Origin of the sequence: Carboxylicivirga marina (genome assembly GCF_016612505.1) — a bacterium.
Taxonomy (GTDB): domain Bacteria; phylum Bacteroidota; class Bacteroidia; order Bacteroidales; family Marinilabiliaceae; genus Carboxylicivirga; species Carboxylicivirga marina.
Genome location: NZ_JAENRR010000001.1, coordinates 57,672 through 173,014, shown reverse-complemented (window position 1 = coordinate 173,014; position 115,343 = coordinate 57,672). Strand labels below are relative to the sequence as shown.

The 115,343-nt window shown below is 38.4% G+C and carries 95 protein-coding genes (2 of these 95 cut by a window edge); 46 read left to right on the top strand and 49 right to left on the bottom strand.

All coding sequences use genetic code 11. The features are described 5' to 3' along the window. The 3 genes from JIV24_RS00685 to JIV24_RS00675 form a co-directional block, all read left to right on the top strand. Positions 1-558, top strand: the final stretch of a protein-coding gene (locus JIV24_RS00685) for a peptidylprolyl isomerase (protein WP_200463063.1). It extends 801 nt beyond the left edge of the window; 558 of the gene's 1,359 nt are visible here — the last part of the coding sequence; the start codon falls outside the window, past its left edge; it ends in the stop codon at positions 556-558. 140 nt (positions 559-698) lie between these two features. Then, positions 699-998, top strand: a complete 300-nt coding sequence (locus JIV24_RS22715) for a DUF2752 domain-containing protein (RefSeq protein WP_289047633.1) — start codon at positions 699-701, stop codon at positions 996-998. Between the two features lie 10 nt (positions 999-1,008). After that, positions 1,009-1,353, top strand: a complete 345-nt coding sequence (locus JIV24_RS00675; RefSeq protein WP_200463062.1) for a TM2 domain-containing protein — start codon at positions 1,009-1,011, stop codon at positions 1,351-1,353. On the opposite strand, the gene JIV24_RS00670 is transcribed toward JIV24_RS00675, so the two are convergent. Beyond that, a complete protein-coding gene (locus tag JIV24_RS00670) occupies positions 1,350-2,075 on the bottom strand; it encodes an SOS response-associated peptidase (protein ID WP_200463061.1) in 726 nt (241 codons plus the stop codon). The two genes, JIV24_RS00675 and JIV24_RS00670, sit on opposite strands and share 4 nt — an antisense overlap. Positions 2,076-2,235: 160 nt before the next feature. On the opposite strand from JIV24_RS00670, the gene JIV24_RS00665 reads away from it, so the two are divergent. After that, the gene (locus JIV24_RS00665) at positions 2,236-3,012 is read left to right on the top strand and encodes an SDR family NAD(P)-dependent oxidoreductase (RefSeq protein WP_200463060.1); all 777 of its coding nucleotides are present in this window, start codon (positions 2,236-2,238) and stop codon (positions 3,010-3,012) included. A gap of 262 nt (positions 3,013-3,274) precedes the next feature. On the opposite strand, the gene JIV24_RS00660 is transcribed toward JIV24_RS00665, so the two are convergent. From JIV24_RS00660 to JIV24_RS00635, 6 genes are all read right to left on the bottom strand, one after another. After that, complete coding sequence (locus tag JIV24_RS00660) at positions 3,275-3,919, bottom strand: Crp/Fnr family transcriptional regulator (RefSeq protein ID WP_200463059.1); 645 nt, start codon at positions 3,917-3,919, stop codon at positions 3,275-3,277. Between the two features lie 211 nt (positions 3,920-4,130). Continuing rightward, the gene (locus tag JIV24_RS00655) at positions 4,131-6,251 is read right to left on the bottom strand and encodes a Tex family protein (RefSeq protein ID WP_200463058.1); all 2,121 of its coding nucleotides are present in this window, start codon (positions 6,249-6,251) and stop codon (positions 4,131-4,133) included. A gap of 145 nt (positions 6,252-6,396) precedes the next feature. After that, positions 6,397-7,659 carry a DEAD/DEAH box helicase gene (locus JIV24_RS00650; protein ID WP_200463057.1) on the bottom strand — a complete coding sequence of 421 codons (1,263 nt, stop codon included), beginning with the start codon at positions 7,657-7,659 and terminating at the stop codon, positions 6,397-6,399. Positions 7,660-7,680: 21 nt separating this feature from the next. After that, positions 7,681-8,871 carry a class I SAM-dependent rRNA methyltransferase gene (locus JIV24_RS00645; protein WP_200463056.1) on the bottom strand — a complete coding sequence of 397 codons (1,191 nt, stop codon included), beginning with the start codon at positions 8,869-8,871 and terminating at the stop codon, positions 7,681-7,683. A 14-nt stretch (positions 8,872-8,885) separates the two neighbouring features. Next, a complete protein-coding gene (locus tag JIV24_RS00640) occupies positions 8,886-9,482 on the bottom strand; it encodes a 3'-5' exonuclease (protein WP_200463055.1) in 597 nt (198 codons plus the stop codon). Between the two features lie 16 nt (positions 9,483-9,498). Then, the gene (locus tag JIV24_RS00635; RefSeq protein ID WP_200463054.1) at positions 9,499-10,137 is read right to left on the bottom strand and encodes a DUF5063 domain-containing protein; all 639 of its coding nucleotides are present in this window, start codon (positions 10,135-10,137) and stop codon (positions 9,499-9,501) included. Between the two features lie 273 nt (positions 10,138-10,410). Here JIV24_RS00635 and JIV24_RS00630 point away from each other — a divergent pair, with 273 nt between their 5' ends. The 4 genes from JIV24_RS00630 (at position 10,411) to JIV24_RS00615 (ending at position 13,504) form a co-directional block, all read left to right on the top strand. Then, a complete protein-coding gene (locus tag JIV24_RS00630; protein WP_200463053.1) occupies positions 10,411-11,004 on the top strand; it encodes a YIP1 family protein in 594 nt (197 codons plus the stop codon). Next, positions 11,001-11,462, top strand: a complete 462-nt coding sequence (smpB, locus tag JIV24_RS00625; RefSeq protein ID WP_200463052.1) for an SsrA-binding protein SmpB — start codon at positions 11,001-11,003, stop codon at positions 11,460-11,462. Before JIV24_RS00630 ends, smpB begins: the two co-directional genes overlap by 4 nt. A gap of 156 nt (positions 11,463-11,618) precedes the next feature. Continuing rightward, positions 11,619-12,170, top strand: coding sequence for an RNA polymerase sigma factor (locus tag JIV24_RS00620; RefSeq protein WP_289047621.1), 552 nt, complete (start codon positions 11,619-11,621; stop codon positions 12,168-12,170). Beyond that, positions 12,164-13,504, top strand: coding sequence for an outer membrane beta-barrel protein (locus JIV24_RS00615; protein ID WP_200463051.1), 1,341 nt, complete (start codon positions 12,164-12,166; stop codon positions 13,502-13,504). The genes JIV24_RS00620 and JIV24_RS00615 overlap by 7 nt, the downstream gene beginning before the upstream one ends. 1 nt (position 13,505) lies before the next feature. Here JIV24_RS00615 and JIV24_RS00610 read toward each other — a convergent pair whose 3' ends face one another. The 6 genes from JIV24_RS00610 to tsaD all read right to left on the bottom strand — a co-directional run bounded on the left by JIV24_RS00610 (position 13,506) and on the right by tsaD (position 18,405). After that, the gene (locus JIV24_RS00610; protein ID WP_200463050.1) at positions 13,506-15,287 is read right to left on the bottom strand and encodes an ABC transporter ATP-binding protein; all 1,782 of its coding nucleotides are present in this window, start codon (positions 15,285-15,287) and stop codon (positions 13,506-13,508) included. A gap of 111 nt (positions 15,288-15,398) precedes the next feature. After that, positions 15,399-15,851 carry a S24/S26 family peptidase gene (locus JIV24_RS00605; RefSeq protein WP_200463049.1) on the bottom strand — a complete coding sequence of 151 codons (453 nt, stop codon included), beginning with the start codon at positions 15,849-15,851 and terminating at the stop codon, positions 15,399-15,401. Further along, positions 15,838-16,740 (bottom strand): hypothetical protein, encoded by a 903-nt coding sequence (locus JIV24_RS00600; RefSeq protein WP_200463048.1) that lies wholly within the window; start codon positions 16,738-16,740, stop codon positions 15,838-15,840. The genes JIV24_RS00605 and JIV24_RS00600 overlap by 14 nt, the downstream gene beginning before the upstream one ends. Before the next feature lie 2 nt (positions 16,741-16,742). Continuing rightward, positions 16,743-16,958, bottom strand: coding sequence for a hypothetical protein (locus JIV24_RS00595; protein WP_200463047.1), 216 nt, complete (start codon positions 16,956-16,958; stop codon positions 16,743-16,745). Between the two features lie 20 nt (positions 16,959-16,978). Further along, entirely contained in the window at positions 16,979-17,263 is a 285-nt protein-coding gene (locus JIV24_RS00590) for a PqqD family protein (protein ID WP_200463046.1), read from the bottom strand. Positions 17,264-17,385: 122 nt separating this feature from the next. Then, positions 17,386-18,405, bottom strand: a complete 1,020-nt coding sequence (tsaD, locus tag JIV24_RS00585; RefSeq protein ID WP_200463045.1) for a tRNA (adenosine(37)-N6)-threonylcarbamoyltransferase complex transferase subunit TsaD — start codon at positions 18,403-18,405, stop codon at positions 17,386-17,388. A 109-nt stretch (positions 18,406-18,514) separates the two neighbouring features. On the opposite strand from tsaD, the gene JIV24_RS00580 reads away from it, so the two are divergent. From JIV24_RS00580 to JIV24_RS00560, 5 genes are all read left to right on the top strand, one after another. Further along, entirely contained in the window at positions 18,515-22,936 is a 4,422-nt protein-coding gene (locus JIV24_RS00580; protein ID WP_200463044.1) for a translocation/assembly module TamB domain-containing protein, read from the top strand. Between the two features lie 105 nt (positions 22,937-23,041). After that, positions 23,042-23,737, top strand: coding sequence for a MotA/TolQ/ExbB proton channel family protein (locus JIV24_RS00575; RefSeq protein ID WP_200463043.1), 696 nt, complete (start codon positions 23,042-23,044; stop codon positions 23,735-23,737). Between the two features lie 2 nt (positions 23,738-23,739). Further along, positions 23,740-24,129 (top strand): ExbD/TolR family protein, encoded by a 390-nt coding sequence (locus JIV24_RS00570; protein ID WP_200463042.1) that lies wholly within the window; start codon positions 23,740-23,742, stop codon positions 24,127-24,129. Then, positions 24,129-24,524: an ExbD/TolR family protein gene (locus JIV24_RS00565; protein ID WP_234445651.1), complete on the top strand. Its 396-nt coding sequence runs from the start codon at positions 24,129-24,131 to the stop codon at positions 24,522-24,524. Before JIV24_RS00570 ends, JIV24_RS00565 begins: the two co-directional genes overlap by 1 nt. After that, the gene (locus JIV24_RS00560) at positions 24,525-25,502 is read left to right on the top strand and encodes a TonB family protein (RefSeq protein WP_200463041.1); all 978 of its coding nucleotides are present in this window, start codon (positions 24,525-24,527) and stop codon (positions 25,500-25,502) included. Positions 25,503-25,720: 218 nt separating this feature from the next. Here JIV24_RS00560 and JIV24_RS00555 read toward each other — a convergent pair whose 3' ends face one another. The 4 genes from JIV24_RS00555 to JIV24_RS00540 form a co-directional block, all read right to left on the bottom strand. After that, entirely contained in the window at positions 25,721-26,476 is a 756-nt protein-coding gene (locus tag JIV24_RS00555; RefSeq protein ID WP_200463040.1) for a sulfite exporter TauE/SafE family protein, read from the bottom strand. 528 nt (positions 26,477-27,004) lie between these two features. After that, the gene (glyA, locus tag JIV24_RS00550) at positions 27,005-28,285 is read right to left on the bottom strand and encodes a serine hydroxymethyltransferase (protein ID WP_200463039.1); all 1,281 of its coding nucleotides are present in this window, start codon (positions 28,283-28,285) and stop codon (positions 27,005-27,007) included. Positions 28,286-28,744: 459 nt separating this feature from the next. Beyond that, entirely contained in the window at positions 28,745-30,523 is a 1,779-nt protein-coding gene (locus tag JIV24_RS00545) for a chloride channel protein (protein WP_200463038.1), read from the bottom strand. 175 nt (positions 30,524-30,698) lie between these two features. After that, positions 30,699-31,262: an NUMOD4 domain-containing protein gene (locus JIV24_RS00540; RefSeq protein WP_200463037.1), complete on the bottom strand. Its 564-nt coding sequence runs from the start codon at positions 31,260-31,262 to the stop codon at positions 30,699-30,701. A 287-nt stretch (positions 31,263-31,549) separates the two neighbouring features. Between JIV24_RS00540 and JIV24_RS00535 the strand changes: the two genes are divergently transcribed. Together JIV24_RS00535 and JIV24_RS00530 are read left to right on the top strand one after the other, a co-directional pair. After that, on the top strand, positions 31,550-31,933 hold the full coding sequence (locus JIV24_RS00535; RefSeq protein ID WP_200463036.1) for a co-chaperone GroES: 384 nt from the start codon (positions 31,550-31,552) through the stop codon (positions 31,931-31,933). Positions 31,934-31,947: 14 nt separating this feature from the next. Then, on the top strand, positions 31,948-32,991 hold the full coding sequence (locus JIV24_RS00530; protein ID WP_200463035.1) for a tRNA dihydrouridine synthase: 1,044 nt from the start codon (positions 31,948-31,950) through the stop codon (positions 32,989-32,991). Positions 32,992-32,995: 4 nt separating this feature from the next. Here JIV24_RS00530 and JIV24_RS00525 read toward each other — a convergent pair whose 3' ends face one another. After that, complete coding sequence (locus JIV24_RS00525) at positions 32,996-34,765, bottom strand: chloride channel protein (RefSeq protein WP_234445650.1); 1,770 nt, start codon at positions 34,763-34,765, stop codon at positions 32,996-32,998. Between the two features lie 168 nt (positions 34,766-34,933). Here JIV24_RS00525 and JIV24_RS00520 point away from each other — a divergent pair, with 168 nt between their 5' ends. Continuing rightward, positions 34,934-37,327 (top strand): TonB-dependent receptor, encoded by a 2,394-nt coding sequence (locus tag JIV24_RS00520; RefSeq protein ID WP_200463033.1) that lies wholly within the window; start codon positions 34,934-34,936, stop codon positions 37,325-37,327. A gap of 3 nt (positions 37,328-37,330) precedes the next feature. On the opposite strand, the gene JIV24_RS00515 is transcribed toward JIV24_RS00520, so the two are convergent. Further along, the gene (locus JIV24_RS00515) at positions 37,331-39,055 is read right to left on the bottom strand and encodes a mechanosensitive ion channel family protein (RefSeq protein ID WP_200463032.1); all 1,725 of its coding nucleotides are present in this window, start codon (positions 39,053-39,055) and stop codon (positions 37,331-37,333) included. Positions 39,056-39,180: 125 nt separating this feature from the next. Between JIV24_RS00515 and JIV24_RS00510 the strand changes: the two genes are divergently transcribed. Both JIV24_RS00510 and JIV24_RS00505 read left to right on the top strand, forming a co-directional pair. Beyond that, positions 39,181-39,678: a hypothetical protein gene (locus tag JIV24_RS00510; RefSeq protein WP_200463031.1), complete on the top strand. Its 498-nt coding sequence runs from the start codon at positions 39,181-39,183 to the stop codon at positions 39,676-39,678. A 44-nt stretch (positions 39,679-39,722) separates the two neighbouring features. After that, positions 39,723-40,484, top strand: a complete 762-nt coding sequence (locus tag JIV24_RS00505) for a Rossmann-like and DUF2520 domain-containing protein (RefSeq protein WP_200463030.1) — start codon at positions 39,723-39,725, stop codon at positions 40,482-40,484. A gap of 6 nt (positions 40,485-40,490) precedes the next feature. Here the strand turns inward: JIV24_RS00505 and JIV24_RS00500 are convergent, their stop codons facing one another. After that, positions 40,491-41,198, bottom strand: a complete 708-nt coding sequence (locus tag JIV24_RS00500; protein WP_200463029.1) for a (Fe-S)-binding protein — start codon at positions 41,196-41,198, stop codon at positions 40,491-40,493. A 199-nt stretch (positions 41,199-41,397) separates the two neighbouring features. Between JIV24_RS00500 and JIV24_RS00495 the strand changes: the two genes are divergently transcribed. Beyond that, entirely contained in the window at positions 41,398-41,871 is a 474-nt protein-coding gene (locus tag JIV24_RS00495; protein WP_200463028.1) for a hypothetical protein, read from the top strand. A gap of 64 nt (positions 41,872-41,935) precedes the next feature. Here JIV24_RS00495 and JIV24_RS00490 read toward each other — a convergent pair whose 3' ends face one another. After that, positions 41,936-42,370 carry a methionine-R-sulfoxide reductase gene (locus JIV24_RS00490; protein WP_234445649.1) on the bottom strand — a complete coding sequence of 145 codons (435 nt, stop codon included), beginning with the start codon at positions 42,368-42,370 and terminating at the stop codon, positions 41,936-41,938. A 363-nt stretch (positions 42,371-42,733) separates the two neighbouring features. Here JIV24_RS00490 and JIV24_RS00485 point away from each other — a divergent pair, with 363 nt between their 5' ends. From JIV24_RS00485 to JIV24_RS00475, 3 genes are all read left to right on the top strand, one after another. Beyond that, entirely contained in the window at positions 42,734-43,606 is an 873-nt protein-coding gene (locus tag JIV24_RS00485; protein ID WP_200463027.1) for an electron transfer flavoprotein subunit beta/FixA family protein, read from the top strand. A gap of 89 nt (positions 43,607-43,695) precedes the next feature. After that, on the top strand, positions 43,696-44,715 hold the full coding sequence (locus JIV24_RS00480) for an electron transfer flavoprotein subunit alpha/FixB family protein (RefSeq protein WP_200463026.1): 1,020 nt from the start codon (positions 43,696-43,698) through the stop codon (positions 44,713-44,715). 150 nt (positions 44,716-44,865) lie between these two features. After that, positions 44,866-46,578 (top strand): acyl-CoA dehydrogenase family protein, encoded by a 1,713-nt coding sequence (locus JIV24_RS00475; RefSeq protein WP_200463025.1) that lies wholly within the window; start codon positions 44,866-44,868, stop codon positions 46,576-46,578. 490 nt (positions 46,579-47,068) lie between these two features. Here the strand turns inward: JIV24_RS00475 and JIV24_RS00470 are convergent, their stop codons facing one another. Next, positions 47,069-47,716 carry a hypothetical protein gene (locus JIV24_RS00470; RefSeq protein ID WP_200463024.1) on the bottom strand — a complete coding sequence of 216 codons (648 nt, stop codon included), beginning with the start codon at positions 47,714-47,716 and terminating at the stop codon, positions 47,069-47,071. Between the two features lie 779 nt (positions 47,717-48,495). Here JIV24_RS00470 and JIV24_RS00465 point away from each other — a divergent pair. Beyond that, positions 48,496-50,256 (top strand): ATP-dependent nuclease, encoded by a 1,761-nt coding sequence (locus tag JIV24_RS00465; RefSeq protein ID WP_200463023.1) that lies wholly within the window; start codon positions 48,496-48,498, stop codon positions 50,254-50,256. Positions 50,257-50,344: 88 nt separating this feature from the next. Beyond that, the gene (locus JIV24_RS00460) at positions 50,345-50,950 is read left to right on the top strand and encodes a M23 family metallopeptidase (RefSeq protein WP_200463022.1); all 606 of its coding nucleotides are present in this window, start codon (positions 50,345-50,347) and stop codon (positions 50,948-50,950) included. Positions 50,951-51,007: 57 nt separating this feature from the next. On the opposite strand, the gene JIV24_RS00455 is transcribed toward JIV24_RS00460, so the two are convergent. Then, positions 51,008-52,501 carry a sulfatase family protein gene (locus JIV24_RS00455; protein WP_200463021.1) on the bottom strand — a complete coding sequence of 498 codons (1,494 nt, stop codon included), beginning with the start codon at positions 52,499-52,501 and terminating at the stop codon, positions 51,008-51,010. Between the two features lie 240 nt (positions 52,502-52,741). Between JIV24_RS00455 and JIV24_RS00450 the strand changes: the two genes are divergently transcribed. From JIV24_RS00450 to JIV24_RS00440, 3 genes are all read left to right on the top strand, one after another. Next, positions 52,742-54,037 (top strand): cysteate synthase, encoded by a 1,296-nt coding sequence (locus tag JIV24_RS00450; RefSeq protein WP_200463020.1) that lies wholly within the window; start codon positions 52,742-52,744, stop codon positions 54,035-54,037. A gap of 10 nt (positions 54,038-54,047) precedes the next feature. Further along, on the top strand, positions 54,048-54,623 hold the full coding sequence (locus JIV24_RS00445) for a PhnA domain-containing protein (RefSeq protein ID WP_200463019.1): 576 nt from the start codon (positions 54,048-54,050) through the stop codon (positions 54,621-54,623). A 115-nt stretch (positions 54,624-54,738) separates the two neighbouring features. Next, positions 54,739-55,956 carry a cation:proton antiporter gene (locus tag JIV24_RS00440; protein WP_200463018.1) on the top strand — a complete coding sequence of 406 codons (1,218 nt, stop codon included), beginning with the start codon at positions 54,739-54,741 and terminating at the stop codon, positions 55,954-55,956. Positions 55,957-56,035: 79 nt separating this feature from the next. Here JIV24_RS00440 and JIV24_RS00435 read toward each other — a convergent pair whose 3' ends face one another. Next, positions 56,036-57,649: a dipeptidase gene (locus tag JIV24_RS00435; protein ID WP_200463017.1), complete on the bottom strand. Its 1,614-nt coding sequence runs from the start codon at positions 57,647-57,649 to the stop codon at positions 56,036-56,038. Between the two features lie 147 nt (positions 57,650-57,796). Here JIV24_RS00435 and JIV24_RS00430 point away from each other — a divergent pair, with 147 nt between their 5' ends. Both JIV24_RS00430 and JIV24_RS00425 read left to right on the top strand, forming a co-directional pair. Continuing rightward, positions 57,797-58,885 carry a lactonase family protein gene (locus JIV24_RS00430; protein ID WP_200463016.1) on the top strand — a complete coding sequence of 363 codons (1,089 nt, stop codon included), beginning with the start codon at positions 57,797-57,799 and terminating at the stop codon, positions 58,883-58,885. A 207-nt stretch (positions 58,886-59,092) separates the two neighbouring features. Continuing rightward, positions 59,093-60,034 (top strand): TIGR01212 family radical SAM protein, encoded by a 942-nt coding sequence (locus JIV24_RS00425; RefSeq protein ID WP_200463015.1) that lies wholly within the window; start codon positions 59,093-59,095, stop codon positions 60,032-60,034. 2 nt (positions 60,035-60,036) lie between these two features. On the opposite strand, the gene JIV24_RS00420 is transcribed toward JIV24_RS00425, so the two are convergent. From JIV24_RS00420 to JIV24_RS00380, 9 genes are all read right to left on the bottom strand, one after another. Then, positions 60,037-60,753, bottom strand: coding sequence for a LytR/AlgR family response regulator transcription factor (locus JIV24_RS00420; protein ID WP_200463014.1), 717 nt, complete (start codon positions 60,751-60,753; stop codon positions 60,037-60,039). Next, complete coding sequence (locus tag JIV24_RS00415) at positions 60,750-61,844, bottom strand: sensor histidine kinase (protein ID WP_200463013.1); 1,095 nt, start codon at positions 61,842-61,844, stop codon at positions 60,750-60,752. Before JIV24_RS00415 ends, JIV24_RS00420 begins: the two co-directional genes overlap by 4 nt. Positions 61,845-61,869: 25 nt before the next feature. Next, positions 61,870-62,286 carry a TetR/AcrR family transcriptional regulator C-terminal domain-containing protein gene (locus JIV24_RS00410; RefSeq protein WP_200463012.1) on the bottom strand — a complete coding sequence of 139 codons (417 nt, stop codon included), beginning with the start codon at positions 62,284-62,286 and terminating at the stop codon, positions 61,870-61,872. Between the two features lie 304 nt (positions 62,287-62,590). Next, positions 62,591-63,847: an Lcl C-terminal domain-containing protein gene (locus tag JIV24_RS00405; RefSeq protein WP_200463011.1), complete on the bottom strand. Its 1,257-nt coding sequence runs from the start codon at positions 63,845-63,847 to the stop codon at positions 62,591-62,593. A 12-nt stretch (positions 63,848-63,859) separates the two neighbouring features. Next, positions 63,860-65,167 (bottom strand): sulfatase-like hydrolase/transferase, encoded by a 1,308-nt coding sequence (locus JIV24_RS00400; RefSeq protein WP_200463010.1) that lies wholly within the window; start codon positions 65,165-65,167, stop codon positions 63,860-63,862. Positions 65,168-65,251: 84 nt separating this feature from the next. Further along, the gene (locus JIV24_RS00395; protein WP_200463009.1) at positions 65,252-66,466 is read right to left on the bottom strand and encodes an Lcl C-terminal domain-containing protein; all 1,215 of its coding nucleotides are present in this window, start codon (positions 66,464-66,466) and stop codon (positions 65,252-65,254) included. A 103-nt stretch (positions 66,467-66,569) separates the two neighbouring features. Further along, positions 66,570-67,157 (bottom strand): DJ-1/PfpI family protein, encoded by a 588-nt coding sequence (locus JIV24_RS00390; RefSeq protein WP_200463008.1) that lies wholly within the window; start codon positions 67,155-67,157, stop codon positions 66,570-66,572. An 88-nt stretch (positions 67,158-67,245) separates the two neighbouring features. Beyond that, a complete protein-coding gene (locus tag JIV24_RS00385; protein WP_200463007.1) occupies positions 67,246-67,794 on the bottom strand; it encodes a PepSY-associated TM helix domain-containing protein in 549 nt (182 codons plus the stop codon). After that, positions 67,778-68,299: a hypothetical protein gene (locus JIV24_RS00380; RefSeq protein ID WP_200463006.1), complete on the bottom strand. Its 522-nt coding sequence runs from the start codon at positions 68,297-68,299 to the stop codon at positions 67,778-67,780. The genes JIV24_RS00385 and JIV24_RS00380 overlap by 17 nt, the downstream gene beginning before the upstream one ends. Positions 68,300-68,648: 349 nt before the next feature. Between JIV24_RS00380 and JIV24_RS00375 the strand changes: the two genes are divergently transcribed. Continuing rightward, positions 68,649-69,107 carry a protein-disulfide reductase DsbD domain-containing protein gene (locus tag JIV24_RS00375; RefSeq protein ID WP_200463005.1) on the top strand — a complete coding sequence of 153 codons (459 nt, stop codon included), beginning with the start codon at positions 68,649-68,651 and terminating at the stop codon, positions 69,105-69,107. A 79-nt stretch (positions 69,108-69,186) separates the two neighbouring features. Here JIV24_RS00375 and JIV24_RS00370 read toward each other — a convergent pair whose 3' ends face one another. Both JIV24_RS00370 and JIV24_RS00365 read right to left on the bottom strand, forming a co-directional pair. Next, entirely contained in the window at positions 69,187-70,083 is an 897-nt protein-coding gene (locus JIV24_RS00370) for an energy transducer TonB (protein ID WP_200463004.1), read from the bottom strand. A 238-nt stretch (positions 70,084-70,321) separates the two neighbouring features. Continuing rightward, on the bottom strand, positions 70,322-72,190 hold the full coding sequence (locus JIV24_RS00365) for a helix-turn-helix domain-containing protein (RefSeq protein ID WP_200463003.1): 1,869 nt from the start codon (positions 72,188-72,190) through the stop codon (positions 70,322-70,324). 213 nt (positions 72,191-72,403) lie between these two features. Here JIV24_RS00365 and JIV24_RS00360 point away from each other — a divergent pair, with 213 nt between their 5' ends. Then, on the top strand, positions 72,404-73,207 hold the full coding sequence (locus tag JIV24_RS00360) for an HAD family hydrolase (RefSeq protein ID WP_200463002.1): 804 nt from the start codon (positions 72,404-72,406) through the stop codon (positions 73,205-73,207). Positions 73,208-73,311: 104 nt separating this feature from the next. Further along, on the top strand, positions 73,312-75,024 hold the full coding sequence (locus tag JIV24_RS00355) for a PNGase F N-terminal domain-containing protein (RefSeq protein ID WP_200463001.1): 1,713 nt from the start codon (positions 73,312-73,314) through the stop codon (positions 75,022-75,024). An 810-nt stretch (positions 75,025-75,834) separates the two neighbouring features. Here JIV24_RS00355 and JIV24_RS00350 read toward each other — a convergent pair. After that, positions 75,835-77,196 carry an MATE family efflux transporter gene (locus JIV24_RS00350; protein ID WP_200463000.1) on the bottom strand — a complete coding sequence of 454 codons (1,362 nt, stop codon included), beginning with the start codon at positions 77,194-77,196 and terminating at the stop codon, positions 75,835-75,837. Between the two features lie 217 nt (positions 77,197-77,413). Further along, positions 77,414-79,327 carry a beta-N-acetylhexosaminidase gene (locus JIV24_RS00345; RefSeq protein WP_200462999.1) on the bottom strand — a complete coding sequence of 638 codons (1,914 nt, stop codon included), beginning with the start codon at positions 79,325-79,327 and terminating at the stop codon, positions 77,414-77,416. 159 nt (positions 79,328-79,486) lie between these two features. On the opposite strand from JIV24_RS00345, the gene JIV24_RS00340 reads away from it, so the two are divergent. The 4 genes from JIV24_RS00340 to JIV24_RS00325 are packed head-to-tail and all read left to right on the top strand — an operon-like array spanning position 79,487 to position 83,294. After that, complete coding sequence (locus JIV24_RS00340) at positions 79,487-80,941, top strand: carbon starvation CstA family protein (protein WP_200462998.1); 1,455 nt, start codon at positions 79,487-79,489, stop codon at positions 80,939-80,941. A gap of 2 nt (positions 80,942-80,943) precedes the next feature. Continuing rightward, a complete protein-coding gene (locus JIV24_RS00335) occupies positions 80,944-82,032 on the top strand; it encodes a nucleotidyltransferase family protein (protein ID WP_200462997.1) in 1,089 nt (362 codons plus the stop codon). Between the two features lie 35 nt (positions 82,033-82,067). Next, positions 82,068-82,622, top strand: a complete 555-nt coding sequence (locus tag JIV24_RS00330; protein WP_200462996.1) for an isochorismatase family protein — start codon at positions 82,068-82,070, stop codon at positions 82,620-82,622. Positions 82,623-82,649: 27 nt separating this feature from the next. After that, positions 82,650-83,294 (top strand): DNA alkylation repair protein, encoded by a 645-nt coding sequence (locus JIV24_RS00325; protein WP_200462995.1) that lies wholly within the window; start codon positions 82,650-82,652, stop codon positions 83,292-83,294. A 249-nt stretch (positions 83,295-83,543) separates the two neighbouring features. On the opposite strand, the gene JIV24_RS00320 is transcribed toward JIV24_RS00325, so the two are convergent. The 12 genes from JIV24_RS00320 to JIV24_RS00265 form a co-directional block, all read right to left on the bottom strand. Then, on the bottom strand, positions 83,544-84,515 hold the full coding sequence (locus JIV24_RS00320; protein ID WP_200462994.1) for a mevalonate kinase family protein: 972 nt from the start codon (positions 84,513-84,515) through the stop codon (positions 83,544-83,546). Positions 84,516-84,533: 18 nt separating this feature from the next. Next, positions 84,534-85,571 (bottom strand): diphosphomevalonate/mevalonate 3,5-bisphosphate decarboxylase family protein, encoded by a 1,038-nt coding sequence (locus tag JIV24_RS00315; protein ID WP_200462993.1) that lies wholly within the window; start codon positions 85,569-85,571, stop codon positions 84,534-84,536. A 1-nt stretch (position 85,572) separates the two neighbouring features. Next, positions 85,573-86,493, bottom strand: coding sequence for a GYDIA family GHMP kinase (locus tag JIV24_RS00310; protein WP_200462992.1), 921 nt, complete (start codon positions 86,491-86,493; stop codon positions 85,573-85,575). After that, positions 86,494-87,798, bottom strand: a complete 1,305-nt coding sequence (locus JIV24_RS00305; protein ID WP_200462991.1) for a hydroxymethylglutaryl-CoA reductase — start codon at positions 87,796-87,798, stop codon at positions 86,494-86,496. A gap of 1 nt (position 87,799) precedes the next feature. Then, positions 87,800-88,801, bottom strand: a complete 1,002-nt coding sequence (locus tag JIV24_RS00300; protein WP_200462990.1) for a beta/alpha barrel domain-containing protein — start codon at positions 88,799-88,801, stop codon at positions 87,800-87,802. Between the two features lie 41 nt (positions 88,802-88,842). Further along, positions 88,843-89,988, bottom strand: coding sequence for an acyl-CoA dehydrogenase family protein (locus tag JIV24_RS00295; protein WP_200462989.1), 1,146 nt, complete (start codon positions 89,986-89,988; stop codon positions 88,843-88,845). Positions 89,989-90,030: 42 nt separating this feature from the next. Beyond that, complete coding sequence (locus tag JIV24_RS00290) at positions 90,031-91,968, bottom strand: acetyl/propionyl/methylcrotonyl-CoA carboxylase subunit alpha (protein ID WP_200462988.1); 1,938 nt, start codon at positions 91,966-91,968, stop codon at positions 90,031-90,033. A gap of 8 nt (positions 91,969-91,976) precedes the next feature. Then, entirely contained in the window at positions 91,977-92,780 is an 804-nt protein-coding gene (locus tag JIV24_RS00285; RefSeq protein ID WP_200462987.1) for an enoyl-CoA hydratase/isomerase family protein, read from the bottom strand. Continuing rightward, entirely contained in the window at positions 92,761-94,359 is a 1,599-nt protein-coding gene (locus JIV24_RS00280) for a carboxyl transferase domain-containing protein (protein WP_200462986.1), read from the bottom strand. The genes JIV24_RS00285 and JIV24_RS00280 overlap by 20 nt, the downstream gene beginning before the upstream one ends. A 521-nt stretch (positions 94,360-94,880) precedes the next feature. After that, complete coding sequence (locus JIV24_RS00275; protein WP_200462985.1) at positions 94,881-95,522, bottom strand: LolA family protein; 642 nt, start codon at positions 95,520-95,522, stop codon at positions 94,881-94,883. Positions 95,523-95,596: 74 nt separating this feature from the next. Continuing rightward, entirely contained in the window at positions 95,597-98,041 is a 2,445-nt protein-coding gene (locus JIV24_RS00270) for an FtsK/SpoIIIE family DNA translocase (RefSeq protein ID WP_200462984.1), read from the bottom strand. A gap of 299 nt (positions 98,042-98,340) precedes the next feature. Next, positions 98,341-99,021 carry a hypothetical protein gene (locus JIV24_RS00265; RefSeq protein WP_200462983.1) on the bottom strand — a complete coding sequence of 227 codons (681 nt, stop codon included), beginning with the start codon at positions 99,019-99,021 and terminating at the stop codon, positions 98,341-98,343. A gap of 320 nt (positions 99,022-99,341) precedes the next feature. Here JIV24_RS00265 and arcC point away from each other — a divergent pair, with 320 nt between their 5' ends. The 10 genes from arcC to JIV24_RS00215 form a co-directional block, all read left to right on the top strand. Next, entirely contained in the window at positions 99,342-100,322 is a 981-nt protein-coding gene (gene arcC, locus JIV24_RS00260; protein ID WP_200462982.1) for a carbamate kinase, read from the top strand. A gap of 125 nt (positions 100,323-100,447) precedes the next feature. Continuing rightward, on the top strand, positions 100,448-101,449 hold the full coding sequence (locus tag JIV24_RS00255) for an ornithine carbamoyltransferase (RefSeq protein ID WP_200462981.1): 1,002 nt from the start codon (positions 100,448-100,450) through the stop codon (positions 101,447-101,449). Between the two features lie 111 nt (positions 101,450-101,560). After that, the gene (locus JIV24_RS00250; RefSeq protein ID WP_200462980.1) at positions 101,561-104,422 is read left to right on the top strand and encodes a S9 family peptidase; all 2,862 of its coding nucleotides are present in this window, start codon (positions 101,561-101,563) and stop codon (positions 104,420-104,422) included. A gap of 209 nt (positions 104,423-104,631) precedes the next feature. Then, positions 104,632-105,126, top strand: a complete 495-nt coding sequence (locus JIV24_RS00245; protein WP_200462979.1) for a hypothetical protein — start codon at positions 104,632-104,634, stop codon at positions 105,124-105,126. A 154-nt stretch (positions 105,127-105,280) separates the two neighbouring features. After that, positions 105,281-107,287, top strand: a complete 2,007-nt coding sequence (locus JIV24_RS00240; RefSeq protein ID WP_200462978.1) for an alpha amylase C-terminal domain-containing protein — start codon at positions 105,281-105,283, stop codon at positions 107,285-107,287. A 1-nt stretch (position 107,288) separates the two neighbouring features. After that, positions 107,289-108,989: an alpha-amylase family glycosyl hydrolase gene (locus JIV24_RS00235; protein ID WP_200462977.1), complete on the top strand. Its 1,701-nt coding sequence runs from the start codon at positions 107,289-107,291 to the stop codon at positions 108,987-108,989. A 417-nt stretch (positions 108,990-109,406) separates the two neighbouring features. After that, complete coding sequence (locus JIV24_RS00230; protein WP_200462976.1) at positions 109,407-110,693, top strand: MFS transporter; 1,287 nt, start codon at positions 109,407-109,409, stop codon at positions 110,691-110,693. Positions 110,694-110,748: 55 nt separating this feature from the next. After that, complete coding sequence (locus JIV24_RS00225) at positions 110,749-111,924, top strand: MFS transporter (protein ID WP_200462975.1); 1,176 nt, start codon at positions 110,749-110,751, stop codon at positions 111,922-111,924. 473 nt (positions 111,925-112,397) lie between these two features. Next, positions 112,398-114,554 (top strand): hypothetical protein, encoded by a 2,157-nt coding sequence (locus tag JIV24_RS00220; RefSeq protein ID WP_200462974.1) that lies wholly within the window; start codon positions 112,398-112,400, stop codon positions 114,552-114,554. 411 nt (positions 114,555-114,965) lie between these two features. Next, a protein-coding gene (locus JIV24_RS00215) for a GNAT family N-acetyltransferase (protein ID WP_200462973.1) crosses the window boundary here: on the top strand, positions 114,966-115,343 show its 5' portion. It continues 270 nt past the right edge of the window; the window shows 378 of its 648 coding nt (coding positions 1-378); it begins with the start codon at positions 114,966-114,968; the stop codon falls past the right edge of the window.

Below are 115,343 nucleotides of genomic sequence, written 5' to 3'. Positions count from 1 at the left end.
CACATCATTCAGTTGATTGATCGTAAAGGTGACCGAATTAATTGTAGACACATTTTGATGAAACCAAAGGTGAATGAAGAGGCAAAGAAAAAAGCACAAGCCAGTCTGGATACAATTCGTGGTTTAATTACTGATGAAACCATGTCGTTTGAAGAGGCAGCATTGCGTTTTTCGATGGACAAAGATTCGCGTACAAGTGGTGGTCAAATGGTTAATCCGCAAAGTGGAACGGCTAAATTTGAAATTGCACAAATACCTGTTGAAATTAATAAGCAGTTGCAGGGCATGAAAGAGAATGATATTTCACCTTCATTTTATATGTTAGACGAGCGCAAAGGAAAAGAAACATATCGTATCATTAAACTTAAGCGCAAATCACCTCCTCATAAGGCTAATCGCAAAGAGGATTATCAGTTGTTACGTACTATGCTTGAAAATAGTTTGCAACAGGAGACTTTGGATAAGTGGATTAAAGAAAAGCAGGCAGACACCTATATTACAATAGATAAAAGTTGGGTTAACTGCGAGTTTAAGTATGATAACTGGGTGAAAGAGTAAAGAAGATAATAAGTTATAATAGAGCTCCGGTATGTTTCATATCGGAGCTTTTTGTTATTTGGAAACGTTAAAAAATAGCCATTCATCTATTATCAAGTTATAAAATTTACTACATTTGAAATATTGCAATTATGTGAGGTGTGAAACGAGTGACCTATAAGTACAAGAACTCCCATTTAGAAGCTTATTTTTGGTTAATCGCCCTTGTTTCACTAGCGCTATCCTCACCTGATGAAGCTACGCATTACACACTTTGTATTTTTAAAAATCTGGGTTTTAATTTTTGTCCTGGTTGTGGCTTAGGTCATAGTATTACCTATCTGTTTCACGGACGATTATTGGATGCCTGGCAAGCTCATCCACTGGCACCAATTGCCGTTGTGGTTTTGCTATACAGATCTTTTAAAATACTTAGAAAAGACATAAACTTTACAACATAAATTACATGCTATGAACAAGATTTACACCTTATTACCAGAAGTTGAAGGCGAAGAAGCTATCTTTCTCGATTCGCTGTTAAAAGATATGAATGAAGAACAGGCGCAAAACTTTATTCTTATTTATCGTGGTCGCAGAAAAGATCCTCAAACCATATTGCTTACTTCTTTATTAGGTTTTTTTGGATTTGCAGGAATTCAGCGTTTTTTTATTAATCATATTGGAATGGGTATTCTATATTTCTTTACTGCAGGTTTGTGTTTTATTGGTACCATTGTTGATTTAGTGAATCATAAAAATCTGGCATTTGAACACAATCAACAGGTTGCTCGCGAAATTAAATTATTAATAAGCTAGTCATCAAATAAAAACGGTAAAGCTCCGGTTTCCGGGGCTTTTTTTGAATTATCGACATATGGTTTAGCGCTTATTAGTTTGTCTGGATATGGCTTTATAAGGTGCTGTAAGTTGTCTTTTGAACGTGCCATCAACCATTCATCTTCCTCCGACTGGTCTAAGATTACTGGCATTCTTGATTCATTTAACTTGGGATTATTGTGAATTTTCTTCATTAACTGATTAGCACTTGTTGTTACAATACTGCAGGTGTTCATAAGTTCTCCTGTATCAATATTCGTCCATTCACTCCAGAGTCCTGCCAGCATAAGTGGTTGTTCATCATTGGATTTTACATAATACGGAATCGTCTTTTTATTAGTGTGATGAAATTCATAAAAGCCTGCTACTGGTATAAGGCAACGCTTCTCTTTGGCGGAATTTTTAAAAGCAGGTTTTTCAAATATCGTTTCTCCCCGGGCATTTAAGGTTTTATTCCAGATGTTTTTTGCTTGAAATTCATTTTTTGCCCAATGAGGTATTAAACCCCAATGCGATAAAATCGGATGATAAGGTGCCTGATTTGTATAGATGATAATCTCCGGATGAGTGAAGCCAGAAACCCGCTCGTGGTCTTTGAAGCGCTTCAATTCTTCAGTGTAACGAACAATATCTTCACTAACACCATAATGCTTTGCTCTTTTAAGGGCTTTCTCAATCAGATATTTTGCCGTATAACACATCTGTTTAATAATTATATGAATCAAACAGTTTGAGTGTATTAATTGTTGATTTTGATAGTTGTATAATTGACGAAAGTAAAATGTATACAATGAACTGTGATAAGTATACACTATAAGAATTTATCCACATTAGTTTTGTACAAACGATAAAACTATAAATATGAAAGCAACCGCACTAATAACAGGAGCCTCAACAGGAATTGGTAAAGAATTGGCCAAAATACATGCTGCCAGGGGAGGTGATTTAATCATTGTGGCCAGAAGTAAAGACAAGCTGGAAGCCTTAAAAACTGAACTTGAAGGGCAATATGGTGTGCAAGTAAAGGTTATTGCTAAAGATTTAACCCAATTGACTGCTGCACAAGAATTATATGATGAAGTGAAGCATGCTGGTATTGAAATTGAGTATTTGATAAATAATGCTGGCTTCGGAGGATTAGGGCAATTTCAAGAGCAGGAACTCGCTCTTCAGATAAATATGATAAATTTGAATGTGACTACCTTAACAGCTTTAACACGTTTGGTTTTGCCCGATATGGTTGCTCGCGATAGAGGAAGGATTATGAATGTGTCATCAACAGCGAGTTTTATGCCAGGGCCATTGCAGGCTGTATATTTTGCTACAAAGGCCTTTGTTACTTTCTTAAGTAACGCCATTTCAGAGGAGTTACATGCGAGTAAAGTTACAGTAACAAATCTGATGCCCGGCGCAACGGAAACTGAATTTGGAGCGCGCTCAGGCATGGATAAAACCGAAATGTTTAAAACTGCTGTTAGTTCCAGTGGTGTAGCACAAGATGGTTATGACGGTATGCTAAAAGGTAAGCTTGATGTCATTTCTGGCTTAACCTTTTCGCAGAAGGTAATGATGGCGATGCTTCCATTTATGCCCAAAAAGATGATTTTGAGTCAGATGCGTAAGATGCAAACCGTATAATTCAAATAAAAATAAAAAATCCGCTCTAAAGGCGGATTTTCTTAATATTTTAATGGCAGCAGCTACATTTACTTATTAGCCATTGCGGAAACTGGCCAATGGCATAATTGTAAAGGCTGTCGGTAGAATGAAATTCACCCAATAAAAGACAATAATCAATTTTGGGCATCAGGTGGCAAGCTACCCTGTGTATGGTTCGAGTACCATCTTTTGCTATTTTGTAATCCAAATAAAAGGTTTTCATGCTTTTGGAGTATTAGATTTAGCTAACAATGCTAACTCTTTTAAGTCCTTTTAGGTTAATTATTCGGATGGTATCTTTGTTCATATCAATCAGCTTTTCGCGCATAAAATCATTTAATGAACGACTTACTGATTCTTTTGATGTGCCGATCCAATTCGCCATATCAGTTCGTGAAATACGAATCGGAAATTCATGTCCTTCATTGATTTCAAACAGCTCCATTTGTTTAACCAATATATTTGCAGCCCTACCTCGCACCGTTTTTTGACTCATGTCAATAATTGAAGTACAAGCTTCTTTCATTTCTGTACATGCCTTCTGAAGCATTGAAAATGCTAGATTACTATCAGTTTTAAAAGCTTGTTCAAGGCTGTTGTCTGATAATTCACAAAGTACTGAATTGACCATGCATTCGCATCCTGTAACTTCAGGTTCATTGGTAAATTGAGAATAATAACCTACAATTTCACCCTCACGTACCATGCGTACTATCTGCTTATTGCCTTTAGCTCCAATGCTATAAAGCTTAACCATTCCTTTCTTGACAAGATAGGCTGTCTTAGCTCTACTATTCACATTATAAACTACTTCGCCAGTCTGAAACATTGAACACTTGTCAAATGAAGTGAATAACTGACTGCTTTCTTCCATCACTCTTTCCATTGCCCTTCATTTAATTTTGAAACGATTAAAAGAATAAATAAACTGAAAAAGAAAGAGGCACAATTATCGCCAGATTAGCACCTCTTAACTTAAACCTTTTGTACTCCTATAGACACCTTCATGATCGAAATGGGTGACAACGGATGTAGTAATTTTAAATAAAAAAAGGAAATCGGTAAAGATTTCCTTTGAAGTATTAAATATTTCTAGTTTATAAGTTTTTCATACTGAGCTGTATGCGTTTTCTTGTTCGATCTACTTCAAGTATTTTCACTTTTACTTGTTGTTGAAGCTTTACAATGTCATTCGGGTCACTTATATAGCGATCAGCTAATTGTGAGATGTGCACGAGTCCATCTTGTTTGACACCAATATCAACAAAGGCGCCAAAGTTGGTTATGTTAGTAACCAAACCAGGTAATACCATTCCTTCATATAAATCATCGATTGAGTAAATGCCTTCAGCAAACTCAAATGCAACTATTTCACTCCTCGGGTCGCGTCCTGGTTTATCAAGTTCATTCATGATGTCTGTTAAGGTTGGTAATCCAAATTTATCAGATACATAGTTTTGTAATTTTATTTGCTCTCTTAAAGTTTTGGTAGCCACCAGTTCATCTATTGAACAACCGATGTCACTTGCCATTTGCTTAACGAGTTTATAGGTCTCGGGATGAACGGCGGTATTGTCAAGTGGATTTTTAGAATTGCTAATGCGTAAGAAGCCAGCAGCCTGTTCAAATGCTTTGGCCCCAAGTCTTGGTACCTTCTTAAGTTTATCACGTGAGTCAAAGGCCCCATTTTCACTTCGGAAGTCAACAATGTTTTGTGCCAATTGCGGACCTAATCCTGATACATAAGTTAATAAGTGCTTACTGGCAGTATTTAAGTTAATGCCCACTGAATTAACACATGACTCAACAACATTGTCCAGCGATTTTTTTAGCTGCGATTGATCAACATCATGTTGATATTGACCTACCCCAATTGATTTAGGATCGATTTTAACCAATTCAGCTAGCGGATCCATAAGTCGACGCCCGATCGATACAGCACCTCTTACAGTCACATCGTAATCGGGAAATTCCTCTCGTGCAACTTTGCCGGCCGAATATACAGATGCACCATCTTCACTTACAACATAAGTGTCTACTTTATGATTTAATCGAAGACCTTTTGCAAAGGCTTCTGTTTCACGCGATGCTGTTCCATTACCGATGGCTATTGCTTCAATTTGATGCTTGTTTATTAATGAAGTAATGGTGTTGGCCGACTCTTGATATTTATTTTGGGGTGCATGTGGATAAATAGTATTGTTATCTAATAAGTTGCCCTGAGCATCAAGGCAAACAACTTTACATCCTGTGCGATATCCGGGGTCAAGTGCCAGTACTCTTTTTTGACCTAAAGGAGATGCGAGAAGAAGTTGGCGCAAGTTCTCGGCAAAAACACGAATGGCTTCTGTATCTGATTTTTCGGTTGACGTATTTGTAAATTCAGTTTCAATTGATGGTGCCAGTAATCGTTTGTAGGCATCAGAAACAGCTTCGGCAACTTGTTCAGAAGCAGAAGTGTTGCCTTTTACAAAAAAGCGCTTTAATCGATGTGTGCAAGTTTCCGCCTCTGGCGTAATGTTTAGTTTTAGGTAGCCTTCCTTTTCGCCTCGGCGCATGGCCATAAAACGATGTGATGGGCAGCGTTTAAGGGGTTCGTTCCAGTCGTAATAATCTTTGTATTTAACGCCTTCTTCCTCTTTGCCTTTTACTACTTTAGCACTGATGGTAGCTTCTTTTTCAAAAACTGAGCGAACTATCTCACGACTTACCTGGTGTTCGTTTACCCACTCGGCAATAATATCACGTGCGCCCTGGAGGGCTTCATCAGTGTCAGCCACCTCATTGTTAACAAATGATGCTGCACGTCCTTCAACATCGCGTTCATATTGTTTCATTATTATCTTGGCCAAAGGTTCAAGGCCTTTTTCGCGTGCTTTAACAGCCCGTGTTTTTCGTTTAGGCTTAAATGGCAGATAAATATCTTCAAGTTCGGTGATGTTATAGCTTGATTTTATTTTGTTTTCGAGTTCAGCACTAAGTACCCCTTGTTCATCCATCGATTTCAGGATGGTTTCTTTTCGCTTTTCTAACTCTTGTAACTTCTCGTATCGTTCTTTAATTGCACCTACTTCCAATTCGTCAAGGCTTCCTGTCATCTCCTTTCGATAGCGGCTGATAAATGGTATGGTAGCTCCTTCGTCGAGAAGCGTTATGGTGTTTTCAACGCTTTTAAGTACAAGGTTGAGTTCTTTTGATATGATTTGGGATAATAGCATAAGAATGATATTAGTTATGCGTAAACTTTAATTAATCAAGGATGTAGACAATATGCGAAGTCTATAAAACAAAAAATAAAGAGTCAGCGTACGACTGCTTTCGATATTATTTATGAGTACCAATGAAAATGAACAGAAGTTATTGCTAGCTATCAGACTTTTTCTGATTCTGACCTGGTTTCTTTTTAAAGGTTTTACGTTTGTTGGTATTAGGTTTTCTCTTCTGACCGCCTTTTCGTCTTCTCCCTTTCATTAACTCCTCAGGCTTATACGCAGGTGCTTCTCCAAGCTCTGGGTTAAGAGGAATTTTATAAACCTCCTTTTCAATTAAACGCTCAATTTTATGAAACTCAAGTACTTCTTTGTCATTAATTAGAGTGATGGCGACACCTTGAGTTTGTGCTCTTGCTGTTCTTCCAACGCGATGTACATAATCTTCAGCATCACGCGGGACATCAAAATTAATGACCAGATCAATCTTTTCAATGTCAATACCTCTGGCGATAATATCTGTAGCAACCAGGATTTGAACATTTCGGTTCTTGAACTCACGAAGTACTTCTTCACGTTCGGCTTGCTCTAAATCAGAACTAATGTCTTTCGCATTAAAACCATTGCTTTGAAGCGAGCGTGCAATTTCTTTTACCTTTTGCTTGGTAGATGTAAATATAATGATGCTCGGTAAATCTTTATCTTTCAAAAGCGTATTGAGCAAAGGAATCTTTTGCGTGTCATAAACCATGTATGCTGCTTGCAATATGCCTTCAGCTGGTTTGCTAATCGAGATGTTTATTTCTTCTTGATCGACCAGGATGTTTTTGGCTAAGTCTCTAATTTTAGGAGGCATTGTAGCCGAAAACATAAGGGTTTGGCGTTCTTTAGGCAAATGCTTTACAACTTGCATAATATCATCAAAGAAACCCATGTCGAGCATGCGATCGGCTTCATCGAGGATCAAATGTTGCAGAGTACTCATATCGACATAGCCCATGGTAAGGTGCTGGATGAGTCGACCAGGTGTAGCAATAACAAGATCGGCACCGGTTGTTAAAGCATTTTTTTGACGATTCCATTCCCCTGAGTCATTGCCACCATATATAGCAGTTGAAGATACATCCAGGAAGTAACCAAAACCTTCCATCTGTTGATCAATTTGGATGGCCAACTCTCGTGTCGGCACCAGAATAAGTGCATTAATTTTATTGTGACCGTGTCGTATAAGCTTGTCGAGCACTGGTAAGAGATAAGCGGCCGTTTTTCCTGTGCCTGTTTGGGCGCAGGCAATTAGATCTCTGCCATCTTTTATAACTGGTACAGTTTTTTCTTGTACAGGTGTTGCTTTTTCAAACCTCATGGCTTCAAGGCCATCTAACAACTCTTCTGAAAATCCAAATTCTTTAAATTCCAAAGTATCCGCTTTATAATTTCTTTACTCTACATAAACAACCAAACCTTTTAGGTATTCACCTTCGGGATGGTAAATGTCAACCGGGTGATCGGCAGGCTGTGTTAGTTGCTGAAGTATTCTTACTTTTCTTCCGGCGCGCGCAGCTGCCGAAAATACCATTGTTCTGAATTGCTCTTTGGTAATCACCTGCGAGCATGAGAATGTAAACAATACGCCACCTGAACGAATTTGTTCAAATGCTTTTGCATTTAACCGCCTGTAGCCCTGAAGTGCATTTTTAACAACGTTAATATGTTTGGCAAATGCCGGTGGGTCAAGTATAATGAGGTCGTATTTGTTCTTTATTTTGTTTAGATATTTAAAAGCATCAACCGCGAAAGAATCGTGTCTTTTATCTCCAGGGAAGTTGAGCTCAACATTGTCATTCGTTATTTGAATAGCTCTTTCTGAGCTGTCAACCGAGTGGACTAACTTAGCACCACCTCGCATCGCATAAAAAGAGAAGCCACCAGTGTAGCAAAACATATTGAGTACTTCGCGCCCTTTGCTATAATGCTCAATTAGTGAGCGGTTTTCGCGTTGGTCAACAAAAAAGCCTGTTTTCTGCCCTTTTTCCCAGTCTACCTTAAATTTCAAGCCATTTTCAAGAGCAACCTTTTCAGAACTCTTGCCATAAATATATCCATTAACCGGTTCAACATCGGCTTTGTATGGCATGGTGCCTTCCGATTTATTGAAAATGGAAACTAATTTGTCTCCTAATACTTCTTGTAGTGCTTTTGCAATTTGATCTTTAACCAAATACATGCCAACGGTATGCATTTGCACTACTGCTGTTCCGTTGTAGAAATCAATAATTAAACCAGGTAAATAGTCACCTTCGCCATGAACGAGACGAAAGGCATTTGTTGATTCATTTTCAGCTAAACCTGTTGAGAGGCGTAATTCATATGCTTTTTGTATTCTGTTCTTCCAAAAAGTATAATCGATTTCCTCTTGTTCAAAGCTCAAAACCCTCACAGCAATAGAACCAATAATGTAATGCCCAAGAGCCAGGAAATTATCTTGACTATCGAGAACTTCTACCAAATCGCCTTCTGTCAGATCGGGACCTTTAACACCTTTTACTGCTCCTGAAAATACCCAGGGGTGATAGCGATTTAAACTCTGCTCTTTTCCTTGTTTTAAAACTAATTGTGGTTTATCAGACATGTAATATCTACTTCTTATATCGTTTGAGCTTCGGTGTTAGGGAATTTTTTTATTAAGGTGTGGTATACTTCAATGGCAACCCAGGCATCTGTAGCAGCATATAAAACTTGCCCTTCAGTTAAATATGGAGCTTCCCAGTTAGACAAGCGTTGACGTTTACTAACTCTGAAATTAAGGACGAGACCTGCTAGCTTCTTCAGGCTGGTATCTTCAATACCTACCTTTTTAACATGATCCTGGAGTTCAATAAAACCGCCATGATCAAATCGACATAAGCGGTTTAATCCCTTAATGTCGTCTCTGATTCCCACACCAATTTTTTTAATGGAAGGGTTAGTTAAAAGTCGAATTAATGCTGGGTGCAGTCCTGTTTTATTGAGTCGAAATAAATAAGCTTTTTCTGAAGTTGAGAATTGAAGCAATGACACCTGATTTATTTTACCCTTCTGAAATGAAGGTTTTGTTTCAGTATCAAAACCAATGGCTTCATGTCGTTCAAGTTCACTAACTAATTCTTCTATTGCATTTTCATCCTCTACGACGTCAACCTTGCCTTCAAAGTGTTTTAAAGGTAATTGATTTAATGCTTCTTTACTAATGGTATTCTCCATCTATATGTTAGCTATTTTAGAGTAATGGTTTTTCTTCACTGTTATCATCCTGCCAGTCTTGCTGCATACGATTATACCAACTTTCCTTTTGCTGTTCTTGTTGGAACTCTTCTTCACCTTCTTCCTCGTCAAGCTCTTCCTCGCCATACAAAATCGCATGCAGAGCTCTTAATGTATTAACAGTTCTTTGCCCCCAGTATAGTTTAAAGGAATTCAAAACATCAGCAAGAGCGTCATTCATAACTTCTGTAACCCCTAATCTGTAGGCCGATATAAAGTCTTTCAAATCCTGATAAATATCGGTCATATCTTCACCAATAAATGCAATAACAGGCGTGTCGCTATTTTGCATATCGGCGTTAAAGACTTCAAGGTAATCGTTAAATCGTCCAAGTTTAGATGTGATGCCTTCCTGAATTTGTGCATAGGTCATCTCGTCAACCGTTTTTTCAATACTGTCTTCCAGTTCATTTTCAACTTCAGGCAGCACTGTTGCTTTCAGGTATAAGAGTGGAATTATTCGTGTAGCAACTGTTACAAACTGCTTGCGATTTACTTCATCAATAGACTCCAAAAAAGTACAATATTCTTTAGCTACTGTTACAAATTCAATAACATTTTTAGAGTAAACAATATGCTCAAAAGACTCTTCCATACAATTTATTAATCACCCTTCATTGAGATTTTGCTGATGGGATATTTAAAGCGCAAAAGTAAGAAAAATAAGTGAGTTATACTTTGAGCTCAGGATAATAACAAAAATGATAATTGTATGTTGGTGAAGAGGCAGTAAATCAGAATGTAAGCTGTTTGTCGTAGTATATGCACATTGGTGAATAAACTTACTGTTGGATAAAAATGCTATTTTTGCGAAGGAAATCATCCTTAATGGTATTCGGTTTATAGTTGTTGAACCAAAAGATAGTGAATGAATAAAGAGGTAGTTAGTTTAAGTGTTGTCTATAAGAATCTGTTTGGGCGAATAAAAGAGTTAATTGTTAATCCTAAGAAGGAGTGGGAGTTGATTTTTGCGGAACGCAAATCAACTAACGATGTGTTGGCACAATTTACTTTGCCCTTGTTAGGTCTTTATACTACCATTGTTTTTGTTGGCTATTTGTTTAGTCATCAGGAATTAAATTTCGAAGCGGCATTAAAAGAAGCTGTATTTACCTTTTCGTCTCATTTTTTCGGATTGTATGTTTGTTATTATCTGCTTGTCAGAGTATTAAATGCTTTTAAGTTAGGTGTTGATAAAACTATCATCTTTCAATTAGCAGCCTACTCTTCAGGAGTTGTTTACATTACGGGTAGCCTTACAGCCATGGTTTCTGAAACGATCGTTATAGGCAGTATTATTAATTTCTATTTGGTTTATTTGTTATGGCTGGCATTTGGAGTTATTACACAAGTAGCCAAAGAACAACGAGTTTGGGTAACTGTTATGTCGGGCATTATGCTACTAGTAACTCCAATGTTGATTTACCGCTTATTTGTTTATATTAGCAACCTTACCTTATGAGTTTACCTTCGTCAAGAATAAATATTAGAAATAAACGAGCCACATTTGATTATGAATTAATCGAGCGTTTTGCTGCCGGTATTCAGTTGGCCGGAACCGAAATAAAATCAATCAGATTAGGAAAGGCAAGTTTGGTTGACTCGTATTGTTATTTTGTGAATGGTGAATTGTGGCTAAAGGGGATGCGTGTTTCGGAGTATTTTTATGGTACATTTAATAATCATCAGCCAGAACGTGAGCGAAAACTGCTGTTGAAAAAGAAGGAACTACAGAAGTTGGAACGTAAAACAAAAGAAACAGGACTTACCATTGTACCAATAAAGCTGTTTTTTAACGAACGTGGATTTGTAAAGATTGAAATTGCCCTTGCTAAAGGTAAAAAGCAACACGATAAACGCGAAACTCTAAAAACGAAAGATGCCAGCCGGGAAATGGACAGGGTTCGCAAAAAATTCTGATAAATTTTAATTCGCACGCAACCAAAGCGGCGATATTCCATCTAATAAACGAGAACTTAATCTATGAGATGGAATCAAACCTACAAAATGGCAATATTTCATTATGTTATGGAGTTTTAAAAATGATGACTCGATATAAATGATGTTGATATTGCAGTGAATAATCTTAACGACATAATAAAGGGGTGTCAGAAAGGAAAAGCTTCTGCACAAAAACAATTGTACCATACTTTTGCTGCAAAAATGTTTGCCGTATGTATGCGCTATTGTAAGGATAAGACAGAGGCTGAAGATTGTTTACAGGAAGGTTTTATTAAAGTATTCAATAATATTGATAAGTATGGGTTTAAAGGCTCGTTTGAAGGTTGGATACGTCGGATAATGGTAAATACGGTAATTGAAGTTTATCGTAAAAAACAACCTGAGTTATTGGTTGATGAGTTTCCACTTTTAGCTGAAGATGTTACTGAGGATGTGAATGACGCCTCTTTTAGTCATGATGAATTATTGATTATGATTCAAGAATTACCGCCAAAATATAAGCTTGTGTTTAACTTATATGTGATGGAGGGCTTATCGCATGCCGAAATTGCTGAAACTTCAGGGATTTCAATAGGAACATCAAAATCCAATTTAGCACGCGCCAGGCAATGGCTTAAAAAGAGTATTGAAAACAGATTGTTGGAGAAAAAGCAAGCAGTATGTTAAGGGGCAGAAAAGATATAGATGCTGTTTTTAAAGATGGTTTGGCAAATCACGAGCTAGAGCCAGGTGCATATGTATGGGAGTCAATAGAGAAAAATCTGGCACAACAGCAAAAGCAAAAAAGAATGTTGGTAATATGGCGCAGTGTTGCAGCTGCTTCCGTGTTATTGTTAGTAAGTTTATCTATTAGTTTGTATTATACCGAGGTCATACCTTTTGAGGCAGAAGTGGCTTCAATACAGGAGAATGAGATTAGTGATAAAGCGACACTGGAAAAGGAAGAAGTATCATTAACTAAAAGTGTTGATAAAGACCATTTGAGTAGTGGGCAGGGGGCTTCGCCTGAATTAATTCCTGCAGTGCCGAAAGAGAAATCAACAAAAAAGCAAGTGCAAAAGAAGTATCAAAGGTATGATTCTTATGCGTACGCAAACAATGTTGAAAAGATGAATTATCTGGCTGCCAACAATGATATTGATATCAGGGAAGAATACTTCATTAATACCAGTTTGCACCAAAAAGAAGAAAAGGTTTATTTTCCGATATATGCTACCACTAACGAAGTAAGTAAAAAGCGCACCTCGTTAAGTATTGGAGGTGTTGTTTCGCCTGCTTATAACTCAAAAATGAACACAGGTGGTGGAAGTCCGGTAATGGCATCCTCAAATGTAAAAGTTAACGAGAATGGTATTAACTCAATGGGTGGAGGCGTACAGTTGAGGTTAAGTACTGGTTCACGTTGGAGTTTTGATACGGGAGTATTATACGCCCAGGTTGGGCAAGAAGTGAGTAATACGAATAGTTATCAACCATTTCGTTCCGTAATTGGTAGTGCCGATGAACTGAGTAATGCTGGAGTGGCAAACTCAATGGGAACAATAATTGTTAAGAATCCATCACCAATGTCGGATGCGCAATCAGGAAAGGCTAATCTAATTGAAGCAAGTAATGGTTACGCATCGCTGAGTAGCATGAGTTCTGTAAAACAAACGCTTGATTATCTTGAGGTGCCAATGATGGCTCGTTATTCGCTGATTAAGAATTTTCCGTATTTATCGTTAGCAGGCGGCATTAGTTCTAACTTTTTGGTTAATAACACCGCTTATGCATTAGATGGTGAAGAGCAAGAGAAGATAGGTGAAACCAGCGATATAAAACCATTTGTACTCAGTAGTTCAGTAGGATTGGGACTTGAATTACCAGTTTTTAAATCGCTTCGATTGAATTTAGAACCACGATTTAAGTACTTCCTTAATTCGGTTAGTTCAAATGATGACTTTAATTTTCAGCCATATTCTTTTGGTATCTATGGAGGTGTAACCTTTGTTATTCGTTAGTCTATTTAAGCGATTCAATCATTTGAAAGTAAATTCCTTTTTGAGCTATAAGTTCTTCCGGGCTCCCAACTTCAGCGATAGAAGCGTTTTTCATCACCACAATAATGTCGGCTAACTTAATGGTTGAAAGTCGATGGCTTACTATTATCGCGGTCTTGTCTTTTACAATGTCGCTGAAGTGATTAATTAAACTCGCTTCGGTAAAGGCATCCAAAGAGCTGGTTGGTTCATCTAAGATAATGAGTTGTGCATCGGTATTATAAAACGAACGTGCCAAAGCAGTGCGTTGCCATTCGCCGCGGCTTAGCATCTGACTATCCTTAAATAGAGTACCTAGTGTGGTATCGTATCCATGTGGTAAGTTATTAAATAACTGGTCGATGCCAGCACTTACTGCTGCTGCTGCAACGGATTCAGGTTCATCTTTGCGATGAGTATTTCCCAAGCGAATATTTTCTTTAGCACTTATATTATAAAGCATAAAGTCTTGGAAAATAACTGAGATATTGTTCGCTAATTCGCTGTTTGAGATATTATTCCAATTGTGTTGGTCGACATGAAGTTGCCCTTCGGTGGGTTCATGTAAACCGCAAAGCAATTTTACAAGGGTTGTTTTTCCACTGCCATTTTCACCAACCAGTGCAATGGTCTTTCCCTTCTGTATTGTCAGGTTAATGTTTTGAAGAGCCCATTTTCTTGAGTTTGGATATTTAAAGCTGACGTTTTCAAACTTTATATGGTTGATAATTGGGTTTGGAAAAGACTCTGTGCCAACTTCTCTCTTGACTTCAATGTTTTTAAATTCGAAAAAGTTTTTTAAGAATAAATTGTCTTCGTACAAGGAGCTCAAATTGCCTAATAAACCTTGAAGTACAGAATAGGCACGTTGTAAAGCTAAGAAATACATAGCCATTGTACCTGCGCTGATATTACCTTCGACGGTTTGCTTTATGACGAATGCAATAATAAACAGAAGAATGGCAGTTGAAAATAGTTGAACTGCTATTTCATTAATTGTTTTTCTTTTAGATAAAGACCATTGCTTGTTGCGCAAATCATGTTTGAAATGTTCGTACTCCTTTTTAAATGTTTTTCCCAGGTTGAATACTCTAAGCTCTTTGGCAAAATCTTTTCCTGTTAGTAAGCGATTGAAATAATGAACCCGTCGTTCGTCTTCAGTGTGGTTTTTCCGATACTTGTAGAGCCTGCGTGTATATAGAATTCTCAAATAAAAAACCGGGGCACTTGAAACGGCTAATATCGGAATCAATGCCCAATGTATTTGACTTAGTACGATTAATAATAATATAATTGTCAACGTATTTTGTGCCAACTGAAGCAAGCTGTAAAATATCCGTGCCGGACGATAACTGGAATCATTTAAAGCTCTGTAGAAAATATTTTGGTAATCCGAATCTTCAAAAAAACGATAAGCAATATGGATTGTTTTTTTATGAATAATGTCCTGGATGTAATCATTGACAAAATGACTTTGTCGCTCACGAACCAAACTACTAATCGAGCCACTAACTGCGTTTAGTAGAAAAAAAGCAGCAGTTAAGGCCAGCGTTGTATATAAGGCTTCGGGTGATGCCGTGTTATTAGTTACATGCGTACCTACAACATCAATTAATTGCTTAACAACAAATAATAAAAGCAACGGTATAAAACCACGTATGGAGGTAATAATTGCATTAATAAATGTCCATTTAGGTGAACTCCTATATACAAGGTGCAGTGTTTCTAAAAGATGGTTTAGTGTAAGCTTATTACTTGGCTTCATGTAAGCATAAAAATGAATGAAATACTAAAATAGTACAAAATTGTAAGTAAGCGGACATTAAAGCTTCGAAGTCGTTCAAATAATGATGGGCTTAACTTTGTCGAAGGTGTGTTATGTGGTAGATTTGATCTTAAAGAATCGGCCGTATACACGCCCGGCATAATAAAAGAAGCGTCCGGTAAGAAAAGTTAATTTGGGCATTAAAAATTTGAAGAGTCGATAAGTATAACCATTGGTGCTTCGGATGTTTTTACCTCGTTTTCGTTGAGTAACTACACCCAATACATCTTGTTTTTCAACTGGTTTGTCGGGAAAAATAAGTCCATCACCTTTAAAAAAATAGGTATTGCCCGTTATTTTAATCAAACGATGAGCGATTAATAATTCACCTTTAATAAAAACGCTGATGTCACCTATATTAGGAAGGCATGGCTTAACCAATAACGAATCTCCGGGTTTAAGTAAGGGAAACATACTCATTCCATGCGCCGGCACTTCAACTTGTTGGCCATCTTTAAGAAGCTCGATAAGTGCTTTTTGTATATTGTGCTTAGCCAACTTCATTTAATATCAATTGAATAATATCTTTATCTGGTTTAAAACCACATTCGTATATGCCACATTTTTCTGCTATGCCTTGAAGTGCGTTTAGTCGTTTTTGAATTTGACTTTCTTCGTACTGGAACTGCATGCAATTACCCAGAAGTCCTAAAGTGCCTTTTAAAACAGGTAGCGCATTAAGGTAGTTATCCGGAGACTGCTTGATGATAAATGCTTTGTGTAAAAGTACTGATTTGTTTCTATCCTGATAATAGGGCATCGGGGTATTGTAAATTCGGTAGCCATCATTTTCGGGTACAACAATAAGGCGGTCGTCGTTAATAATAGTAGCCCCTTTGCTTTGCCAAATCTTTGCCATAGTTGATTTCCCTGTGCCTGACACGGCCGAAAATAAATACCCTTTACCATTTAAATCAACCGATGAAGCGTGTATTACAAAGCCCTCATGTTGATGAATAATGTACTGAATAATTAATATTCCTAAAGGGTGAAAAAATGGGTCGATTGTTAAAGGGGCATTATTAAAGAGTGATAGGAATGTATTAATAGTATTGTTATGAGTGTCAATTAATGCAATAACTTTTTTTATAGGCAAATTATCTTCAAACTCAATTAAGATACCATCTTGATTATTAGTGTTAATGATGCTCCATTTGTACGGTAATTCTTCCTCGAATCTTTCTGAACCCTTAAAAGAGTACGTGAAATCTGTGAGTGTGTTTTGATTTAGTATGTCAAAATTAATTGTCCATTCTTGATCTTTTGAATGCTTATCTGTTTGGAATAGGCGACTGCCTCCTTGATTATCGAATTCAAAAAAGGGGGATAAGAAATTTATTTTAAATCTTATGCCCCCTACGCTATAATATCTTGTGTTAGTATTCTTGGTCATTGCTACATGTCGGTATAATCAGGGCTATCGCCACCAAATGGGTAATCTGCAGCCGATGGGTTTTCAAATGGAGGTGCTGAAGCAGGAGGCACTTCCATTGATTTAAGCCCGCCTCCATCTGGGTCCGTAATAGGATCTGAGAACATAAACAAACATGATTGCAAATCATTTAAATGCTCCTCTAAATCTGGTTTACTATAATTTCTTTTAATCTTCATTCTTCCCAATTAGCTTCCATTTACAGCTCTTCAATTATACCACTTTCAACGGCTTTCTTCAAAAAATGTTCCAAATCTTTGTTAGCCGTTTCTTCATCAATCTCAAATTCGCTTAAAATCAACTTAATAAGATCTGTTGTTGACTTCTGCGAACTTAAATGGTTATAAATAAACGAACCCAATTCATTTAGCGAAAAAACCTTTTCCATTTGCGCTACTGCACCAACAAGAGGTACTATGACCATTTCATCGCCTACAGTCTTTTCTACAAAGCCTGTCTGTTTTTTGTAAAACGTTTTCCCCACTAATAAATTTTAAAACTTTGGCAAAAATATAAAAAAACAGATTTCAAGCACTTAATTGTGTTAAAAGAAATAATTAATTTGACCAATGGCGTTTTTTATTCTATCAATAATTCATCTTGTTACTAAAACTCAGTACGGGCAAATGGTGCTGCATCTTGTCCGATAAACTCCTTATTTAAGTATTTATGATAGCCGTTAATTGCAATCATAGCTGCATTATCGGTTGTGTACGAAAATTTAGGGATAAAGGTTTTCCATTTTTTTGTCTCAGCCAATTCCGTTAAACGATTACGTAATCCTGAATTTGCAGAAACCCCACCAGCTAAAGCCACTTGCGTAATACCAGTTTCATCTGCTGCTTTAATGACTTTATCCATTAAGATATCAATAATGGTTTTTTGTAATGAGGCACAAATATCAGCTTTATTTTCCTCTATAAAGTCAGGATTCTTCTTTAATTCGTCGCGCAAAAAGTAAAGTACTGACGTTTTCAAACCACTAAAACTGTAATCGTAATTAGCAATGCGGGGTTTATTAAATTTGAACGCTTCCGGGTTGCCTTCTTTAGCCAATTTATCAATGAGTGGGCCACCAGGATATGGTAATCCCATTATTTTAGCACATTTATCAAATGCTTCACCAGCTGCATCATCAATGGTTTGACCAATTATTTCCATATCCAGATAGTCTCTCACGACAATAATCTGGCTGTTGCCTCCTGAGACTAAAAGGCACAAAAATGGAAATTCTGGCTGGTCAGTGTCGTTTTCATCTTCTTTTATGAAGTGAGCCAATACATGAGCATGCAAATGGTTTACTTCAATTAATGGCAGTTGATTCGCCAAAGCAAATCCTTTTGCAAATGAAGTACCCACCAAAAGAGATCCCATTAAACCAGGTCCGCGAGTGAAGGCAACGGCATTAATGTCCTCACGATTAATGTCGGCATCTTTAATAGCTTTTTCAACTACCGGTATTATATTTTGCTGATGAGCACGAGACGCTAACTCAGGCACTACACCGCCATAAGCTTTATGCACATCCTGGTTTGCCACTATGTTTGACAAGATAATATCGTCCTTAAAAATCGCCGCTGAAGTGTCATCACATGATGACTCAATTCCCAAAATAATCACACTCATAATTTTTGTCAGATAGAATTGTTCCTATTCAAATCATTATTCCCACCTTTTTGTTAATTTTGATGGGCAAAAACGGGGTAAAAATATAAAAAAAAATATCAAAATAGGGATGTATGTTTTAGTAGTACTAATATTAGTGCCACTATTGCTATACTCTTTATTGTTATTGCCTTCAGTACAAACGGCTGTTGTAAGTTATATTACCAAAGAGTTAAGTGAGGATTTAAATACGCAGATTTCGATTGAAAGAGTGCATTTGCGCCCTTTTAAAACCTTAGTGTTAGATGATGTCGTTGTTTTTGATCAACAGGCTGATACACTTTTGTCGATAGACCGGGTGCTGGCAAATGTTGATTCGTTATTTTTCAAGAAAAAACAATTATACCTGAGTCATCTTGAAATCTCAGAACCACTTATTAAAGTTTCGAAACTAGATACGGTTTATAATTATAGTTTCTTATTAAATGCCATTAAGCCGTCTAATAATAATTCATCAGGCTCTAACTGGGATGTTGGTTTGCAAAATCTTGGGGTTGAAAATGGTACTTTGAGTTATAAATCAGATACCATTGATTCTGTAATAAGAGCTTCGGATATTGCTTTGCAAATTAATGATATTCATCAGGATACAATGTGGCATTTTAATTTGGAGCACTTGTATTTTAGTAATAAGAGTGGACTGAATGTTGAAAAAGCTGAAGGTGGTGTTCGGTTTAATAGGTCTAAATTCATTTTTAGCAGAGGCGTTTTTCAGACAAAGAACTCATCCCTTAAAATAGATTCACTTGATGTTAGTTTGTTTTCTGAGAAAGAAGGTATTGCGAAATTGGGCCCTTTTTTCATGGATGTTCAGTATTCTAATATTAGTAGTAAAGACCTTAGAGTTATTAATCCTTCTTTGAGATTACCCGATATAGGACTTTCCGGAAATGCATACGGAACGCTTGACAATATAAAGGGTAGGGGTGTACGACTTCAGTTTGGGCCTCATTCACAAATCAGTTCAAACTTCGATATTAACGGATTACCAAATCTTAATGAAACGTTCTTATACCTGAATGTGAATCAACTCAAAACTACTCCCAATGATATTGAGCAATTACTATCGCATATTCAAGGACAAGCACTCGTATTGCCTCAGGCTATTAAAAGTGTAAATCAGGTTAGTTATTCGGGTAATATTACTGGGTTTTTAACCGATTTGGTTGCCTATGGAGAGTTTAATACAAGCCTGGGTAAAATTAGTACTGATATTGGGCTTAAGATTGATGCCAATGAAAATCTGATTTTTTCAGGTAATTTGTCAACACAGCAGTTTAACGTTGGAAAACTGGCTGGTGCTGAAAACTACATAGGTGATGTGTCAATGTCAGTCGCCATCAACGGACGACGAAAATCAGCTAAAGATTACAATGCATTTTTAAGTGGTGTTGTTGATACTTTTTCAGTAAACGGGTATAAGTATAAAAACATTCGTTTAAACGGTTTATTTGCCAATGAGAAGTTTGATGGTGACTTTTTAATAGATGACCCAAATGGTCAGGTTGGCTTTAATGGTAAAATTGATTTATCAGGTGATGTGCCTCATTTTAGTTTTTTAGCTCACCTGACTGATCTTAAGCTTGATAAATTAAACCTTTATAACAAACACTTAAATAATACGCTAACGGCCGATATTGAAACCGAAATTTCAGGTAAGGACATCAATGATATTGTTGGTTATTTAAATATTAATAATATCAGTTATCAATCCGATGATCATGATGTTAAGGTTGATTCATTATTGCTGATTTCAGTGCGGGAGGGAGAGCGTAAGCGTATTGTACTTCAGTCGGATGTGGCTGAAGGTGATTTGGTTGGGGTGTATAACTTTACGCAAATAGGTAATATGGTGAAGAAGAACTTAACCAATTACCTGCCTGCTTTAAAGTCAAGCTTAAATATTAAGGAAAAAGGCATTAAAGAGAACGATTTTAATTTCTCTTGTACCTTTAAGAAAGTATCTGACCTGGCCAGTTTGTTTGTATCCGATTTAGAAATTTCAGATAACGGTTTATTACTCGGACATTACAATACATCCACAGGGAAAATGGATGTAGAGGCTGAGGTGCAATTTTTAAACTATAAAGGTGTTAAAGCGCAACATCCCGAAGTGCATATTTCAACAGGGAGCGACAAGCGCTTATCTATAGTAACTCGATTGAAAGACTTAAATGTCAATAATCTGGGTTCATTTCAAAATTTGAGTTTCCATCAAATGGCGCATAATGATACGCTTCAGTTTAATGTTTTTTGGAATAACTGGGATGAGTTTACAAATAGCGGTTCCATTTTAACAACGACTTCATTGAAAGGGCGTGATAATGGTATATATGCAACAACCGAGCTTCATCCATCATACGTGATGGTACGGGATAGTTTGTGGGAGCTGCAATCGACAACCTTTCATTATCACCCTGATGGGTTTTCGCTTAAAAACTTTAGAGTGCACCATGGTAATCAGGAAATTGGCGTGAATGGTTTCGTTCATCGAAATGTTAAGGATGGATTAAAGGTTCATTTCCAGAATATCAGCTTGTCTGATATGATAGGTTATCAGGATTTGAAACAAGTTGAGATATCCGGATTCTTAAATGGCTCGCTTGATATTCAAAACCTTTATAAATCGCCGATTGTCAGTGGTGACTTGAGTGTCAATAAATTCAACTTTAATAAGGATGAGTTGGGTGATTTTAAATTAACGGCAAATTACCAGCCTCAACACAATCAAATAAATATACAAACGAGTGTGACCAAGGGCGATTATCAACCATTGTCGGGTGGTGGCATTATTGACCTGGCCAATGAGAGCTTACAACTTAATTACGATATTGACCAATTAGAAATTGGGTTTTTGAATTTATATTTAAGCCGGGTAATGCAGAATTTAACTGGCAAAGTAAGTGGGAATCTTGCCGTGGTTGGTTCATTATCTAGCCCCGAGCTCTTAGGGCGCATCAATGTGAACAAAGCTTTCTTCGATGTAGATTTATTGCAAACGACCTACTCAATGACAGACTCAGTTATTTTTAAGCCTAATCTGATTGAGTTTAAGGGTATTAATATATCTGACAGAAATGGTAAGCAAGGCACCTTTAATGGTAGCATTCAGCACCATGCTTTTCGAAACATGCGCTATGATTTAAGGTTGATTACGAATAATATGCTGGTGCTTGATACCAAATATACCGACAATCCTTTGTATTATGGGCAGGTATATGCCGACGGTAACATGTCAGTAACCGGTACCACCAAGGATATTATTATAGATATCGGCGGACGAACTAGAGAGAATACACAATTTTTCATTCCGCTTACCGATGAAGAGAGTGCAGAAGAAAGCAGTTTTATACGTTTCGTTAATACCAATCCTTACGCCGAAGATGAAAAAAGTAAGGCTGTTGCCTTAATGGATGAATATGAAATTGATTTAACAGGGATGACGGTCAGCATGGATTTGGATATTACGCCCGATGCGCGCTGTCAGGTGATTTTTGATTCAAAAGTAGGCGATATTCTTAAGGGGCGCGGAAACGGTAATCTGCAAATAAAGATGGATAAAGAAGGTGGCATCAACTTTTTTGGAGACTTTAATTTTGATGATGGAGATTACATGTTTACGCTTCAGAATGTGCTGAATAAGAAATTTATCATCAATCAGGGTTCGTCAATAAATTGGGATGGAAGTCCTTACGATGCGGCCATTGATTTGAATGCCACTTATAAATTAAAGACGAGTTTGCTGGATTTAATGGGCGATTATTCCGATGAAGCGCAAAAGAATTATGGACGACGCATTCCTGTTCATTGTAATCTGTTATTGACCGATCGATTAACTAAGCCAAATGTCAAGTTCGAAATTAAAACACCATCAACCCAGGATAATAATCAAAATGTAATCGACTCCTACATTAACACCGAAGAGGAAACAAACAGGCAGGTGTTGTCACTGTTGGTGTTAAATAAGTTTTATTCGCAAGAGAATTCAATCAGTAACAATCCTAACGGTATATCAACAGGTAATAATGCAGCGTTGGTAACTACAACCGAGATGTTATCTAACCAATTGAGTCATTGGTTATCGCAAATTAGTCGCGATGTAGATATAGGTGTGAGTTATCGACCGGCCAGTGAGCTAAGTGACGATGAGGTGGAAGTAGCGCTTTCAACGCAAATGTTTAATAATAGGGTGATGGTAAATGGAAATGTTGGTTATGGTAAAGACCAAACGCGCCCCAGTAACTTAATTGGCGATTTTGATGTTGAAGTAAAGTTAAATCCAAAGGGAAGTATTCGAGCTAAAGCCTACACCCGAACAAATAACGACCTGGTTTATTCGACCAATACCTCGCCAACTACGCAAGGTGTAGGTGTGTCATTTAAAGAAGAATTTGATTCATTAGATGAGCTGATGCACAAATATTGGTTGAAGATATCAGGCAAAAATAAGGCTAAAGAGAAAACCGAAGCTGATAAAGAGACTAAAGATTAATGTTTTTGTTCTTTATTGATAAGTGTTTTACTAATTTTAAAGCCAACTTAAAAAAGCAGCACAGTTATTGCTAACGATAATTGACCTAAAAATAATAGTATACATATGAACTTGTTTTTATTTATTCAGGCAAATGCCGAAGACCTGATTACCGAAGAAATGGCCGAAGGAGCCGAAAAAAGCATGAACCTTTTTGAAATGGCTAAAGCCGGAGGTATTATCATGATTCCTTTGATACTATTGTCAATTGTGGCCGTATATATTTTCTTTGAACGATACATGGCCATTCGTCGTGCATCAAAAGAAGATGCCGGTTTTATGAATAAAATCAAAGATTACATTCACGATGGTAAAATAGAATCAGCCATGGCACTTTGTCAATCACACGATTTTCCTATTTCGCGCATGATTGAAAAAGGGATTACACGTATTGGTCGTCCTTTAAGCGATGTTAATACAGCCATTGAAAATGTGGGGAACCTTGAAATATCACGTTTGGAAAAGAGCCTGCCAACACTAGCAACAGTAGCCGGAGGGGCCCCAATGATAGGTTTCCTGGGTACCGTAATCGGTATGGTAAAAGCCTTTTTTGATATGGCTAATGCCGGTAATAATATTGACGTACAATTATTATCATCAGGTATATACACGGCCATGGTAACAACTGTTACAGGTTTGGTCGTTGGAATTATTGCCTACTTTGCCTACAACATGTTGGTGGCAAAAGTAGAGAAGGTGGTGTTTAAAATGGAAGCACGTACCATGGAGTTTATGGATTTACTAAACGAACCAGCGCACTAAGCATGGCCTTAAAGCGAAGAACTAAAATAAGTGCTGCTTTTAGCATGTCGTCAATGACCGACATTGTGTTCCTGCTGTTGATCTTTTTTATGATTACATCAACAATGGTGCATCCGAATGCCATAAAGTTGTTAATACCCAAAAAGGCCACCAAAAAGGTAGTGGTTGAAAAATACCTGAATGTGCGTGTAACAGCATCTGGTCGATATTATGTTGATGGCAAAAGAGTAGATGAGGACACAGTCGATTCTGGCTTGGTAGCTGCCTTTAACCGTAATGATAAAACCATAGTGAAGTTGCGAACAGATAAAAACGCATCAACAGGTAGTGTGGCACGTGTATTAGATATTGCCGAATCAAATGGTATAAAAGTAATTTTAGATATCCGATAATGGGGCTTAAAAAAAGAAGTAAAATAGAAGCAGGCTTTAGCATGTCGTCAATGACCGACATTGTATTCCTGCTGCTCATATTCTTTATGATAACGTCCACTTTGGTAACACCACCGGCGGTTAAAGACATGGTATTACCTCAAAGTGATCATCAGGTATCGGCAAAACCCAATACCACCATTTCGGTAACATCCGATTTGCGATATTTCGTGGAGGGTGAGCAGTTGCCTTTCTGGAAAATAGAACGTCGCCTGAAGGAAATCATTGATTTGAGTCCTGATACATATGTGGCCTTGCATGTCGACGAATCGGTACCATTTTCGGTGGTTGGAAGAATCAGGGATATCGCTATACGAAATAAATACAAACTAATATTGGCTACTCAGGGAAAATAGATGAAAGAAGATAAGGATAAAAAATATGGCGTTATTGGCACTACCATTTTTCATGTGGCAGTGTTGTTGTTATTGATATTCTTTGGTTTGTCATCCATACCACAAGAGGAAGAAGGGATATTGGTTAATTTTGGCGATACCGTGCTGGGACAAGGTGAGGTGGAACCCAAAGAATCGCAGGCACCACCAGTTGAGCAGGTGAAAACACCACCGCCTCCTAAGGTCGAGAATGTACCAGAACCAAAGGTGACGGAGCCAGAGCCGGAAGAAAAGGTTGAAACGCAGGATTTTGATGAAGCCCCGGTTGTTAAAACGGCTGAGCAAAAGAAGAAAGAACAGGAAGAAAAAGATCGACTCGAGAAAGAGCGCCAGCAACGCGAAGAGGAAGAACGTATTGAACGCGAGAAAGAAATTGAACGCCAAAAGGAATTAGACCGTCAGCGCCAGATTGAAGCCGAGAAAGAAGCACAACGCCAAAAAGAACTGGCAGAACAAAGAGCCCGAGAAGAAGCGGAAAGAAAAAAGAAAGAAGAGCAGGACAGACAGGCTGCTGAAGCTCGCAAGCGCGTAACTGGTGCCTTTAGTGGCAAAGGAACTGGCGAAAGCTCATCAGAAGGAGATACCGGAGGTAGTGGTAATCAAGGCTATGTAACAGGTGATCCTAATTCAAAAAATCGAAGTGGAAACGGTCAAGGGAATTCAGGTAGCGGATTTGATCTCAAAGGACGCTCTTTAGTTGGTAGTTTGCCAAAACCCCAGCATACCTCTAATAAAGAAGGAATTGTTGTTATCAAGATTATCGTTGATCGTAATGGAAATGTATCATCTACAGAGTTCCAAATGAAGGGTTCAAATACACAGGATAGAGAGTTGGTGTCCAATGCAAAGGCTGCAGCCAAACGCGCTAAGTTTAATGCTGATAAAGCAGCAAATGCTTATGCGCAAGGAACTATTACCTATCACTTCCAGTTAGATTAGTTTTTATTGGGGTAGACAATGTTCTGGCTCGATCAGATGTAGAATAATTCTTTCTTGCTTATTATAGTGTTGGAGAACGAATCTATTGGAGCTTAAAGCCGGTCTTCTTCGCAGGCACTTCGTGCCTTCTACGGGTCAGCATCGGATCAACCACGCTGTCAGCGAGGTTGATCCGAAGAAGGTACCTAGGTGACCCCATGAAGTCACGTACTTTTTGCTTAGAAGAACAACACTTTAATCCCCGCCACAAATACAGTCGCTAATAAAATATTGCGGATAAACTTTACACCAATTTGTTGGGCATATTTTGAGGCTATAAAAGCACCACTGGCATTGCCAATGGCCAGAATCAGGCCATATAAAAAGTTAACCTGGCCTGAGTAGATAAACAGGCCTAAGGCAAGGGCTGTATAGGCCAGCACAATAAACACCTTAATGGCATTGGCTTTTATTAAGTCGTAGCCTACGCCTAAAACTAATCCGGCTAAGAGAAAGAAGCCAACACCCGCCTGAATAAAACCGCCATATAAACCAATGAAAAAGAAAATGACGATTTGCCAAAAGGCTGGTTTCTCATTGACCTGTCCGGCCTGATTTTTTACCCATTTATCAGGTTTGAGTAAGATAACGAAGAACATGACAAACAATAAAGAGCCGATAAACAGCTTGAGTATTTCTTCATTAATGTTGATGGCGATGGAAGCCCCAATAACAGAACCAATCAAAGCCGGAATCACCAGAAACAGACTGCTCTTATAATTAATTAGCCCTTGTTGCTTAAAGTTGCGAACGGCCACTACATTTTGAACGAAGATGGCAACCCGGTTGGTAGCATTGGCCTGATGAGGCGATAAACCCAGAAACATTAGTAAAGGCAAAGTAATGAGTGAACCGCTACCGGCCAGTGTATTGATAAATCCGGCAAAGAGGCCGGCGATAATAAGTAAGCTTGCGTCTAACAGTGTGATGTCCATACTGCAAAGCTTATAAAAAATTGACGGAATCTATATTTTATAGGAGTTTTTTATCGATAGTGCCGTATGTAAAGCCTAAAAAGGGGTATGTAAGCGTAATAGTTTGATATGTAACAGTGTCAGTGTTGTATGTAAAGCCAATAGCCCGATATGTAAAGCCGTCAGCACTGTATGTAAGTGTAACAGCAGCGTATGTAAGCTCGACAGCCTGATGTGCATCGATGTCAGTGCGCTACGTAAGGGTGTTAGCCGTATATGTAAGGCAAACAGCTGCATATGTGTTTGTCTTAGCAAGATGTACTTGTCCAATAGAAGCGTATGCAACAAAAACAGCGAAGGATGTATTATAGTAATAACAAAGCCGCTCTCAATCGAAAGCGGCTTTGGGTATTTAATTCTGTATGCCCCCATTGCCTGCAGGCAGGCTTCCCCAGGGGGGAAGATGCGTTTATTCAATATTCTCTCCTTGGGGAGATACCCGAAGGGAGTGGGGGGTGAACTATCAGCCAACAGTTCGTGGCTATATTGCTACCATGCAAACATTGGCTTGTCAGCCATCAATGCATTTACTTTTTTGCGTGTTTCGGCAATTGATTCTTCGTTCTCGATGTTTGAGATTACTTCATCAATCAAGCCAACGATGGTACGCATATCGTCTTCTTTTAAACCACGCGATGTGATTGCAGAAGTACCTACACGAATACCAGATGTAGAAAATGGTGAACGTGTATCGAAAGGCACCATGTTTTTGTTAATGGTGATGTCAGCTTTTACCAAGGTGTTCTCTACCTTCTTACCTGAGATATCAGGGAATTTCGTGCGAAGGTCGATTAACATCAAGTGGTTGTCGGTTCCGCCAGAGATGATTTTGTAACCTAGTTTAATGAACTCTTCAGCCATTGCCTGTGCATTAGAACGTACCTGGTCAACGTAAGTAGCAAAGTCATCAGATAAAGCCTCTCCAAAAGCAACCGCTTTAGCAGCAATAACATGCTCTAAAGGACCGCCTTGCTGACCTGGGAATACTGCGAAGTCTAATACAGCACTCATCATTTTAGTTTCGCCTTTTGGTGTTTTATAACCAAATGGGTTTTCGTAATCTTTACCCATTAAAATCATACCACCGCGAGGTCCGCGTAATGTTTTGTGAGTAGTTGTAGTTACGATGTGGCAGTGTTCAACTGGGTTGTTCAAACGACCTTTAGCAATGCATCCTGCAGGGTGAGCCATATCACAAAGTAATAAAGCGCCAATCTCGTCAGCCAAACGACGCATACGAACGTAATCCCACTCGCGCGAGTAAGCCGAAGCACCTGCAATAATCATTTTAGGCTTGTGCTCACGAGCAATCGCTTCCATCTCATCGTAATCTACCAGTCCGGTATCTTCTTTAACGTGATAGCAAACCGGGTTGTATGTTACACCCGAGAAGTTAACAGGCGATCCATGTGTTAAGTGACCACCATGTGCTAAATCTAAGCCCATGAAAGTATCACCTGGCTTTAATACTGCGAAAAATACAGCTGCGTTAGCCTGAGCACCTGAGTGAGGCTGTACGTTGGCATACTCAGCACCAAATAACTCACAAGCGCGGTCAATGGCCAATTGCTCAGTCTGGTCTACTATCTGGCATCCACCATAGTAGCGCTTTCCAGGATAACCCTCAGCATATTTGTTAGTTAAACATGAACCTTGAGCTTCCATTACTTGTTCACTCACAAAATTCTCCGAAGCGATTAGCTCAATACCTTCTTTTTGGCGAGCATATTCCTTCTCAATTAGGTCGAAAATTACAGTATCGCGTTTCATCTTATTGATAAGATTTTAGGATGTAAGTATTAAAATACACAGCCATTTCATAGATTATGTATAACTAATACTAACTGATTATGATTATTTATTAAAATATTTCTCAAATAAATACTCGCCGTTGCGAATCATTAACTGATGTTTAGTGGTTTTGTTCGCTAATCATCAGCTAGTTATTTTTATCAACGGAACACAAATTTACGCGAACAAGTCGATAAAAAAAACATTGCAGTTTATAACTTTTTATGAGATGCAAAAATGATAAATTACAGAGTTGATATTATTCATGTGTTTTGATTGATTTTTCAAAGCTCACATGGTACTCGTATTTTACATTATTGGGCAATAAAAACAAGGTGTTATTGCCCGTTTCATCTTTTATCTTGCCAAGCTCATAAAAAGCATTTGGGGAGAAATACTTTGTTGAGAGGGGGAATAGCCTTTCGCTAATCGCTTTATTTAATCATCCGAATAGTGGATCAGCACCCTTCGGTATACGGAGAATATTTTCGACTTAGAGACGAAGCCAAGATACTTACTATCTCTCACCACAGGCAGGTTCCAGGCGCTGGTATCTTCAAATTTGCGCATTACCTTGTCCATGTTTTCATCAATTTCAATCATGGCTGGTGGTAATGACATCAATTCCTGCACTGTTGTTTCGTGATATAGCTCATGATTAAACATTATTTCACGAATATCATCCAGCAATACAATGCCTCGAAGTTCATCTTTGTGATTTACTACCGGAAAGATATTGCGCTTTGAAGTTGAAATAACCTTTACTAATTCACCCAAAGTCATTTCCGGATAGATGCACTTGAAATCTGTTTCCAATACCTTTTCTAAGCGCATAAGCGTTAAAACAGCTTTGTCTTTATGGTGTGTAATTAATTCTCCTTTTTGTGCCAGTCGCTTGGTGTACAAAGAGTGAGGTTCAAAATACATAATGGTTAAGTAGGCAATTGTTGAGGTAATCATCAACGGAATAAATAAGCCATAACCATTGGTGATTTCTGCGATCAGGAAGATAGCAGTAAGCGGGGCATGCATTACGCCAGCCATCATACCCGCCATGCCTACAAGTGTAAAGTGCGACGAAGGTACTTCAGAGAAGCCAAGCGTATTTACGACTTTGGCAAATAAATAACCGGTTACTCCACCCATGAATAGTGTTGGCGCAAAAATACCGCCAATACCACCACTGCCTGTTGTGGCTGCTGTGGCAAAGACTTTAAATATAATGAGCAATACCAAAAAGGCTATCAAAGCCCATGTGTTTTCGTGCCATTCGTAAAAGAAACTTTCACCCATCACTGCCTGGCTATCACCATTAAGCAGTGCAATAATGGTTTGATAACCTTCACCGTACAAAGGAGGAAACAAGAAAATTAGCAAGCTCAATGATAATCCACCAACTATCCATTTAGAGAACGGGCTCTTCATTTTTCCGAATTGCCTCTCGGTATTCATGACGCCACGGGTAAAATACAAGGATATAAACCCTGCCAAAATACCCAGCAATACATAGTACGGGATGTTATTCAGTAGAAAGGGAGCTTCAAGAGTAAACGCAAATTCGGCCCCTTTACCAAGGAAAAAATAGGCGATTGTAGATGCCGTAATTGCCGATATCAATAAAGGTATGATAGATGCCATGGTCAAATCCAACATTAACACTTCAAGCGTAAATACCAGACCTGCAATTGGCGCTTTAAAAATTCCGGCAATCGCTCCTGCAGCACCGCATCCCATCAAAAGAATGATGGTCTTATAATTCATTCTGAATAAACGGCCAAGTGTTGAGCCAATAGATGCACCAGTTAATACGATTGGTGCCTCAGCTCCAACCGAACCACCAAAGCCAATGGTAAAAGTACTGGTGATAATTGATGAGTAATTGTTGTGGCCTTTTATGTGTCCGCCACGTTTTGAAATGGCATACAGAATTTTACTAACGCCGTGGCCTAAGCTGTCTTTGATAAAGAACTTAATTATCAGGATAGTTATCAATATCCCAATCATTGGGTAAAGTAAAAACAGATAGTTGCGATTCTCTAAATTAAAATTCTCGGTAAGCAAATGGTGGGTAAAATGCACCGTGTTTTTTAGCGTGACAGCAGCCAGTCCGCTAAATACCCCGACTAAAAGACTTAGAATAAGAATGAAATGTTTTTGGCTGATATTTTTTACGCGCCAAATGAGAATCTTCCCAATAATTCGATTAAGCTTGTTCATGATGCCGCGAAATTAACACAATTATATCGATGTACTTGTGTTACGCTTTGATTTTTAACGAATCTTAATAGAATGATGGAATTAACTTATCATTAAATAGCCTTCCTCTTCTTTGTTAAAACCAAAAAAGAGGAAGCCATAACCTCCTCTTTCTATCTTATACATTGAGTTCTAATTACATTTTTGGCTCAATTTCAGGCCAGTTTTCTTTTCTTGCTATTCGGCTTACCTGCATTTCACTTACACAGAAGAGTTTTGCTATTAAATTCTGTTTCACACCTTTTTCAAGCATGCCTTTAATAACGGCCACATCATCTTTCGATAATTTAGAGCTGGTTACAACTTTACCTGCTTTCTTACGCGCTTCCTGTAAAACCTTATGCATGCGCTTGTAACTTTCTGCTTTAGTAACCCACTGAAGATTGGAAATGTAATTATTTTGCTTGTTCCAGTCCAGGTGAATAACTACATCCTGATCATCTGCTGTTTTATCAACAAAATACTCTGCAGTTAACTTATGCACTAAAAAGGATTTCTTTTGTCCTTTAACGCGCAGGCTTACATTGTAAAAGCCTTTAATGTTACCTAATTTAACGATACGTCCGTCAACTTTATCGTAACAATAACTTTTAATACGACCATAATTGCTTATTTCGTATTTCTTATCAGTGAACGTAAGCTCCTTCCACTGTTCATCTTCAATTTTTCTAAGCTTACGCTCATTCATGTTTGGTTTCATTGCTCCTTAGGTTAAAGGTTGAAATAATAGATTAATGTTACCCAATACATTTAGTTATGTAGTTACTTTTTTCTGTGAATGTTAAATGTAGAGATATTCTACTAACTGTTAAAAAGTAACAGCAAAAGTATGAAAAAGGTTTCTGCAATTCAATATCTAGTTGTGTTTTAGTCTTGTTAAAAAAAGTTAAGTCCAATATTGCTAACGATTAGAGAGGCATAGTAGGTGCAAAATAATAGTTTTACTTTAACGCAATTTCATATCTTTGCAGGCAAAATATTAATACAATGTCGTTAGGTATAGATGATAAGGAACTTGAAAAGTTTATTTTAGTTGGAGATAGGATTTTGTTAAAACCTAAGGTGCCACAAAGTAAAACCAAATCAGGTTTATACCTTCCTCCGAGTGTGCAAGAAAAAGAGAAGGTGCACAGTGGCTATATTGTTAAAGTAGGTCCCGGATATCCGATTCCGGCTGCTAATGATAGTGATGAGAGTTGGAAACAGCGTGATGAAGCGGTAATGTATGTGCCACTACAGCCCAAAGAAGGAGATTTGGCCATTTACCTTCAGAGTGGAGGTTATGAAATAGAGTATAAAAAAGAAAAGTATATTATTGTATCTCAATCGGCCGTGTTAATGGTCATTCGAGATGAAGGATTATTTGATTAAGGAAGGTGATGATAATGGGAGATAAAATAATAACCAACAGAGCAAATTACTGGAAAGAAAGCAAAGGACCTGTTTGGGCATTGGCTCCAATGGAAGATGTGACAGATACCGTTTTTCGCGAGGTTGTGATGCGATTGTCAAGTCCGGGTAATTTACATTTGCTATTTAGTGAGTTTTTATCAACTGATGGTTTTTGTCATCCGGTTGGAAAAGATAAAGTTGTGCATCGATTTCATGTTAACGATAGTGAGCTGGAATTGGCAAAAAAGCACAACGTTAAGTTGGTGGCTCAAATCTGGGGAACTGATCCGGAGAAGTTTTATAAGACAGCTCAATACATAGCCAATGAGACGCCGTTTGATGGTATTGACATTAACATGGGATGTCCGATGAAGAATATCATTAAAAAAGGCGCATGTTCAGCATTGATTAACACTCCAGAGCTTGCTCGTGAAATAATAACTGCTGTGCACGAAGCAAGTGACCTGCCATTAAGTGTAAAAACACGTGTTGGTTTTAAATCTGTGGTAACAGAATCCTGGATTTCGAACCTGCTTCAGTCTGAGGCAGATGCTGTTATAGTGCATGGGCGAATTCAAAAAATGATGTCGGAAGGCGAAGCTGACTGGAATGAGATAGCGAAAGCTGTGGAACTACGTAATCAGATTAACCCGAAGATAAAGCTTTTGGGTAACGGTGATGTCATGTCGATTGAAGAGTCCTTAGACAAGGTGATGGAGTATGGTGTTGATGGCGTAATGGTTGGTCGTGGTATTTTTCATAATCCTTGGTTTTATAATCCGGCTTACAGTCCTTCTATGGAGGAGCGTATTGAGGCCCTAAGATTGCATGCCAAATTGTATTCCGATAGCTGGAAAGGAGTAAAGCCCTGGGCCATTTTAAAACGCTTCTTTAAGATTTATACCAATAGTTTCCCAGGTGCAGTTCAGTTACGAGCCCAACTGATGGAAACGAGCGGTTTTGATGAGGTTGAGTCTATTCTTAACGATTTTATGATCGAACAAGAGGCACGTCGAATAGCAAGTGAGAATGAGTAAACGATTACTCCGAAAACATTTTTAACTGATTACGATAAGCGGTAAATGCGTTGGCTCGTGAAATAAAACCAAGGTATTTGCCCTTGTCGATAACAGCAATGTTAAATCGACTTGATTTTCGGAACATCTCTACCAGGTCTTCCATTGTATCATCCGGACTGATATAATATGCCGGCATATACATTAAGTCTTTCACCAGAGTGGAATCATAAAGGGCTGGTTTAAAGATGATTTTCCGTATGTCATCCATTTTTATCATGCCATGCAGCTGTCCTTCGTCATCAACAACAGGGAATAAATTACGATGAGCTTCTGAGATAACCTCTACTAAATCACCTAAGGTCGCTTCAGGTTTAATCTTCGCAAAATCTGTTTCAATAAGGTTTTTAACCTCCATCATGGTGAGTACTGCATGGTCTTTATCATGCGTTATCAATTCACGACGCTTAGCCAACTGGTGGGTATAAACCGAGTGTTTTTCAAATGTTTTTGTGGTGGCAAATGAAGCGGTGGCTGTAACCATTAGTGGTAAAAACATTTCGTAACCACCGGATAGATCTGCGATTAAAAAAATGCCAGTTAATGGTGCTTGTAGCACACCAGCAATTAATCCGGCCATGCCAATTAAGGCAAAATTAGGGACGTGTAATTGATGAATGCCTAACTTATTTACAATGGTGGCAAATAACAAACCTGTGTTAGCGCCCATAAATAATGTTGGCGCAAAAATACCACCTACGCCACCACTGCCAAAGGTTAATGATGCGGCTACTACTTTTAGCAATATAATAATACTAAGTAGCGAAGCCATTGCAGCAAAGTTATCGGTCAAAAAGTCGAAAATGGAATTATCAAAAACATGGCTAACATCGCCTGCTAGTGCTTGGTTGACAAATTCATAGCCCTCACCGTATAGTGATGGAAAGAAAAATAGGAGTGCCCCTAATAACAAACCGCCAACAAGTATTCGTACTCTGCTCCGCTGAAACCGCTCAAACCAATGCTCAATGAGTATGTAAATGCGTGTAAAATAAGTTGCAACAAAACCTGCCAGAACACCAAGTATTACATAGTAAATTAAGTCAATCATTTCATAGGTTTCGGTCACCTTGAAAGGATATACAACTTCTTGCCCCATTAACAGGTAGGACGTGACGACAGCTGAGATAGATGCCATTAATATTGGAACGAGTGAGGCCAGCGTTAAATCCAGCATGATTACCTCAAGGGCAAATACAATTGCAGCAATGGGCGCTTTAAAAATAGCCGCCATTGCACCAGCACAAGCGCAACCTAACAAAAGTTTTATTTGACGATAATTTAAACGAAATAATTGCCCGATATTACTGCCGATTGCAGCTCCGGTAGAAACTGTAGGTCCCTCAAGCCCGACACTACCACCAAAGCCAACTGTTAGGGCACTGGTAACAATCGATGAAAACATATTGTGCCGATTCATCTGCCCCTGATTCTTAGAAATGGCATAAAGCACATTGGGAATACCGTGTCTTACAGGACGTTTTATAACATACTTGATAAATAAAACCGAAAGAAATATACCTATTGATGGCGTAATAAGGTACAAATAGCCTCTGCTACTTTGCGTGAGTTGGTGGACCAAGTCGCTGATAAAATGAACAGAGTTTTTGATAACGACTGCTGCTAATCCGGCACCAATGCCTACTAAAACACTTAGTATCATCATGAACTGACGATTGCTAACATGTCTCAAACGCCATACTAAAAACTGCCTGAAGAGGGATTTTCGATTCATTTCAACTAATTGAACTAGCAAGGTAACAAAAAATGTACATTTTAACTTTATTGTATTCCTGAAGTCCGAATCCTTCATTGGATAGTGTAAAAAAGTAATGCAAGCTTTAAAAGTCTAAACCTTTTAGATAGAATTGTGTTTAAAGTGTATTGATAAAAGATTAAACAAATGAATCGCCTTATTTTTGCCCATATAATATTACTAATTAGTTCTGTTTCTTTAGCTCAAACTGGTAGTTTAAAGGGAGTAGTAAAGGATGTCTACACCAATAAACCTATCCCTTTTGTAAATATTGTGATATTTGAAACAACAACAGGAACAATATCCGACACTCTTGGTCGTTTTGAATTCAATGATATCGAGGCTGGTTTTGTTCAGTTGCAGTTGTCATCATTAGGCTACACGCCAAAAGTTACCGAGGAGTTTTCAGTTTCTCACATACGTACAAATTATATTGAAATAAGCTTAGAAACCACTTCTGAAAATCTTGATGAGGTAAAGGTCTCAGCTTCGCCTTATGTGGTACGACCAGAAGCACCTGTTTCATTGCGACGCATAGGAATTGATCAGATAGAAAAAAGTGCAGGAGCGAATCGTGATATATCTAAAGTTTTACAATCTTTCCCTGGTGTAGGTAGTGCCAGTACCTTCCGTAACGATTTGTTTGTAAGAGGAGGTGGGCCTTCTGAAAATCGTTTTTTTATTGATGGTATTGAAATACCTAACCTTAACCACTTTACAACGCAAGGTGCATCGGGTGGTCCGGTAGGTATTTTGAATGTGGATTTTATTCGTGAGGTTGATTTTTATTCCAGTGCATTTCCTGTTTCCAAGGGTAATGCGCTTAGTTCGGTTTTTGAGTTTAAGCAAATTGATGTTCGAGATGATAAGCCACACTTTAAGGGTACATTAGGCGCCTCTGAATTGTCCTTAACAACAACTGCTCCGTTAAGTGAAAAAACAGGCATGATAGCATCAGTCAGACGGTCTTATCTCCAGTTTCTTTTTGATGCCCTAGGTCTGCCTTTTTTGCCAACATTCACCGATTTTCAGTTTAAAACCAAAACGCGTATCGATGAAAAGAATGAAATTACCTTTTTAGGAGTAGGCGCTATTGATAAATTCAAGTTAAATGAAAATGCTGAACCGACCGAAGAGAACAATTACATACTGAACTACCTGCCCGTTAATAATCAGTGGAATTATACGATAGGAGCGGCCTACAAACATTATTTGGAACGGAGTTATTTGTCGTTTTACCTCAGTCGGAACCATCTTAATAATGAGGTTTATAAGTATAAGGATAATGTTGAAACGCCAGAGAATTTATTAACAGATTATTCCTCGGATGAAATTGAAAATAAGTTCAGAGTAGAGTATACTGCACGCCCAAACGATTTTACAATTAATATTGGTGCAGGTACAGAGTATGTTCAATATCAAAACCGAACCTACAATCAAATCTATGAAGATGATGAACCTACAGAAGTTAATTATTCATCGGAGCTTGATTTTGTCAAATGGTCGGTGTTCGGCTCTGTTTCACATCCTTTTATTAATAATCGATTGACACTATCTGCCGGTTTACGAATGGATGCCAACTCTTATTCATCACAAATGAACAGGATGTGGGAACAAATTAGTCCGCGCCTGGCAGCTTCGTATATGCTGTTGCCCGATGTATATTTAAATATGAACGCAGGACGTTACTATCAACAGCCGGCATACACAACCTTTGGTTACCGAAATAATGAAGGGGAATTACTGAATAAAACCAATGGTATAAAATACTTACAGGCTGATCACTTAGTGGGAGGTTTGGAGTTCAGGCCAAATAAACGCACACGTGTAACACTGGAAGGATTTTATAAGATTTATGATGATTACCCATTCTCGGTACAAGACTCTATATCAATGGCCAGTAAGGGAGGTGATTTTGGCATTTTTGGTGATGAAGAAGTAACTTCCACATCCAAGGGTAAAGCCTGGGGAGCAGAATTACTGGTTCGTACGCGTACAAATAATGGTTTTAACATGATTGCGGCATACACCTATGTGCGCAGTGAATTTACTGATTGGCAAGATAAATATGTGCCATCATCATGGGACAGTAAGCACTTGTTTACTTTTACGGGTAATAAAAGCTTTGGTAAAAACTGGGATGTTGGAGTTAAGTGGCGATTTGTTGGTGGATTACCTTATACACCCTACGACTTCGAAAAGTCGTCACTTGTACAAGCATGGGATGCACAAAATCGACAATATCTCGATTATTCGCAGTTCAATACTCAACGTCTGGCTAGTTTCCATCAGCTTGATATACGTGTTGATAAAACCTGGTATTTCAAAAAGATGACATTGGGCGTTTACCTTGATATTCAAAACCTTTACAATCAACAAGCTGAGCAGGCACCTGAACTTATTCAGGTATTGGATGACAATAACCAGCCAATAATAATCAACCCGGGAGCACCCATCGAAGAGCAGCGTTATGAGTTGAAAGAATTGAATTCGACTTCAGGGACTGTTTTACCAACGATTGGTCTGATGATTGAGTTTTAAACTCTAAGCTTCTTTGTCTTGTTCTTCAGCTTTCTTATTTATTTTTTCATTGATGTCCATTGGTTTCTCATCATTACCTGCTGTTGGGAGTGGCGTTTCAGATTGGCTTTTGTCAGGAATAGCTATCGCTTCTCCATCGCGATTCGCACGGTAATGAGGTGACATAATTTCAACACCGGCTTTATTGAATTCTTCTAATATGTTTTTATGTAACTCCGATTGAATTATAATGTATTTGTCAGCTTTTGCAGTATAGGCATTAACTTCATAGGCAACGTAATAGTCATCCAGACTCTTTTGCAGCACAAACGTTTCTTTTCCTATTTGCTCAATTAATCCATCGGTGTTTTTAGCTGCCTGTAAAAGTAGTTGATGAACTGTTCGCCAATCAACATCATAGCCAATCGTTATGGTAGAGTGAATGATGAGGTTGGAGCGTTCGGCTGCAGTGGTGTAATTTTGACTATGGCCCGAAAGTATTTTTGAATTAGGAATGGTAACAATTACGTTTTTGGGAGTACGAACTCTGGTAATTAATAGGTTTTTCTGAACAACAATGCCGGTAACGGTATCTACCTCAATCCGATCACCAATTTTAAATGGTCGCATGTAGGTCATGATTATACCGCTTAAACCATTGGCAATAACCGATGTAGAGCCCAGTGAAATTAGTAGGCCTAAGAAAACAGTAACACCTTTAAAGGTTTGAGAGTCGGCTCCTGGTAATAGTGGAAACAGAATGGTTAACAGAAAGGCGTACAGCAGAAACTTAATAATGTTTCCGGTTGGCGTGGCCCATTCTTTATAGAAACCGGAGAGTTTAATGTTGCCATCTTTTAATTCATTAAAAAAGAAGCTGACCAACTTCATGAAAATCCTGAAGATAATAATGGTGATGATGATCTTAATGAGCGATGGAAGGTAGGCAATGATTGAATGTAGAAACTCAATAAATGGATTCAGGAAATAACTAATCAGTTTGTCGCCAACTGACTTTGTGTAATAAAAAATGCGCAACATGGCTGGCAACATAAAGTAAATGAGTAAGCCTACGGTTAATATATGTAGCCACTTCGAAATTTTTAAAACAGTATTAACAGCCCGTTCTTTGTCCTCTTCTTTTAATTGGTATATCTTCAATAAGTGCGTAAAACGGTATATCAGATTATCGTTTTTAGCAATAAGTTTCCGCAGAAAAGAGAATATAAATCGAATGGTGATAAATAATACAATGAATAAGCCAATGTAAATTAATGCTTTATATGTTTTGTTAAGAAGTAGTTGTGCTTGCTCCTTTTTAAGGTATGTGATGATTTTTCGTTTGTAGGCTTTGGTAACCTGTGAATTGCTCGATCTTAATTTTTGAGTGGTGATTGCACCAAATTCTGTGATGGTTAAGTCAGCATACTTAATCAGAATAAAATCCAGACTGTCTTCATGCTTTAACGAGTCTCGGTAAAAAAAATCACGTTCAAGCAGTTGTTTAACCCTTTGTTGGCACAATAATGCTCTTTCACTCATTGAGTTAGAGCTAACTTTCTCGTATATGTTGAAAACAGTATCATTATTAACGATGACCGGATATACACGATGTTCGTTTTTGAGAGAATCGATGAGGTACACGGTTCGCTTATAGTGTAGTTTAGATAGAGAATCCGTCTCCGATTTTTGGGCATTAACCGCATAATAAATGACGCTAATAATGACGATGCAAATAAATCTAGTCATGGTTGGTTAATCTTATATTCATGATTTATGCAAAGAAAGTTAAGAAAAAAGCACTAGAATGTTTGATTGAATCTAAGGCTATGAATATTAATCGATGAATATCCGCTCAAAAAGTATCCTTTAGAATGTTTACAAATAATATTTCTGTAGTTTTGATTGTCTTTTTTTATTTTCATTGTTACATGACTCATTTTATGATCCCCAAATACATAAGGCTGGCGGGCCTGGCTCTTATTGTTGCAATTATTCTTTTTTTCTTATTAGAGAGTGATTTGCTGATGTTACCTGTTTTAAACCAAATTCAAGTACCCATTGGTAATCTGCTTTTTTGGTTAGGAATGATAATACTCGCATTTATATCGCATCCTTTCGTAAAAACAAATGGTGGGCTAAGAAATAAGATAGTGGGTATTTTAGCATTGGTAAGTGTTATAAATGCTCTGCTTTGGGGATTTGTATGTTTTATATTGGCCGATAATTGGTATTTTGAATTTTCTAATACTGCAGTAGGATTTAGAGGTAGTAGTGCTGCATTTGTTTGGTTTGTTGGTTATAGTGTGTTTACGTTTTTTTATCCATTGCTTATTTTTGTTTTATCCATTATTGTAAATCGAATGCGGTAATATTATAAAGCTCAGCTTGTATTTTTTGTTAAAAAGAAATCGATATGAAGATTGTACTACTCGGTTCTGGCAATGTGGCCACACATCTGGCAAAAGAATTATTTAAAGCTAAGCATTGCATTGTGCAGGTTTATAGCCGTCGATTGGATAATGCTGAGCTTGTAGCGAAAGAGCTTGAAGCGAAAGCCGTATGTCAACTTGATGAGTTAGATGCAGATGCTGATTTATACATAGTATCGGTTAAGGATGATGCATTATCTGAGGTTATTAATAATATGCCACTTGTAAACGGACTGGTGGTGCATACTGCAGGAAGTGTTGGGATGAATGCTTTGTCTCGGTTTACGAATTTTGGTGTTTTTTATCCGTTCCAGACTTTTACAAAGGAGGCACAGCTTGACTTTTCAAACATCCCTGTTTTAGTTGAAAGTAATTCTGATGCTAATACCAATTTGCTTATCAATTTGGGGCGTACACTGAGTAAAGTTGTATTAAAAGCTGATTCAGAGCAAAGAGGCAAGCTTCATATTGCCGCAGTATTTGCCTGTAACTTTGTGAATCATATGTATTGTTTGGCAGACGAGTTATTGAAAAGTAATCAGTTACCATTTGATTTGTTGCACCCACTAATTATGGAAACAGCAATTAAGGTTCAAAAAGCATCGCCCACGACCACTCAAACCGGACCCGCATCGCGTAAGGATAAGAAGATAATCGATAAACATCAGCAGTTATTGCACGATAAAGATGAGCTTAGTGAAATTTATAGTTTACTAACTGATAGTATCCTAAAAAGGGTGAAGTGAGTTGACTTATAAATTATGTGCTAATAAATCAGCAATGTGCAAGGTTTTGATATTTAGCTTTTGAGCATTGATATAACTCTGGATGTTTAACAGGCATGAAGCTTCGGTTGAAACAATGTATTCGGCACCCGTTGATAACCCATTTTGAACCTTTTGTTCGGTCATGGCGGTAGATATAGGAGCATATTTTACCATAAAGGTACCACCGAAGCCACAACATTCATCTCGCTTTGGCATCTCAATTAACTTCAAATCAGTAACATTTCTTAACAACTGGCGTGGTTCATCTTTTAAGCCATATTCTCGTAACGCCGAGCAGGCATCATGATAAGTTATGGTATGCGGAAATGAACTGCTAAAGTCTTCAACCTTCAATTGATTAACCAGAAAATCAGTAAGTTCAAATGTATTCTTTTTTAAGCGTTCGGCATCTTCGGTATTAACCAAAGATGAATAGTGCTTTCTGATGTATCCGGCACAAGAAGCTGAGGGTGTTACAATTGGCCTGTCATGCGGAAAGTCCTTGATAAATTTCTCTGCCAGTTTGCTTGAGTGTTTAATATCTCCGCTATTAAAAAGAGGCTGGCCACAACAGGTTTGTTGGTCGTTGTAATGCACTTCGCAACCTGCTTTTTCTAATAATTTTATAGTATTCCATGCTGTGTTCGGAAACATCTGATCAATAAAACACGGAACAAATAAATCAACTCTCATGCACCTTCATTTTTAAAGAATACAAAGTTAATATTCAGCACTTAATGGATGTTAACAAATGGCAATTAATTGTAAATATTACACTTTGGCATAATAAGTGGTTTTAACCATCTGACAATTAATCAAATATTAACCACGCCTTTTTGTAACTGGAAGCGCTTTTTTACGTTGAAGGTTGTGGGTGTAAATAAAAGGAATGATGAAAAGGTATTTAGAACACTTGTTGGAAGATCTAAAGGAGTTGAGGTTACGTGCAACACAAAATTTAGCCTTGGTCTTTAAAATTCCTGAAATGAATGGTTTTGATTTGTACCACAATGAAGAACATTCAGGAATAAAAGTGGCGGAACTTATTGGTATGGAAAAGTTTTTCTTTCCAAATGTTGATTATTTGACTGATGATGAGGCGGAGATTGTTGTCGGCGAGTTGATAGAGGTATATAAAGCACACGGGTTAAACCCAATATTTGAAAGCTGTGTGTCAGCCAGAATTAAATATGGTCATTTACGCCTTTCACTAAATCATCAGGTTTTTCCAGTTGAAAATCAAATTGTTGATATTGAAATGTGCGATTATTTACCTCAATATTGTCCATTGTATGATTTGTGTTCACATTATAACAATCATCAGGTTTGTTGTGGATTAAAACGTAGAGCATATGAAAATAAATAAGCTAATTATACTTATTTGTCCCTGTTAGTATGTGCTAATAGGGACTTTTATTTATGTATGGTACTCACTTCTTCTCAGGCACAAACTTTAATGATATTGAATTGACACAGTGGCGCGTATTCTTGTCAGTAAAACCTTCGCCAATAAAAACGTGACCCAGATGGCCATTGCATCGTGCACAAATAATCTCTGTTCGTCGGCCATCAATGTCCGGTAGGCGTTTCACAGCACCTTCAATTTCGTCATCAAAACTTGGCCAACCACAATTCGAATCAAACTTATCATTTGAATTATACAAAGGGGCATTGCATTGTTTGCATATGTACTGTCCTTTTGCTTTATGATTGGTATACTCACCAGTATAGGGGTATTCTGTTCCCTTATTAATGATTACCCTTTTCTCTTCTTCAGTTAAAGGGTTGAGTTTTATTTTTGTGCTGTCTTGTGCCATGGCGTTGCTGCTAAAAATCGCAATGAATAATAGAATAATTAACTTCATAATTTTTGTAATTTAAGTATTGACTTGTTTCTTAATATGGTAGTAAATTGGTCGCTTGTCAAATTAGCTACGCTAAGCTTACTTAAACTAATTATAAATAGAGCAATTGTGATGGTCTTTTGTTCAGTTTACCAAATTAATACTGTTAGCATTCAATAATAAATATTAAAAAGTACTATTGTGCAGATTATGAGTGCGATGTATGGCCTTTTGTGGTGTTTGGTTTGTGTTAGTTTATGCTTGTGAAAATTAGACAAAAGGATGTAAGTTGCCTTTAGTCAGTTATATGTGACGAACTTTGTTAATTGGACTGATTTTATATATTTGTCAGCCGATAATAATTCTTTACCAAAAATTGAAGCAATGGGATTAAAAATTGTAGTTCTTGCGAAGCAAGTACCTGATACCCGAAATGTAGGCAAAGATGCCATGAAAGCTGATGGGACAGTGAATCGTGCGGCATTGCCGGCTATCTTCAATCCAGAGGATTTAAATGCTTTAGAGCAGGCCTTGAGGATGAAAGATAGATACCCGGGTACAGAAGTAACTATTTTAACGATGGGACCCGGTCGTGCAGCCGATATAATTCGTGAAGGTTTATATAGAGGAGCAGATAATGGTTATTTATTAACAGACCGTGCCTTTGCCGGTTCTGATACATTAGCAACTTCTTATGCCATATCATGTGCCATTAAAAAAATGACCAAATGTGATTTAATTATCGCTGGTCGTCAAGCAATTGATGGTGATACTGCTCAGGTAGGCCCTCAGGTAGCCGAGAAACTTGGCTTGCCACAGGTAACATATGCCGAGGAAGTTCTTTCGGCCGATAAAAAGAAAATCGTCATTAAACGTCGTTTAGAGCGTGGTGTTGAAACAGTTGAAATGCCATTACCCGGGGTAATCACTGTTAATGCCAGTGCACCGGATTGTCGTCCGCGTAACGCCAAATTATTGATGAAATACAAGCATGCGCAAACGATTACTGAGCGTCAGGCCGAAACAGAAGATTACATCGACCTAACGGCTGATCGTCCGTATCTTAACATTGAAGAGTGGAGTGTTAACGATATTGAAACAGATACTAACTGGTTAGGTTTATCAGGTTCTCCAACAAAAGTTAAGAAAATCGAAAACGTGGTGTTCCAGGCTAAAGAAGCCAAGCGATTAACACCTGCCGATGAGGAGATTGATGAATTAATGAAAGATTTAATTGCTAACCACACAATAGGTTAAATTAGTGATTAGTCAGTAGATAATAGAGCGTAGTAATTTACTACTGACCACTGACTAAAAACTAGTTACTAAATTTTAAATTCGAAAAAATGAACAGCGTATTTGTTATTTGCGAAATAGATGAGGGAAAGGTAGCCGATGTGTCGTTAGAATTAATGACGAAGGGTCGTTCGCTCGCCAACGAATTAAATTGTAAGTTGGAGGCACTAATTTTAGGCCACAACTTAAAAGGAATTGAAAAAGAATTGTATCCATACGGAGCTGATGTGGTTCATATTGGCGACGATGAGCGTTTGGATCCTTATACAACATTACCTCACACAAGTGTTATTGTTAACTTGTTTGAAAAGGAGAAGCCACAAATTGCTTTATTAGGTGCGTCTACCTTTGGTCGCGACCTTGGGCCACGTGTATCTTCTGCTTTAGTGAGTGGTTTAACAGCTGATTGTACTTCACTGGAAATTGGTCCTCACGAAGACAAAAAAGCCAAAAAAGTATACGAAAACTTATTGTATCAGATTCGTCCTGCTTTTGGTGGTAATATTGTTGCTACCATCATTAACCCCGACTGTCGCCCACAGATGGCAACAGTACGTGAGGGTGTGATGAAGAAGGAGATTTACGATGCTAACTTTAAAGGCAAGGTAAATAATATCGATGTTGATAAAATATTGAAGCCTGAAGATTTAGTGGTGAAGGTAATTGAGCGCCACATGGAAAAGTCAAAGGTTAATATCAAAAACTCATCTATTATTGTTGCCGGTGGTTATGGTGTAGGCTCAAAAGAAAATTTTGCACAATTAGAAGAATTAGCTCACGTACTAGGAGGTGAAGTAGGTGCTTCACGTGCTGCTGTTGATGCTGGTTATGCCGATCATAATCGTCAGATTGGTCAAACAGGAGTCACTGTTCGTCCAAAGCTATATATTGCATGTGGTATCTCGGGCCAAATTCAGCACACCGCTGGTATGGAAGAGTCATCAATGATCATTGCCATTAACAATGATCCAAATGCACCTATCAATAAAATTGCGGATTACGTTATTACAGGTGATGTAGGAGCAGTGGTGCCTAAGTTAATTAAGTTCTATAAGCAGAACACGAAGTAATGGTTAATGTATATTAGAAATTATTAATGATGAATGTATAATGATTAATTAATCACTAATCATTAATATTTAACCATTAACAATTGACCATTAATAATTAAAAAAATGTTGGATCAGATTCCCGAAAGGGGCTCAAAATAAAAAAACAAAATGGCAAATTTTTTCACAGATAACCCGGACTTAAAGTTCCATTTGGAGCATCCGTTGATGAAGAAGATTGTAGCTTTAAAAGAGCGCAATTTTGCTGATAAAGATAAATTCGATTACGCACCCATGGACTTTGAAGATGCCATGGATAGCTACGAAAAAGTATTAGACATTGTAGGTGAGATTTGTGGCGACATTGTTGCGCCCAATGCCGAAAGTGTAGACCAGGAAGGTCCAAAGATTGTAAATAATGAAGTGGTTTACGCCAAAGGTACTCAGGAAAACCTGGATGCTTTGGTAAAAGCTGGTTTGATGGGTATCACCTTACCTCGTAAATACGATGGTTTGAACTTCCCAATCGTACCTTATATTATGGCTGCTGATATTGTGTCACGTGCCGATGCAGGTTTTGTGAACATTTGGGGATTGCAGGATTGTGCTGAAACAATCAACGAATTCGCTGATGAAGACCAGAAAGAACGTTTCTTATCGCGTGTATCGAATGGTGAAACAATGGCGATGGACTTAACAGAGCCGGACGCTGGTTCTGACCTTCAGGCTGTGCAGTTAAAAGCTGAAATGAAAGACGGCAAGTGGGTGTTAAACGGTGTGAAGCGTTTTATTACCAATGGTGATGGACACATTGCACTCGTTCTAGCTCGTTCAGAAGAAGGTACGCAAGACGGACGTGGTTTATCCATGTTTATATACGATCGCGCTCACCAGTCGGTTATCGTTCGTCGTTTAGAAAACAAAATGGGTATCAAAGGATCGCCTACTTGTGAGTTGGTGTTTAAAGATGCTCCTGCAGAGTTGGTAGGTTCTCGTAAGATGGGACTTATCAAGTATGTAATGGCCTTGATGAATGGTGCTCGTTTAGGTATCGGCGCTCAGTCGATTGGTGTATCTGAGTCTGCTTATCGCGAAGCATTGGCGTATGCCAAAGAACGTGAGCAGTTTGGTAAGCCAATTATCCAGTTCCCTGCCGTATACGAGATGTTAGCAACTATGAAGGCTAAGTTAGATGCTGGTCGTACTTTATTGTACGAAACATCGCGATACGTAGATGTTTACAAAACATACATGCATATTTCAGAAGAGCGCAAGCTTGATAAGGAAGAGCGTAAAGAAATGAAGCGTTACCAAAAGCTGGCTGACTTCTTTACACCACTATTGAAAGGTATGACATCGGAGTACAGTAACCAGTTGGCTTACGATGCAGTACAGATTCATGGTGGTTCAGGATTTATGAAAGATTATCCGGTGGAGCGTATCTATCGCGATGCCCGTATCACATCTATCTATGAAGGAACAACACAGCTTCAGGTTGTAGCGGCTATTCGTGGTGTTACTACAGGTGGTTATCTTGACCGTATTCGTGAGTTCGAAATGATGGAGTTAAAGCCTGAGTTGCATGCTTTACGACGCACATTAATTGGTATGACTGAAGAATACGATCGTGCGGTTAAAGCGGTTGTGGCTGTTAAAGACCTTGAGTATGTCGATTACCAGGCGCGTCGTATGGTTGAAATGGCTGGTAACATTGTAATGGGTTACTTGTTATTGCACGATACACAGCGTGATGATAAATTCAAAACATCGGCTGAAATATTTATTGCACGAGGAAAAGCTGATAACCATGCGAAAGCTGGTTTCATCTTTGAATCATCAATTGACGACCTTGGATTCTATAAGCCTGATTTAGCAAACGCTTAATAGCGATTAGATATAATGATGAAGCGGCTATTCCTTTGTGAGTAGCCGCTTTTTTGATGCCATAAAGAGGACCTGAAGTTAAGGGTGTTGTTATAGACTTAAGACAAAAGACGCAAGACCAAAGAAATCGCCATGTCAATCAATGCTTCCCAGTGGGAGTTTGCCACAGGTCTGAAGGGGGCACACCATGTTAATCCGCTTAGTTTCTACCGATGTCATCGCTTTAAGCGATGACATCGGTGTCAATTGAAAGGTATACTTCCTTGTTGGGTAAGACAGAAACAACAAACCCCACATATCGATCGCCCATAACGATATGCGAGGTTTAATATGACATGTGTTTTTTATTTTTATCTGTTCGATAAGATTTTGTAAGTGATAGAGTATTAAATGATTATTCCAAAAGTGATTTATTTGTACAACTATTAGTTTTATGCACCTTGAGATTAAGTCTAATATCTATTGTCTAGAATCTAACGATCTATTGTTACTACGACGGACTTATAATGCCCATCATCTCCAGATACTGAGGCTGATCAGCCAATGCCAGACGGGCTATTCCAATGTAGTCCGAATACCAGTCCTGCAGCTCATCGATGGCCTTGTCGCGAGCTTTGGTCGCATCTTGCGCCTCACCCATTTCCTTTTTCCGGGTGGCCAGGTTCTCTTCGACTCCTAGCACCAGCTGCAGACCGGCTTCAAGCTTCTCACGTGTTTGTCCGAACTCTGCCATTTTATCGATGGCAAGATTGTCGTCTAATAAGTTGGTATAAAATACTTTGGTTTGGCCCAGCCAGCCCGATTGTGTATTTTGACGCCTGCCTTTTAATGCAAGCTTAGCCCAATAGTTAATGTTATTTCTAAAAGCGATGCGAGCCACCTTCAAGTGTGGCATGTAAACTGAGTTGGCTGCATCAATGCTCTTGTTCAAAGCTTCGGTAGCAGCCAGTTGCTCACCATTTTCTTTTTGCTGAGCCATGTTCAGCGATCTGGCCTGGTTCCACAAACTTTCGCCTGTTGCCAGTTTTTCGGGTGTATAACCATATTCGAGTAAGAGTGCAGCCAAAGCGGGCTGGTCTTTACCGTTGCTGAGGGCCACATCAGCTTTACTTATTAATTCATCAATAAATTTGTTCATTTTACGCTATTATTAAAGTTAAGGGCGATTTGTGTCTCATTGATTAGGGCATCTTGTTCTCTGTTAACAGCTAATATCTCGCATTTTATCATTTGTTTTTGCCGGTTTACTTTTAGTAAACGATTATTGACGCCTTTTTTTTCTTTTATGTCCTAAAATTAGTGACAGACAAAGGCTTCTATTTGATTTTTCACCTCAATTAAGTGACAAAAGACCTCTCATAAATTCTAATTCATCGATTGAATTCAAAAAATGACGTCATTTTTCTGACGTATTTCCTCAAATGCCTACTTGATGACGCTTCATCTGTCATTTTTAGGAGGTTTGTGTCATTCCCAGATGGTCATTTGCCATTTAGCAATGGGATGGTATCAAAAATGGCGCTTAAATATCATTTACATCACCTTGTTTAGCAATTGGAGCAGGTGATGTGCCATTAAATAATGGAAATATATCATATGGGAATTGACAAGAGGGGAGAATCGGATTTTTCTTCATGATTGGAGTGGTTAAAAGTTTAGATTAAAAATTAGTTGATTAAAGCAGGGCAAATTATGAAGTTAAAATCAGGAAGTCCAGCGCTGATGATAATGTAGAATTATTTTAAATAGAGATGAAGAATCATTGATTGAAAGAAAAGATTATTAAAAGCTTATCGATTTAACATATAAAGGTGCACGATGCTTGGCTTTGTGTTATGTAATGTGCACCTTTAAGTTTCGTAAAGAAGAAATAAATACATCCGTTTAGAGAAACATTGTGCATAATTATACCTAAACATGAGCCATAGACTATCCTCAGTTTCAATTGAAAATTTTAAGTCAATACAAGAAATTGAATTTTCTGACTATACCCCTTTAGTCGGTTATAATAATGCTGGAAAATCAAATATTATTGAAGCCATTAAATGGGTTCTGCGTAAAAGTAAATTAAAGCAAACCGACTTTAATAATTCAGTTAACCCTGTTGTGATATCAGCCATTATTGACGGCATTGATGATGATATTCTAGATAATATTACGGACAGCCATAGACAAAGAATAGAACCCTTTCTTGACAATGAGCGACTTAATATCCGAAGAACTCAACTTGCACCAAATGCAACAGCTGCTCAAATAAGATTGGAAGTGTTAAATCCTGCAGATGGACAATGGCAACTGAATCCAGCAGGTATTGATAATGCTATAAAAGACTTATTCCCAGAGCCAATTCATATTGGCGCTATGGAAAATTCAGAAGAAGATGTAAGTAAATCAAAATCGGGAACTACTATTGGTAAGTTGTTAGCCGAAATTATTGGGCCAGTAGAACAACAGTATGGTGATCAACTTCGAAATGTATTAACAGGACTTAAAGATGTTCTGGATGCAGATGGTGTAAATCGAGCTTCTGAATTGAACCAATTCGATCAGGATGTTAACACTAAACTTGACGCATTCTTTCCTGACATTAATGTTAAAGTTCATGTTCCGACTCCTGAAATAAAAGAGGTGTTTACGAAAGGAACGATAAAGGTTTATGAAAATCAAAACGCTAATGGAACTGACGTATCCGCTCTTGGTCATGGCGCTCAGCGCTCAATACAGATGGCTCTTGTGAGACATTTGGCTGACTTAAAAATTGCGGCAAATGAAAATACTACAACAACATTATTGTTAATAGATGAGCCTGAACTTTATCTGCACCCTCAGGCAATCGAAATTCTACGAAACTCATTAAAAGTTCTTTCCACCCAAGGGTATCAAGTTTTATTTTCAACTCACTCACCATTTATGGTTACTCAGAAAGACATTGCTCATACTTTACTAATAAGAAAAAACGAAGTTGCAGGTACACATAAGAGGAATTCCTTAAAGACAGCAATTCCTCAAATTGAACAAAATGCTCAGCACCAATTGACCCTTATGTTTGCGTTAAGCAATTCAAGTAACATATTGTTTTCAGAAAGAGTAATCTTAGCAGAGGGTAAAACAGAAAATAGATTAGTTCCCTTTTTAATTGAAGTGATCTCAGGAAGAACTTTAGGCTTAAATAAATGTGCACTTGTTTCTCAAGGAGGGTCAGGGAATACCAGGAAATCCTTAGAAGTGCTGGCCGTAATGGATTTACCTTGTAAGGCACTTGTGGATTTAGATTACGCTTTTACACAGGCTGTTGAAGATGGATATCTTCAAGATAATGACCCTGACATTGTTGCTTGCAGAAATGAAATGGCTCAATTGGCACCAGCACATGGTATAAACCTAAACAATGGTTGGCCTACGAAAAGACATAGCTCTATGACATCAGCAGAAGCCTTTGCTTTATTAGCAAGTCAGCAAAACTTGCAAGTAAACATACATAATTTAAAGACCAAGCTTCAAGCCCATAACATTTGGATTTGGAAGAAAGGAACAATTGAAACTTATTTAAATCTTCAAAGTAAAACTGAATCTGAGTGGGCCAATTTTGTGAATCAAGTTGAGACAAATAGTTTAACTACTACTTTACCAAATGACCATGCTGAAATACAGGATTGTATAAATTGGCTATTAAATTAAAAACTATGCACAATAAGGTGTATAGTACATACCCTCACCGCTGAACTAGTCCTCTCGTGTGGAGTTAAAAATCTAATACCATCTATAAATGATAAAAACAGGATTGCTTATATCGCTACTTTTTATTTCTCTTTCTGGAGGGTTTGAATGTAGTATACCTATTAATGCGCCTATTGGAAGTTCGACCAGCCTTCTGAAATTGACCGAGATTGGAGAATTTGGCTTAATGAGAAAAGAGCGACCGGGTGTACCGGCACATTTTCATACCGGAATCGATATTAAGCGTCCTTCAAATAATTATCAGTCAGAGCCCATCTTTCCAATTGCTAATGGCATCGTTATCAGTAAGCGTGTTGATGGGCCGTATGCTCAGCTTATTATTGAACATGAAGGAGAACAGCGCTTTTGGACCGTTTATGAACACATTGCCGGAATAGAAGTGAACCTGTTTGATAGGGTGAAACATGATCAGCCAATTGCCCGGTTTATGAATAGAAATGAGCTTAACAGGTATGGCTGGCAATTTGATCATTTTCATTTTGAGATATTGAAAGTAGAACCGATGCGCCTCAAACAAGAGCAATCAAAACCTGAGCGTTTATTTGCGTCTTATACCTTAGTATGTTATACCAAAGAGGATTTGGACAAATACTTTTATCATCCGCTTGATTTCTTGAGTCATTATTTGAATTGAGTTGCATGGGTGTTGAAAAAGACATTTGTTGCACCACGTGTACTCTCGTATTATTTTTTACCTCGCTTCATTCCCTTCCTTGTATTTCCATAGCAAGGTATTTAAGTCCCTCACTATTTCGGGGTACTCGGAATAACGATTGTTTTGCTCCACAATATCATCTTCCATATTAAAGAGTTGCTGAGGCGGTGCATCTTTATCGCATTTATCTTCGGGCAAACTCCAGCCACCAGAGCCTTTAGTATCAATCAATTTCCATGGTCCTTTTCGTATGGCAAAAGTGCCATTAACCGAATGATGAATCATTACCCTGTCTTCAATATTGACCTTTGAAGCGCCTTTAAGAGCTGATAAAAAGGAGTAGCTGTCTTCAGCCGATTCGGGTATATCTTGCAATGTTAATTCGGCAAGGCTGGCCATTAAATCAGTTGAACAAATAGCTTTGGTGCTTGTGCTTTGTGCCTTAATTTTTTCGGGCCAGCGAACAATAAAAGGTACACGATGACCACCTTCCCAAATATCCGATTTCATACCACTATAGGCGTGGTTGGCTGTATGTTTAAATCTTTCAATGTCAGAAGGTAACCAGTGTGAACCGTTATCCGACGTGAAAATTAGAATTGTATTATCAGTGATGCCTTGCTTCTCTATAGTTTGCATAATTTGGCCGACCACATCATCGGTCATGGCCACAAAATCGCCATAAACACCCGCTTGCGACTGGCCCTGAAATTCTTCAGTTGGGAACCAGGGAGTGTGTGGTGATGTTAAGGGAAAGTATAGGAAGAAAGGCTGTTCTTTATTAGCTGAAGTAATAAAGTCGATGGCTTTGTTGGTAATGGTTTGCAACACTGTGGTGTGGTCAAAATCACCAGCTATATCGCCACGACGATACCACATACCTCTCGCTTTTTCATCCCTAAAGAAGGGAACTTGCTTTGGGACCGGAGCGGTGGCCACATCGTTTTCGAGATAAACGTATGGAGCTATGTCCAATGAGGCAGGTATAATAAACGAATAATCAAAACCCACATCGCACGGACCACCACTGGCACGAGCTGTGTAATCAACATTATCAGTGTGGAAAATATCCCAGAGGTTACCTCCATGAAACAAAGCTTTTGTCGAATCTTTTTTTGCCCAGTTTAAGCCCAAATGCCATTTGCCAACACAAGCTGTCTGGTAGTTTGCCTCATTCAATACTTGTGCCACAGTTTTAATGCTATCTTCAATTAATGCAGCTTCGTGACCAACTAAAACCCCACTTTTTAGGCGACTTCTAAAACAATATCGACCTGTTAAAGTACCATAGCGAGTGGGTGTGCAAACTGCTGAATTACTATGAGCATCACTAAAGCTTATGCCTTCGTTTATTAGTTGATCGAGGTGAGGAGTGGGGATTTTAGAGTTTATGTTTAAGCCTTTGATATCGCCATAACCCATGTCATCGGCCAATATATAGATGATGTTTGGATGTTGTTCCTGGTTTGACTTTTGACAAGTCATTATAAGCAAGGAGATAACTAAGAGGGCAAATAATTTAAGGTTCATCTTCATAAAGTTTTATGAAGTAAAAGTATGAAAGGATTGTTAATGTGCAGGTGTATAGATGTATTACATTGGGTGTCATTGTTAATCTTCAATACCTTAAAACAATGTTGGAATGTTGTAAGATTCATTGAATCAGTGTTGTGGGGTATTGGTATATAAAAACGCTATGTTTTTCTTTGCTATCTTTCTTCAAGCCGGGCAAAACTTCTATTTTTGTGGCTCAAAGAACACTACGTGACTATGACTAAAGAATTCAATGCCACTCCATACAAGTTGGAGTCTGTTAAAACCGGTAATCAGTTTGAAGATGAAGGTTGGACGCTTGATGCCCCAAACGAACACGAATGTAGTTTAGTGAGAGCTGTTTATGAAAAGGAACAGATTGAGGTAAAAGATGCTTCATATGGCGTTTTTCGATTTGCCGACTGGCTGCCAGTGCATAAGATGCTGGAAGGTTCTTCGGCACCTGTTACTTATAAGAGTGAAGGCTTAGCCAAATACCTTGGTTTATCTGATTTGTACATAACATTTAGCGGCTACTGGCCCGAGAAAGGTGCTAATTTTCGCACGTGCTCATTTAAAGAAACAGAGGCTTATTCGGTTGGCGGGCGCTTAAAAACAGATGACGGAACCATCTTAGTGGTAGCATCGGCTGGTAATACCGCTCGTGCATTTGCTCGTGTGTGTTCCGATAATAATATTCCGTTGTTATTATGTGTGCCCGAAGATAATATTGATGCTATGTGGTTCGACGAACCCATTAAGGATAATGTAAAGTTGGTAGTCACCAAGTCAGGCAGCGATTACTTTGATGCCATTCACCTGTCAAACATGGCTTGCGAGTTAGATGGTTTTGTGGCCGAAGGTGGTGCAAGGAATGTGGCTCGTCGTGATGGGATGGGAACCACTACTTTATCGGCTGTGACTACAATCGGCCGAATCCCGAAATACTATTTCCAGGCGGTTGGCAGCGGAACAGGCGCTATTGCAGCCTGGGAAGCTAATAAGCGATTAATTAAGGATGGTCGCTTTGGAAACCATTTTATGAAACTGATGGTATCTCAAAATATTCCTTTCTTACCGATTCATGATGCCTGGAAGGCTGATTCGCGTAAAATGTTGCCTTTAGAAGATGATGTTGCGCGTAAGCAGGTGGAAGAGATTGATGCGAAAGTATTATCGAATCGTAAGCCGCCTTATGCTGTTTTTGGTGGCTTATACGATGCCATGAAAGAAGCTGGTGGCGATGTGTTGGCGGCCACTAACCAGGCAGCCGAAGAAGCGGCCCGCATTTTTGAAGAAACAGAAGGTAATGATATTCATCCGGCAGCGGCAGTGGCTACAGCTACTTTAATACAAGCGGTTAAAGATGGTATTGTAGATAAAGATGATTGTATCATATTAAACATCACTGGTGGTGGTGAGAAACGCATCAAGAGTACTAAAGATATCATTTACCTAAAGCCACATCATGTATTTGATATTACGCCTGAAATGGCGGATGTTGAAAAGGTTTTAAGTCAGTTATTCAAATAATAAGCCTCAAATGAGTGTAGAAAAAACATTAATGAGCCGCAGCGCTTCGAAATGTGAGTTGTGTGGGAGTGAAGAGGGCTTGACAGTATATCAGGTTCAGCCAGTTGGAAGTGGCGATGCAGCAGAGTGTGTGTTGACATGTCCAACCTGTTATGAGCAGATTCAGAACCCAGATGCGATGGATGCTAATCACTGGCGATGTTTGAACGATAGCATGTGGAGCACCGAACCAGCTGTGCAGGTAATGGCCTGGCGCTTGTTGAATCGCTTAAAGGCCGATTGGACACAGGATTTGCTGGATATGTTATACCTCGATGATGAAACATTGGCATGGGCCAAAGCCGATGGCGATGGCTTGTCGGACGATGAGGTGGATAAATACATCGATAGTAATGGTGCTGAGTTAAAAGCTGGTGATACCGTAACCATCATTAAAGACTTAAATGTAAAAGGAACGGGTTTTACCGCCAAGCGTGGTACAGCAGTTCGCAATATTATATTGTCGCATAACGATCCTGAACACATTGAAGGGAAGGTAAATGGTCAGCATATTTATATATTGACCAAGTACGTGAAGAAGAATTAAATATTTGTAGTTTAATAGTTGAGAAGTTGGAAAGTTTAATAAGATGTCGATATTCTACCCTTTTGTTACTGAGCTTTACAACTACTAAACTCATCAGCTACTAAACTCTTTAAATATGCTTCTCAACATAGCTCTAATCATCACTTTAGCACTTGTTCTTTATTATTTGTTCTCATTAATAAAATTGCCAGGCATACTGGGTTTAATTACTGCTGGTATTCTGCTTGGTCCAAGTGTGTTGAATGTTGTTGACCCTGAAGTGGCAATTATCTTGAAGGAACTCAAAACAGCGGCTCTTATTGTTATTCTTATTCGTGCCGGATTAGGCATTAACCGTGAAACCCTGCATAAGGTTGGGCGGCCTGCTATTAATATGAGTTTTATTCCAGGCGTGATTGAAGGGGGCATGGTGATGTTATTGTCTCGTTTCTTTTTTGATTTTAGTTGGATCGAAGGTGGCATGTTAGGATTTATTATTGCGGCAGTTTCGCCTGCAGTGGTGGTGCCAACCATGCTTGAGTTGAAAGATAAAGGCTATGGTAAAAAGAAAGAAGTACCAACTTTAGTATTAGCCGGAGCTTCTGTTGATGATGTGTTCGCTATTACTATTTTCAGTGTATTTACAGGCTTGGCTGCAGGCTCCTCTGTTAATATTGGTCATATCCTCTGGAGTGTTCCTGTCGGAATTATTATGGGAGCTTTGGTGGGTTTAGGATTAGGTTTGGCAATGGTTTGGTTTTTTAAGCGCTTTCATATTCGTGATACAAAAAAGGTAATCATCTTTATGATTGTAGCAGTTGTTTTCTATGAAATTACTGAAATGGAAAGCCTCAAAGCAATCATTCCCTTGGCAGGCTTATTAGGTATAATGGCCATTGGTTTTATCATCCTCGAAAAATATGGCAAACTGGCCAAGCGGCTATCAGCAAAATTTAACAAAGTGTGGGTATTATCTGAGATATTGCTATTCGTTTATATTGGAACAGAAGTGCAGCTTCATCAATTGGATGCCACTTTAATTGGAAGTGGCCTGCTGATATTGCTTATTGGTTTAAGTGCCAGAAGTATTGGAGTGTGGATTTCGCTACTAGGATCCAGTTTAAATAATAAAGAGAAATTATTTAGTGTGATTGCCTATTGGCCTAAAGCTACCGTTCAAGCAGCTATTGGAGCTGTTCCTTTGGTTTTGATTGAAGCAGGTAAATTGGGCAATGTTTCGATTGAAACCGGTCAGGTAATATTAGCCATGGCTGTATTAAGCATCGTTACGACTGCTCCTTTGGGTGCTATTGGTATTAAAGTTTTTGGGCCAAAGTTGTTGTCCAAAGATTGATAAATGGATATATCAATTAAAAGCAAAAATCCCCGATTCTCATAAGTATCGGGGATTATAATTTATAATTGGGTGTCGTTTAGAATCCTAATCCAAAGCGTGCCCAATATTCTTCTTCCAATTCTTTCCAGCGCAACATGGTGGCGCCCGTAAAATCTTTGGTATATCTGTTAATCAATTCAGTTGCTTCTTCTTTTTTGCCTTCTTTGATTAGTTGCTCAATGCGCGCTTCTAATTCTTTGGTTTCAGTCTGGCCTTTCTCCTCAAAGTAAGCTACTTCTTTCAAAAAGTCATCTTTTGTAGATTGCCATGCTAATGTTGCTAATTTATTAGCCTTACGATACTGCCAAATAGCTGCGTCTTCGCGATAGCGTTTCTGACCACAGAAATCAAAGCTTTCTGGTAATTCAGTAGCGCCTGAGTAGATAGGTACACGCGGCGACTGCCCCGGGTTATCGAAGCTAAACCAGGCAATGCCACCAACTTCATCAGGTAACCAATCACGTAGTTGAATGATTTCTGAATACGAGCACCATGAAACAGCCACAGTACGTTGGAATTCAACAGAACCTTCGTTGAGAGCTTCATATAGGCTACGAGCACCACGACCTAACCATGGATTAGCAATTGACGATTTAATGGTATCAACCCCGATCTCTTCTTTTTGATCGTTGTATTTTTTCTTCGTCACCAACAGGTTTTGAGTCATGTCATATTCTGTTCCTTCATAGGTCTCACGATACAAGGCCATCACATCCTGAACTGATACCTTTTTATCGGGTTTTACAGAGAAAGGAATCTCATCGGCTTCGAAATCCAGATTTAAAGAAGGTGCCAGCGCATTTAAAATGAAATATTCACGGATTTTAAAAGGCTTCTCAACATCGCCATAAGCTTTCCAGAATTTAAATGGTTTTTTACCATCCCAACGACCTAATTTTTTGGCTGCCGACTTCACATTTTTCGACGCCATAAAATGGTCTTTATCTTTTAGGTCGATTTCACCAATACGGGAGATATTTGCCGATACACCCACATGGCCATCAGGGATGCGCTGAGCTGCCCAAATTCCTCCAATCTTATCAGGTCCTTCACCTACAATTTCTAATTGCCATACTTCCTTTTTGTCGGCGATGGTAATGCATTCGCCCCAGTCGCCATAGCCATACTCTTCAATTAACTCACCAATAAGTTTGATGGCATCACGTGCAGTAGAACAGCGCTCCAAGGCAATGCGCTCCAATTCTTCAATTAGGAACATGCCGTTTTCATTCACCAACTCTTCAGGTCCAACAAAAGTTGTTTCACCAATGGCCAGCTGCTTTTCATTTAAACAAGGATAAGCCGTGTTTAGGAAGCTATATGTTTCCTTTGCTTGCGGTATGGTACCTACCTGTTTTACCTTGCGCATATCCCAAGGTGTTTCTGTCTTGAGTTTGCCTTTATAAACAGGCATGGTTGTATCATTGTCAAAGGTTTGTCCTTCTTCAATGGTTAACCACGTGCGGTAACGACCGTCACAGGTATGAGAAGTAATAACAGAACCATCGGTAGTAGCGCCTTTACTCACCATGATGCTGGTACAGCTTTCTCCAAAGTAGGGATCGTTCTTTTGGTCAAAAATGCTTTGTGCCTGTATGCTCATAAGTGAAGCAGTAGCAAGCACCATAGTCATTAATTGAAGTTTCTTCATGAGATTTTACTTTTAACTTATTCTATGAACGATAAAAATAATCATTCACTTTAATTAAGCACCAAACAAACGTCATGATAAGCATTGAAATTTAATTGTTGTTTAATTTTTATCTTTATCATTCATCTTTCAATCATAAACATCATCATGAAGAAATTAGCCTATTTACTGTTACTTGCTTTTTTTATGTTAGCCTGTAAACAACCCCAACCGCAAGCTCCCTATTCATTTTATTTGGGAACATATACCAATGGCGATAGTGAAGGTATCTACTACGGTCAGCTAGATATGGATGGCCGATTTGATACATTGTCTTTAGTGGCACAAACTGAGAATCCGTCCTTTCTGGCTTTTGATAATAAAAAAAATACATTGCTCGCAGTAGGTGAGGTAAATGTTGAGGGAACCGGAACCGTTCAATCCTATCAGGTTTTACCCAATGGATTAAAGCATGTGTCTACTTCATTGAGCGGAGGAGCTCATCCATGTCACCTGTCGGTTAATAACAAGGGAGATGTGCTAATGGCCAATTATTCGGGTGGAAATATTGGTTATGTAACGCTTGATGAAGAGCGTAAACTGAGTGATTTGAGACATGTGACTCAGCATAGTGGAAAAAGTATAATGAAGCGCCAAAATGCACCACATGCGCATTCCGTTTATTTTTTGGATGAGGTGAATGTTGTTGCAGTTGATTTGGGTATTGATCAATTGATTTTTTATCGAATGGGAGATAAGCAACTCATCAAAACAGACAGTCTGTTAATTACCGCAGGAGCAGGCCCTCGCCATTTGGCTATCCATCCCCAAAAAAAGGTACTGTATGTTATTAATGAATTGAACAGTACTGTCTCTGTTGTTGAGGAAAGAGATGGTCATTGGCATCTGTCATCAGCTATTTCCACATTACCCGCTGATTTTGCTGGTGAAAGTTACTGTGCTGATATCCATATTTCAGCCGATGGACGTTTTTTATATGCATCCAATCGGGGGCATAATTCATTAGCCATCTATCAGCTTAATGAGGATGGGAAAGAGTTGAGCTTGGTAGCTCATGAATCTGTAAAAGGTGATTGGCCACGAAACTTCGCATTAACACCTGATAATGAGTTTTTGGTGGTTGCAAATGAACGTTCAAATAACATCATTGCTTTCAAAAGGAATCAGGAAACTGGCTTGCTAACGTTTGTAAGTGAGGTGAAGGCTGCCAGTCCGGTGTGTGTGTTATTTGATTAGTTCAAATTGAGTGAGATTGAAATCCCCCACTCCCTGCGGGTATCTCCCCAAGGGGAGAATCTAATTGCAGATAGCTTATTAATCCATCTTCCCCATGGGGAAGTGCCAAAGGCGATGGGGGTAGGTCACATAAGGAAAGTAGAAACTAGTATCTAGACTCTAGCTTCTAGTTCCTAATTCTTATCTTTGCCGCCTAAAATTATAAATATGCAATTTCCCTGGGGGCACGAGAAGCGCTACAACGATTACAGTTCATATATCAGACGAACGTTCGGAGAGCGGGTGCAAAAAGTATCAATTAATGCCGGTTTTACCTGTCCTAACCGTGATGGTTCGAAGGGCATGGGAGGTTGTGCTTTTTGTAATAATAGTACGTTTAACCCATCGTATTGTGGTCCGGAATTAACAATTCAAGAGCAAATTGAGAAAGGTTCTTCTTTCTTTCGTCCTAAATACCAAACACAACAATACCTGGCCTACTTTCAGGCCTACAGTAATACCTATGGCGAAACCAGTTATTTGATTGAGCAGTACCAGCAGGCTTTGAGCCATCCAAAAGTAACCGGAATTGTATTAGGAACACGTCCTGATTGTATTTCGGACGATTTATTGGTGCACCTGAAAGAATGGCAAAAAGACTATTATATTGCAATTGAACTTGGGGCTGAGTCCACATCAAATGAAACCTTAGAGCAAATCAATCGTGGGCATTCATATGAAGAGACTGTGGATGCGGCGAAAAGAATTGCGGCGGCAGGTATACCGGTTGGCATGCACCTTATTTTGGGATTACCAGGTGAGGATAGAGCACAATTATTGGAGCACGCCGTTGAAGTTTCAAAATTACCTATCAATTTTTTAAAACTGCATCAATTACAAATTGTAAAAGGAAGTGCATTTGCGAAGATTTACGAGGAGCAAAAAGAATATTTTCGTTTATATACAGCTGAAGAGTTTATTGAGATAGTTGTTGATTTTCTGGAAATTATGCATCCGGGTGTTGTGATGGAACGTTTTATCAGTCAGGCACCTCATGATTTATTAATTGCACCGCGCTGGGGGCTTAAGAACTTTGAATTTGTTGCCAAAGTTGAAAAGCGCTTAGCTGAAAGAGAAACTTATCAAGGGCGATTGTATACCGCACCTTAATTCTATTTTAGAAACTTTTTATCTAAAAACTCCTGAAAGGCTGGTTTATACTGGTCGCTAATGGGGATATAGGTTTTATCAAATACGATACGGTTACGTTCAATAATGCTTATTTTATTAAGATTAACCATAAACGAACGGTGCACGCGCATAAAATCATTGGCAGGCAAGTGCTCAACAAGTTTCTTAATGCTCATTAGAGCCATTACAGGAGGGGCATTATCAAGGTAAATTCGTACATATTCGCGCATGCCTTCAATGTATCGTATATCGTTATAATTGATGCGTATGACCTTATACTCCGATTTTATAAATAGGAAATCATCCCCCAGGTCGATTGTTTCTTCCTGCACATCAGGTGTTGAGAAATAGAGCTCCTGCGCTTTGCTGGCCGCTTTTAAAAAATCAGCATAGGAGATGGGTTTTAACATGTAGTCAACAGCATTTACTTTAAAGCCTTCCAAGGCATATTCGCTGTAGGCTGTTGTGAAAATGACCTTAGGGCCATCGCTCAATGTTTTTACAAAGTCCATTCCACTCAAATCGGGCATGTTGATGTCTACAAACATCAGGTCAACCCTATTTTCAGTCAAATAAGTCATGGCATTTAGTGCACTATCAAATTGCCCTGAGAGTTCAAGAAAAGGTGTTTTATCGATGTAAGCGGCCATTTGCTTTAGTGCGAGCGGCTCATCATCTATGGTAATGCATCGTATCATAAAGGCAATGTTAATTTGATGAGATAATGTTCGCTTGAATTTTCTTCTTCAAGCGTATAATTATTTCCATAGAGCAGATTCAGTCTTTTGCGCGAGTTTTCGGCTCCAATACCCGATGGTTCATTCAAATTGGCCGTCTGGTGGTTCGAATTACGAATACTAAATTCCAATTGGTGACTCGAACAGTTGATGTTGATATAAATAAATGAGTGATGTTGATAGCTGACTCCATGTTTAAATGCATTCTCGACATAGGAAGTGAATAACAAAGGTGGAATCATCACATCAGGTAAATGTTCGTTAATTTGCAGTTGAATATCTACTTTATTGGAATAGCGTAATTTCATTAAATCGATGTAGTGCCTGATAAAATCCATTTCTTTTCCGATATTTATGTGCTCATCATTAGAATTGTATAGCAAATGACGCATTAATTTCGATAGATGAATAATGGAATCTTTGGCTTCTTCAATGTTAAAATCAATAAGTGAATGAATATTGTTTAAGGTATTCATGAAAAAGTGGGGGCTCACCTGGTTACGTAAAAATGCCAGTTCACTTTTTACTTTTTCTTTTTCAAGCACTTCACTGTCCTTTTCGAGACGCATCCATCTGAAAGCTGTTCGTATGCCTGTATCAAAACCAAGGATTAAGATGGACAGAATAAAAATATTGACCTGTGGTGGTATGGCAGCACGATTTTTATTACGTGCTTGCAAGTGCTTGGGTGGTAAAGGTTTTTGATTGTCTGGTTGTTCTAGTTGTGATTGCTGGGTGTGAATAGGCCTTCTTTTGCTATCCTGAGGTTGAACGATACGTATCAGCACAACAAAAGTTAGAATTGTAAATATTGCTGTGATAAAGTATGTCCATTTGTTTTTTCTAAAGAGGATTAACGGAACAAGTATAAAGTGATTGATAATGGATAATAGAAAGAAGGGTAATAGCCTTAGCCAAGTGCCAAGTAACCGTTGTTCGATTGATACGTTATTATAGTCGATAAATATTACTGGAGATGCCAATATTAAAAGCCATATGCAGACAAATATGGCATGTTCTGTCAATGATGTATGTTTGTCTGTATATGGCATACTTACAAATATAGCTAATCCACTTTTATGAATTGTATCGTTGAGGTTTGTTACCTTTTCCTTTCCCTCTTTGTTGCTTTTGCTCCTCTATCAGTTTGTCATATGCTGGCAGCTGTTCTGCACTTAGGATGTTTTTAATGTCCTTATCTAACTCAACTCTCAATTGCTGCATCTCTTCACGTGATGGGCGACCCACCGAACGTTTGTCCTCAACTATTTTGAAATGATGGGTATAGATGGCTTCTATTTTAGAACTTTGTTCATCGCTTAGTGATAGCGCTTCATCAAGTTTGCTGACCATCTTTTCAATTTGTTCTGCATCTGGAATAGGGGGTGGTCCCTGGTGTTTTCCTTTGCTTTGTGCTTGAACGCCTGAAAGTGAACAAATCAATAGTAATGCAGATGCAATTGTAAATTGCCTTAAGATTTCAAAATTCTTCATGGTGTCTTGTTTAATTCTTTTGTAATGAGAAAGAAGTAACAATTTATTCTTTCTGGGTTTGTTAAGTCAAATGTATCATGAAGCTCGGGGCTTTGAAAAAGCAATCAATGGATAGGGGAGTTTTATCTACGAATTGGGAATTATTCCAGATGAATTTTTTAAGTGTGCTTGGTCTTTTAGTATTATAGCAAGCTAGATGCAGTAAAGGTGACAGAACGAGTGAATTTAATAGAATTAAAAATGCCACTTGAAAGAAAGAGTCTTCCAAATGGCATGCGATATTGTTACGGTATTTTCTTAGGTATTAGTCGATATCTCTTACCAGGCGAACGTAATGCTCAAATCGGACTACATCGCCTTGAGGTCCATGGCCCGCACTGTAATCTTTTCCATTGTCATATTTGGGATCGCTGCGTTGAGCGCCTGCTCCATGTACATCAATTGGAGTTGTTGCTCCTTCAGGGAAGAAGCCCAATGCCTCTCCAAAGCACAAGTATACACCTGATGAAGCTGTTTTTAGATTCAAATGCGTTGTACTCGACCAGAAGAATGGATAGTCTTCTAAACCGCCTTCTACTGTTATTTTTGAGATGTTAAAAATCGGGTCGATGGCAGCGCTGTTTGTAGCTTGAGGTGAGCGTGAATAATCAAGAATGCTTTGTAATTCTTTGGCATTGGGTACCCGCCAATCATTATAGCCCAAATGGTTTTGGGCATTCATAGTTTGTGCCCATTGTAAAGCTTCTGCCCACTCCATGGCTTCATTGCTGTCACTTTTGTCCCACATGAGGTTAGTTGCATTATCTGTAATTGTGTTGTCATTATTATCTGCAAAGTCGTTAGTGCCATAAAGAGCGTTACCTCTAACTAATTTCACCGAATAGTCTTTCTCAATACCTCTGGAGGTATAAGGGTAACCTTTGATTCGGCCATCAGCCACATTTAAGCCAAATACTGTTTCATCCTTGCCCATGGTTACCCCAGTGTATCTGGTGCTGCTGTAATACTGTACATCAATGGCACGGTCGCCATTGGCAAAATAGTCAAAGTCAAAATAGGTATCATCAATAAACGGGATGGCATTACTGGATGGTTGAGAATACATATCGGCACTGCTAACATCGGTACCATTAAACTGCATCAATGAGTATAGTTCTTTTATTGTGGGGATGCGCCAGTCGTTATAGTCGCCTTTATTTTGTTCTTCAAGGTAGGCCAATGCTTCTGAGTGAGTCATGCGCTGATAGCTTTTTTCCCAGATTAAGCCGGTTATATTGTCAGTGACTGTGCCATCTGGATTATTGGTGTACGACGGCTGATTGCCAGAAAACTGAGCATCTTGTCCGTAAAAGTCATCATCAGCCAGAGGTGTTGTTGACATTAGCGAGGTGTTATTGTAAAAGCTATTTTGTTTGGTATCAACAATAGGATAGTTGATTGTTAATTCAACTTCCTTGTAACCATTATCATCGTTGTCATCTGTAATATCTTTGGTGCTATCATTATCACAGCTGAATAAAAAGAACGATAGAATCGATATTGTTAGAAAAAAGTACTTCATTATAAACGGATTTTAGTTGTTTCTAATTTTGTCAGCTTCAGATCTTAGCTCTTGCATGGCATTGATATCGTCTGTGTTGGTGCTGTTGTATAGGTCATTTGCTTCGTAAGGATCGTCAATCAAATTATACAACTCATCATCTTTATCATTGTTACTAATTAGTTTATAAGTGCCATCGCTAATGGCGTAGCGATAATCATCACCATGATCCACTTCTGAGAAATTATATGGTCGTAGTCCGCTTGTTTCATTTGAAAGTAGCTCCTTGAAGCTAAAACTATCTTCATATATATTACTGCCTGCGCCGCTGATGTCAGCAATTGTTGCAAATAAATCGACTGAGCAGATAAGGTTATCGTCTATTGCATTGCTACGATTCACACCATACCCTGATACTATTAGCGGAACGTTGATGCCTCCCTGATAGAGTGAACCTTTTGCCTTACGGCCACGATAGGGGAGTTGTAACACATTCTTATCGGTTCCATTGTCGCCAATGAATATGATGATTGTGTTAGCTAGTGTTTCCGGATCCATCGAATTAAATAAGCGTCCCATTTCGTAATCAAGACTTTCGCACATGGCTAAAAACATGGATAGATCGCTTCCGTCTGCCTCATTTTGTTGATGCATCTCAGATGGCGGGTAATGAAATGGTGTGTGCGGTGCTGAATAGGCCAACCAGCAGAACCAGGGGTTTGTTTGTTGGTTAATCCAATTGATGGATAAGTCGGTCATTTTTGTGGTGTGGTATTCATTGCATGTTTCTGATTGCCCATTGCTTACTAATGTCCATGAATTATAGTCTGTAACACCGCCTTGCATAATTCCAGCAAAGTAATCTATCCCCATATTATTTGGCGCTGTTAATTGATTAAATTTCGATAAGTGCCATTTGCCAATGTGAGCATGACTATACAATGTTTCAGTGTTTTCATCAAGGTATTTCTGGATGCTCATCTCCGATGTTGAGATGTCTATGCCTTCAACATTTAGTATACCTGTGTTGTGGCCATATTTCCCGGTTAATATAGATGCTCTTGTGGGAGAACAAAGTGGATAGGCCCAGGCATTGTTAAAGGTAATGCCCTCTGACGCTAGCTTATCAAGATTAGGCATGGCTGGTTTCACTGCTCCTTCACTATAGCCCGATGTGGCATCTAATCCCATGTCATCAGCGATGATTAAAAGAATGTTAGGGCTTTGCTGGTTATCAGTGTTTTTATCTTCAGTGCTTAGCAGTTCGTTGTTGTCAGAACAGGCTAACATGGTCAAAAAAAATATTAGTATAGTGGCAGTTAATGTTATTGTTTTACTCATAATCAATAGATATTCTGATTTGATATTAGCTTTTTTATAACCGCATAGGATCGGTTTTACCCTACTTCAAAGCGTAACTATTTTTTAATTGCCATGAGAATTATCACCCAATGCCATATCACGTACCAGTCGAACATGATTAAAAACATACCTGATGTCACCTTGCGGACCCTGGTATTGTGGGTAGAGTTTGGGGTTTCCTGATTTAGGGTCACTTCTTTGGCAGCCGGCGCCGTGCACATCCATAACCTTATCGTGCATCTTACCAAGACCTTCTCCAAAGGCGACATACACAGCACTGGAATATGGGTTGCGACCATCCAAATGAGTGGTGCTTGTCCAGAAATGAGGGAAATGTCCACCAGAACCACTTGGGTAGTTAATTTCTGATGTTTCGAAAAGCGGATCAATGGCAGGAGAATTAGTCGTTTGTGGTGAACGCGTGTAATCCACGATGCTTTGTAATTCTTTGGCATTGGGGAGGCGCCAATCTGTATGATCAGCAATCGAGGCATTTTCAGCATAGGAAAGGGCTTCTTCCCAATTGCGGGCAATGCCATCATCTGCTTGTTGCCACATTAAGCCAGTGGCTTGGTCTGTAATGGTGCCATCATGATTATTTACGAAATTATTGACGCCGTATAATGTGTTTCCACGAACTAAACGGACATATAATTTATTGTCTTTATTTTTACGACGATTAAAAATCGGATACCCCTTAATGCGACCATCAATGAAGTTAACGCCAAATACGGTGGATGCATTACGCATGGTAGTGCCCGTGTATTTTGTGGCCGACCAGGTTTGTGCATCAATCTCCCGTTCGCCTTTAGATGTATCGCCCAATGGTTGTTTGAAATACTTTGTGTCGATGAAGAGTTCATTATTGCCTTTGTGTCGACTGAGCTGGCCTGTGAATATGATTAAAGAATAAAGTTCTTTAATGGTAGGTACCCGCCAGTCAGAATAACCGCCCAGTGTGGAAGCTTTTGCCGTTTTAAAAGCTTCTTCATAGGTCATTTTTTCGTCCATTGCTTTAGCCCACACTAATCCGGTCACATTATCGGTAATGATGCCGTCGTGGTTATTGGTGTACGATGGTTCATGGCCAATATATTGCGCATCCTGACCAAAAAATGCTTCTCCCTTTTGAGGTTCTGTGATGATATCCTTATCACTGTAGTAGGTTTTAACACCGGTGTCAACAATCGGATAAGAATGGTTTTGTGCAAATAAATGACCGGAACAAACAACAAGGCATGTTGTGATGAATGATATGGTTTTATTACAAAGTGTCATGATATGCAATAGATTGGTTTACATGTAACAAATATATAAAAGGCATGTTTGTATAGTAAAATCAATCAATGGATCATGAAAGAGAATCTATGGAATGTACTTTTTAATCTATAAATCGCATATGACGCTTTATTTCCATCATGTTATCATGTGAAGTTAGTTTTTCTAGCAGAGTAAAGGCGACATCCAGTCCTGTAGCCGGGCCTGTTGAAGTAATAATATTCTCATCAACCACAATGTGTTGGTCGAGCACATTAATGCCCATTTCAGTTAATTGATGGCGCCGATGTCCACCCGATAAATCGTAAGTAGTTGCATTTCGATTTTTTAGCACCCCGCTTTTCCCAATTGGCATGGCGCCAACACATACCGAAGCGATTAACTTTCCCTGTTTGTTAAAGTCACGAATCAATTTAAGAAAACGCTCATCGTAGGCATCTTCATAAAAACCGGCTTCACCAAAGCCTCCCGGAATAGCAATCGCATCATAATCATCAATTTGAATGTCTTCAAATTTCATTTCCGGTTCAATAATCATATTCCACGTGCATTTTAATTTTGGGCGCAATCCTGCTGTCACAACTTCAACAGGTATGTCGCCTTCGAGGCGTGTCCAACCCAATACATCTGTAAATACAGCAGCTTCTAGCTCTTCAAAACCCTGACAAAGGAATAGTAGTACACGTTTCATAATTATTCAATTAAGATTTGGTATATGATAATGCTAAGATATCTATTAAATAAAAGCCCCATCTATTGATGAGGCTACTATTAGAATTTTACATGAAGAATAAATATACGACCGGAATGGCCAGACCTATTATTAGGTGCCATTTACCACGACCCGCCAAACCTTTCTTACCTTTGTTCATAAACAGGCCAGATACAGCAAAAAAGATAAGTGCAAAGGCAAAAATGTCGCCCATAATGGTCCATCCACCTACCTTGTTGTAATGAAGCTTATTAATGTAATAAATAAAGGGCTTTTTGCGATGTTCTTCGTATACCACTTTGCCTGATATGATTTCATATACACCGATGCCGCCATCAAGCATTAGACGATAATGCTCATCGTCAATGGGTAAAATGCGCTTTATTTTAGCTACATCATCTACTTCATCCCAGGCTTTTTCAATTTCTGTTTTATTAAGGTTAACTTCCAGTTGAATGGTTCCCTCAATGGTTTCATACGATGGGTCGGTTCCATCCATGTGGTTGAGTAAATAACCCGAAATACCATAAATGATTGTGATGCCAACCATCACAAAGCCTAAGTCACGGTGGATAATGCGCAACCATTTTCTGGCTGTTTTACTCGACCACCTCATAGTTCAGACCTTCTACAAAATAAATAGAGTAATGATCTTTATTGTTGGACTTCATCCAGGCGCGCATATCCTTAATATTACTCATTTCGGTAGCACATGTTTCAGCGGTTCCATCTTCCTTGGCTTTTTCATTGACTTCGTGTTCCATCTGGTCAATGTATTCTTTCGATAATTGACGCTCTTTAAGGATGCCTTCAACCTCAATGGTATTGCCTACTAAATCGCGATTAAAGCCTGTTATTTTTCCGCCAGCTTCAATACGAATGGTAAATTGTTCGTTGTCGCCTACCAAAAAGCAACGCTTGCCAGAGTGCTTGCAAGTATGTGTAACATGGCCTTTCACTTTAATGGTTTTCTCAACCAGACCATCGGCTTTCGCAAGTAAATTATCTACTGATACCGTTTGGATTGATTTAACATCAGATTCGGAAGTGTTTTTTTTGGATGATGAATTGCAAGCTATTATAGATATAGCCAGCAAAACAATGCTTACGATTTTTTTCATTGTGTGATACTTTAGTTTGTTGAATTGTCTGTGGTTTTGTTTAAAACCTGATGTTAAAACTACATATTTAGTGTAAATAAGAATTGCATTTGCCGAATTATTTACTCCTCGCAGTGTCACTTTAACAAACTGTTAACAAGATTCGAGAAAGGTGATTTGTGTTTTATGAAATTAGAGTGTCACCCATAATGCGCCAATGGGTGTCTTAATTATAGAATATGATTTTACTACCAATTTTGCCTTTTTGGTAACACGAAGACATTTTGGTCGTATATTTGTTGAATTCCAAAAAAAACAATAAACAAATTTGAAATTGTATCAATGCAATTTCGGTTTAAAACTAAAGCAGATGATGAAGAAAAACATTTTTGCCTTAATGATGCTTCTTATTTTTGGAGCAATAGGTGTAAGCGCTCAAATGCAAGAGCCTGTAAAGTGGAAGTTTGAAATCAAAGAGATCAATCAGTTTGAAGTACAGGTTGTTGCCATTGCAACAATTGAAGATGGTTGGAAAACTTACGGTTTAAATGTGCCTGAAGGTGGTCCGGTAGCAACTGAGTTTACTTTTGAAGATATGGTTAATGCGAAAGAGTTGAAAAAGCCTGTAGAGGTAATTAAACCAACTGTTAAGCACGACGAAGTCTTTGATATGGAAGTGCCTTATTTTAAGCACGAGGCGAAGCTTTCGCATAATGTGCGAATCACAAAGCGTCCGGCCACAGTAAAAGGGTATTTGACTTTTATGTGTTGCGATAACGAAACTTGTTTACCTCCTACTGATGTGGAGTTTGAGTTTCAGGTAAAGTAATTGAATGGAATATACATATCTTTTTAAAAAAAAGTCTCGCATTTGCGAGACTTTTTTTGTGACCTGTTTTTGACCAATTCTAATAAGATATTATAGCTAAGTCATAGTGTTGTTTCAATGTTTGTTCTTCCGAGCTTAAGCTTAGAAGCATCTTTCTTTGTTCAAGCATGTCAAACATTTCTTTATGCATTCCAAGTTGTTCAAAGTTTTTTGCCTTCCAAAAAGCTAAAGAAGGATCGTTAGGAATATAAACAGTAGCTGCTTCTAAATGGTTAAGCGATCTGTTGAACATGCGGGTTGACTTACGGGTTTTCTTATTCTTGCTAAGTAGTTTGTCGTCTTGAATGTTTTCCGCTCTAGCATATCTCTTGATGGCAAAACGATAATGTTGACGAGCCAACTCTTCAAATGATGCATTATCAGGGGTATCAAATTTTACATAAATTCTGGTTTCCATTGGTGTTGGTTCAGGAGTATCTTCTTTAAATTCAACAGTACCAGGCGCCCACATGCCATCTGTTTCTTTGATGCAGTCAACTACAGCTTGATACAGCTCTTTTGTTACATGATTTACTTCTTCAAAATCAGAAACGCTTCCATCTGTACTGATAGTAAATTCCACACCAACGGTTCCTTCGATGGGGTAATCAAAATCATTGACTAAATTTTTAACATCTAAGTTTTCCTCCAGGTAGCAACAAATCGGATTCTTTTTAACTGTTTCAACGGATTCAACTTTAACACCTGTAAAAACAGGGCTTGTAACTCGGCTATCAGCCAAATGAAAAACAGTTTTTCCTGTTTTGTCATTTTCAACAAGATAGGCTTTGCCGTCAATTTCGACAAACGCTTTGTCCCCTACCTGATAACCCGTATAGGTTTTGTCTCCTTTAAAGATAGGTACTTTTTTTGGTCCTTGAGCAAATATGCCAAGCACCAAAAAACACATTCCAATTGTTAATAACATCTTTTTCATGGCTTGTAGATTTAAATGAGTAGTAGTTTGTACTTTTAAGTAAGTTGATTGGGAGAGCGTTTTACTTAATAAAATACGAGAGCTAAATTACAAGCGGCAGCGTTGTGCAACATATCACATAAGTTGAAAATGCTTGTCTGTTTATATGTAAAATTGTTGCTAATTGATACTGATGTTGCTATACTGAAAAAATGAGGTATTAACTGTGAATTTTTAATTGATAATGTTAAAATTTATACTAGTTTTCAGGCTTAGGCAGATTCATTCTTTCAAAAAGTTGAGCATAACGGCTGTCGTTTCTTATGTTCCTTGAGAATGGGTATACATTGATGTAGGCAATGGGGTATGTTTTATTATCAATTGCCTCGTTAAAATACATAAATGCTTTATCATTATAACCTAAGCATGCTGCCATCATACCTATATAGAATGCATGATAATCTTGCTTTTGGACTTTTTCTTCATAGTAATTCCATATTTCTAATGCCTTTTTATTTTCGTTACATTGGGTGTAACAATAAATTCTATGCACGTCCCATTCTGATGTTTTTGGGAAGCGTTCGACAACTTCGATTGCTTGAATAAATTGTTTGCTTTCTATATAGAGCCAGCCAAGTGTTGCATGGGCATAATTGGTATTCTCATTAATAGCTAGTGCTTTGTAAGCATGGTGTTCGGCTTTTTTGTATTGCTTATTATTGAAATATAAAGCAGCAAGCCAAGCGTGGTAATCCGGGTAAATTGGATCAATTAAGGTGGCTTGTTTGGCGTGATAAAGCGATTGTTTCGTGTTTTGGAAAAGGTAATGATACCAGGCAAAGTGAGCATGTGCATCAGCATTATTTGGATTAACGGTAAGAGCTGTTTCAAATGATTCTTTCGCCAGGGGCCAATTCCAGTCTTTGTACAGGTACAGCATATATAAAGCAGTGTACGATTCAGCGATGGTGGGATCTAATTTAATGGCTTTTTTGGCGGCAGCTTCTGCACTTAAAAAAGAGCTTTCAGATTCAAACTGTCCATGCCCCATGGTGGCATAACCTAAGGCTAGTCCTGCATAGGCAAAAGGCTCGCCGGGGTCAATTTTTATGGCTTCATGCATATGTCCAATACCTTTGTTAAACCATTCCTGATTTCCCTGATGTATGGTAAACATGCCACGCAGGTATGCTTTATATACTTCAGGATTGACCTGTTGTTCCCGTAGCAACTGTTGCATCTCTTTTTTTGATATTCGAGCTTTCACAATATGAGCAATGTCTTTTGCTACTTTGTTCTGGATATTCAACACATTACTTAGATGGTCGTGATAGTTTTTAGACATTAATTGTCGTTCGCGAGGAATTGCTCGTATCGTCTTAATAATCAGATGTATGCTGTCTCCTGCCGAAAGAATAGAACCCTCAATGATGTTTTTTACATTTAGTTCTTTTGCGATATCTTTCAATAACATATTACTTTCTTTATATCGCTGAGTAGATTTACGAGAGATAACTCTGAGTGATTTTATTTTGCCTAATTCACCAATTAAGGCATCGTTTATACCACTCACTATGTAGTCGTTGTTCGAATTGCCCGTTAAATTTTCGAGCGGAAGCACGGCTACTGATGTTTTTGATGCAAAAGGATTTGCGACAATATAAAGTACTATAATGGCACAAATAGCGATAAGACTGATAAAAGTAAAACGCTTCTTTTTTCTGGTAGTTGTTTTTTTGTCTGTTGAGTAATAGGGAAGACCAGTAGAACTATAAATGTGATTGTCCATGGCCATTTTCTTCATATCGCCAGGTGACATATTGTAATGTCTTTTAAAGACCCGATTAAAATAACTAGGGTTTCTAAATCCAACTTGATAAGCTGTTTCCGAAACAGTAGTTGAGTTTTGTTCAAGTAATTCTCGTGCTTTCGAGATACGAATATGTGTAATGGTGTCACTTGCACTTTTCCCCGATATTTTAATCAACTTTCGGTGTAGCATTGAGCGGCTGAGTCCAACTTCCTTTGCCAATGATTCTACTGAGAAGTTTTCATTATCAATATTTTCCTCTATGGTGTGATGTACCTTTGAGAGAAATTGTTCGTCCATAGATTGATTGGCTTCCATGGCTGCGTTTTGCTGATTAGTGAATCAAATTCAAATAATTGATAAAGGTACGATTGAAGTTTATCAGATGACAAGTGCGCAGATGTTAAAAAATGATTGAAGATATAACTCGTCGGGAGATTACATTCATGCTGAAACTTTCTAAATTATTAACATTATAGCCATTTTTATTAGTTACGAACAAAGTATATTTGCTCCTCTAAATAAGTGATTATGATTAAAATGATTGTGTCTGATATGGACGGTACTTTGCTTAATTCAAATAAGCAATTACCAAAGGATTTTATTGAAGTTTATCAATTAATGAAAGCAGCTAAAATTCAGTTTGTAGTTGCCAGTGGACGTCAGTATTATACCTTGGTTGATGAGTTCGCTCATTTTGATCATGATATCGCCTACGTTGCCGAGAATGGAGGTTTTATTCACTGGGGCAATAATACTCAAACGATGAAACCAATGAAGGCTGGTGATGCCAAAGAAATGATCGAAACATTGCGTGAGCAAGAAGGTGTCAATGTCGTTTTGTGTGGTCAAAAAGGAGCTTATGTTGAGGCAGGTTTATCTGAGGAGTTTAATGTTGAGTTGCAGAAATATTACACCAAAAATCAGGTTGTAAAAAACTTGTTGGAAGTTGATGATGATATCTTAAAAATTGCGGTGAATGATTTCAAAAATCTCGAATCTTCGGTGTATCCTTTGGTTAAAGAGAAGTTTGACAGTGATTTTCAAATTAGCACATCGAGTCCAATTTGGTTTGATGTGATGCCTAAAGGAATAAACAAAGGAGAGGCGATTCAGCTACTTCAAAAAGAATTGAATATTCTCCCCGAAGAATGCATGGCGTTTGGTGATTATTTGAATGATTATGAGATGCTCCAGTCGGTGTATCATAGCTATGCCATGGATAATGCTCACCCGGAAATTAAATCGATTGCTCGTAATGTTACGGCAAGTAATGATGATAATGGTGTAATGGAGGCCATTAGACAGCAACTATTACATATGGCTGCGAAATAAGTAAAGGGCATTTATAATTTATAGCCCTTTCTTGAACATGTGTTATCATAGAGCTGTTTGTTGAGGATTAACTTTGTGTTTATTCTCTAATTAACTCTATACACATGAATTTTTTTTATATGTTGATGACTGCTCTTCTTATTTGCAGTTCAGGCTTTAGCCAATCATTTAACAAACAAGGGACTGTTAGTTACAAAACATTGTATAATGGCAATGAACGAGATGATATGCCATTGCTACATGTTCAATATGCCAAAAACTCGTCAAAAGTATGGCGCGATGCCCCGGATGTAAAACAACTTATTCCTGGATATGCCGAAGAGGCAGAGTTTATCGATTATACAAATCAGACAATTATCCAAATGGCATCTTTTGATGATGGAGATGTGTATAATTCTAAAATGGATTTTGATGACTTGCCAGGCTTAGAGTTTATGGGTGAAACCCGAACAATCAAAGGTTTCATCTGTAAGAAAGCCAAAGTAGTTATAAATTCTAACCATATTGATGTTTGGTATACCACCGAAGCTGGTATCCAGGGGACGCCGCAACCTAAGGTTGGTTATGTGCCAGGATTGGTATTGAGTGTTGTGCGAAATGGTAATTACGAAGTGTTAGCAAATAACATCAATATAAATCGGAAAAAGGCAAAAATATCTCTGTTGCCTAATCAGCTTGGAGAACAGGTTAGTAAAAATGAATTAGGTGATATTAAGCGGGCGAAAATGATTATCAGCACCCGAGTGTTTGACGATGAACAAATTTGCTGGGGCAAAGAAAAGATAGAGGTTGATGAGCCAACTCTCGATTCGGTGTATCACTTTGCAGGAGGAACGCTAATTGTTAAAAAAGTGAAGCTTCCCCAAACGCCTGATCACTATTCGGTATTTGCCGAGATAATGCAGTATAGTAATGGTGACGCTTATGATCGCACGGGCTCAGTGTTTGTGATTCCAACCGAGAAAGAGCAAAGCTTTTGGAATGGTTTAACCAAGGGAATGAATACACTGCCTATTTATTACGATGTTGATAGTCTCGATTATCAGGGTGTTGTTGTTAATAAGAAATATGATCCGATAGTTGAGATGGTGCGTTTCTTTACAACCTTTGGGGTGAGGCATTTCAACGATCGGGTGAAAATTAAAGATATCGAATGGGAAGATCACTCCGTATTTAAACAGGATGTATCTGAATTAAAACCATACCTGGAAGGTGAAGTTTTAATTGGTGCTTTTATTGGTAATTACGATAAAGGAGGTCATAAACTAACTCTCGATATAAAAGCATATCCGGGAAGTTTCGACTGGCTCGACGATTCTGGCAAAAATGTATATGTACAGCCACTTTTTAATACCTGCAATGTAATGGAGATGGGTGGTCAACGATATGGGACAATGTTTAAGAATGATAGTTTGACCGTTGATTTCTCTATTCCGGAAGGTGTTAAAAATTTACGATTGCGATACATTACAACCGGCCATGGAGGCTGGGGTGGTGGCGATGAATTTAACCCAAAGCAAAATGAAATTTTTATCGATGGTGAGCGGTTCTTTGTCTATACGCCTTGGAGAGCCGATTGTGCAGCATATCGAAAGCATAATCCGGTATCTGGTAATTTTTGGAATGGTATTTCATCGGCCGATTTAAGTCGAAGCGGATGGTGTCCGGGCACCGCTACTAATCCTGAGTATTTTGAATTGCCTGAGTTAAAGTCGGGCCGCCATCAAATGAAAGTGGCTATACCTATTGGCGAAAGTGCTGGAAACAGTTTTAGTGCCTGGAATATTTCGGGGATTATAATTGGAGAGTATGAATAAGAAATGAATCTTGAATAGTTGAAAGATCAATGTTGTATGGCATTGGTCTTTTTTTTGTTCTGAATATATAAAGGGCTATAAAAAAAAAGAGAGGACAGATACGTTTATCTGTCCTTACCCTTAAATCAGCTAACTAAATCCAAGTTTTATGAAAAAATCCATTACAAAGATGGGTATATTTTTGGGGTGTGCAATAGTATTTGCAATAAAAATATATGAATGCAATAAAATAAATAGGGGTACGGCAAATTATTACGTAAAAAATAGTCAATTGATACTTAAGGGTAGGGGGTAATTGATAAAATATACTGATTTGAAAAGTCTATTGAAGATTAGCGATCATTCGCTGGATTATTTCAGGAGTGAAATGCCAAAGTATGTATATGGATTTGCATTAAGGAAAGTATAAAAGATCAATGAGGAAATTATTGGTCTTTCTTTATTCTCGAATTTACAAAGGTCTATAAAAAAAGAGAGGACAGATACGTTTATCTGTCCTTACCCTTAAATCAGCTAACTAAATCCAAGTTTTATGAAAAAATCCATTACAAAGATGATGATATTTTTGGGGTGTGCAATGTGTAAAGTGTTAAAAAATTGTAAAAACAATGATAAATTTAGGGGTTGTGCCGTAGGGATTATCTTTTAATGCTGTTTTAGGCTATTCAAGGTGGGGGGTATATTGTTTAAAATGTGTAAAAATGGCGATTTTGCAAATTGAAATTAGGGGGTAGCAAGTATATTTTATAAATTACTTATGAATTTTGAATGTGATTAAGGGATTTATTGATAATTGACACTTTTTAATACTTATTGCTTCGAAGTTGGTATTTGAGCCATGTTTTTATTTAAAATCTTCAAACGAAGATGGAATAGCAGAGTACATATGCTTAATCCGAGAGGAAAGCCTAACCAAATACCAATTTCGCCAAAACCACCATGAAATGAAGCCCAGTAACTAAAAGGGATGGCAATTCCAAAATAAGAGATGGCTGTTAAAATACCAGGAATAGTTGCATCTGCCATACCTCTTAAAATACTGGAGTAGATTATTTGAAAGGCATCGAATACCTGAAAGATAACCAGAACAATTATCATATCAGAAGCTAATGAAATGACTTCGGCATCATTTGTAAATAATTGAGGAAGCCAATTGCGCAGTAAAATAAAGGCCGATGAAATAACAAGAACCATCGCCAATACTATCTGAAAAGAAGCGTTGGAAGCTCGTTTGATAAGACTCGGAACTTGTCGTGCTGTAAACTGACTGATTCGAATAGTAGTGCCAACACCAATACCTTGGTATAACATAAAACCAAAAGTTGAGAGGCTAATAACAATCTGGTGAGCGGCCAATCCTGTATCACTTAACCAGCCAATCATTATGCCTGCTAATATAAAAGCAGATGCCTCGGAAAACATGTGCAAACCCATGGGTACGCCGAGCTTAAAAATACTTTTAATAGTTTGTATTGCTTCGGTGGCGTTTACTTTAACTGCACTAACTCTTAAAGGCTTTAATTTTTTAATGAAAAGCATAATTATCAATGCCATTATTATTCTGGATAGCAAGGTTGACCAGCCGGCACCATTCAGTCCTAGTTGCGGAGCTCCAAACTTACCAAATATCAAAAGGTAGTTGCCGATAATGTTAATAACATTTGCTATTAATGTTACAACCATTGCCAATCGGGTATTCGAAAGCCCTTCAGCCAATTGCTTACCAGAAAGAAAAATCATTAAAGGAATAATGGATAAACTGATAATGCTAAAAAAGCTTCGTGATTGCTCAATAATGCTATCAGGCTGGTTCATTTCAGGCATAAAAATATAGAGCATCCAGCAAGTGAACGCAAGTAAAATGGCCATTATTGAATTGGTGATAATGGCCCCCGTTTTTAATGCTTTTAGTTGCTTGAATTTACTTTTGCCCATGGCCTGACCAACTAGAGGAGTGATGGCCATAGAAAATCCCATCCCAAAAATTAGCGGTAAGGCAAATAAGGTATTAGCAAAAGCTGCAGCTGCTAATTCGGTTTTTCCTAATTGGCCAATCATCATGTTATCAACCAATCCAACAGTAATTTGTCCAACTTGTGCGATGATAACAGGCAAAGCCAGTCTTTGTGTTTCGGCATAGTGTGGTCGAAACAAACGCCAGTAACGCTTCATATTCAATTGAATAATAAAATGTTTATACAATATGGGCGAGACCTTGCCCTTTAGTACACCTGCAACATTCAAGGCTTGCAAAACATGGTTTTGGGCTTCAAGGTGAGAAGCTTTGAATTGTTGGTCGTTAATGCACTAAAGTCGCCAAAGATTGGGTGCAAAAGTAATGCGTTTTTGTGTTAATTGGCGTTAAAAAAGTATGTTGATTTAAAATTTACTATCGATAGCTTTTTAATACGGTTTCCATTTTGCCGGCAGAGTCACTCAAGCCACCTATGCGATTTCGTATTAACCAAATGGTTTTATGACTATCGATTAAAGTTCGTAATTCGCCTTTCAACTCCATTTTCTTTTCACCTGGCAGGCCTGAGAATGAACCGTCGCTCGTTTCTAGTTTAGCTAATGCCTGGTTGCAAGCGTGAAGTGCCAGTTGAGCAGCCTGATTAACTTCTAAAATGATTATCTCTTTGTCACTGCTGGAAATTGAGGCGTTATTAAAAGCGACTAATTGTTGGTTAATGTATATAATGGTTTCAAGCGTTTTTTGCTTCGAAACATTTTTTAGCCATCTATCGGTGCGAATAGATTTTTGGTTTCGTTTCAATAATTGATGAAAAATATTGCTGTTTGAAGTAATTGCATCCATTTTAAGGTAGGCATTTCCCAGGTTGATGATAGCTTCTCCGCTTTGACCGGTCTTGTCTTTAAACACCTGAATAGATACATGTTTGGCAATATTGATATCTACATTGCTATCAACATTCCATGCCAGTGCTGCGCCATACAATAAACCAGGATAACACACTGATAAAGGTTGCCAATGCCCCTGGTCGCCCCAATTGGTATTTAAATAACCAGTTGCACCATATTTTTTACCATTGATAGCTGCATTTTTAAGATTAGCAAATCCGTTTTTATTTCTTCCAATAATGCTATTCCAGGTTGATGTGCCTGGACAAACGTAATAAGGCAAACCGGCTTCTTTAAATTTTTGACAGTTTTTATCGAAAGGATAATCGGCTTCGTAACCCCAAATAAGTGCCACCATGCTTTTAGGAAGTTCAGGAATCAGTTTGGGATGATGTAAAATAATATCACCCCAAAATTGTGTGCTACGACCGTATTTATCTATTTCCTTCTTTAGCTCTAATACATAATCGAGGTATACTCGGCCCTGGCCCAATTCGTGGCATAGAGCTTTTGATTTTCCAACACCCAGCTCAACAGTCTCGTCACATCCAATATTAAAATACTGGCTGCTAAAGTTGGGTAGTAATTCGGCATATAGTTCTTTCATTAAGTCAAGTGAGCCTGGCTCAACAGGACTTAAGCTGGTTTTTGACATCATACCCCAAATGGTTTTACCGGGCAAAGGAAGTTCGGCCAGATGCAGGTATTCCCCATGTTTAAGCCAGCGTTTCATGTGTCCAAAGGAATTCTGGTTGGGTACTAAATCAATGAAATGACGCTGACAATATGCATCTAGTTCTATTATTTCTTCAGCTGTCATCGGGCTGGCATCCTTCCATACTGTTTTATGGTTTTGGTAGGCAAAGGTATGTTCGGTGTATAGTTGTATTTCGTTTATTTTCCACGATGCCAGTTTGTCAATAATATCAATGAGCGTTATCATAGTTGGCACTTTGTCGCGACTAATGTCAAGCATTACACCGCGTCGTTTAAAATCCGGCTCGTCATCTATTGTTAAAGTAGGCCAATACCCGGCTTCTTCGGCAAAACTCCCGATTTGCTGTATAGTAAGCAGGCCGTTATAGAGGCCTATTTTGCTTCCTCCAATTAATCGGATGTCATTTTTACTGATGCTTAACTTATAAGCCTCTTCTCCAAGTGTATTGTCTATTTTGCTTGTTATTAAAGACGATGAAATGTTGAAATCCACTGGCGATAATTGTGCCTTAATGCCTGTTTCTTCCAGCGAATGCAAAATATTTAGTAATGGTTTGCTGTATTGCGCTTCGTTTGTAGGGATGTAGATATTTCCAAAAGCCCTTTCTAGTTTTCCTTCGTTAATTTCAATTGATTTTGGGGCTGGTAATAAATAGTGATGAATATCAAGAGCATATCCGGAAGAAAAAGTAAAGACGAGTAATAGCAGGACAAAGCTTCGCATAATTACAAGGATTATCGATGAACAACCGAAATTAGTAAATACGCTAAAGAATTCAATTACTATGATGATAAATAGTTTCTGGAGTTTGAAATTACGAATATAAACTTGTGAGCATTTACGAAAGCATTAGCTTTGTTAATACGATTGAATTAAACGAATATGTACACATTTATAGGAGCGATTGTTGCTTTAATTTTGGGCTTTGTTTTTTATGGAAAATTTATCGAGCGTTTTTTTGGTGCCGATGATGCAAATCCAACGCCGGCCATTAAGAAGGCTGATGGTGTTGATTTTTCGCCCATGCCCACCTGGAAAGTATTTACCATACAGTTTTTAAATATTGCCGGATTGGGACCGATATTCGGAGCGATTTTGGGAGCGATGTATGGCCCAATGGCATATTTGTGGATTGTGTTTGGCTGTATCTTTATGGGGGCCACACACGATTATTTTTCGGGTATGTTATCCATCCGTCACGGAGGAGCCAGTATTCCTGAGATTGTTGGCAAATATCTGGGTAAAGGATTCCAGAATTTCCTGCGTGTTTTTACCTTATTGCTTTTGATTTTTGTTGGTGTTGCCTTTGTATCGGGGCCAGCTGGTTTGTTAGCGAACCTTACAGGTGGAGGATTAAGCATTTGGTTATATGTAATTTTTGCCTACTACCTTGTTGCAACCCTTCTGCCAATCAATAAGATAATTGGTAAAATATATCCGTTTTTTGGTGCTGCCTTAATAATTATGGCATTGGCAATTGCCGGAGCAATGTTGTTTGGTAGAGCTTCCGGGACCGTCAATATGCCTGAATTATCTGTCGCCAGTTTTGCTAACTGGCATCACCATCCTGCTGAGAATATTCTATTTCCAATGATGTTTATCGTCATTTCGTGTGGAGCCCTAAGTGGCTTCCATAGTACACAGGTACCCCTGATGGCACGTACCATTAAAAAAGAAAGTTACGGCCGGTATGTATTTTATGGAGCGATGATTGCGGAAGGTATTGTGGCTATTATTTGGGCGACCGCTGCCATGACTTTCTTTGGTGGGGCTGAAGGGTTAAACTTAACCATGCAATTAGATGGCCATAATCCAGCTTGGGTAGTCAATGAAATTAGTATTGCCTGGTTGGGAAGTATAGGGGCGATTTTCGCTATAATAGGCGTTATTGCTTGTCCTATTACCACGGGTGATACTGCTTTTAGAAGTGCGCGACTAACCATTGCCGATGTGTTTAAATTTGACCAATCTACAATTAAAAAGCGATTGATTATCAGTATTCCATTATTTGCTGTAGGCTTTCTTTTATCGCAATTGGAGTTTGCAACTATCTGGAAATATTTGGGTTTGTCTAATCAAATATTGGCAGTGGTTGTACTTTGGACCGGCGCAATGTATTTGGCTAAGGTTAAAAAGCCACACTGGTACCTTTCATTACCAGCTGTTTTTATGACAGTTGTTTGTGTCATCTATCTTTTGGTTGCTCCACTAAAAAATGGAGGGTTTGCAATAGATACTAACATTGGAATGAGTATTGGTATTATCAGTGGAATATTTGCCCTTATTCTTTTCATATATCGGGCTAAGAACAGTGTATTAATCGTTCAAGAAGTATAGTGATGGCAATTTCAAAAGAAACGGTTCAACAGCTGATCAGCCTTTGTAGTATTCACACAGAGGCATTTGAATGCGATTTTGTACTTAATGATGAACTTATTAGTGCAGGTGCAAGCAATGGTTTAGCTGCCTGGTGTTATGCTCAACATAAAAATGGACATCTTAGGTGTTTAGATGAATCTTCGCTTAAGCAATGGAAAAGCATTTATTTTCAGAATACTATTCAGTACCAAAAGTACTTAGCCGTTTATAATAAAGTGAGTCAGTTACTAAGAGATGCCGGTATTCCTGTGATGGCTTTGAAAGGCATAGCACTCGCCAGTAGTTTGTACCTCGATGATGGCTTGCGACCAATGGGAGATGTTGATATTCTCGTTCCCGAAGGTAGTGGTTTTGATGCACTAAAAGTACTGCTTAGTAAAGGAGCGGAGCCAGTAGTGGTTCCTCGTTCTAGATATCATGAACAGGTCGATGCTCATGTACGTGCCATAAAGATTGATGGCGTAATGGTTGAGATACATCAGCGATTATTTACATTAGGCAGCAACTACCATACACCTGAGGTAGACTTCTTTAATCATGCCATTAGCATCAATAAGCAAGGGCATGAAATTGTTCGATTAAACGATGTGATGATGGCATATCATTTGGTGGCTCATGCCATTAAAGGAATCGAGATGGGGGGCTTGAGACTAGGTTGGTTGCTTGATGTTGCTTTACTGTTTAATTCGGTGAAAGATAGGCAGGGATTTATCGAACAAGTGTTGGAAATAAAGCCACAAAAAAGGCAAGAAATGCTTGAGTTCATTAATATGTGTTTTTTGCTGATGCCAGGGCAAAAAGGGATACAAGAAAATGATGGGGAAGAGGTTTTAAGGAAAATAACCCGTTTAGTTAACGATCATGACCATTCAAAAGAACATCGCCTGATTAATCTGAAACATTTGGTTAAAACACCTGGCGTGGCAATGAAGTGCCGCTTATTGTTTTATGAGTTTTTTCCACAAAAAGCTTACATGCAATTTCGCTATAACACAATGGTTAATGAGCCATTGTGGCGCATGTACCTTAAACGCATATTAAGAAGATAATTTATATTGCAGCATTAACCAATACACCTGATGCCATGAAAAACCAAACAGCTCTCTTGATTATTGATATGCAAAAGGGTTCTTTTACCTCGGCAACGCCTCGCTTCGATACCCATGGAGTGATTAAACGCATTAATGAGCTGGCCTCAATTTTTAGAGGAAGGCAATTGCCTGTTTTTTTTATTCAGCACGATGGGACAGGAACAGGTGAATTTGAGAAGGGTACACCAGAATGGGAGAACTTGGATGAATTGTTTATTGAAGCATCCGATTATCATATAGATAAGTACGCTAATGATGTATTTTATCGCTCGGATTTACAGATGGAACTACAGACGCAAGGTGTTAGTGAATTAGTGGTAATGGGGTGTGCTACCGATTTTTGCGTTGAGTCAACCGTACAATCAGCACTAACAAAAGATTATGAGGTGCTCGTGGTTAGTGATGGACACACAACAGGCAATCGGCCACACCTCAAAGCAGAAAGCTTGATTGAACATTACAATTGGGTTTGGCAAAACATGATACCAACCAGGGGCAGTATTAGGGTTAAAAGCTTTGAACAAATTAAGAACGATATGCTTAATTAATTGTTGAAACTTTAAACATTTGTTGTTATGACTGTACAGGAAAAAGCTAAGGAAATACATGCTCAATTAAGCAAAGAAGGTACCAAGCTAGGTGACTTGCGAAAGATAGCTAAAGAAATAAAGAAGGATCATGATCTGGCAATGGAGCTGTGGTCATTCGGTGCTTTCTTCTCACAGCAACTGGCCATATTAATAATGGACAAAAAGTTACTGACACAAGATGTAATTGAACAATTATCTGAAGATATTGAGCAGCATAATCTCTCGCATCGAACACATTTGGCCGACTGGCTAATGGCTAACCAGCTTGTGAAGGATAAGAAAACAATTGCTTTACTGGAGTCGTGGGGCGATAGTTCTTTTGCCATACAACGCCGCTTATACTGGTATTATCAGGGACGTTTAAGGTGGACAGGAAAGACAGCGTATGAAAATACTGAAACATTATTGAATAATATAGAAAATAAGCTGGCTGGTGAAGTGCCCGAAGTACAATGGGCCATGAATTTTACAGCTGCCTGGATTGGTATATTTGATGTTGAATATCGCCCAAGATGTATTGCTTTAGGTGAAAAGTTAGGACTTTATATAGAGGAAAAGCCCTCAAAAGGTTGTATACCAAATTATTTGCCAGAGTTTATTCGCATTGAAGTAGAAAAACGAAATAAGTAAAGCCTAATGTTCTTCAAAGATTTTCTTTTGATGCTCAACACCCCATTGGTATAGTACATAAATTACCGATTAGCAACCTTTACCATATTCAGTAATACTATAAATAACTGTCACAGGTTATGTGTCAATTACCTTTGCTCTTAATGGGTTGTCTATTTATAGTTGCTTTGATTTTACCAATAGTATTTTAGGAGTGATGTCACCAAGCATACACTGAAATTCCTTAAAGCCAGATAGAATATCTATACATTATAATTCCTGATAAACTGGTATGATCGCTTTCTCCTGTTTGGCGAAAAATTCTTTCGTAGCCGAATAATTACGGGTGAAACCCAAAAAGAAACCTCCGCCTCCTGAGCCGCATAATTTCAGCGTATACAATTTGTTTTCCAGTCCTGATTTCCAATGGGATTGTATGTTCTCAGGAATCATCTCCTTAAAATATTCTAGCTGAAAGTGAGAAAGTTGAGTGAGGCTGTCAAACATTTCTTCTAGTTGCCCATTAAGCATTGTTTTAATACACTGGTTTGTTAATGGAATCAATTTATCGTCAATTCTGTTTTTGAATGCATCATTTTTAGTTTTATCCATAAACAGTTTAACTAAAGGTGCTGTCTTTCCTGTCGTTCCTGCATCTACCAAAAAGATGGCATCTTCATGAAGTATGTCTCTTCGTGGAATGCCAACCGACGATATATGATGTGCATTTTCAAGAACAATGGGGTGTTTTAAGTAGCATATTAAAGGATCAATACCCGAACTGGTACCGTGGTAAAAGGATTCGATTTGCGCAAAGGCTTTTTTAAGTTGAAAGAGTTTATCATCGCTAATACCAGCTGATGCTTCAATTTTATCAAGTGCATAGGCATTGTATAACGAAGCAACTAAAGCTCCGCTACTTCCAAGGCCGTAACCTTCTGGTATGGAAGATTCAAAAAATAGGCCATTATCAAGGTCATCAGCAAGTCTGGAAGTATCAATGTTGGTAACTAGCTCTTTATTGCGTTTTAACTCCGAAATGAAATCAAAAAGTTCTTTTAGTTGCAGATTTGATTGTTTGGCAAAATTAAGATTGGTGTAGCTGTTGTTGTTAATAAATCGCAGCTCACCATTGAAGTGAGAGTATGGGATGGTTAAACCCATTGATCCAAGTATAATACTATATTCCCCAAATAGCATCACCTTTGAATAAAATATATCTTTCTTGTCCTGTGTTGACATGTTGGTTTCTTTCCTGGTTTATTGAATTGATATTTGATCATAGATGACCTCTTCATTATCACATAACGGACGTAAATGTTCTTCAATAAATGGATGAACGATTTTACTTTGAGATCCTGGATAAATAAGGTGGACATTGGGTCCCGCATCTAAGGTGAAGGTTATAGGTATATGATGATGATCTCTGAATTTATGAATTCGTTTGATAACTCTTAACGACTCAGGTGCCATTAATGTATAGGCAGGTGTTGAACTCATCATAAGGCCATGCAGGCTTAAAGCTTCTTCTTCACAAACACAGGCAAAAGCATTAAAATCACCATGTCGTAGTGCATTAAGCAGTAATTCAGTGTTTCTGTTGGCTTGTTTTATACGACCTTCGCGATAGGGATGGTTCTCCATTAACTGATGACCAACAGTACTGCTGACTGCTTTGGCACCTTTCCGAATGACCAGAATAGTATCCTGAAGTTCATTGAAATCAGGATGTACTACATTGTTGATTTCAATACCATAATGCTTGGATGAATTGCTGATGTGTGGTGTATCGCCCCAAAGAACCCATCCTTTCATAGTTGAACGGCAGGCACTTCCAGACCCCAGTCGAGCCATTTCTGAAATAAGTTTATCCTCATTTTGTGTAAAGGCATCAGCATTAATGTTCTTCTGAATTTGATACAAAGCCATCGCAATGGAAGCCATCGAACTGGCCGATGACGCAATACCACTTGAATGCGGAAAGGTATTGGCACTTTCAATGCTTAATGTACCGCTTTTTAAAAAGGGTAGAAAAGAACCAATTCGTTCAGTTAGGGTATTCAGCTTTGGCAAGAAGGAATCTTTTCTTTTACCTTCAAACAAAAAGTTGATCTCTAAAGGCAATTTGCTCCATTGGTACTTTATGGTTGTATTAGTAACTGCTTTGGATAAGGTAAAACTGATGCTTGGGTTCAATGGTTCCTGAATTCCTTGCTTACCCCAATATTTTACAATGGCTATATTGGATGGCGCCACACCTTCGGCTCTGAATAGCTTATTTTTGTTAATGACATCCATTTTAACTGATTTTAATATCGTTATACTTAAAAATGGTGTTTAAGCTTTTACTTTCGAAATAATTTCGAATATACAATTCGCTTTCTTCGCTTACCACCATCATAAAATCACCACCCCAGGCACCCAATGTTTTAATGTAACCTTTAAAATCATTAAAGTGTTCAATTTTTACTGGATTTAATTGAACGATTTGTCCGATTGCTTTTTCATGTTCTTCTATTAATTGGCCAAAATGATTCAAATGACGGCAACACAACATTTCTTCAGTTATGCTATTAATTTGTTTAATGGACTCTAAGTCAATATGAGATTTGTCAAAACGAGCGATTTCTTTTTGGCTATTTTGTTTATTACCCGAATACACAAAATAAATATGATTGGAAAAAGACGGATTAAACTCTACTTTTTCAACCTTAGGGGCATCATTGATAAGTTGATAAATGATAGGCGAAGTAGCTGTTGAACAGGCAATGTCGTATCCTGAGCCGCCAAAAGTATCTTGGAGCAAATGGTATGGATGAACCCCCAACCATTGCGATAACAAAGAAATTAGTGTAGAACTGCTTCCCCAACCCCAATCTTTATCAAACTCAAGATGTGTTGTTATTGCTTTGTTTCGAAATAGCTCGAGTATGTCAGGTCGATAAGTAACGCAAGTTCTTAAGATATCGGCCAATTTTTGAGCTAATTTTGTTTTATCCGTTTTAATGGCTTCAAGTGTTTCATTAAACTCTACCTGAAACCAGTTGCCACCTGGCATTGTTGCCTCCCATGAAAGAAAACAAGACTTATTCGGTTTGATAGTTAATTTTTGTCCGTATTTTAAAGGTAATGCTAAGGCTTTGGCACCTGATAGAACAAGGTATTCACCAGATAGCAGAAGCTTTCCATGCGCATAATATGATTCAATTCCGTTTTGCATTTATCCCCGATGATTGTTCAAAAAACTTTCGACTAATGAGTAACTAACCACGCTATCTTTAAAATGTTTGATGGCAATTTCTTTTTCACTTTTACTGGCTTCTAATGCATTTAGTACATTGCTCAGGTGTAGCTTCATATGTCCTTTTTGAATGCCAGTGGTTACCAATGATGCAACAGCTCCAAAGTTATTGGCCATACCAGCAGAAGCAACAATTTGCATTAATTTCTCAGCAGTTGGCTGATGGAGAATTTCCATGGCGGCCTTTGCCAGTGGATGTGTGTTGATTAATCCTCCAACAGTGCCTAATGCTAACGGAACGGTTAATGTGTAGTTAAACTCAGATTCACTTACATCAATGGATGTTAATGAAGCATATTTCCCGTTACGAGAAGCGTATGCTTGAGCGCCGGCTTCTATAGCTCTGAAATCATTGCCTGTAGCCAGTACTACTGCATCAATACCATTGAAAATACCCTTGTTGTGCGTAACGGCGCGGTAAGGATCATTAATTGCGATTTCAACAGCTGTTTTAAATCGCTGAGCAAACTCAAATGCAGAATAATTACCAGCATAAGGACTTAGTTGTTCAATGGGGCACGAGACTTTACATTCAACCAAACATTCAGGCGTGTAGTTACTTAAGATGGACATAACAAGCTTTGCTTCATCATTATGATTTAAGGCATCGTGCTGATTAATGAAATCGATTAAGTAAGGAGCAATGGTTTCGAGACAGGTATTAATAAAATTGGCACCCATCGAATCGGCGGTTTTAAACTTTATCAATGCCTGATGGGTGCTAGTCATGTTGTCGATGCTCAAAAAATCGATATCAACAATACCGCCACCTCGTTCGCGCATTTTTCTGGTAATGCCTTCTGAAGCCGATAGGATTCGTTTTTTTATTTCATCTTTATAAGTAATGAGTTGCTTTGTTTCGCCTCCCCAGGTAAAAAAAATCTGTCCGTTTTTAATTGTGTTAATAACCTTTGTTTGAAAGCCGCCGTTTTTTGACCAAAAACCAGCTGCCTTGGAAGCTGCTGCTACCACCGAACTTTCTTCAATTACCATGGGTACGATAAATAGCTCATCGTTTATCAGAAAATTAGGAGCCAGACTAAACGGCAAATAATAATTTGAGATGACATTCTCTGAAATATCATTAAATAAATGTTGCTTTTCGGGATGTATATATTCCGAAAATGAGTTGGCTAATTGTGGTGCTAATTGTTGTTGCTCAATCAGCACTTTTACTTTTTCTTCCCGGCTTAATTTTGAGAATCCTTTTATTGGTGATTGCATATTAGGGCTGTTTTACTTTTAAGAAATTATTGGCCAGACTCCATCCTTGCTCTATCTTTTCGATATAAGTACGTAATTTTTCGTAATCGCCCATTGCATGTCTAAGAAAAGCTGAACCCATCCCGTAAAAGGCAGGTAGTTTTGCAATAGACGTGAGATAATAGCCATCCAAGAGGCTTGAGATACCGCCCGAAATGATCAGTTGCTTAACACAAATATTCTGCTCTGGCAATTCAGAAAGCAATTCATTAATCGTTAATGTCATTTCTTCAGCGGTATGTCCTACATGAATAAAAGGATTAAATACCTCGGCTGCTATCGCATTAGAACGGTTTAGCTCAACAAGCGAGAAATTGGTTCCGCCCATAGCTGCAAACTCAATGGCCTCAATCGGTAATTGCAACAAATGACGAAGACTTTCCTTGCCAAATCCCTGACCAACTTCTTTCACGATTATTTTAAGTTTGGTCAGTTCCAGAAAATCCTGAATTAAATCAGTGGCAGGTCGTTTTTGTTGATCACCTTCAGGCTGAAAAGCTTCTTGCAATGGATTGATGTGAATGATTAAACCATCGGCATCCAGCTTATTGACTAACTCGCCAAGCTTATCGCTACTGCCTTCTGTCAACATTGATTCTAATTGACAAATACCAATATTGGCAAAAAGAGGAGCGTGTTCACCCATTATCGGACGTACATTGAAATCATTAAAATGCTCAGGTGAATCCAAAAGTATTCGGCACGAACCAAGACCCATACCAAGCCCAAATTCAGCACAAGCCTGAGCCAGATTCTTGTTGATGGTTCCAGCTCGTTTGGTGCCACCTGTCATACTTGATACCCATAACGGTAAGCGCATTTTACGACCAGCAAAGTCATACTCTTGCTTCACTTTGGAATGTGTGCCAAATAAAGGCTCATATTCAAATCGATTATCAACTTGCTTGCCTTCTAATCGTGAGCTAAATGCCAGGTCTATATGATCGCGCTTCCTGTCTTCCATCTAATGTGGTTTTGTTTAATTATGGTAAAAATAAGCTGAACTTATTCCAATCCCAAATGCTTACCGATAACAATGCGCAAAATTTCGGATGTTCCTTCACCAATCTGCAATATGCGTTGATCGCGATAGAAGCGTTCAATGGTTGAAGATTTTAATAATCCCTGCCCTGAGAATATCTGAACAGCTTCATCTGCAATTTCTTTGGCAATATCGCTGCAATATAATTTAGCCATGGCAGCTTCTTTGCCAAATGGTTTACCAGCATCTTTTAAGGCGCAGGCATTGTACAGGGTGTTGCGAGCCAGTTCAAGCTTTAGAGCCATGTCGGCCAGCTTAAACGATATTACCTGGTATTGAGCAATGTTTTTACCAAATTGCTCACGCTTTTTAGCATATTCCATCGCCATTTCAAAGGCCCCTTGTGCCAGGCCAAGCCCCATGGCCGCAATGGATAAACGACCTGAATCAAGTGTTTTAAGCATTTGCCCCAATCCTTTGTCCTGCTTGCCCAGAAGTTGGTCTTTTGATACCTTAATGTTATTAAAGTTTAACTCGGCAGTATCAGAAGCACGCCACATCATTTTGCCGTACATACGCTTTGTTTCGAAACCTTCACTATCTCTGTCTACTAAGATGGTTGAGAATCGTTTTTTGCCATTGTCACTGGTGACAGCTAACACGGTAACTCCTTTCATTAACTCATTGCTACCATTGGTGATGTAGCGTTTGGTGCCATTAATCAGCCAGGCATCTTCTTTGTCTTCGGCAATGGTTTGAACACCTTGAGCATCGGAGCCAGCACTTACTTCGGTTAAACCAAAGGCCCAAAGTCCCTCACCGGAAGTAAGCATAGGTACATATTTTAGGCGCTGCTCTTCGGTACCGAAATTATAGATCGGTGCCAGTCCGAGGCTGTTGTGGGCAGCCATGGTAGCGGCCTGTGAACTGTCTACGCGTGCCAGTTCCTCTACAGCAATGATGTACGATAAAGTGTCAAGGCCTTGGCCACCATGTTCTTTCGGAATATCAATTCCGTATAAACCTGCTTGTCCCATTTTTTTGGATAGCTCTGTTGAGAAGGTTTCATGCTCATCTAATTCGGCGGCCAATGGTTTAATTTCTTTCTCGGCAAATGCTCTGACTTTCTGCCTGAATGCTTCGTGTTGTTCGGTACTTAATATTGACATATGATTGTATTTCTTTTTCTCTGTTTACAATAAAGCTGTTTGTTATTCGCGAATGTTTGTTTGATAGGCTAATAAGGTTTGATTAAGCTTGACTTGTTCACCAGCCTGAATATGTACCTTTTCAATGATACCATCTTTCCAGGCTTTGATGTGATTTTCAGTTTTCATGGCTTCAAGTATCAATAGTAAATCACCCTTTTTCACTTTCTGACCAATGCTGACGTTTACTTTCATTACCTGAGAAGGGATTGGTGCCAGAAAGCTGTCAATTGATGAATGGTCCTCCTCTTTTTCCCTTGGATTATAGGGAGGAAGCCAGTCGTTGGCTTTAACGACCACCGACTTCAGTTGATGTATCAATTCTATCGTATCCTCTTGTTCAAAACAAAAGAAATTGAATGTTTGCTTATTTAACTCAAACATTAACTCATGTTTTGTAAGTGAGATATTACTGATTGTAAAAGATTGTTCATTCAGCTCAATTCTTAGGTCTTTACCGTGTTGTTTGAATTGGGCCGAGTAAACGTCTCCTGCGATAGTAAAATCAAGGTTTTGTATTTGTCGCCAAAAACGATTCTTTAATCCTATATGCCGATATACAGCATAAGCGATGCTATACTTTTCAATATCAGGAGGTGAAGTGCTTAATAAATTTTGCAGTTGTTCTTCGCAGAATCGAGTAGATACATTCCCTTCAGTAAAACGTTGATGGCCAAGTACTGAATTGATAAAAGATGCATTGGTTTTTATGCCTCTTACAAGCAATTGTTCATTGGCTTCTTTCGCTTTCTGAATGGCTATATTACGGCTTGAGCCATGCACAATAAGCTTGGCTATCATCGGATCAAACTGCGAATGAATGGCCATGGGCTTATCAAAGCCAATTTCCAGTCTGATACTTTTTGAATTGGGAAGTGTTAAGGATTGAATAGGCCCTGGTGTAGGCTGAAAGTTATTATGAGGATCTTCGGCGCAGATACGCAACTCAATGGCATGCCCGTTAATGCTTAAATCTTCCTGATTAAAAGTAAGGGCTTTGTTATCTGCTATTTTAAATTGCCATTCCACCAGGTCAATGCCGGTTATTTCCTCACTCACACAGTGTTCTACCTGTATGCGGGTATTCATCTCGAGAAAATAATGATTACCATGTTCATCGACAATAAATTCAACCGTGCCGGCATTTTCATAGTTGATGGTATGGCAAATAGACAAGGCATCCTTATACAATCGATCTTTTAGTTCACTAGGTAAATTAAAGGCAGGGGCCTCTTCGATTATTTTCTGGAAGCGTCGTTGAACGGAGCATTCTCTTTCGAACAGATGAACCGTATTTTCATGTTTATCAGCTAAAACCTGAACTTCAATGTGGCGTGCTTTTTCGATGTATTGCTCAACGTAAATGCGTTCATCACCAAAATAACGTTGTGCTTGTTTGCTTAATCGGGGAAGATGTAACAATAACTCATCTTTGCTATGGCATATTTGCATGCCTTTACCGCCACCACCCATAGCTGCTTTAACCAACACGGGGAAGGGGAGAGTGTCTGCTTTAGACAGAATGGATTGCAAGTTGCCTTCCCACGATTGTGTTAAAGGAACATTTGCTTTTTGCGCAATGGTTCGGGCTATCTGCTTATCACCCATCTGTTTTAGGTTTTCGGCAGAAGGACCAATAAACAGAATGCCGGCTTCTTTACATGCTTCTGCCAATTGGTGGTTTTCCGATAGAAAGCCATATCCCGGATGGATGCAATCGGCATTGTATTGCTGCGCTAATTCGATAATTAACGTAATATTCAGGTAGTTGTCTTTAAAAGAACCCTCTTGAAAAAAGTGCACTTCATCACTCAATTGAGCAGCCAGGGTGTCCTTTTCCAGTGGCAAAAGCGTTACCACTGTTTTTAAGCCTAACTGGTGTGCCGCTTTTATAATTCTAAGGGCTATTTCTCCTCGGTTTGGTATTAATACCTTCTTCATTTTCCTACTTATTTATACCAACTGGGACGGCGCTTTTCAAAAAATGCTTTTACACCTTCCTGTCCTTCATCTGTGCCTCTGGATTCGGCTATTTTTTCAATGCAAAGCAACTTGTTCGCTTCCGTGAAGTTGTTCTTCGATAGTTGATTGAGTAAATGCTTGGTTGAAGCCATTGCTTTGTTGCTGTTGGCTTTAAAATGCTCGCTTAGCTCATCAATGCGCTGTGCCAACTCTTTGTGACTACCAACTTCGTGGATGAGACCAATCTTTTTGGCCGTTTTAGCAGTAAAAGGCAAGGCACTTAACATGAGGGCACGAGCTTGCGAAAGTCCTATTTTATTCACGATAAAGGGTGCAATCGTTGCAGGTACCAATCCTAATTTAACCTCAGTGAAAGCCATTTTGGCATCCTTATCGGCAATAACATAGTCGGCGCATGCCACAAGGCCAATGGCACCACCCATGGCATATTTTTCAAGCCAGATAATAATGGGTTTCGGAAAGTTGTTTAGTATATCAAAGGTGCGATAAAACAGCTCAGCATCCGCTTTATTTTGTTCTTCCGTTTGATGGAGGCCTTCTCTCATCCATTTTAGGTCGGCGCCCGAACAAAAAACACCGCCAGCACCACGCAATATCACGACCTTTTGCTTATCGTCCGATTGTATCTTTTCTAATGTTGCTATCAAACAAATAAGCATGTCTTTTGACAAGGCATTTTTGCGTGCAGGATCATTCAGTAGTATTCGACTGACGCCATTAGATTGATTCAATTCAACCAGATGTTTGTTGTTACATTCTAAAGACGCCATATTTTGTGTTTTTCACTTCGTTATTATCAATTATTCTTAATACCAATCCTGCAATTTGACGGGTAGATTCTGGCGAGATTATACCATCATCCCACAAACGACTTGTACTATAGTATGGTGAACCTTCCTCTTCGTATTTTTTTAATATGGAAGCTTCAATTTGTTTAAGTTCTTCCTCATTAACGTTTTGATTTTGAGCGATGGCCTGCTCGCGCTTGATGGTTGTTAGCACCTTCGCGGCTTGTTTGGCTCCCATGACTGATATCCGGGCATTGGGCCACATAAACAAAAAACGAGGTTCATAAGCCCGGCCAGCCATGGCATAATTGCCGGCGCCATATGAACCGCCAATAAGAATGGTGAAATACGGCACTGTTGAGTTAGCGAGTGCATTCACCATTTTGGCTCCATCTTTGGCAATGCCTTTGTGTTCATAATCTTTACCCACCATAAAGCCGGTGATGTTTTGTAAAAATAGCATTGGAATATTCCGCTCATTACACAGCTGAATAAAGTGCGCACCTTTTAAAGCCGATTCAGAAAACAGGATGCCATTATTGGCTATAATGCCAACGGATTGACCCTCTATTTTTGCAAATGCCGTCACCAGTGTTGTTCCATAGTTGCTCTTAAACTCATGAAACGCACTGTCGTCCACCAGTCGTGCAATGATTTCATGCACATCCGGGAATGGCTTGCCACTTTCGGGAATTAATCCACTTAGTTCGTTGGGGGCATACTGTGGTGCCGATGCTTCTGTAGCCTTAGCATGATTTTGAGGAAGTGTTTCAACAATATTCCGACAAATATGAATGGCGTGTTCGTCATTATCTGCCAGATGATCGGCCACACCGGATATTTGAGTGTGTACTTCACCGCCACCTAACTCTTCTGCACTAACTTCTTCACCAGTGGCTGCTTTAACCAAGGGTGGGCCGGCTAAAAAGATGGTGCCTTGGTTTTTGACAATAATCGTTTCATCACTCATGGCAGGAACGTAAGCCCCACCAGCAGTACAAGAGCCCATCACAATGGCAATTTGAGCAATGCTCTGAGCCGACATGCGCGATTGATTAAAAAAGATGCGCCCAAAATCATCCCTGTCAGGAAATACTTCAGCTTGCTGAGGCAGAAATACGCCGCCGCTATCAACTAAATAAATACATGGGAGCTTGTTTTGAAGCGCAATTTCCTGTGCTCGCAAGTGCTTCTTAATGGTTTCTTTCACATAAGTGCCACCTTTAACCGTGGCATCATTGGCAATTATGATTACATTTCGTCCGTGCACCTGACCTATGCCTGTTACAATGCCGGCAGATGGGAAGGCATCTTTGTATTGCCCATTGGCTGCTAAAGCTGATAGTTCAAGGAAATAAGAGTCTTTATCTAACAAGTAATCGATTCGTTGCCGAACCGTAAGTTTGCCTTTTGCAATGTGCTTCTGACGCGCCTTTTCTCCACCTCCTTTAAATGCTTCTTTTAGCTTTTTAAAGTAGTCTTCAGCTAATGCATTGTTTAGCTTTTTATTGCTGACAAAGGAGTCAGAACTCGTATTTATTGTTGAATTATACTTAAACATCTTTTATTCGCTATTCGCAAATAATAACCTTTTTGAGGGGCAAATGTTCAGTAGAAACCTGTTTATTTGAAACAGATTTTATAATTGTTTTAACGCTAAAAATTGACTGAGAGCTTAACTTACCGGATTTGAGTTTTCTTCTCAGCTTGTACAAGTCTTATGGCCTTTAATTAAACCCTCATCGTAGGCGGAAAACTAACGATTTTTTGTTCAGACAAGCCGATACCATTTGGTATTGACTCACACAAAGAAAAAAAAGTCTCATTACCAAATGGTATTTGCTCAAATAAGTATTAAAAAGTGCAATTACTAGTTGGTATTTGGAAGGAATAACGCTAAAATTGACCGATACCAAATGGTATTAGCTTGTTTAAAGATCAGGATGGTCGATACCAAATGGTATTTTGATAAAAAGAGAATGATGACGATACCAAAAGGTATCGACACTTTGAGAAGATAGAGGTAAACAAAAAGTCCGGCTGTTAACCGGACTTTTAAATATCTTTTTAAATAAATGGTGTTTATCGCATATCAATGACATCAACATCGGAGTTGGCTGCCTGGTCAAACACAAAAGTTTTATCATTAATCTGTTTATTCGTTTCCATATTTTTCACCACTACAGTATAATTGTTTCCGTCTTTACCTACCTGACGAATTGAGTATAACTGAAGATTGTCTTTTAGAATCAATAGCTTGATGCGTGAATAAGGTTTATCGCGATTAATAGGGTACAAATCAATTTCGTGACACGCTTTACCGTTAATGGTTCCTTCGGCTACATAGTTGTAGGTATAGCCTTCTTCGTAAATGGTAAATATGGTTGCCGGATTTAAAGTTTCTTCATCGTCCAAATCAGGAATAGTGATGTTAACTTCAAAGGCATCAATCATATGGGTGTATTGTACTTGACCATCGAAGTAGGTGTCAACATCCATTAAATTAACTTTGTACTTATTTCCTTTTAATATGATATTACCTTCGTACACTTCGTTAATATCTTCCTGAAGATTTTCAAGAGAAAAAGAGAAATCAGCAACGATAGAAGGATATGCTTTTGTTTTGGCCGATACCTGATCCAGTATTTCTTTTGCTTTTTCCTGTGACTGGGCAAAGCTGAATAAACTGATTGAGGCTAGAATTAATGTAAATGCGTATTTCATATTGAATGTTTTTTTCATTTTTTTATTGTGTCAAGATGTTCGTCAATAATCAATAATTGTTCTAAAAATCAGCATTAATTAAACTGCGCTAATTGTTTTTCTAATTCCAGCTCATCTGGAATAAGTACCTGTCGGGCTTTACTACCTTCAAATGGGCCAACTATATTAGCTGCCTCAAGTTGGTCAATGATGCGCCCGGCACGGTTATAACCTATTGAAAATCGGCGTTGTATCAGTGAGGTAGAGCCTGATTGGTTAGCTACAACTACGCGTGCAGCTTCTTCAAACATAGGGTCGCGCTTGCTCAAGTCCACTTCACCAGCAGCTGATTCAGATGCGCTTTCACCAACATATTCTGGCAGTAAAAAGGCTGATGTATAGCCTCGCTGTGAGCCAATAAAGTCGTTTATCTTCTCTACCTCAGGTGTATCTACAAAAGCACATTGTACGCGTACTAAATCACTTCCTTGTGATATTAACATGTCACCTCGTCCGATTAACTGGTTGGCACCCGGCGAATCTAAAATGGTACGAGAGTCAATCATCGACGCCACTTTAAACGCCACACGCGTTGGGAAGTTCGCTTTAATCACACCGGTAATAATATTAGTTGATGGTCGCTGAGTGGCTACAATCATATGTATACCCACGGCACGTGCCAACTGTGCGATACGTGCAATAGGTAATTCAACTTCCTTACCAGCCGTCATAATTAAGTCGGCAAACTCATCAATAATAACCACAATATATGGTAAGAATCGATGTCCTTTTTCAGGATTCAATTGGCGTTTTACAAATTTGTGGTTGTATTCTTTAATGTTACGTGCATGAGCCGCTTTAAGCAATTCATAACGATTATCCATTTCTATCGCAAGGGAATTAAGCGTATTTACCACTTTCTGCACATCTGTGATAATCGGATCTTCTTCGTCAGGCATCTTAGCCAGGAAGTGTTTCTCAATTTTTGAATAGATGTTTAATTCTACCTTTTTAGGGTCAACCATCACAAACTTTAATTGCGATGGGTGCTTTTTATACAGTAAAGATGAAATGATGGCATTTAAACCAACTGACTTACCTTGCCCGGTGGCACCGGCTACCAACATGTGTGGCGCTTTGGCCAGGTCAATTACAAATGTTTCGTTTGAAATGGTTTTACCCAGGGCAATAGGTAATTCGTATTTGGTGTTCTGAAATTTCTTAGCACTAATAATTGAACGCATTGCAACCACTTCAGGTTCTGAGTTTGGCACTTCAATACCAATGGTGCCACGACCAGGAATAGGTGCAATAATACGAATGCCCAGTGCAGCTAATGATAAGGCGATATCATCTTCCAGGTTTTTAATTTTGGAGATACGCACACCAGGGGCTGGTACAATTTCATATAAAGTAACTGTTGGTCCTACTGTTGCTTTAATGTTTTTTATCTGAATCTTATAATCTTCAAGTGTTTTTACAATGCGATTTTTATTAGACTCCAGTTCTTCCATTGAAACGTCAGAATTGGCTGCACTGTGATCGTCTAGTAATTCAATACCTGGAAGTTGGTACGATGACAAGTCAAGTGTCGGATCGTAATCACCCAGTGGCTCATTATCAAAGGTATCCGGTACTTCTTCCTCTTCATGTTTCTCGATGGTTAAATCCAGATTAGGCTCATCATTAACCGGGGCATCTATTGTTGGTGAAAATTCAAGAGTAGTGCCTGTTTCCGGTTCTGCTACCGGCTGAATGGGCGTTTCTTCTTCTGGTACTGCTACATCTATTTCAATCTCCTTTTCGAACGACGGCTCTTCGTCCATTACAACATCAAAAGGCTCTTTTATAATGTTTTCATCTTTCGAAGCAACAGAAGCGTCTTTTTCAGGTACTTGGTCCACTTCATTGTTTTCCTTATTAAGTGGTTTTCGCATCATGCGATAGAATGATTCAAAAGTCACAGAAAGATAAGTTACCAACGCCACCATAAGAAGAATAACAGTGCCAACTCCACCAATAGAGGCTGTTAGCCATTTACTCATAAAATAACCATGTGCACCACCAAGCAACAAATACTGGTCATTTATTGAACTGATAAAGATAAAGCCCAGTGCAATCGATAACCAGATGCTTACGACAAAACAATGAACAAATGTTTTCCTTAAAGGAAGGATGCGTGCACCTAAAAGTCTGAAGCCAATCACAAATAACAATAGAACAAGGGCAAACGCAGCAACACCTACTCCTTGATTTATAAAACTATCAGCCAGATATGCACCGTGCTTTCCTGTCCAGTTCTCGACTGTTATATCAGAGTTTTTAAATAGTTCCCAAAAATTGATGTCGAACTTGCTTTTATCGGCAAAGCCTGTAAACAAAAAGGAAAAGAATGCCAGCAGAAAGTAAAAAGCAATACCAATGGTTATGATGCCTGAGATAAACCTAAACTTAAAATCCTTTAGGTTTTCGCGCCATAAGTTATATTTTTCCTGTAACGATGGTTTTTGAGATTTGGTCTTGGTCTTTTTCTTAGCCATATGTTGTAAAATTGTCAGAGGTCGAGTTCTCAGACAAAAATAATAAAACCACCACCATTTAACCCTGATAATGTATTAAAACTTCGTTTTGAACATTGAAAGGACAATAAAACAAGGTTTTACTGAAACGAGTCATCGTATCATTCTGGTGAGCTGAAGTGAATAAACAAGAGCATTGCTTTGAAGCTCTTTCAACGCGTAATAGATTCTGTAATGAAGACTACAGGTTTGACTCAATCCTTGAAAGGGATTAGAAAGGAGCTTATCTGTTGTATAAAAAAACTTGAGCTAGATGATGATTACTGAATAAGAGAGCTTACAAGTTCATCAATCTCACCATGGTCACTCTCAACATAGTTATCGGGTACCATGAATGCTTCCGTTTTGATGTTCTTTATATCAATTTCTTCGGCAATAAAGCTTAGTTCGAGCCCTTTAAAGTTGAGTTGAAACTCCATTAAGGCACCAGGTATGTCATCAAACGGACTATTCTCTTTTGGTCGATTAAAGGAAATCTCTTCGGTATAATAGACTGTTATGCTCTGTAGATCCGGATTGTTGAAATTTACAATGGCCTTTTTGCAGTTAATGCCTGCAATTTCTTTTGTTTGTTCATCAATAAATTCGAGGCTAGACTCTTCAACGGTTTCAAATAAAAACAGAAACTCACCCTCATCGTGCTCATGAAACAGGCGTTTGTCAAATATGCGGAATAGGGTCACAGTGCTATCACCATAATTCCTTGAAATGTAATCGAGCTGATACAAGCTAAGTTCACCTTTGATTGACACTTTATAGTCTTTATCTTTAAAGGTGCTAATCATTTTTGTTGGAAGAAAAGCGGCAAAACCCTTGTTCTGTACTTCCTCAGGATATACTATTTTATAAGTAATTACTCCTGCATCCATTTTTGCAGGTTTATTAAACCCACAACCTGCAAATAGGCCTATCAGAAGTATACTATATAGTAAGTAACGCATGATGATGTAGTTTGTCTTTTACCCTTTTCAGTCAGCACGCCAAAAGTAATAATTTAATGATTAGACGCAAGAGTCGTTAATCGTATAATGAAGCTCATTTGTCAAAAAAAAATATTTGACCATTTGGTTTGGAGATTATATAATTCCTTATTAGTCCTTTATGTTGGTTGTTTGCTTACAAATCGAAAGTTGTCAAATATGCTTAACAACAGGTTCTACGAAGTGTGTGATAATAATCATGAATTAAATCGCTAAAAGTTTGTTATATCGCAAAACGAAGACCTATTATTATAAACCAAGTAACTAAAATCTAAAAGACCATGGGCAAATTAGCAGTTATTGCACTTGGAGGAAATGCTCTATTACGCGACAATCAGATAGGAACTATCGATGAGCAGGAGCAAAATACTACAGATACGTTGGAAAACATCGTATTCTTATTAAAAGAGGGCTACAACATTGTAATCTCGCACGGTAACGGACCACAGGTTGGTAACATTGTGATGCGCAACGATGCTGGCGAACAAATGTATAACATTCCGCAGATGCCACTTGATGTATGTGTAGCTGATTCACAAGGTGGAATTGGGTACATGATTGAGCGCTCACTAAAAAATGTCATGCACAAGCACGGCATTAAGCGCAATGTTCTAACACTAATGACCACTGTGGAGGTTGATCCGAATGATCAGGCTTTTAAAAATCCTACCAAACGCATTGGTAAAATTGTTTCTCAGGAAGAATCAGAAAAGTTAACCAAGGAAAAAGGATGGACATTTAAAGAGGAGAAGAAAACAACCAGCGGTTTCCGTCGTGTGGTACCTTCGCCACAGCCTAAAGAAGTAGGTAACTGGGAAGTTATTGAGAAGAATGCACGACAAGGAACCATTGTCATTGCTGTTGGAGGCGGAGGAGTACCTGTTTACACTGATGAAAAAGGCGATATTCGTCCAATTGAAGCAGTAATAGACAAAGATTTGGCCAACTCATTATTGGCACGACAAATCAAAGCAGATCGTTTCTATATTTTAACGGATGTACCATTTGTTTATGCTAACTTTGGCGAGCCAAATCAAAAAGTGTTGGAATTCTTAAATGTTGAAGACACAAAAGAGTACATGAACGCAGGTACTTTTGGTGAAGGAAGCATGGCGCCTAAAATCAATGCAGCCCTTCAGTTTGTTGAAGGAGGCGGTGATATGAGCGTCATTACTGAGGCTACAAAACTTCAGGATAAAGCGTATGGCACCAAAATTACGGCCGAGTACGAAGAGGCTGATTTGAAAAAGCACGATAAGTAAAACGGTTCGAAATTGGAAGAAAGAATACCGGAGTGAGCGATTTATTGTGAGATTATAGCAGGATGCACCGCACACCAGGCATTAACAAGAAACCAAATAAATAACAATTAATAAAACAAAGAATTATGGCATTCAATCTTAAAAATCGGAACTTCCTGAAGTTATTAGATTTCTCACAGGAAGAAATCAAGTTTATGCTAAAATTAGCGCAGGACTTAAAAGCTGCTAAATATGCAGGTGTTGAGCAACCACGTATGACTGGCAAAAACATCGCTCTGATTTTTGAAAAGTCATCTACCCGTACAAGATGTGCTTTTGAAGTAGCAGCTTTGGATCAGGGAGCTCACGTTACTTATTTAGGACCTTCAGGTTCTCAGATTGGAAATAAAGAATCAATGAAAGATACTGCCCGGGTATTGGGTCGTATGTACGATGGTATCGAGTACCGTGGTTATGGTCAGGCTATTGTTGAAGAGTTGGCTGAGTACGCAGGTGTACCTGTTTGGAATGGTTTAACTGACGAATTCCACCCAACACAGATTTTAGCTGATTTCCTTACCATGATGGAGCATAGCAATGTGCCATTAAATCAGGTATCTTATGCTTACTTGGGTGATGCTCGTAACAACATGGCTAATTCATTATTAGTTGGTGGTGCCATTATGGGTATGGATGTACGCATTGTAGGTCCAAAATCGTTACAGCCAGATGCTGACCTAGTGAAGAAATGTCAGGAAATTGCTGAGAAAACAGGTGCTGTAATTACCATTACTGATGATGTAAAAGAAGGTGTTGAAGGATGTGATTTCCTTTATACTGATGTTTGGGTATCAATGGGTGAAGCTGACGAAGTTTGGAAAGAGCGTATAGAGCTATTAAAACCATACCAGGTAAATACTTCTGCCATGGAAGCGACTGGTAATCCAAACTGTAAGTTCTTACACTGTTTGCCAGCATTCCACAACCGTGAAACAAAAGTTGGAGAAGAAATTTTCCAGAAGTTTGGATTAGATGGTATGGAAGTAACAGAGGATGTATTCGAATCACCAGCTTCAATCGTATTTGATCAGGCTGAAAACCGTATGCACACTATTAAAGCTGTTATGGTTGCTACATTGGGCGCATAATCTATCGCCACAAAATATTGTGAAGGCATCTCTAATTTGAGGTGCCTTTTGTTTTACAATGATATTACAAAGTGTTTTTTCTATCTTCAAAACCTTAAACAATTCTTAATCATGCAGAAATCTTTAGTACAAATTACTTTAATGGCAATGTTTTGTTGTGTTTTCAGCAACTTATCTTTTGCCGATGAAAAAAAGAAACTTGATGCATCTGTCTATGATGGATGGAAATCGATTGACCGGGGAACCGTTATTTCTAACAATGGCGAATTTGTTTCCTACGTTATTAAACCACAAAAAGGAGATACTTACCTTTACTTATATAATGTAAAAAGTGGGAAGTTGGATTCTATTCCACGTGGTAAATCACCTGTTTTCTCACAGAGTAATCAGTTTATAGCTTTTCGTGTGTCCCCACAGGCTGATTCTATTCGTTCTTTAAAACTAAAAAAGACGAAAAAGGACAAGATGCCCAAAGACAGCTTATTTATTCGTAATCTAGCAAACGGTGAAACAAAAGTTGTTGCAGACTTAAATAAGTGGAGTACTCCTAAAAAAGGTGGCGATTGGTTGGCTTATGTGCTCGAAAAGGAAGTAAAGAAAAAAGAGGAGCCAAAGGATACTGCTAAAGTAGAAGCTGAAAAAGCAGAGAAGGAAGAAACTAAAAAGGAGGAAAAGAAAACGAAGTCTGATAAGAAGAAAAAGGAATTCAAATCGAAAGGCAAGCCACTTGTATTTTACCGACCTTCTAATAAGGACAGCCTATATCTTGAGAAAGTAAAATCTTATACTTTATCTGAAGATGGCTCGGCAGCTTATGTGATTCAGAGTGTTGGCGACACCACTGAAGTGTCTAAAGTACTTCGTTTTAATCCACAGACTTTTACCGTTGATACGCTATTTAAAGAGATTGGTAAAATAGAGAAAATTGCCAGTGCCTATAATGGTCAGCAGTGTGCTTTTTATTTTTCGGGTGATACTGCCAAAACTAAAGTGTACCGATTATATCATTACGGACCTAAGATGAAAAGTCCTGCATTGATTGTGGATACCCTGCATGCAGCATTGCCATCCGAATGGTCAGCCCGAACAAAGGGCAGCTTGAGATTTTCAAAAAATGGAGAGCGCCTATTTTTCGAAGCTGGGAAACGCCCTTTTGAAGAGCCAAAGGATACCTTAACGTCTGATGAAAAAACGCATGTTGATGTATGGAACTGGAAAGATATGGACATACAGCCAATGCAGAAAAAGAATCTACGTCAAGAAAAAGATCCTACCTACGACTGTGTGTATCACATTAAGAAGAAACAATTAGTACAGTTGGCTGATAAGGACTTGAAGTCTATAGAGGTGCTTGAAAAAGGTAATTCGAATATTGCCATTGGTCGGGACAGCCAACCTTATCGTTGGGCACGAACTTATTCAGGTCGTTGGTCGTCCGATATTTATAGAGTTGATGTGACAAATGGTGAGCGAATATTATTAATAAGCGATCAATCGGGCGAGGCTGATATATCTGAAAATGGAAAATGGGGTGTTTATTACAAGCCTCAAGACGGACAATACTATTCTGTAAATATAAAAAACGGCGATACAAAGCTAATTTCGAAAGGAGCTAATGTCGCTTTTGCTGATGAGTTGAATGATATGCCAAATGAAGCAAGAGCTTATGGTATTGAAGGTTTTTCGGCAGATGGTAAGTTCGTTATTGTTTACGATCGCTACGATATTTGGAAACTGGATTTAACGGGCAAAACAAATGCTGTTTGCCTGACAAATGGTGAAGGAAGAAAAAGTACCACAGAATACCGGTGTGTAAAACTGGATAAAGAGGAAGACTACATAGATTTAAATAGCAGATTGTTATTGGAAACCTTTAATGATGTTAATAAACAAGCTGGTTTCTCCTATTTAAATGGTCAAAGAATTTCAGAAATCATGATGGGCGACTATCGTGTCTATACGCCAAGCAAAGCGAAGGATGCAGAGACGATGGTTTGGCGAAAATCAACTTATGAGAAATACCCTGAAGTACGTGTTTGTAATGGTGATTTGAATGACTCGAAGGTAATCAGTAATACCAACCCGCAGCAAAAAGATTACATCTGGGGTGATATCCAGTTGGTTGATTGGGTGGCTTCTGACGGATTAAAACATCAGGGATTATTAATTACGCCTGAAAACATGGATCCGAACAAGAAATACCCAATGATTTCTTATTTCTATGAACGTAATTCAGATAATTTACACGGCTATCGTTCACCAGCTCCGAGTCGCTCAACCGTTAACTGGAATTTTTATGCGTCCAATGGTTACGTCATTTTTGTACCAGATATTTTCTATCGCGATGGAGACCCTGGACTTTGTGCTTACGAAGCCATCGTAAGTGGCTGTTTGGCCATGGTTGATCGTTTTTCATTTATTGATCGCGAAAATATGGGTATTCAGGGACAAAGCTGGGGTGGCTACCAGGTGGCATATCTGGTTACCCGAACAAATATGTTTAAGGCTGGAATGGCTGGAGCTCCGGTTAGTAACATGACCAGTGCTTATGGTGGAATTCGCTGGGGATCAGGAATGAGTCGTCAGTTTCAATATGAAAAAACACAAAGCCGAATTGGCGGTACACTATGGGAGAAAACCAATAAATACATCGAGAACTCTCCTGTGTTCTTTGCGCCTCAGGTTGAAACACCATTGTTAATGATGCATAACGATAATGATGGAGCAGTGCCTTGGTATCAGGGTATTGAGTATTTTATGGCACTACGCCGCTTAGAAAAACCTGTTTGGATGCTGGTTTATAATGATGAAGAGCATAACCTAACACGAAGAGCGAATTCAAAGGATTTAAGTATCCGTATGATGCAGTTTTTTAATCATTACTTAAAAGGTGAATCTATCCCCGTATGGATGCATGATGGTGTGCCTGCAGTTAAAAAAGGTAAGGAACTAGGATATGATTTAATTGAGTAATAAAATTAGAAGTTAAATATTGAAGCGCCGTAATGATATCATTGCGGCGCTTTTGTTTGATAGGTGTTGATTCTTAAAAACTTTTCATAAAAAGGTAATAAACAAATGATATTTTACTGTTGACTAATTTATTTTTTTTCACCTAAATTACGATTCATTTTGATCAACAGAAAGAAGTGTAAATTATTAACCAATTTAAGTTTTAAATTATGAGAAAAGTTTTTATGATTATGGTGATGGTAATGACAGTGATGGTTGCCGGAGCCCAGGAAAAAGAAAGTAAAGGAATGTGGATTGGAGGAGGCTTTGGCTTCGAAGGTGGTGACTACGATGGCTGGAATCTAAGCCCACAATGGGGAATGATGCTCAATGAAAAGATGGGAGTTGGTGGCAACCTAATTATAAGTGATGATGATTGGATGATTGAACCATATTTTCGCTATTACCTCGGTGTAACCGATAATTTCAAATTCTTCGGTGATGGTGCTTTAGCTTTCGGCGGTGGTGATAACTATAGTGCATTCCGTATTCAGGTTCGCCCTGGCATGCAATATTGGTTCAATTCAAAGTGGTCAATGGCAGCTGCAACAGAGTTGTTTACCTATCACAATATTGATGATGATAATGATGCATTTGATGAAACACGCACATTCTTAGGTGTTGATGCTACTAATTTAACTCTATCTGTGTATTTTCATTTTTAAATTTCAAATAATGAATTGCAGCCCTCATCATTCATTTGATGGGGGCTTTTTTTTGCTTCCAAATTCTTTAACATTAAAAACTGCCTACCAACTAATTTTAATCGTATATTTATATCTCCCTATCAGCAATTCAAATCCTTTGAATTAAATGCTTATGCCAAATCATATTGCCAATATTGATAATTTTCTTGCGCCTTATAGCGACGTTATTAATAGCCGAACACAACGGGCTATTGATAAAGAACATAAATTAAGTGATCGTTCATTATACGATTTTGCCAATGGTTATCAGTTCTATGGTTTACATCAGGTAGATGACGGCTGGATAATGCGTGAATGGGCTCCTTTTGCTAGTGCCATATTTCTAATTGGCGAATTTTCATCGTGGGAAGAAAGAGAGGAGTTTCGATTTTCAAGAACCGACAATGGTAATTTTGAGTTACGAGTTGAAGGTGAAAAACTTCAGCATAAAGCTATTTATAAGCTTAAAATTCATTGGGAAAACGGAAGTGGTGAACGTATACCTGTATGGGCTACCCGTGTTGTGCAGGATGATGATACGAAACTATTTTCTGCACAGGTTTGGCAGCCTTCACATGATTTTGTATGGAAAAATGATAAGCAACGAAAGAAGGTTGAAGTGCCATTAATATATGAAGCACATATTGGAATGGCCACCGAAAAAGAAGGCGTTGGAACATACCAGGAATTTACAGCTGAGATTTTACCACGAGTAAAAAAAGCTGGTTATAATACCATTCAATTAATGGCCATTCAGGAGCATCCTTATTATGGTTCATTCGGGTATCACGTATCCAGCTTGTTTGCACCGTCATCCCGTTTTGGAACACCCGATGAATTAAAGGAGTTGATTGATACAGCGCATGGAATGGGACTTGCTGTAATAATGGATCTGGTACATTCGCATGCTGTTAAAAATGAACTCGAAGGCATTGGTTTGTTCGATGGTTCACCCTATCAGTTTTTTCATGATAATGAGCGCCGTGAGCATGCAGCTTGGGATTCACTGTGCTTCAACTATTCCAAACACGAAGTGTTGCATCTTCTGTTATCCAATGTGAAGTATTGGCTCGAAGAGTTTCATTTTGATGGTTACCGCTTTGATGGTGTGACCAGCATGATATATCTGGATCATGGTTTGGAACGAAGCTTTAACGAGTATAAACTATATTTTGACGGAGGGCAGGATGAAGATGCGCTCACTTATCTCTTGTTGGCCAATAAGCTGATTAAAGAGTGCAATGCCAATGCTATGAGTATTGCAGAGGAAATGAGTGCCTATCCCGGATTAGCCACCCCAATTGAGCAGGGAGGAATCGGATTCGATTATCGCCTGGCGATGGGAACACCCGATTATTGGATAAAACTGATTAAAGATAAAACGGATGAAGAGTGGGCGGTTGGAAATATCTTTTATGAGTTGTCAAATAAGCGGGCCGAAGAAAAAACAATCTCTTATGCTGAGTCCCACGATCAGGCATTAGTGGGTGATCAAACCATTATTTTTCGACTTGTTGGTGCAGATATATACTGGGCCATGAGTAAGAAGGACAAGAGTCTATCAGTTGACCGCGGTATGGCTTTACATAAGCTGATTCGTTTGCTGACCTTCTGTTGTGCTGGCGATGGTTATCTCAATTTTATGGGGAACGAATTTGGACATCCCGAGTGGATTGACTTTCCGCGAGAAGGCAATGAATGGTCCTATAAATATGCGCGTCGTCAGTGGAGCCTGGTTGATAATCCTGAGCTTCGTTTTGAACAGCTGGATGCGTTTGATAAGGCAATGATTGCTTTACAGCAAAATGAGGATTTTATAAGCCAGCCACACATCGAGTGTCTGGAAGCCAATGATGGTGATCATGTATTGGCGTTGAAGCGAAAGGACTTGGTTTTTGTCTTTAATCTTCATCCAACAGCATCGTATACTTTTTATGGTGTTTCGGCGCCTGCCGGAAAGTATAATGTTGTTTTTAACTCCGATGAGAAAGCATTTGGCGGTTTTGATCGAATCGATGAAAGCATTGATTACTATACCCGCCCCGAGGCTCAAATGTCCAACAGGCACCGGGTACATTTGTATCTGCCTAGCCGGACCGCTATCGTTTTAAAGTATACACCCCCAAAAAGGATGTTTTAGTATGGCGAATCAAAAAGTGATTATATACCAGTTGTTCCCACGTTTGTTTGGAAATAAAAACACGCAGCCAAATGTAAATGGTAGTCGGGAAGAGAATGGTTGTGGTAAATTTCAGGATGTGAATGATCGCGCATTGCTTGAAATTAAAAAAATGGGCATCACGCATATCTGGTATACAGGTGTAATTGAGCATGCAGTGGTTGAGGGCTACCCCAATGAAGGTATTGAGCATGGCAATCCATTGGTGATAAAAGGAAAGGCTGGTTCGCCATATGCCATCAAGGATTATTACGATGTTAATCCTGATTTAGCTGTTCATGTATCTCAACGGATGGATGAGTTTGAAGAGCTGGTGGCTAGAACGCATCAAAGCGGTTTGAAATTGCTGATTGATTTTGTGCCCAATCATCTGGCTCGTGAATATAAATCGGATATGAAACCTTCGTCTGTAGAGGACTTTGGAGAGAAGGATGATGTTCATACAAACTTTGCCAACAATAATAACTTCTATTATTTGCCCGGTGAATCATTACAACTGTCTGACGAGATAAAGCAATTGTTTCCTGAAAATGATTATCGGGAAGAAGTTGCCAGGGCTACAGGTAATGATCGTTTTACAGCTTATCCGGGAATGAACGACTGGTATGAAACGGTGAAGCTTAATTACGGTATTGATTATACACATGGTATTAAAAAGTTTTTTGATCCTATCCCGGATACCTGGCTGAAAATGAAAGATGTTTTGCATTACTGGGCCGTAAAGGGCGTTGATGGTTTTCGCTGCGATATGGTCGAAATGGTACCGGTGGAATTTTGGCATTGGGTCATACCACAATTAAAACAAGCTTTTCCATGGCTCATATTTGTAGCGGAGGTATACAATCCGCAATTGTATAACACTTACATATTTAAGGGTAAATTTGATTACCTCTATGATAAAGTGGGCTTGTACGATACGCTAATTGATGTTATTAAGGGGACTAAGCCTGCAAAAAGTATTTCTGAAACATGGCAAAACCTGTCAGGTATCGATAAATACATGTTACGTTTTATGGAAAACCACGATGAGCAGCGCATTGCTTCGCCCTTTGTCGTTAATGATGCCCGCAAAGCGATTCCGGCAATGGCCGTATCAGCATTTATACATCAGGGGCCATTAATGATTTATAATGGGCAGGAGGTAGGAGAGCGAGGAGAAGGCCCATGTGGTTATAATGGTGATGATGGGCGTACCTCCATTTTTGATTACTGGAACATGCCCGAGCATCAGAAGTGGATGAATAATGGCGCTTTTGATGGTGCGTTAATGTCTCACGAACAAAGCGTATTGCGGCAGGCTTATGTTGATATCAACCAGCTATGTGCCGAACCGGCTATTCGTGAAGGTTTGTTTTACGATGTCATGTGGCAAAATAAAGACAATCATCACTTTAATAGTGAAAAGATCTATGCGTTCATTCGTTATAGTCAGTCACAGAAGCTAATGATTGTTTGTAATTTTAGTGAACAGGCTCAATCAGCACAAGTGATCGTTCCCAAGCATGCGTTCGAGACTTTAAATATTCCACGGCCTGTGAAGATTACGTTTTCTAGCTTGGTTTCAAGTAATGTTATTAGCATTGGTAGTGAAGAATTAATCAATGAAGGTGTTGACATGACGATTAATGGCTATGGTTATGCGGTACTGGTAATGAAATGGTAATGGAATTAGGATGTTCCATTGTTCATATGCTGACTTTGGGAACAGAGAATGCTCCACGATAGATCAGGGTATTCTAAATTTCTGACGAGCAAACCACGGCAATTCGCATTTAACTTTTAATATAATTTTACCTTGCGTTATACCGACATAAGCAACGCAGTTTGGGACCCATTGACATAAACGGAGGGGAGAAAAATTTGATGCCAAGCTGTCAATTATTAAATTTTTCCCGTAGTGATGTCATAATGGGTAAACGAGTGCTTTAGTCGGCGGCCTTTTTCTCCCCTTTTTGGGCTGAAGGCAAAAAGGGGAAGCCTCAACGGCTTTAGTTGAAATACAATTTCTTAAATGCGATTGCCGTGACGAGCAAACACTCCGCATGCGCTAATTTGCTAAAAACCCTTACCTTTGCGCGCTATGAATATTTTCAAAGGGCTCAACACTCAAGAGGCACGAACACTTCGCTTGCATCTTTTTTATAGTAGTATCGATGGTATTGCCAGTGGAGCGTTGATTCTCAATGAGTTTATCTTCATAAAGTCTTTGAAAGGTTCGAATGTTCAGCTTGCCTTTTTATTTCAGTTTAGCATGGTGGTATTTTTGTTTGCCATGCTGGCCAATGAAATAATGCGACGTCTTTCCAATCGAAAGCGTTTTTTACGTATTACAGGTATCATCACACGACTTCCATTGGTTGGTTTTGCCTTTTTTCCAAATGTGATGGGCGAAGAAGGATTGGCACCTGTTTATCACTTGATATTCTTAACTGTTTTTTTGCTGTTTCACACTTCAAAAATTGCTGTAGTCCCGTCTATCAACCAGTATTTAAAAGGTAACTATCGACACGAAATATTTGGTAAACTCTTTGGATATGCCACTACCATAAACAAGGTATGTGTGTTGGTATCCACCTTCTTAGTGGGTGAGTTATTGCACCTTAACCCAAATTCATACAAGGTGTTTTATCCTGTCGTTGGCATTCTTGGAGTGATATCTGTCTATCAGCTTACGAAGATTGATTTTATACAGAAAGCAGAGAACATAACAAAACCTGTTTGGAGTGCATTGGGCGATTCATTCAAACGCATTCTTGAAATACTGAAGAAGAATAAGCCTTTTCGTCACCTGGAGATCGGTTTTATACTATATGGTTTTGCCTGGATGAGTACACATGCTGTGGTAACCATTTTTTATAAGGAAGCACTGGATGTGAACTACCCAACAGTGGCTTTGTACAATATCCTTTTTAACCTTGTGGCTATTTTACTTTTACCTTTGTTTGGTAAGTTAATTGGTAGTCGTGATCCCAGGCGATTTGGTATCCTTACCTTTGGCTCATTAATGTTGTTTATTGTCTTTACAGCGTTAACCGAGTATTTTCCTTATTATTTCGAAATTGGAAATTATAAAATATACTTTCTGTTTTTAGTGGCACTCTTTTTTAACGGCGTATTTATGGGCAGTATGCCTATTCTCTGGGGCATTGGTAGTAGTTATTTTTGCAAGCCGCATGAAGCAGCCGATTACCAATCTGTTCATTTGTTTCTAACAGGATTCAGAGCTTTATTTGCGCCAATCATTGGCATTCAATTGTATGAGTTGTATGGTTTTAGCTTTACCTATGGGGTAGGAGTGGTATTGCTTGTTCTGGCTATCCTGTTAATGATTTATTCTGAAAAACGGTTTTCAAAGAATGAGGTGTAATGCAAACCACTGATATAAATTTTAGAACTATCAACGATTAAACGAATAAAACAATATGTACTCCGGCAATATAACGAAGCTTTATCTCATTAAAATAGCCAAATGGTTTATGCTCACGATGCCAATTCTGATGCTTTTCTTTCAGGATCTAGGTTTTACGGTTGAGGAATCATTTCAGTTAAAAGCGATATATAGCATTGCCATTGTTATCTTCGAAATTCCCTCAGGTTATGCTGCGGATGTGCTCGGGCGAAAGCGAACTTTAATCATTGGTAGTATTCTTGGTACACTGGGTTTTGCCATCTACTCCTTTACTTCTGGTTTTTATGCTTTTTTAGCGGCTGAATTGATATTGGGTGTTGGTCAAAGCTTTATTAGTGGTGCCGACTCGGCGATGTTGTACGATAGCTTAAAAGCCGATGGTAGGGAGAATAGTTACATGAAATACGAAGGGCGAAACTTTTCTGTCGGCAACTTTAGCGAAGCCATTGCTGGATTTATGGGAGGTGCATTGGCCGAGATAAGCTTACGTACACCCTTCTTTTTTCAAACAGGTATTGCTTTTCTGGCTGTGCCGGCTGCCTTTATGCTGGTGGAACCTCAATTGTATACACGCACTCAAAAGGCTACCTGGAAAGATATTTGGAATGTGGTTAAATATGCCATGGTGGAAAATAAAAGCCTTCGTTACAATATTATCTATTCATCCATTATTGGCTCTGCTACCTTATCCATGGCATGGGTGTATCCACTCTACCTCAAGGAGATCGGATTCAGAGAAATTCATATTGGCTCTGCTAGTACAGTATTAAATCTGGTGGTTGGCATGACCACCTTATTTGCTTACAAAATAGAGCGGAAGTTACGACCTAAATCAACTGTATGGGGCACCACGCTGGTGATAACCGGAGCTTTTATTGCTGCCGGATTGTTACACTCTTTATATGTTCTACCTGTGCTGATGTTCTTTTATTTCTCAAGAGGCATTGCGACACCAGTGCTTAAGGATTATATCAACCGCATAACATCGTCGGATATCAGAGCGACAGTATTGTCATTACGAAGCCTGATAATTCGTGCCAACTTTTCAATATTAGCACCGTTGTTTGGATATATGACCGACCGCCTATCACTCAGTCAGGCTTTTGTTATTATTGGTGTCATCTTTATGGTGCTGACGGGTTCAAGCATCTTTTTATTCCTACGCTCATTGGAGAAGGATAGGAAATAGCCTTTTTTATGGTTTCCATGAGATTCTTCTTCAGGTTTTTTCCAATTAAAGGGGAGGTTTGGAAAATAGATATCGCCAATATCAAAATTGGAAGTTGATACTTGCTAAGCCCTGTCTTCTTTAGCTTTCAAAAAATAAATGATGCATGTTGATAACTTTTTCTTCGATCTAATAGTGTGTTTACCAATGTATAGTAAATCGTGCAAGTTCATTGGAGTAGGTGAATTATAATATTGCTATTGGAAGAATTATGTATTTTTATAATATTTGTGTTTGAAGCGCTGTATCCATTGTATTTATTGACTTGTGCTAAGTGTTTAATTGTTAATGGAAAAGTGATAATATATATTATTCGACCTTGTATTGTTTGCAATATATGCTGAATAAAAATTGATAACAGTTATTTAAATATTAGGATAAGAAAGAGTACAGAAGAAATGCATATGAAGTCAACGACATACAGAATTCAGAAGATGATGACCAAAATAATGGTTGTGTTGGTATTGTTCGCTACTTCTAATGTATTAACCTTTGCAATTTCTGCAGACGATTATAAGCCGGATATGATGGATGGCTTTAAAAAGGTCAGCTACTATTTCGAAGGAAGAGGTAAGTCAGTAATCGAAGAATTGCATACAATTGATGCTAACAATATAGTTCTTGATGTTATAATAAAGCCTCGTTCTATAAAAAAACAGAGTACAATTGCTGAGAAATATGATGGTGCAAACGGTTATCGTTTAGGGCAAGATGGGCAAAACATTGTGTTTGAAGTAAAGGTAAACGGAATCAGCCACCAGTTCATTGCAACTAATGTTTTAGAAAGAGGCGAAAAAGTATTGGTTAGTACTCATTATAAAGATGGGCATATTGGTATTACCATAAATGGAAAAAAGCCAGTGAACCGCTTTTATCAAATAGATGATGTAAACATCTCAGAGTTCGACTCGAATAAATTCAATCCGAATGTCTCCAATAAACTTTCCCTCTTAAAAGGTGAAATGTTCACAGAACTGTCAGCCTTTAGAAAAGCACTTAGAAAAACTTTAGGCAGAAAGCCTTTCAAGAAACATGGTGACGAAATTATAAAAATAGCTTATCAGGAAGATGAATTAGCAAGTATAAATGTAGGAGGAGATTTGTTGATGAGTTCTTCTCCCTTACTTATTGGAAAGAACTTCGCTGGAAAGGTTAAGCAGGTAAGGTTGTGGAAACCTGCCAAGTTGATTTCGATTAAGAATAATATTGAGTTTGCACAAAAGGAAATTGAAGTAAACAATCTGAAATTACTTGCAAGGGATGAGCACAAATTAGTCAGCTTGTTGGATGGTGAGAAGAAAGAATTGTATACAGAATCCCATAAGTATGTCGAAGGATCACCTTTGGAATTTGTAAGTGAAAGGAAGGAGTTATCTCGATTCGAGTTTGCTAAAGAGGAAGCTCGAGGTTTATGGTCAAATCAAGATTGTATTGATTCAGTTTCGGAAGATGGAAACTCTTTCATTTCAGATGATTACTGGTTGACTTCCGGTCAAAGTGTTGTACTAACCTATGGCAAAAAATACAACTCTGTAGTGAGTTTCTTTGGTAATATTTCTGAACATGAAAGTGTTCCAGAAAATAATAACTGTAAATTCTATTTCTTAAGAAAGGATGAAAGAGCAGTATATAGTACACTGTTTGTTTTGAACAAAGGATGGGAATTAAATGGGGTTAATTATGTTAATAAGCATTTAGCTGATAATGCTAAGTTTGGTTTACCTTCAAATTCAGTTTCTACAAATGAAGATCAAGAAACTGAATTAGAAAATAACTTGAAAAATTCAGCTAATAACTTCACTGCTGAAAAATTATTTAAGAAATTTGTATACGAACTTAATTGGAAAGCTGTTCCGAATAATTTTTATGCATTACAAGAATTAAAGCTTGTTTCACAAAGAAATCAAAAATCAAATCTGATTGTTAAAAACAATGATTTGAAATACAGAAAGTCTCTTAAGTATTTGACTAATAGTGATGTGTGTTCATTTGCGTTTGACTATCCTGAGGGTTTTAATGTTTCTGTAAAAGATGTGAATGCTTCTGGAATACCGTCTTCAGATCGTATTAAATATGTTAATCAAAATTTAGGTGAACAAATTGATTTTGTTAGCGTTTATCCGGAGGGCATTAAGTGTAAAAATAAAAAGTCATATAATTCTAATTTCTGGACAGCTCGGGCGTTTAAGTTATTAGCAGGTAGTTTGAATGTTAAAGTTAATAAAGAATTAAGCTATCATAATATAGGTCGTCAGAAGAGTCTGGGTGAAAAGAATCGTAGAAGCAAGCATAGATTATCAAATTCTATTCTGGCAAAAGACAATTACTTACTTTGGTTAAACAAAGAACGGTTAGATGATCAACGGATATCAGTGAACTCTTGTGGAATTCTCACAACTAATAAGAGAAGAGTTGTGCATGATATTTATAGTAGTGAAGTCGAGCTCGAACAGCTGACAAAAAGTCTTTCATCGCATGCCCGTCATTTAATAAATACTTACGAAGGCCCACCTGATATTAAAGATTCTTACAAAGTCAATTTTTCAAGGAGCTATTTAAATGAAGTAGATATCCAATATGCTCTGGGATAGATCCTCATCAGCCAAGGGATGTATCCAAAATTAAATAGGCACTCAATGGTGATTTGCTAAAGATTTCATATTTATGAAATGCTTTGTAGGCTTACTTTCTCTAATGTTTGTATTGCAGATACATCTTATAGAGAATTAGTTGGTTATACCCCTAATTGAGCTCTAGCTAATAATTAGCATTAGTTTTCTTCCTTCTTTCCTGATAGCTTCAAGGTTCATTGAAAGATAGAATATATTGTGCATTAACGAGTCATTATTAGGATTGTTTAGCATCAACATATATATCTTAGATAATACTGATGAAAGCTAAGCTTATTTGTATCTAATTCAGGCTCATAACTTTCAATACTCAATAATTTCATTAAATTCGTTACCCTTTTTAATAGTGCACAGTGCACAAAACCTAATTTTATGGATACGCTCTATTTTGAATTACCGCTCATCGAGTGGGTTGGTTATATGGCATCAACCCTCGTGTTAGTTTCGCTAAGTCTTTCATCTATTGTTAAGCTAAGGATTTTTAACCTGATAGGTGCAGCTATCTTCTCATTTTATGGCTTTTATATTGATGCTTTGCCTGTAGGTATCATGAATCTGATTATTTGCCTGTTTAATATGTATTATCTGCGAACTTTGTTGTTTAAAAAAGAAGTGTTTGAAGGTATTTGCATTGATAAACCCGATAAGTATCTCCGGCTGTTTTTAAACTATCACAAAGATGATGTTCAACGTTTCTTTCCCGAATTTAAGATTGAACAAGCCGAATCCTCTAAGATATTAATGGCGGTG

Bases quoted from the DNA above. Each gene is read 5' to 3' on its own strand.
- JIV24_RS00675 (WP_200463062.1), top strand. From the start codon at position 1,009: ATGAACAAGATTTACACCTTATTACCAGAAGTTGAAGGCGAAGAAGCT.
- JIV24_RS00670 (WP_200463061.1), bottom strand. From the start codon at position 2,075: ATGTGTTATACGGCAAAATATCTGATTGAGAAAGCCCTTAAAAGAGCA.
- JIV24_RS00665 (WP_200463060.1), top strand. From the start codon at position 2,236: ATGAAAGCAACCGCACTAATAACAGGAGCCTCAACAGGAATTGGTAAA.
- JIV24_RS00660 (WP_200463059.1), bottom strand. From the start codon at position 3,919: ATGGAAAGAGTGATGGAAGAAAGCAGTCAGTTATTCACTTCATTTGAC.
- JIV24_RS00655 (WP_200463058.1), bottom strand. From the start codon at position 6,251: ATGCTATTATCCCAAATCATATCAAAAGAACTCAACCTTGTACTTAAA.
- JIV24_RS00645 (WP_200463056.1), bottom strand. From the start codon at position 8,871: ATGTCTGATAAACCACAATTAGTTTTAAAACAAGGAAAAGAGCAGAGT.
- JIV24_RS00640 (WP_200463055.1), bottom strand. From the start codon at position 9,482: ATGGAGAATACCATTAGTAAAGAAGCATTAAATCAATTACCTTTAAAA.
- JIV24_RS00635 (WP_200463054.1), bottom strand. From the start codon at position 10,137: ATGGAAGAGTCTTTTGAGCATATTGTTTACTCTAAAAATGTTATTGAA.
- JIV24_RS00630 (WP_200463053.1), top strand. From the start codon at position 10,411: ATGAATAAAGAGGTAGTTAGTTTAAGTGTTGTCTATAAGAATCTGTTT.
- smpB (WP_200463052.1), top strand. From the start codon at position 11,001: ATGAGTTTACCTTCGTCAAGAATAAATATTAGAAATAAACGAGCCACA.
- JIV24_RS00615 (WP_200463051.1), top strand. From the start codon at position 12,164: ATGTTAAGGGGCAGAAAAGATATAGATGCTGTTTTTAAAGATGGTTTG.
- JIV24_RS00610 (WP_200463050.1), bottom strand. From the start codon at position 15,287: ATGAAGCCAAGTAATAAGCTTACACTAAACCATCTTTTAGAAACACTG.
- JIV24_RS00605 (WP_200463049.1), bottom strand. From the start codon at position 15,851: ATGAAGTTGGCTAAGCACAATATACAAAAAGCACTTATCGAGCTTCTT.
- JIV24_RS00600 (WP_200463048.1), bottom strand. From the start codon at position 16,740: ATGACCAAGAATACTAACACAAGATATTATAGCGTAGGGGGCATAAGA.
- JIV24_RS00595 (WP_200463047.1), bottom strand. From the start codon at position 16,958: ATGAAGATTAAAAGAAATTATAGTAAACCAGATTTAGAGGAGCATTTA.
- tsaD (WP_200463045.1), bottom strand. From the start codon at position 18,405: ATGAGTGTGATTATTTTGGGAATTGAGTCATCATGTGATGACACTTCA.
- JIV24_RS00580 (WP_200463044.1), top strand. From the start codon at position 18,515: ATGTATGTTTTAGTAGTACTAATATTAGTGCCACTATTGCTATACTCT.
- JIV24_RS00575 (WP_200463043.1), top strand. From the start codon at position 23,042: ATGAACTTGTTTTTATTTATTCAGGCAAATGCCGAAGACCTGATTACC.
- JIV24_RS00570 (WP_200463042.1), top strand. From the start codon at position 23,740: ATGGCCTTAAAGCGAAGAACTAAAATAAGTGCTGCTTTTAGCATGTCG.
- JIV24_RS00565 (WP_234445651.1), top strand. From the start codon at position 24,129: ATGGGGCTTAAAAAAAGAAGTAAAATAGAAGCAGGCTTTAGCATGTCG.
- JIV24_RS00560 (WP_200463041.1), top strand. From the start codon at position 24,525: ATGAAAGAAGATAAGGATAAAAAATATGGCGTTATTGGCACTACCATT.
- JIV24_RS00555 (WP_200463040.1), bottom strand. From the start codon at position 26,476: ATGGACATCACACTGTTAGACGCAAGCTTACTTATTATCGCCGGCCTC.
- glyA (WP_200463039.1), bottom strand. From the start codon at position 28,285: ATGAAACGCGATACTGTAATTTTCGACCTAATTGAGAAGGAATATGCT.
- JIV24_RS00545 (WP_200463038.1), bottom strand. From the start codon at position 30,523: ATGAACAAGCTTAATCGAATTATTGGGAAGATTCTCATTTGGCGCGTA.
- JIV24_RS00540 (WP_200463037.1), bottom strand. From the start codon at position 31,262: ATGAAACCAAACATGAATGAGCGTAAGCTTAGAAAAATTGAAGATGAA.
- JIV24_RS00535 (WP_200463036.1), top strand. From the start codon at position 31,550: ATGTCGTTAGGTATAGATGATAAGGAACTTGAAAAGTTTATTTTAGTT.
- JIV24_RS00530 (WP_200463035.1), top strand. From the start codon at position 31,948: ATGGGAGATAAAATAATAACCAACAGAGCAAATTACTGGAAAGAAAGC.
- JIV24_RS00525 (WP_234445650.1), bottom strand. From the start codon at position 34,765: ATGAATCGAAAATCCCTCTTCAGGCAGTTTTTAGTATGGCGTTTGAGA.
- JIV24_RS00520 (WP_200463033.1), top strand. From the start codon at position 34,934: ATGAATCGCCTTATTTTTGCCCATATAATATTACTAATTAGTTCTGTT.
- JIV24_RS00515 (WP_200463032.1), bottom strand. From the start codon at position 39,055: ATGACTAGATTTATTTGCATCGTCATTATTAGCGTCATTTATTATGCG.
- JIV24_RS00510 (WP_200463031.1), top strand. From the start codon at position 39,181: ATGTTTACAAATAATATTTCTGTAGTTTTGATTGTCTTTTTTTATTTT.
- JIV24_RS00505 (WP_200463030.1), top strand. From the start codon at position 39,723: ATGAAGATTGTACTACTCGGTTCTGGCAATGTGGCCACACATCTGGCA.
- JIV24_RS00500 (WP_200463029.1), bottom strand. From the start codon at position 41,198: ATGAGAGTTGATTTATTTGTTCCGTGTTTTATTGATCAGATGTTTCCG.
- JIV24_RS00495 (WP_200463028.1), top strand. From the start codon at position 41,398: ATGAAAAGGTATTTAGAACACTTGTTGGAAGATCTAAAGGAGTTGAGG.
- JIV24_RS00490 (WP_234445649.1), bottom strand. From the start codon at position 42,370: ATGAAGTTAATTATTCTATTATTCATTGCGATTTTTAGCAGCAACGCC.
- JIV24_RS00485 (WP_200463027.1), top strand. From the start codon at position 42,734: ATGGGATTAAAAATTGTAGTTCTTGCGAAGCAAGTACCTGATACCCGA.
- JIV24_RS00480 (WP_200463026.1), top strand. From the start codon at position 43,696: ATGAACAGCGTATTTGTTATTTGCGAAATAGATGAGGGAAAGGTAGCC.
- JIV24_RS00475 (WP_200463025.1), top strand. From the start codon at position 44,866: ATGGCAAATTTTTTCACAGATAACCCGGACTTAAAGTTCCATTTGGAG.
- JIV24_RS00470 (WP_200463024.1), bottom strand. From the start codon at position 47,716: ATGAACAAATTTATTGATGAATTAATAAGTAAAGCTGATGTGGCCCTC.
- JIV24_RS00465 (WP_200463023.1), top strand. From the start codon at position 48,496: ATGAGCCATAGACTATCCTCAGTTTCAATTGAAAATTTTAAGTCAATA.
- JIV24_RS00460 (WP_200463022.1), top strand. From the start codon at position 50,345: ATGATAAAAACAGGATTGCTTATATCGCTACTTTTTATTTCTCTTTCT.
- JIV24_RS00455 (WP_200463021.1), bottom strand. From the start codon at position 52,501: ATGAACCTTAAATTATTTGCCCTCTTAGTTATCTCCTTGCTTATAATG.
- JIV24_RS00450 (WP_200463020.1), top strand. From the start codon at position 52,742: ATGACTAAAGAATTCAATGCCACTCCATACAAGTTGGAGTCTGTTAAA.
- JIV24_RS00445 (WP_200463019.1), top strand. From the start codon at position 54,048: ATGAGTGTAGAAAAAACATTAATGAGCCGCAGCGCTTCGAAATGTGAG.
- JIV24_RS00440 (WP_200463018.1), top strand. From the start codon at position 54,739: ATGCTTCTCAACATAGCTCTAATCATCACTTTAGCACTTGTTCTTTAT.
- JIV24_RS00435 (WP_200463017.1), bottom strand. From the start codon at position 57,649: ATGAAGAAACTTCAATTAATGACTATGGTGCTTGCTACTGCTTCACTT.
- JIV24_RS00430 (WP_200463016.1), top strand. From the start codon at position 57,797: ATGAAGAAATTAGCCTATTTACTGTTACTTGCTTTTTTTATGTTAGCC.
- JIV24_RS00425 (WP_200463015.1), top strand. From the start codon at position 59,093: ATGCAATTTCCCTGGGGGCACGAGAAGCGCTACAACGATTACAGTTCA.
- JIV24_RS00420 (WP_200463014.1), bottom strand. From the start codon at position 60,753: ATGATACGATGCATTACCATAGATGATGAGCCGCTCGCACTAAAGCAA.
- JIV24_RS00415 (WP_200463013.1), bottom strand. From the start codon at position 61,844: ATGCCATATACAGACAAACATACATCATTGACAGAACATGCCATATTT.
- JIV24_RS00410 (WP_200463012.1), bottom strand. From the start codon at position 62,286: ATGAAGAATTTTGAAATCTTAAGGCAATTTACAATTGCATCTGCATTA.
- JIV24_RS00405 (WP_200463011.1), bottom strand. From the start codon at position 63,847: ATGAAGTACTTTTTTCTAACAATATCGATTCTATCGTTCTTTTTATTC.
- JIV24_RS00400 (WP_200463010.1), bottom strand. From the start codon at position 65,167: ATGAGTAAAACAATAACATTAACTGCCACTATACTAATATTTTTTTTG.
- JIV24_RS00395 (WP_200463009.1), bottom strand. From the start codon at position 66,466: ATGACACTTTGTAATAAAACCATATCATTCATCACAACATGCCTTGTT.
- JIV24_RS00390 (WP_200463008.1), bottom strand. From the start codon at position 67,157: ATGAAACGTGTACTACTATTCCTTTGTCAGGGTTTTGAAGAGCTAGAA.
- JIV24_RS00385 (WP_200463007.1), bottom strand. From the start codon at position 67,794: ATGAGGTGGTCGAGTAAAACAGCCAGAAAATGGTTGCGCATTATCCAC.
- JIV24_RS00380 (WP_200463006.1), bottom strand. From the start codon at position 68,299: ATGAAAAAAATCGTAAGCATTGTTTTGCTGGCTATATCTATAATAGCT.
- JIV24_RS00375 (WP_200463005.1), top strand. From the start codon at position 68,649: ATGATGAAGAAAAACATTTTTGCCTTAATGATGCTTCTTATTTTTGGA.
- JIV24_RS00370 (WP_200463004.1), bottom strand. From the start codon at position 70,083: ATGAAAAAGATGTTATTAACAATTGGAATGTGTTTTTTGGTGCTTGGC.
- JIV24_RS00365 (WP_200463003.1), bottom strand. From the start codon at position 72,190: ATGGAAGCCAATCAATCTATGGACGAACAATTTCTCTCAAAGGTACAT.
- JIV24_RS00360 (WP_200463002.1), top strand. From the start codon at position 72,404: ATGATTAAAATGATTGTGTCTGATATGGACGGTACTTTGCTTAATTCA.
- JIV24_RS00355 (WP_200463001.1), top strand. From the start codon at position 73,312: ATGAATTTTTTTTATATGTTGATGACTGCTCTTCTTATTTGCAGTTCA.
- JIV24_RS00350 (WP_200463000.1), bottom strand. From the start codon at position 77,196: ATGAAGCGTTACTGGCGTTTGTTTCGACCACACTATGCCGAAACACAA.
- JIV24_RS00345 (WP_200462999.1), bottom strand. From the start codon at position 79,327: ATGCGAAGCTTTGTCCTGCTATTACTCGTCTTTACTTTTTCTTCCGGA.
- JIV24_RS00340 (WP_200462998.1), top strand. From the start codon at position 79,487: ATGTACACATTTATAGGAGCGATTGTTGCTTTAATTTTGGGCTTTGTT.
- JIV24_RS00335 (WP_200462997.1), top strand. From the start codon at position 80,944: ATGGCAATTTCAAAAGAAACGGTTCAACAGCTGATCAGCCTTTGTAGT.
- JIV24_RS00330 (WP_200462996.1), top strand. From the start codon at position 82,068: ATGAAAAACCAAACAGCTCTCTTGATTATTGATATGCAAAAGGGTTCT.
- JIV24_RS00325 (WP_200462995.1), top strand. From the start codon at position 82,650: ATGACTGTACAGGAAAAAGCTAAGGAAATACATGCTCAATTAAGCAAA.
- JIV24_RS00320 (WP_200462994.1), bottom strand. From the start codon at position 84,515: ATGTCAACACAGGACAAGAAAGATATATTTTATTCAAAGGTGATGCTA.
- JIV24_RS00315 (WP_200462993.1), bottom strand. From the start codon at position 85,571: ATGGATGTCATTAACAAAAATAAGCTATTCAGAGCCGAAGGTGTGGCG.
- JIV24_RS00310 (WP_200462992.1), bottom strand. From the start codon at position 86,493: ATGCAAAACGGAATTGAATCATATTATGCGCATGGAAAGCTTCTGCTA.
- JIV24_RS00305 (WP_200462991.1), bottom strand. From the start codon at position 87,798: ATGCAATCACCAATAAAAGGATTCTCAAAATTAAGCCGGGAAGAAAAA.
- JIV24_RS00300 (WP_200462990.1), bottom strand. From the start codon at position 88,801: ATGGAAGACAGGAAGCGCGATCATATAGACCTGGCATTTAGCTCACGA.
- JIV24_RS00295 (WP_200462989.1), bottom strand. From the start codon at position 89,988: ATGTCAATATTAAGTACCGAACAACACGAAGCATTCAGGCAGAAAGTC.
- JIV24_RS00290 (WP_200462988.1), bottom strand. From the start codon at position 91,968: ATGAAGAAGGTATTAATACCAAACCGAGGAGAAATAGCCCTTAGAATT.
- JIV24_RS00285 (WP_200462987.1), bottom strand. From the start codon at position 92,780: ATGGCGTCTTTAGAATGTAACAACAAACATCTGGTTGAATTGAATCAA.
- JIV24_RS00280 (WP_200462986.1), bottom strand. From the start codon at position 94,359: ATGTTTAAGTATAATTCAACAATAAATACGAGTTCTGACTCCTTTGTC.
- JIV24_RS00275 (WP_200462985.1), bottom strand. From the start codon at position 95,522: ATGAAATACGCATTTACATTAATTCTAGCCTCAATCAGTTTATTCAGC.
- JIV24_RS00270 (WP_200462984.1), bottom strand. From the start codon at position 98,041: ATGGCTAAGAAAAAGACCAAGACCAAATCTCAAAAACCATCGTTACAG.
- JIV24_RS00265 (WP_200462983.1), bottom strand. From the start codon at position 99,021: ATGCGTTACTTACTATATAGTATACTTCTGATAGGCCTATTTGCAGGT.
- arcC (WP_200462982.1), top strand. From the start codon at position 99,342: ATGGGCAAATTAGCAGTTATTGCACTTGGAGGAAATGCTCTATTACGC.
- JIV24_RS00255 (WP_200462981.1), top strand. From the start codon at position 100,448: ATGGCATTCAATCTTAAAAATCGGAACTTCCTGAAGTTATTAGATTTC.
- JIV24_RS00250 (WP_200462980.1), top strand. From the start codon at position 101,561: ATGCAGAAATCTTTAGTACAAATTACTTTAATGGCAATGTTTTGTTGT.
- JIV24_RS00245 (WP_200462979.1), top strand. From the start codon at position 104,632: ATGAGAAAAGTTTTTATGATTATGGTGATGGTAATGACAGTGATGGTT.
- JIV24_RS00240 (WP_200462978.1), top strand. From the start codon at position 105,281: ATGCCAAATCATATTGCCAATATTGATAATTTTCTTGCGCCTTATAGC.
- JIV24_RS00235 (WP_200462977.1), top strand. From the start codon at position 107,289: ATGGCGAATCAAAAAGTGATTATATACCAGTTGTTCCCACGTTTGTTT.
- JIV24_RS00230 (WP_200462976.1), top strand. From the start codon at position 109,407: ATGAATATTTTCAAAGGGCTCAACACTCAAGAGGCACGAACACTTCGC.
- JIV24_RS00225 (WP_200462975.1), top strand. From the start codon at position 110,749: ATGTACTCCGGCAATATAACGAAGCTTTATCTCATTAAAATAGCCAAA.
- JIV24_RS00220 (WP_200462974.1), top strand. From the start codon at position 112,398: ATGATGACCAAAATAATGGTTGTGTTGGTATTGTTCGCTACTTCTAAT.